At 73.1% G+C, this 111,939-nt stretch carries 106 protein-coding genes, 1 tRNA gene and 2 pseudogenes (2 of these 109 running past the window's edge); 37 read left to right on the top strand and 72 right to left on the bottom strand.

Features of this window, described 5'->3' with window-relative positions; translation table 11 throughout:
• From topA to ACIP5O_RS02925, 10 genes are all read right to left on the bottom strand, one after another.
• Positions 1–747 carry the 5' portion of a type I DNA topoisomerase gene (gene topA, locus ACIP5O_RS02970; RefSeq protein WP_401287799.1) on the bottom strand. 2,112 nt of this gene lie to the left of the window's left edge, so the window shows 747 of its 2,859 coding nt (coding positions 1–747); its start codon is at positions 745–747; the stop codon falls past the left edge of the window.
• 297 nt (positions 748–1,044) lie between these two features.
• On the bottom strand, positions 1,045–1,242 hold the full coding sequence (locus ACIP5O_RS02965) for a hypothetical protein (protein ID WP_401287797.1): 198 nt from the start codon (positions 1,240–1,242) through the stop codon (positions 1,045–1,047).
• Between the two features lie 270 nt (positions 1,243–1,512).
• On the bottom strand, positions 1,513–2,298 hold the full coding sequence (locus ACIP5O_RS02960) for an ABC transporter permease (protein ID WP_401287795.1): 786 nt from the start codon (positions 2,296–2,298) through the stop codon (positions 1,513–1,515).
• Between the two features lie 21 nt (positions 2,299–2,319).
• Positions 2,320–3,165: an ABC transporter permease gene (locus ACIP5O_RS02955; protein WP_401287793.1), complete on the bottom strand. Its 846-nt coding sequence runs from the start codon at positions 3,163–3,165 to the stop codon at positions 2,320–2,322.
• Positions 3,162–3,506 carry a hypothetical protein gene (locus ACIP5O_RS02950; RefSeq protein WP_401287790.1) on the bottom strand — a complete coding sequence of 115 codons (345 nt, stop codon included), beginning with the start codon at positions 3,504–3,506 and terminating at the stop codon, positions 3,162–3,164. The genes ACIP5O_RS02955 and ACIP5O_RS02950 overlap by 4 nt, the downstream gene beginning before the upstream one ends.
• A gap of 590 nt (positions 3,507–4,096) precedes the next feature.
• Positions 4,097–5,689 (bottom strand): methyltransferase, encoded by a 1,593-nt coding sequence (locus ACIP5O_RS02945; RefSeq protein ID WP_401287788.1) that lies wholly within the window; start codon positions 5,687–5,689, stop codon positions 4,097–4,099.
• 34 nt (positions 5,690–5,723) lie between these two features.
• Entirely contained in the window at positions 5,724–6,428 is a 705-nt protein-coding gene (locus ACIP5O_RS02940) for a small secreted protein (RefSeq protein WP_401287786.1), read from the bottom strand.
• A gap of 161 nt (positions 6,429–6,589) precedes the next feature.
• Positions 6,590–8,926, bottom strand: a complete 2,337-nt coding sequence (locus tag ACIP5O_RS02935; protein ID WP_401287783.1) for a sodium-translocating pyrophosphatase — start codon at positions 8,924–8,926, stop codon at positions 6,590–6,592.
• A gap of 193 nt (positions 8,927–9,119) precedes the next feature.
• Positions 9,120–9,578: an ATP-binding protein gene (locus ACIP5O_RS02930; RefSeq protein ID WP_356539189.1), complete on the bottom strand. Its 459-nt coding sequence runs from the start codon at positions 9,576–9,578 to the stop codon at positions 9,120–9,122.
• A 15-nt stretch (positions 9,579–9,593) separates the two neighbouring features.
• Positions 9,594–9,947: an STAS domain-containing protein gene (locus ACIP5O_RS02925; RefSeq protein WP_030205962.1), complete on the bottom strand. Its 354-nt coding sequence runs from the start codon at positions 9,945–9,947 to the stop codon at positions 9,594–9,596.
• Positions 9,948–10,027: 80 nt separating this feature from the next.
• Here ACIP5O_RS02925 and ACIP5O_RS02920 point away from each other — a divergent pair, with 80 nt between their 5' ends.
• Entirely contained in the window at positions 10,028–12,664 is a 2,637-nt protein-coding gene (locus tag ACIP5O_RS02920; protein WP_401287780.1) for a DEAD/DEAH box helicase, read from the top strand.
• A 40-nt stretch (positions 12,665–12,704) separates the two neighbouring features.
• Here the strand turns inward: ACIP5O_RS02920 and ACIP5O_RS02915 are convergent.
• The 7 genes and pseudogenes from ACIP5O_RS02915 to ssd form a co-directional block, all read right to left on the bottom strand.
• Positions 12,705–12,938: pseudogene (locus tag ACIP5O_RS02915) on the bottom strand (Rv3654c family TadE-like protein); the annotation flags it as partial.
• Between the two features lie 65 nt (positions 12,939–13,003).
• Positions 13,004–13,474, bottom strand: coding sequence for a TadE family type IV pilus minor pilin (locus tag ACIP5O_RS02910; RefSeq protein WP_401287777.1), 471 nt, complete (start codon positions 13,472–13,474; stop codon positions 13,004–13,006).
• Positions 13,461–13,697, bottom strand: coding sequence for a DUF4244 domain-containing protein (locus tag ACIP5O_RS02905; RefSeq protein ID WP_401288132.1), 237 nt, complete (start codon positions 13,695–13,697; stop codon positions 13,461–13,463). The genes ACIP5O_RS02910 and ACIP5O_RS02905 overlap by 14 nt, the downstream gene beginning before the upstream one ends.
• A 118-nt stretch (positions 13,698–13,815) precedes the next feature.
• Positions 13,816–14,571 (bottom strand): type II secretion system F family protein, encoded by a 756-nt coding sequence (locus ACIP5O_RS02900; RefSeq protein WP_401287775.1) that lies wholly within the window; start codon positions 14,569–14,571, stop codon positions 13,816–13,818.
• Between the two features lie 20 nt (positions 14,572–14,591).
• Entirely contained in the window at positions 14,592–15,470 is an 879-nt protein-coding gene (locus ACIP5O_RS02895; RefSeq protein WP_401287773.1) for a type II secretion system F family protein, read from the bottom strand.
• Complete coding sequence (locus ACIP5O_RS02890; protein ID WP_401287770.1) at positions 15,467–16,642, bottom strand: TadA family conjugal transfer-associated ATPase; 1,176 nt, start codon at positions 16,640–16,642, stop codon at positions 15,467–15,469. The genes ACIP5O_RS02895 and ACIP5O_RS02890 overlap by 4 nt, the downstream gene beginning before the upstream one ends.
• On the bottom strand, positions 16,639–17,709 hold the full coding sequence (ssd, locus tag ACIP5O_RS02885; protein WP_401287768.1) for a septum site-determining protein Ssd: 1,071 nt from the start codon (positions 17,707–17,709) through the stop codon (positions 16,639–16,641). The genes ACIP5O_RS02890 and ssd overlap by 4 nt, the downstream gene beginning before the upstream one ends.
• 549 nt (positions 17,710–18,258) lie before the next feature.
• On the opposite strand from ssd, the gene ACIP5O_RS02880 reads away from it, so the two are divergent.
• A complete protein-coding gene (locus tag ACIP5O_RS02880; RefSeq protein WP_401287765.1) occupies positions 18,259–19,128 on the top strand; it encodes an HAD family hydrolase in 870 nt (289 codons plus the stop codon).
• A gap of 373 nt (positions 19,129–19,501) precedes the next feature.
• On the opposite strand, the gene ACIP5O_RS02875 is transcribed toward ACIP5O_RS02880, so the two are convergent.
• Positions 19,502–20,320: an oxidoreductase gene (locus tag ACIP5O_RS02875; protein WP_401287763.1), complete on the bottom strand. Its 819-nt coding sequence runs from the start codon at positions 20,318–20,320 to the stop codon at positions 19,502–19,504.
• 102 nt (positions 20,321–20,422) lie between these two features.
• On the opposite strand from ACIP5O_RS02875, the gene ACIP5O_RS02870 reads away from it, so the two are divergent.
• Positions 20,423–21,397, top strand: coding sequence for an ATP-binding protein (locus tag ACIP5O_RS02870; RefSeq protein ID WP_401287761.1), 975 nt, complete (start codon positions 20,423–20,425; stop codon positions 21,395–21,397).
• A 22-nt stretch (positions 21,398–21,419) separates the two neighbouring features.
• Here the strand turns inward: ACIP5O_RS02870 and ACIP5O_RS02865 are convergent, their stop codons facing one another.
• Positions 21,420–22,739: a hypothetical protein gene (locus ACIP5O_RS02865; protein ID WP_401287758.1), complete on the bottom strand. Its 1,320-nt coding sequence runs from the start codon at positions 22,737–22,739 to the stop codon at positions 21,420–21,422.
• Positions 22,740–23,056: 317 nt separating this feature from the next.
• On the opposite strand from ACIP5O_RS02865, the gene ACIP5O_RS02860 reads away from it, so the two are divergent.
• The 6 genes from ACIP5O_RS02860 (at position 23,057) to ACIP5O_RS02835 (ending at position 31,357) form a co-directional block, all read left to right on the top strand.
• On the top strand, positions 23,057–25,528 hold the full coding sequence (locus ACIP5O_RS02860; protein WP_401287755.1) for a SulP family inorganic anion transporter: 2,472 nt from the start codon (positions 23,057–23,059) through the stop codon (positions 25,526–25,528).
• Positions 25,529–25,858: 330 nt separating this feature from the next.
• The gene (acs, locus tag ACIP5O_RS02855) at positions 25,859–27,814 is read left to right on the top strand and encodes an acetate--CoA ligase (protein ID WP_401287752.1); all 1,956 of its coding nucleotides are present in this window, start codon (positions 25,859–25,861) and stop codon (positions 27,812–27,814) included.
• 326 nt (positions 27,815–28,140) lie between these two features.
• Entirely contained in the window at positions 28,141–29,532 is a 1,392-nt protein-coding gene (gene nhaA / locus ACIP5O_RS02850) for a Na+/H+ antiporter NhaA (RefSeq protein ID WP_401287750.1), read from the top strand.
• 36 nt (positions 29,533–29,568) lie between these two features.
• Positions 29,569–30,075, top strand: a complete 507-nt coding sequence (locus ACIP5O_RS02845; RefSeq protein ID WP_401287748.1) for a phage holin family protein — start codon at positions 29,569–29,571, stop codon at positions 30,073–30,075.
• Positions 30,072–31,010, top strand: a complete 939-nt coding sequence (locus tag ACIP5O_RS02840) for an alpha/beta fold hydrolase (RefSeq protein WP_401287746.1) — start codon at positions 30,072–30,074, stop codon at positions 31,008–31,010. Before ACIP5O_RS02845 ends, ACIP5O_RS02840 begins: the two co-directional genes overlap by 4 nt.
• A gap of 155 nt (positions 31,011–31,165) precedes the next feature.
• Positions 31,166–31,357 carry a hypothetical protein gene (locus ACIP5O_RS02835; RefSeq protein WP_121830210.1) on the top strand — a complete coding sequence of 64 codons (192 nt, stop codon included), beginning with the start codon at positions 31,166–31,168 and terminating at the stop codon, positions 31,355–31,357.
• Positions 31,358–31,420: 63 nt separating this feature from the next.
• Here the strand turns inward: ACIP5O_RS02835 and ACIP5O_RS02830 are convergent, their stop codons facing one another.
• The 3 genes from ACIP5O_RS02830 to nth all read right to left on the bottom strand — a co-directional run bounded on the left by ACIP5O_RS02830 (position 31,421) and on the right by nth (position 34,520).
• Entirely contained in the window at positions 31,421–32,620 is a 1,200-nt protein-coding gene (locus tag ACIP5O_RS02830) for a MarP family serine protease (RefSeq protein WP_401287743.1), read from the bottom strand.
• Positions 32,621–32,668: 48 nt separating this feature from the next.
• Positions 32,669–33,403 carry a CoA pyrophosphatase gene (locus tag ACIP5O_RS02825; RefSeq protein ID WP_356539218.1) on the bottom strand — a complete coding sequence of 245 codons (735 nt, stop codon included), beginning with the start codon at positions 33,401–33,403 and terminating at the stop codon, positions 32,669–32,671.
• 157 nt (positions 33,404–33,560) lie between these two features.
• On the bottom strand, positions 33,561–34,520 hold the full coding sequence (gene nth, locus ACIP5O_RS02820) for an endonuclease III (RefSeq protein WP_401287740.1): 960 nt from the start codon (positions 34,518–34,520) through the stop codon (positions 33,561–33,563).
• A gap of 186 nt (positions 34,521–34,706) precedes the next feature.
• On the opposite strand from nth, the gene ACIP5O_RS02815 reads away from it, so the two are divergent.
• Positions 34,707–35,381 (top strand): Crp/Fnr family transcriptional regulator, encoded by a 675-nt coding sequence (locus ACIP5O_RS02815; RefSeq protein WP_015034542.1) that lies wholly within the window; start codon positions 34,707–34,709, stop codon positions 35,379–35,381.
• An 86-nt stretch (positions 35,382–35,467) separates the two neighbouring features.
• Here the strand turns inward: ACIP5O_RS02815 and ACIP5O_RS02810 are convergent, their stop codons facing one another.
• The 5 genes from ACIP5O_RS02810 to ACIP5O_RS02790 form a co-directional block, all read right to left on the bottom strand.
• Entirely contained in the window at positions 35,468–36,352 is an 885-nt protein-coding gene (locus ACIP5O_RS02810; protein ID WP_401287737.1) for an SPFH domain-containing protein, read from the bottom strand.
• Positions 36,353–36,594: 242 nt separating this feature from the next.
• Positions 36,595–37,425, bottom strand: a complete 831-nt coding sequence (locus ACIP5O_RS02805; protein ID WP_401287734.1) for an MBL fold metallo-hydrolase — start codon at positions 37,423–37,425, stop codon at positions 36,595–36,597.
• Positions 37,425–38,309: an NUDIX hydrolase gene (locus ACIP5O_RS02800; RefSeq protein ID WP_401287732.1), complete on the bottom strand. Its 885-nt coding sequence runs from the start codon at positions 38,307–38,309 to the stop codon at positions 37,425–37,427. Before ACIP5O_RS02800 ends, ACIP5O_RS02805 begins: the two co-directional genes overlap by 1 nt.
• Before the next feature lie 436 nt (positions 38,310–38,745).
• Positions 38,746–39,216 (bottom strand): RidA family protein, encoded by a 471-nt coding sequence (locus ACIP5O_RS02795; RefSeq protein WP_062754176.1) that lies wholly within the window; start codon positions 39,214–39,216, stop codon positions 38,746–38,748.
• Positions 39,213–39,371: a DUF4177 domain-containing protein gene (locus ACIP5O_RS02790; protein WP_106969341.1), complete on the bottom strand. Its 159-nt coding sequence runs from the start codon at positions 39,369–39,371 to the stop codon at positions 39,213–39,215. The genes ACIP5O_RS02795 and ACIP5O_RS02790 overlap by 4 nt, the downstream gene beginning before the upstream one ends.
• Positions 39,372–39,539: 168 nt before the next feature.
• On the opposite strand from ACIP5O_RS02790, the gene ACIP5O_RS02785 reads away from it, so the two are divergent.
• Complete coding sequence (locus ACIP5O_RS02785) at positions 39,540–40,502, top strand: ArsA family ATPase (protein ID WP_401287730.1); 963 nt, start codon at positions 39,540–39,542, stop codon at positions 40,500–40,502.
• Positions 40,499–41,965 (top strand): ArsA family ATPase, encoded by a 1,467-nt coding sequence (locus tag ACIP5O_RS02780; protein ID WP_401287727.1) that lies wholly within the window; start codon positions 40,499–40,501, stop codon positions 41,963–41,965. Before ACIP5O_RS02785 ends, ACIP5O_RS02780 begins: the two co-directional genes overlap by 4 nt.
• A 76-nt stretch (positions 41,966–42,041) precedes the next feature.
• Here ACIP5O_RS02780 and ACIP5O_RS02775 read toward each other — a convergent pair whose 3' ends face one another.
• Positions 42,042–42,386 carry a WhiB family transcriptional regulator gene (locus tag ACIP5O_RS02775; RefSeq protein WP_030206027.1) on the bottom strand — a complete coding sequence of 115 codons (345 nt, stop codon included), beginning with the start codon at positions 42,384–42,386 and terminating at the stop codon, positions 42,042–42,044.
• Positions 42,387–42,923: 537 nt separating this feature from the next.
• Between ACIP5O_RS02775 and ACIP5O_RS02770 the strand changes: the two genes are divergently transcribed.
• Complete coding sequence (locus ACIP5O_RS02770; protein ID WP_401287723.1) at positions 42,924–45,119, top strand: transglycosylase domain-containing protein; 2,196 nt, start codon at positions 42,924–42,926, stop codon at positions 45,117–45,119.
• Positions 45,120–45,262: 143 nt separating this feature from the next.
• Here ACIP5O_RS02770 and ACIP5O_RS02765 read toward each other — a convergent pair whose 3' ends face one another.
• On the bottom strand, positions 45,263–45,727 hold the full coding sequence (locus ACIP5O_RS02765) for a GatB/YqeY domain-containing protein (protein WP_356539234.1): 465 nt from the start codon (positions 45,725–45,727) through the stop codon (positions 45,263–45,265).
• A gap of 73 nt (positions 45,728–45,800) precedes the next feature.
• Here ACIP5O_RS02765 and ACIP5O_RS02760 point away from each other — a divergent pair, with 73 nt between their 5' ends.
• Together ACIP5O_RS02760 and ACIP5O_RS02755 are read left to right on the top strand one after the other, a co-directional pair.
• Positions 45,801–46,739, top strand: a complete 939-nt coding sequence (locus ACIP5O_RS02760) for a metallophosphoesterase (RefSeq protein ID WP_401287720.1) — start codon at positions 45,801–45,803, stop codon at positions 46,737–46,739.
• A 99-nt stretch (positions 46,740–46,838) separates the two neighbouring features.
• A tRNA-Pro gene (locus tag ACIP5O_RS02755) sits at positions 46,839–46,912 on the top strand.
• A 118-nt stretch (positions 46,913–47,030) separates the two neighbouring features.
• Here ACIP5O_RS02755 and ACIP5O_RS02750 read toward each other — a convergent pair.
• Positions 47,031–47,909, bottom strand: coding sequence for a glycosyltransferase family 2 protein (locus ACIP5O_RS02750; protein WP_401287717.1), 879 nt, complete (start codon positions 47,907–47,909; stop codon positions 47,031–47,033).
• Positions 47,910–48,160: 251 nt separating this feature from the next.
• On the opposite strand from ACIP5O_RS02750, the gene ACIP5O_RS02745 reads away from it, so the two are divergent.
• The gene (locus ACIP5O_RS02745) at positions 48,161–49,183 is read left to right on the top strand and encodes a serine/threonine-protein kinase (protein ID WP_401287714.1); all 1,023 of its coding nucleotides are present in this window, start codon (positions 48,161–48,163) and stop codon (positions 49,181–49,183) included.
• Positions 49,184–49,197: 14 nt separating this feature from the next.
• On the opposite strand, the gene ACIP5O_RS02740 is transcribed toward ACIP5O_RS02745, so the two are convergent.
• On the bottom strand, positions 49,198–49,479 hold the full coding sequence (locus ACIP5O_RS02740) for a hypothetical protein (RefSeq protein ID WP_401287712.1): 282 nt from the start codon (positions 49,477–49,479) through the stop codon (positions 49,198–49,200).
• A gap of 180 nt (positions 49,480–49,659) precedes the next feature.
• Here ACIP5O_RS02740 and ACIP5O_RS02735 point away from each other — a divergent pair, with 180 nt between their 5' ends.
• A complete protein-coding gene (locus ACIP5O_RS02735) occupies positions 49,660–51,531 on the top strand; it encodes an alkyl/aryl-sulfatase (RefSeq protein ID WP_401287710.1) in 1,872 nt (623 codons plus the stop codon).
• A 70-nt stretch (positions 51,532–51,601) separates the two neighbouring features.
• Here ACIP5O_RS02735 and ACIP5O_RS02730 read toward each other — a convergent pair whose 3' ends face one another.
• Positions 51,602–52,945 carry a tetratricopeptide repeat protein gene (locus tag ACIP5O_RS02730; protein WP_401287707.1) on the bottom strand — a complete coding sequence of 448 codons (1,344 nt, stop codon included), beginning with the start codon at positions 52,943–52,945 and terminating at the stop codon, positions 51,602–51,604.
• Positions 52,946–53,358: 413 nt separating this feature from the next.
• Here ACIP5O_RS02730 and ACIP5O_RS02725 point away from each other — a divergent pair, with 413 nt between their 5' ends.
• A complete protein-coding gene (locus tag ACIP5O_RS02725; RefSeq protein WP_401287704.1) occupies positions 53,359–54,393 on the top strand; it encodes an Lrp/AsnC family transcriptional regulator in 1,035 nt (344 codons plus the stop codon).
• Positions 54,394–54,498: 105 nt separating this feature from the next.
• On the opposite strand, the gene ACIP5O_RS02720 is transcribed toward ACIP5O_RS02725, so the two are convergent.
• Positions 54,499–55,329, bottom strand: a complete 831-nt coding sequence (locus tag ACIP5O_RS02720; protein ID WP_401287701.1) for a class I SAM-dependent methyltransferase — start codon at positions 55,327–55,329, stop codon at positions 54,499–54,501.
• A gap of 71 nt (positions 55,330–55,400) precedes the next feature.
• On the opposite strand from ACIP5O_RS02720, the gene ACIP5O_RS02715 reads away from it, so the two are divergent.
• Together ACIP5O_RS02715 and ACIP5O_RS02710 are read left to right on the top strand one after the other, a co-directional pair.
• Complete coding sequence (locus ACIP5O_RS02715; RefSeq protein ID WP_401287699.1) at positions 55,401–57,236, top strand: prolyl oligopeptidase family serine peptidase; 1,836 nt, start codon at positions 55,401–55,403, stop codon at positions 57,234–57,236.
• 113 nt (positions 57,237–57,349) lie between these two features.
• The gene (locus ACIP5O_RS02710; protein WP_401287697.1) at positions 57,350–58,090 is read left to right on the top strand and encodes an SURF1 family protein; all 741 of its coding nucleotides are present in this window, start codon (positions 57,350–57,352) and stop codon (positions 58,088–58,090) included.
• Between the two features lie 69 nt (positions 58,091–58,159).
• On the opposite strand, the gene ACIP5O_RS02705 is transcribed toward ACIP5O_RS02710, so the two are convergent.
• The 6 genes from ACIP5O_RS02705 to ACIP5O_RS02680 all read right to left on the bottom strand — a co-directional run bounded on the left by ACIP5O_RS02705 (position 58,160) and on the right by ACIP5O_RS02680 (position 64,133).
• On the bottom strand, positions 58,160–59,269 hold the full coding sequence (locus ACIP5O_RS02705) for a hypothetical protein (protein WP_401287695.1): 1,110 nt from the start codon (positions 59,267–59,269) through the stop codon (positions 58,160–58,162).
• 611 nt (positions 59,270–59,880) lie between these two features.
• Positions 59,881–60,609: a SigE family RNA polymerase sigma factor gene (locus tag ACIP5O_RS02700; protein ID WP_401287693.1), complete on the bottom strand. Its 729-nt coding sequence runs from the start codon at positions 60,607–60,609 to the stop codon at positions 59,881–59,883.
• 360 nt (positions 60,610–60,969) lie between these two features.
• Positions 60,970–62,241, bottom strand: coding sequence for an aspartate kinase (locus ACIP5O_RS02695; RefSeq protein ID WP_030206060.1), 1,272 nt, complete (start codon positions 62,239–62,241; stop codon positions 60,970–60,972).
• A gap of 146 nt (positions 62,242–62,387) precedes the next feature.
• Entirely contained in the window at positions 62,388–63,050 is a 663-nt protein-coding gene (locus ACIP5O_RS02690; RefSeq protein WP_401287689.1) for a DUF5063 domain-containing protein, read from the bottom strand.
• Positions 63,051–63,091: 41 nt separating this feature from the next.
• Positions 63,092–63,691: a recombination mediator RecR gene (gene recR / locus ACIP5O_RS02685; RefSeq protein WP_356539260.1), complete on the bottom strand. Its 600-nt coding sequence runs from the start codon at positions 63,689–63,691 to the stop codon at positions 63,092–63,094.
• A 106-nt stretch (positions 63,692–63,797) separates the two neighbouring features.
• Entirely contained in the window at positions 63,798–64,133 is a 336-nt protein-coding gene (locus ACIP5O_RS02680) for a YbaB/EbfC family nucleoid-associated protein (RefSeq protein WP_356539262.1), read from the bottom strand.
• Between the two features lie 309 nt (positions 64,134–64,442).
• Between ACIP5O_RS02680 and ACIP5O_RS02675 the strand changes: the two genes are divergently transcribed.
• Positions 64,443–65,219, top strand: coding sequence for an SLATT domain-containing protein (locus ACIP5O_RS02675; RefSeq protein ID WP_401287685.1), 777 nt, complete (start codon positions 64,443–64,445; stop codon positions 65,217–65,219).
• Between the two features lie 31 nt (positions 65,220–65,250).
• Here ACIP5O_RS02675 and ACIP5O_RS02670 read toward each other — a convergent pair whose 3' ends face one another.
• The 3 genes from ACIP5O_RS02670 to ACIP5O_RS02660 form a co-directional block, all read right to left on the bottom strand.
• Positions 65,251–65,904, bottom strand: a complete 654-nt coding sequence (locus ACIP5O_RS02670) for a hypothetical protein (protein WP_356539266.1) — start codon at positions 65,902–65,904, stop codon at positions 65,251–65,253.
• 140 nt (positions 65,905–66,044) lie between these two features.
• Entirely contained in the window at positions 66,045–66,758 is a 714-nt protein-coding gene (locus ACIP5O_RS02665; RefSeq protein ID WP_401287682.1) for a GntR family transcriptional regulator, read from the bottom strand.
• A gap of 81 nt (positions 66,759–66,839) precedes the next feature.
• Entirely contained in the window at positions 66,840–68,201 is a 1,362-nt protein-coding gene (locus ACIP5O_RS02660) for an aspartate aminotransferase family protein (protein WP_401287680.1), read from the bottom strand.
• Positions 68,202–68,334: 133 nt separating this feature from the next.
• Between ACIP5O_RS02660 and ACIP5O_RS02655 the strand changes: the two genes are divergently transcribed.
• Both ACIP5O_RS02655 and ACIP5O_RS02650 read left to right on the top strand, forming a co-directional pair.
• Positions 68,335–68,940 (top strand): DJ-1/PfpI family protein, encoded by a 606-nt coding sequence (locus ACIP5O_RS02655; protein ID WP_401287677.1) that lies wholly within the window; start codon positions 68,335–68,337, stop codon positions 68,938–68,940.
• A complete protein-coding gene (locus ACIP5O_RS02650; RefSeq protein WP_388663119.1) occupies positions 68,937–69,398 on the top strand; it encodes a MarR family winged helix-turn-helix transcriptional regulator in 462 nt (153 codons plus the stop codon). Before ACIP5O_RS02655 ends, ACIP5O_RS02650 begins: the two co-directional genes overlap by 4 nt.
• On the opposite strand, the gene ACIP5O_RS02645 is transcribed toward ACIP5O_RS02650, so the two are convergent.
• On the bottom strand, positions 69,395–69,778 hold the full coding sequence (locus ACIP5O_RS02645) for a VOC family protein (protein ID WP_401287674.1): 384 nt from the start codon (positions 69,776–69,778) through the stop codon (positions 69,395–69,397). The two genes, ACIP5O_RS02650 and ACIP5O_RS02645, sit on opposite strands and share 4 nt — an antisense overlap.
• Before the next feature lie 28 nt (positions 69,779–69,806).
• Positions 69,807–70,289: a hypothetical protein gene (locus ACIP5O_RS02640; RefSeq protein WP_401287672.1), complete on the bottom strand. Its 483-nt coding sequence runs from the start codon at positions 70,287–70,289 to the stop codon at positions 69,807–69,809.
• A gap of 96 nt (positions 70,290–70,385) precedes the next feature.
• Here ACIP5O_RS02640 and ACIP5O_RS02635 point away from each other — a divergent pair, with 96 nt between their 5' ends.
• From ACIP5O_RS02635 to ACIP5O_RS02625, 3 genes are read left to right on the top strand one after another with little or no spacing between them, the layout of a single operon-like run.
• Positions 70,386–71,222: a helix-turn-helix transcriptional regulator gene (locus ACIP5O_RS02635; RefSeq protein ID WP_401287670.1), complete on the top strand. Its 837-nt coding sequence runs from the start codon at positions 70,386–70,388 to the stop codon at positions 71,220–71,222.
• Positions 71,219–71,458: a DUF397 domain-containing protein gene (locus ACIP5O_RS02630; RefSeq protein ID WP_401287667.1), complete on the top strand. Its 240-nt coding sequence runs from the start codon at positions 71,219–71,221 to the stop codon at positions 71,456–71,458. Before ACIP5O_RS02635 ends, ACIP5O_RS02630 begins: the two co-directional genes overlap by 4 nt.
• A 4-nt stretch (positions 71,459–71,462) precedes the next feature.
• Positions 71,463–71,891, top strand: a complete 429-nt coding sequence (locus tag ACIP5O_RS02625; protein WP_401287665.1) for a hypothetical protein — start codon at positions 71,463–71,465, stop codon at positions 71,889–71,891.
• 64 nt (positions 71,892–71,955) lie between these two features.
• On the opposite strand, the gene ACIP5O_RS02620 is transcribed toward ACIP5O_RS02625, so the two are convergent.
• From ACIP5O_RS02620 to ACIP5O_RS02600, 5 genes are all read right to left on the bottom strand, one after another.
• On the bottom strand, positions 71,956–72,846 hold the full coding sequence (locus ACIP5O_RS02620) for a glycoside hydrolase family 19 protein (RefSeq protein ID WP_401287662.1): 891 nt from the start codon (positions 72,844–72,846) through the stop codon (positions 71,956–71,958).
• 174 nt (positions 72,847–73,020) lie between these two features.
• Positions 73,021–73,962, bottom strand: a complete 942-nt coding sequence (locus ACIP5O_RS02615; protein WP_401287660.1) for an FG-GAP repeat domain-containing protein — start codon at positions 73,960–73,962, stop codon at positions 73,021–73,023.
• Between the two features lie 342 nt (positions 73,963–74,304).
• Positions 74,305–75,234: an FG-GAP repeat domain-containing protein gene (locus tag ACIP5O_RS02610; protein ID WP_401287658.1), complete on the bottom strand. Its 930-nt coding sequence runs from the start codon at positions 75,232–75,234 to the stop codon at positions 74,305–74,307.
• Between the two features lie 555 nt (positions 75,235–75,789).
• Positions 75,790–76,422: an AAA family ATPase gene (locus ACIP5O_RS02605; RefSeq protein ID WP_401287655.1), complete on the bottom strand. Its 633-nt coding sequence runs from the start codon at positions 76,420–76,422 to the stop codon at positions 75,790–75,792.
• Between the two features lie 148 nt (positions 76,423–76,570).
• Positions 76,571–77,512: an NADP-dependent oxidoreductase gene (locus ACIP5O_RS02600; RefSeq protein WP_401287653.1), complete on the bottom strand. Its 942-nt coding sequence runs from the start codon at positions 77,510–77,512 to the stop codon at positions 76,571–76,573.
• Between the two features lie 232 nt (positions 77,513–77,744).
• Here ACIP5O_RS02600 and ACIP5O_RS02595 point away from each other — a divergent pair, with 232 nt between their 5' ends.
• The gene (locus ACIP5O_RS02595; protein ID WP_401287650.1) at positions 77,745–79,289 is read left to right on the top strand and encodes a substrate-binding domain-containing protein; all 1,545 of its coding nucleotides are present in this window, start codon (positions 77,745–77,747) and stop codon (positions 79,287–79,289) included.
• 96 nt (positions 79,290–79,385) lie between these two features.
• Here ACIP5O_RS02595 and ACIP5O_RS02590 read toward each other — a convergent pair whose 3' ends face one another.
• Entirely contained in the window at positions 79,386–80,669 is a 1,284-nt protein-coding gene (locus tag ACIP5O_RS02590) for an adenylosuccinate synthase (RefSeq protein ID WP_356539291.1), read from the bottom strand.
• Positions 80,670–80,812: 143 nt separating this feature from the next.
• Between ACIP5O_RS02590 and ACIP5O_RS02585 the strand changes: the two genes are divergently transcribed.
• A complete protein-coding gene (locus ACIP5O_RS02585; protein WP_401287647.1) occupies positions 80,813–81,595 on the top strand; it encodes a diacylglycerol kinase in 783 nt (260 codons plus the stop codon).
• Positions 81,596–81,671: 76 nt separating this feature from the next.
• The gene (locus ACIP5O_RS02580) at positions 81,672–82,691 is read left to right on the top strand and encodes a hypothetical protein (protein ID WP_401287645.1); all 1,020 of its coding nucleotides are present in this window, start codon (positions 81,672–81,674) and stop codon (positions 82,689–82,691) included.
• A 224-nt stretch (positions 82,692–82,915) separates the two neighbouring features.
• Here ACIP5O_RS02580 and ACIP5O_RS02575 read toward each other — a convergent pair whose 3' ends face one another.
• Positions 82,916–83,401 (bottom strand): hypothetical protein, encoded by a 486-nt coding sequence (locus ACIP5O_RS02575; protein WP_401287644.1) that lies wholly within the window; start codon positions 83,399–83,401, stop codon positions 82,916–82,918.
• Positions 83,398–83,976, bottom strand: a complete 579-nt coding sequence (locus tag ACIP5O_RS02570) for a hypothetical protein (RefSeq protein ID WP_401287641.1) — start codon at positions 83,974–83,976, stop codon at positions 83,398–83,400. Before ACIP5O_RS02570 ends, ACIP5O_RS02575 begins: the two co-directional genes overlap by 4 nt.
• Before the next feature lie 443 nt (positions 83,977–84,419).
• On the opposite strand from ACIP5O_RS02570, the pseudogene ACIP5O_RS02565 reads away from it, so the two are divergent.
• A pseudogene (locus ACIP5O_RS02565) lies at positions 84,420–84,619 on the top strand (IS5/IS1182 family transposase); the annotation flags it as partial.
• A 12-nt stretch (positions 84,620–84,631) separates the two neighbouring features.
• Here ACIP5O_RS02565 and ACIP5O_RS02560 read toward each other — a convergent pair.
• The 17 genes from ACIP5O_RS02560 to ACIP5O_RS02480 form a co-directional block, all read right to left on the bottom strand.
• Positions 84,632–85,822, bottom strand: a complete 1,191-nt coding sequence (locus tag ACIP5O_RS02560) for a cytochrome P450 (RefSeq protein WP_401287638.1) — start codon at positions 85,820–85,822, stop codon at positions 84,632–84,634.
• A gap of 9 nt (positions 85,823–85,831) precedes the next feature.
• Entirely contained in the window at positions 85,832–86,494 is a 663-nt protein-coding gene (locus ACIP5O_RS02555; protein WP_121829805.1) for a response regulator transcription factor, read from the bottom strand.
• Positions 86,491–87,804 carry a sensor histidine kinase gene (locus ACIP5O_RS02550; RefSeq protein ID WP_401287635.1) on the bottom strand — a complete coding sequence of 438 codons (1,314 nt, stop codon included), beginning with the start codon at positions 87,802–87,804 and terminating at the stop codon, positions 86,491–86,493. Before ACIP5O_RS02550 ends, ACIP5O_RS02555 begins: the two co-directional genes overlap by 4 nt.
• Positions 87,805–87,899: 95 nt before the next feature.
• Positions 87,900–88,748 carry an alpha/beta hydrolase family protein gene (locus tag ACIP5O_RS02545; RefSeq protein WP_401287633.1) on the bottom strand — a complete coding sequence of 283 codons (849 nt, stop codon included), beginning with the start codon at positions 88,746–88,748 and terminating at the stop codon, positions 87,900–87,902.
• A 135-nt stretch (positions 88,749–88,883) separates the two neighbouring features.
• Entirely contained in the window at positions 88,884–90,137 is a 1,254-nt protein-coding gene (kynU, locus tag ACIP5O_RS02540) for a kynureninase (RefSeq protein WP_401287630.1), read from the bottom strand.
• The gene (locus ACIP5O_RS02535) at positions 90,130–91,077 is read right to left on the bottom strand and encodes a tryptophan 2,3-dioxygenase (RefSeq protein WP_401287627.1); all 948 of its coding nucleotides are present in this window, start codon (positions 91,075–91,077) and stop codon (positions 90,130–90,132) included. Before ACIP5O_RS02535 ends, kynU begins: the two co-directional genes overlap by 8 nt.
• A gap of 121 nt (positions 91,078–91,198) precedes the next feature.
• On the bottom strand, positions 91,199–92,185 hold the full coding sequence (locus ACIP5O_RS02530) for a DUF3152 domain-containing protein (RefSeq protein WP_401287625.1): 987 nt from the start codon (positions 92,183–92,185) through the stop codon (positions 91,199–91,201).
• 212 nt (positions 92,186–92,397) lie between these two features.
• Entirely contained in the window at positions 92,398–92,811 is a 414-nt protein-coding gene (locus ACIP5O_RS02525; RefSeq protein WP_356539314.1) for a DUF3151 domain-containing protein, read from the bottom strand.
• 14 nt (positions 92,812–92,825) lie between these two features.
• Positions 92,826–94,484 (bottom strand): MFS transporter, encoded by a 1,659-nt coding sequence (locus ACIP5O_RS02520; protein WP_401287622.1) that lies wholly within the window; start codon positions 94,482–94,484, stop codon positions 92,826–92,828.
• A gap of 50 nt (positions 94,485–94,534) precedes the next feature.
• Positions 94,535–95,695: a MalY/PatB family protein gene (locus tag ACIP5O_RS02515; protein ID WP_401287619.1), complete on the bottom strand. Its 1,161-nt coding sequence runs from the start codon at positions 95,693–95,695 to the stop codon at positions 94,535–94,537.
• Between the two features lie 84 nt (positions 95,696–95,779).
• The gene (fbaA, locus tag ACIP5O_RS02510) at positions 95,780–96,802 is read right to left on the bottom strand and encodes a class II fructose-bisphosphate aldolase (protein WP_401287616.1); all 1,023 of its coding nucleotides are present in this window, start codon (positions 96,800–96,802) and stop codon (positions 95,780–95,782) included.
• 222 nt (positions 96,803–97,024) lie between these two features.
• Complete coding sequence (gene pyrE / locus ACIP5O_RS02505; RefSeq protein ID WP_356539322.1) at positions 97,025–97,564, bottom strand: orotate phosphoribosyltransferase; 540 nt, start codon at positions 97,562–97,564, stop codon at positions 97,025–97,027.
• Between the two features lie 26 nt (positions 97,565–97,590).
• Positions 97,591–98,376 carry an aldose 1-epimerase gene (locus ACIP5O_RS02500; RefSeq protein ID WP_401288129.1) on the bottom strand — a complete coding sequence of 262 codons (786 nt, stop codon included), beginning with the start codon at positions 98,374–98,376 and terminating at the stop codon, positions 97,591–97,593.
• A gap of 74 nt (positions 98,377–98,450) precedes the next feature.
• Positions 98,451–99,374 (bottom strand): SRPBCC family protein, encoded by a 924-nt coding sequence (locus tag ACIP5O_RS02495; RefSeq protein ID WP_401287614.1) that lies wholly within the window; start codon positions 99,372–99,374, stop codon positions 98,451–98,453.
• Positions 99,375–99,474: 100 nt separating this feature from the next.
• Entirely contained in the window at positions 99,475–101,136 is a 1,662-nt protein-coding gene (locus ACIP5O_RS02490; RefSeq protein ID WP_401287612.1) for a polyamine aminopropyltransferase, read from the bottom strand.
• A gap of 74 nt (positions 101,137–101,210) precedes the next feature.
• Positions 101,211–101,729: a DUF2617 family protein gene (locus tag ACIP5O_RS02485; RefSeq protein WP_401287610.1), complete on the bottom strand. Its 519-nt coding sequence runs from the start codon at positions 101,727–101,729 to the stop codon at positions 101,211–101,213.
• Between the two features lie 360 nt (positions 101,730–102,089).
• Positions 102,090–102,401, bottom strand: coding sequence for a hypothetical protein (locus ACIP5O_RS02480; protein WP_401287608.1), 312 nt, complete (start codon positions 102,399–102,401; stop codon positions 102,090–102,092).
• 91 nt (positions 102,402–102,492) lie between these two features.
• On the opposite strand from ACIP5O_RS02480, the gene ACIP5O_RS02475 reads away from it, so the two are divergent.
• From ACIP5O_RS02475 to ACIP5O_RS02460, 4 genes are all read left to right on the top strand, one after another.
• On the top strand, positions 102,493–103,674 hold the full coding sequence (locus tag ACIP5O_RS02475) for a pyridoxal phosphate-dependent aminotransferase (RefSeq protein ID WP_401287606.1): 1,182 nt from the start codon (positions 102,493–102,495) through the stop codon (positions 103,672–103,674).
• Positions 103,675–103,786: 112 nt separating this feature from the next.
• Positions 103,787–104,116, top strand: a complete 330-nt coding sequence (locus ACIP5O_RS02470; protein ID WP_401287604.1) for a hypothetical protein — start codon at positions 103,787–103,789, stop codon at positions 104,114–104,116.
• An 8-nt stretch (positions 104,117–104,124) separates the two neighbouring features.
• Complete coding sequence (locus ACIP5O_RS02465; protein WP_401287601.1) at positions 104,125–105,042, top strand: Gfo/Idh/MocA family protein; 918 nt, start codon at positions 104,125–104,127, stop codon at positions 105,040–105,042.
• A gap of 49 nt (positions 105,043–105,091) precedes the next feature.
• On the top strand, positions 105,092–105,718 hold the full coding sequence (locus ACIP5O_RS02460; protein ID WP_401287598.1) for a response regulator transcription factor: 627 nt from the start codon (positions 105,092–105,094) through the stop codon (positions 105,716–105,718).
• A 54-nt stretch (positions 105,719–105,772) separates the two neighbouring features.
• Here ACIP5O_RS02460 and metK read toward each other — a convergent pair whose 3' ends face one another.
• The 3 genes from metK to ACIP5O_RS02445 form a co-directional block, all read right to left on the bottom strand.
• Positions 105,773–106,996, bottom strand: coding sequence for a methionine adenosyltransferase (gene metK, locus ACIP5O_RS02455; protein ID WP_401287595.1), 1,224 nt, complete (start codon positions 106,994–106,996; stop codon positions 105,773–105,775).
• A 63-nt stretch (positions 106,997–107,059) separates the two neighbouring features.
• Entirely contained in the window at positions 107,060–107,452 is a 393-nt protein-coding gene (locus ACIP5O_RS02450; protein ID WP_401287593.1) for a hypothetical protein, read from the bottom strand.
• 74 nt (positions 107,453–107,526) lie between these two features.
• Positions 107,527–109,236, bottom strand: a complete 1,710-nt coding sequence (locus tag ACIP5O_RS02445; protein WP_401287590.1) for an amino acid adenylation domain-containing protein — start codon at positions 109,234–109,236, stop codon at positions 107,527–107,529.
• Positions 109,237–109,255: 19 nt separating this feature from the next.
• Between ACIP5O_RS02445 and ACIP5O_RS02440 the strand changes: the two genes are divergently transcribed.
• The 3 genes from ACIP5O_RS02440 to ACIP5O_RS02430 form a co-directional block, all read left to right on the top strand.
• Positions 109,256–110,005, top strand: a complete 750-nt coding sequence (locus ACIP5O_RS02440) for an alpha/beta fold hydrolase (RefSeq protein WP_401287587.1) — start codon at positions 109,256–109,258, stop codon at positions 110,003–110,005.
• The gene (locus tag ACIP5O_RS02435; protein ID WP_401287584.1) at positions 110,002–111,237 is read left to right on the top strand and encodes an MFS transporter; all 1,236 of its coding nucleotides are present in this window, start codon (positions 110,002–110,004) and stop codon (positions 111,235–111,237) included. The genes ACIP5O_RS02440 and ACIP5O_RS02435 overlap by 4 nt, the downstream gene beginning before the upstream one ends.
• A gap of 73 nt (positions 111,238–111,310) precedes the next feature.
• Positions 111,311–111,939, top strand: partial view of a thioesterase domain-containing protein gene (locus ACIP5O_RS02430; protein ID WP_401287581.1) — the 5' portion only. 502 nt of this gene lie beyond the right edge of the window; only the first 629 of its 1,131 coding nucleotides appear in the window; its start codon is at positions 111,311–111,313; its stop codon lies beyond the right edge, outside the window.

Genomic DNA, 111,939 nt, shown 5'->3' with positions numbered 1-111,939 from the left:
GTCGCGGCCCTGCGCGACGCGCCGGCCGTCGACCGAGGCGAGGCGCGCGACCAGCGAGGACGGGTCGGAGGCGTCACCGGTACGGCCGGTGCCGAAGGTGCCGGTGAGGTCCCAGTACTCGGCGGAGCGGAAGGCGATGCGCTCGCGCTCGCGCTCGACGACGAGCCGGGTGGCGACGGACTGCACGCGGCCCGCCGACAGCTTCGGCATGACCTTCTTCCACAGGACCGGCGAGACCTCGTAGCCGTAGAGGCGGTCGAGGATGCGGCGGGTCTCCTGGGCGTCGACCATGCGCTGGTTGAGCTCGCGCGGGTTGGCGACGGCGGCCCGGATCGCGTCCTTGGTGATCTCGTGGAAGACCATCCGGTGGACCGGGACCTTGGGCTTCAGGACCTCCTGGAGGTGCCACGCGATGGCCTCGCCCTCGCGGTCCTCATCGGTGGCGAGGTAGAGCTCGTCGGACTCGGCGAGCAGCTCCTTGAGCTTCCTGACCTGCGCCTTCTTGTCGGCGTTGACGACGTAGACGGGCTGGAAGTCGTGCTCGACGTCGACCCCGAGGCGGCGCACCTCGCCGGTGTACTTCTCGGGCACCTCGGCGGCGCCGCTGGGGAGGTCGCGGATGTGCCCGACGCTCGCCTCGACGACGTAGCCGGGGCCGAGGTAGCCCTTGATCGTCTTCGCCTTGGCAGGCGACTCGACGATGACGAGTCGGCGGCCGCCGTGTGCGGTCTCGCTGGTCGGGGACAACTTCGCTCTTCTCTCCGGTTCGGCACTCTCTGGACACGTACGGGGCGCACGTACGGGACGCGTACCGGGCCCGTACGGCACCGGCACGCACGGCAGCGGCACGGACGGTGACGCTCCCGTCGCTGCGGAGTGTGACGGTACAACCCGCCCCCGTGTCAAACGGCGAAAGCCCGCAACGGCCACTCGAACGGTAACCCGAGTCCTGGCATTCCTGCCGCCCGGACTCCCGGACCGGCGGGGCGAGGGGGCCGCGCCGGGAATCGGCGACGGTACCGGAGTGGGGTGCTCGGGGGGTGCTCAGAGGCGGCCGAAGCACCAGACGCCGAGGGCGAGGGAGGCGGCGCCGGAGAGGCTCGTCAGCGCGACCGCGGCACGCGGGGGGACGCCGAGCGCGACGGGCTCGCGGTGCAGCGCGCGTACGGCGGTCCACAGCAGCAGCGCGCCTCCGAACAGCGTGAACGCCGCTCCCGCGAAGATTGCCGGCCCGCTCTCCATGCCCGTACCCCACTCCGTTCACCTGCGGTGTTCGTCTCCCGGAGGGGAGGCTCGCACCCCCGGAAGACGTGGGCGCGAACTCCGGGTGAACGCCGTGGGCCACCCGGCCGGGTTTCACGAAGATGGCCGGTAGTGACCTGCCCCTCGTCCCTCCTTCGCCCTGCCGCTCCTCCGCCTGCCCCCTCTCCTGTCGCTCATGTCACTCCCCTTCTCCCTTCTCGCTTCTCGTCTCCTTCCTCACATCACGTTCTTCGCGCCACGTTCCTCACATCACGTCGAGCGTGGCCCGGCGCCGGCTGCCCCGCTCGAAGACGCCGAGGAGGGTGACGGCGAGCAGCGCCCAGCCCGCGCCCACCGCCGGCTCCGCACAAGCAGCCCGGTGTCGAGGCCAGCGCCGGCGGTCAGCCCGCGCGCCGCGTGCGCCGCGTGCGTGAGCGGAAGCAGCTCGCCGGCCGTCCGCATCCAGCCGGGCAGCGTCTCCCGGGGCACGGCGGCGCCGGTCAGGAGGAGCAGCCCGGAGGAGGCCACGTTCGACACCAGGAACACGTCGCGGAAGCGGAGCCCGAGCGCCCCGAGCGCGAGTCCGAAGGCCGAGCAGGCGCCGGCCGCGACGAGCAGCACGAGGGCGAGTCCGGGCAGCGCCCCCGCGGGCACGGCCGGGCCGAGGACGAGCGTGGCCGCGGTGAGCACGAAGGCGCTGACGAACAGCCCGTTGAGGACGTACGGGAGGGCTCGTCCGGCCCAGAGCGGGATCCTGTGCCGGGGCGAGAGCAGGACGGCGCCGAGGGTGCCGTACCGGCGCTCGTTGGCGACGGCCGTCGTGCCGCCGTACACGCAGGAGGCGGAAGCTGCGAGGACGGCGTTTCCGACGAGATGAAAGCGATCGTCGGCGACACCCGGTTCCCTGCCCAGGTAGACGAAGAAGAAAACCTGGAGGAGGGGCCCGACCAGCAGCGTTCCGACGAACATCGGCGGGGTGGCCCAGTTGAACAGCGCCCGGTAGGAGAGGGATCCGCCGACGACCACGAGCCGGGCGGCGGCGAGGAAACGGAACATGTCTGTCCGGCCTTTCGGGGCTCAGGCGAGGGCGAGGGTGGCGGCGGCGCGGGCCCGGCGCTCCACCCGGCCGAGGACGAGGACGGCGGCCAGGGCGTAACCGGCCCCGAGCGCGGCGGCGAGGAGCAGCGGCACGGCCACGTCCCCGCCGGAGGTCGCCGCGTGCACGGCCCGCGCGCCCCAGGTGGTGGGCAGCGCCCAGGAGACCGGGTGGGTCCAGGCGGGCAGCACGGTGACCGGCACGAGCAGTCCGGACAGCAGCCGGACGGGGGTGTCGAGCGGATTGGCCAGCGCGTTGGCGTTGCGCAGCAGGACGAAGGTGGAGGCGAGCAGCAGCCCCGTCATGCCGAGTGCGAGGACGCACACCGGGACCGCGACCAGGAAGAGCAGCGGGTGCGCGAAGTCCAGCGGGACGCCGAAGAGCAGGACGCCCCACAGGACGGTCGCGCCCATCGCGTACGTGCCGACGACGGCGGTCGCGAGGGTGATCGGGAGCAGGACGAGCGCGAGCGGCGCCGGCGCCACGACCAGGGTCTCCAGGGTGCCGAGCCGACGCTGGTTCTGCACCGCGCCGCCCGAACCGAACAGCACCGAGCCCCAGATGCCCATGAGCCCGGCCCCGACAGAGGCGGTGAGCAGCCGGTCCGGGTCCCCGGCGGCGCGGAACAGGTAGACGGCGAGGGTCGCGTAGAGCAGCGGGACGAGCACGGCGAACGTGATCTCGATCGGGGAGCGCGACATGCACGAGACGTGGGTGCGGACGCCGACGGCGATCAGCCGGGGGACGTCGAACGGACGCGGGGTGCGCGGTTCACGTGGGGCGCTCGGGTCACGCGGGTCACGCGGGTCACGCGGCGAGACGGTCACGCGGAGGCCTCCTGAGACACGGCGTCCTCACGGGTCACGGCGTCCTCGCGGGTCATGGCGTCCTCGCGGATCACGGCGCCCTCCCGCGCCCCGACCGCCTCCTCCACGATCGCGATGTACGCGTCCTCCAGGGACGGTTCGCGGCGCACGATTCGCCCGGTCCGGACGCCGTCGAGGGCCGCCAGGACGGCGCCGTCCCGGCCGGAGGTGCCCCGGTCGGTCTGCACGAGCACGGTCTGGCGCGCGTCCCGCTCCTCCACGGAGACGCCCCGCACTCCCGGGACCCGCCGCACCCGTTCGAGCCGCTCCTCGTCCACCCCGTACGCCTCGATCTCCAGCACGTCCCGTCCCGTCGGTCGCGAACGTCCTCGCCCGGACGAGCACTTCGTCCTCGACGAGTCGGCGCACGGTCGGCCAGTACGGCTCGATCGCGCCCTCCCAGTAGGCCGCGTAGGCGTCGGCGAGCGCCGCGCAGGCCGCCTCCGGGTCCTTCAGGTAGGGCCGCAGGAAGGGCGCGCGGCCATGCCGGGGTGGCAGACGGCCGCCTGCGCGCGGACGAACGCGGGGTCGGTGGCCCGCAGCGCGGCCAGCTCCTCGTGGACGTGGACCGTGCCGAACGGCCGGGGCAGCAGGAAGTCGGAGACGACGCGCCGCCCTTCGGCGAACAGCTCCCACAGCGGCCGGAGCCGGTCGTCCTCCCGCCATACCTGGCGCGCCCGTACGACCCACTCCTGGTACGGCTAGGAGGGGTGCCGTCCCGGCAGCGCCAGGTGCATCGCGCAGCGGGCTGAGCGCGATCCTGGTCGCCCCGAGCGAGGCCTCGTCCAGCTCGATCCGTATCACTCGTGCGCCTCGGCCCGTATCACTCGTGCGCCCCGGCCCGTATCACCCGTGCGCCCCGGCCCGTATCACCCGTGCGTCCCGGGCCGTATCAAACGCCCTCCTCCGACACCTCTCCGTCGACGGGCAGCAGGAAGCCCTCCTCGACGAGGAGGCGGATCGCCTGCGGGGTGCGGTCCCGCAGCAGGACCGGGTCCTCGCCCGTCAACTGGCCGATGGCGTCGAGGATGCGGCCCGCGCTGAGGGTGCCGTCGCAGACGCCGGCGAACCCGGCGCCGACGTGGTCCACCCGGGTCGCGCGGCGCATCCCCCGGTTCTGCCGGAGCACGACGTGCTCCGGGTCCTCGGCGCCGGGCAGGCCGACCTGCTCCTGGACCACCTCGGGCGCGAGCGTGAACCGGTCGGCGAGGAGGGCCGCGTCGTCGTGGGTCCGCAGGTAGTCCTGGCGCTCGAAGTGGGCGCGGACGGTGGGCCCGAGGGGCTGCTCGACCGGGTGCGGCCACTCCTCGATCACGATCGAGGGCTCGACCGCGCCGGACTCCACCGCTCCGTTCCGCCGGATCGTGATCCAGCCGAAGCCGATCGCGCGCGTCTTGCGGGCCTCGAACTCGTCGAGCCAGCGGGCGTACGCGGCCCGGTAGGCGGCCGGGTCGCCCCGGTGGTCGCCGCTGTCCCGCAGCCACAGCTCGGTGTACTGGGTGACGTCCTGGACCTCCCGCTGCACGATCCAGGCGTCGCAGCCGCGCGGCACCCAGGACCGCAGCCGCTCCTGCCACTCCTCGCCGTCCACGTGCTGCCAGTTGGCGAGGAACTGGGCGTACCCGCCGTCGTCGAGCCGCTCGCCCGCCTGCTGCACGAGCGTGCGGCACAGGTCGTCGCCGCCCATCCCGCCGTCCCGGTAGGTGAGTCCGGCGCCGGGGGAGATCACGAACGGCGGGTTGGAGACGATCAGGTCGTACGTGTCGTCCCCGACCGGCTCGAAGAGGGAGCCCGCGACCAGCTCGGCCTCCGCGGCTCCGGAGAGGGCGAGGGTGAGCCGGGTGAAGTCCAGGGCGCGCGGGTTGAGGTCGGTGGCGGTGACCCGGGTGGCGTGCTGGGCGGCGTGCAGCGCCTGGATGCCGGAGCCGGTGCCGAGGTCGAGCGCGGCGGAGACCGGCGTGCGGACGGTGATGCCGGCCAGGGTGGTGGAGGCGCCGCCGACGCCGAGGACGACGCCCTCGTCCTTCCTGCCGATGCCTCCGGCGCCGCCGACGGCGCAACCCAGGTCGGAGACGATGAACCAGTCCTCGCCGTCGGGCCCGCCGTAGGGCCGGACGTCGACGGTGGCGCGCACGGTGTCGTCCTCGCGGACCACCCAGCCGTCGGCGACGGCCTCGTCCAGCGGGAGCGCGGCGGCGGCCCGGGCGTGCTCGACGGGTTCCTGGAGCAGGAAGAGCCGGACGAGGGCCTCCAGCGGGCCGTCGCCGCCGGTGGCGCGCAGGGCGGGCACGGTCTCGCTGCGGGCGAGCGCCGCGTAGGCGGGGGCGCCGAGCAGGTCGAGCAGACCGTCGGCGGTGAAGTCGGCGGCGAGCAGCGCCTCGCGCAGACGGGCGGCGTGCGCGGGCACCGGGAGGCGGGAAGACAGGCTGGTCGTACTCACCCGCCCATTGTGACGGCCGCCACCGACAACGGCCGCCACCGACATCGGAACGGCCGCCTCGTCACGACGGCCGGGAGGCCTACTCCTCGCTCTCGGTGGCCGTGGCCTTCGCACCCGGCTTCGCGGACGCCTTGCCGCTCGGCTTCGCGGACGCCTTGTCGGTGGGTTCGGCGGCGCCGCCCGCGTCCGCGGTGGAGCCGGCGCCCGGGGAGGCGGAGCCCGAGGGCTTCGGCGGGGTCGAGGCGGTGGGCTTCTGGCAGCCGGGCTGCTTGGCCATCGCCTGTCCGATCTCGCCCCCCTCCAGCTTGGCCAGGGCGTTCTGGTCCATCTTCTCGATCCTGGTCAGCCCGTTGGCGACGTTCTGGAGGCCGTCCGCGAACTTCTGCTGGTTCGACGGGTCCAGCGCGTCGACCTGCTTCTTGAGGCCCTCGTAGGCCACCGCGGTCTCGTTGAGCTCCTTGACCGCGTCCTGCTTGACCTTCTCGCCGTTCTCCACGGGCGGGGCGCCGGCGCTCTCGACGGCCTTCGCGAGGGCGCGGTCGGCGTCGGCGATGTCCTGGAACGCCTTCGAGTCCGCGGCCTGGATCTCGGCGGGCTTGCTGTCGGCCGCCGTCGAGATGATGATCTGGTGGGCGTCGGCCCGCTTCTGGATCTGGGGCTTGGCCTGGTCGCAGAACGTCTTCGCCCAGTCCTCCACCTTGTTGCCCTCGTCGTCGCTGCAACCCGACAGCGCGAGCACCAGTACCGCGCCGCCGGACAGTGCGGCCGCAAGCTTCTTGTTCACCGGATCGGTCCCTTCCAAGGCTCTCGGCCCCGGAACATACACGCCGAACGGGCTACTTCCACCTTTCGTACGACTGATTCATCCCGTATTGAAGCCTTTTGAACCAAGGGAGAGACCGCTCACGTACCCCCGCCGTCTCCGTGAATGAGACGGATGCCACGTCAGTCGGCTTCCACGGAGCGCCTCTTGGAGAGGAGCACGGCGACGACGACCACGAGCAGCGCGACCGCGGCGACGGCCGCCCGCACCCAGGCGTTCGCGTCGTCCCCGTGCCCGAACCGCACGACCGCCGGGGCGATGAGGAGCGCGACCAGGTTCATCACCTTCAGGAGGGGGTTGATCGCCGGTCCCGCCGTGTCCTTGAACGGATCGCCGACGGTGTCCCCGATGACGGTCGCCGCGTGCGCGTCGCTGCCCTTGCCGCCGTGGTTCCCGTCCTCGACCAGCTTCTTCGCGTTGTCCCAGGCGCCGCCGGAGTTGGCGAGGAAGACCGCCATCAGCGCCCCCGTGCCGATCGCCCCGGCGAGGTACGCGCCGAGCGGGCCGACGCCGAGCGCGAAGCCCACCGCGATCGGGGCCGTCACGGCGAGCAGCCCGGGCGTGGCGAGTTCGCGCAGCGCGTCCTTGGTGCAGATGTCGACGACCCGCCCGTACTCGGGCTTCTCGGTGTGGTCCATGATCCCGGGGTGGTCGCGGAACTGCCGCCGCACCTCGTACACCACCGATCCCGCCGACCGGGACACGGCGTTGATCGCGAGCCCCGAGAAGAGGAAGACGACCGAGGAGCCGAGGATCAGGCCGAAGAGGTTGTTGGGCTGCGAGATGTCCATGGAGAGGGTGAGTTCGCCCGCCCGCGCGCCCACCTCCGCGACCGAGGTGGCGATGGCGTCCCGGTACGAGCCGAAGAGCGCCGAGGCGGCCAGGACGGCGGTGGCGATGGCGATGCCCTTGGTGATGGCCTTGGTCGTGTTGCCGACCGCGTCCAGGTCGGTCAGGACCCGCGCGCCCGCGCCCCGGACGTCCCCGGACATCTCCGCGATGCCCTGGGCGTTGTCCGCGACCGGTCCGAAGGTGTCCATGGCGACGATCACGCCGACGGTGGTGAGCAGGCCCGTCCCGGCCAGCGCGACCGCGAAGAGCGCCAGCACGACCGAGGTCCCGCCGAGCAGGAACGCCCCGTAGACGGTGAGCCCGATCAGGAGCGCCGTGTAGACGGCGGACTCCATGCCGAGGGCCACGCCCGCGAGGACGACGGTCGCGGGGCCGGTGAGCGAGGACCTGCCGACGTCCCGCACGGGCCGGCGGCTCGTCTCGGTGAAGTAGCCGGTGAGCTGCTGGATGAGCGCGGCCAGGACGATGCCGAGGGCCACGGCGACCAGGGCGAGGACGCGCGGATCGCCCCCGTGCTCGCGCAGGCCGGGCTCGGTGACGCCCTCCAGTTCCGCGTAGGAGGACGGCAGGTAGGTGAAGGCGGCGACGGCGACGAGCGCGAGGGAGACCACCGCCGAGACGAGGAAGCCGCGGTTGATCGCGCTCATCCCGCCGCGGTCGGTCCGCCGGGGCGAGACGGCGAGGATGCCGATCACGGCGGTGACCACGCCGATCGCGGGCACGATCAGGGGGAAGGCGAGGCCGTGGTCGCCGAAGGCGGCCTTGCCGAGGATGAGCGCGGCGACCAGGGTCACGGCGTACGACTCGAAGAGGTCGGCCGCCATGCCGGCGCAGTCGCCGACGTTGTCCCCCACGTTGTCGGCGATGGTGGCGGCGTTGCGCGGGTCGTCCTCGGGGATGCCCTGCTCGACCTTGCCGACCAGGTCGGCGCCGACGTCGGCGGCCTTGGTGAAGATGCCGCCGCCCACGCGCATGAACATGGCGATGAGGGCCGCGCCGAGTCCGAACCCCTCCAGGACCTTGGGTGCGTCGGCGGCGTAGACGAGGACGACGCAGGCGACGCCGAGCAGCCCGAGGCCGACGGTGCACATGCCGACGGCCCCGCCCGTGCGGAAGGCGATCCGCATGGCCCGGTGCGCGACCCCGTCCGGGTCCCGCTCCGGTCCGCCCGGTGCCGGAGCGGCGTCCCGGGCCGCCGCGGCGACCCGGACGTTCGCCCGTACGGCGAGCCGCATGCCGAGGTACCCGGTAATAGCCGAGAACAGCGCCCCGACCAGGAAGAACAGGGAGCGCCCGACGCGCTGCGACCAGGTGTCGGCGGGCAGCGCGAAGAGCAGCAGGAACACGACGGCGGCGAAGACGGCGAGGGTCCGGAGCTGCCGCGCGAGGTAGGCGTTGGCCCCTTCCTGCACGGCGGCGGCGATCTCCCGCATCCTCTCGGTGCCCTCGCCGGCCGCGAGCACCCGGCGGGCGAAGAGCCAGGCGACGACCAGCGCGGCGAGCGCGACGGCCGCGACGACGACCACGATCGTCCGGTTCCCGCTCGTGAGCACCGCCGCGGCGAGGGAGACGAGGGGAGGGGGGTCCATGGGGACGGATCGGTCCATGGGGACGGATCATAGGGAGACGAACCGGCACATACGGGGACCCGGAAGTCCCCCGCGCGGATGCACCAACCGCGAACGCCCCGGGCCGGGGCGCGCCCGTCGTACGAGAAGAGGCCCTGCGGGGCAGGGCCTCTTCTCGTACTGCTGCTCTTGCTACTGCTACCGCTTCCGCGTCCCGCAGGACCGGGGCGTCTCAGGACAGGACGTCCGCCGGGCTCACCGGCCAGGTCATACGGAGGGTGCCGCCGTCCGCGCCGGCGCTCACCTCGACGTCGTCGACGAGCCCGCGGATCACCGCGAGGCCCATCTCGTCCTCGCCGTCGGCGTCGTCGAAGTCCTCGACCGGGGCCGCGGCCCGCGCGCCGGGCACCCCGACCGCATCGGCCGCCGCCACCCCCGCACCCGGCACCTCGTCACCGACCTCGATGGAGAACGACTTCTCCTCCTCGGTCAGGACGACCCGGATGGGGGTCGTGACGTCGTTGCTGCGGTGCAGCCCGACGGCACGGGAACACGCCTCGCCGACGGCGAGACGCACCTCGTCGAGGACCGCCTCGTCCACCCCCGCCCGGCGCGCCACCGCGGCCGCCACCAGGCGGGCCGTCCGGACGTGCTCGGGCTGGGCGCTGAAGCGGAGTTCAACGGTGGCCATGCGAACCCCCCGGGCTCAGTCGACGGCGTTGACGGCCTCGTCGACCGAGGTGTGGATCGGGAACACCTTGGTGAGGCCCGTGATCCGGAAAATCTTGAGAATGCGCTCCTGGTTGCAGACGAGGCGCAGCGAGCCCTCGTGGGCACGGACGCGCTTCAGGCCGCCGACGAGCACACCGAGGCCGGTGGAGTCGAGGAAGTCCACGCTCTCCATATCGACGACCAGGTGGTAACTGCCGTCGTTCACCAACTCGACCAACTGCTCGCGCAGCTTGGGCGCGGTATACACATCAATCTCGCCACCGACCTCGACGACCGTACGGTCACCACCAGCGCCGGTCACATTGCGAGTCGACAGGGACAGGTCCACGGATCCTCCAGCACCTTGCTATCGGGCGATCGTTCTCTCGGGGCTCCCGGACGGGGCCGAGGAACGGATCGCCAGCCGCGATGGCATTCAATCACTTACGCACAGCCATGCACGACGCCTTGGAAGCATTGTCCGTCATGGCAGTGACACACTCGATGCCGATGGCCAAGAATCACCGCCCCAGTCGTCCCGCCGGGGACAGGGGCAGCCGCCCCTCTCCCGGCATGGTCCTGGACCGGCTCTCCTCGGGCGAGAGCCGGGCCGCGCGCATCACTCATACGGAGCACATGCCCGCCCGGGCGGGTCGTCATGCGGTCTGGCCGCACCGCATCCGTCCGGAGGTGATCGCGGCGATCCAGGAGGCCGGGATCGAGCACCCGTGGGCCCACCAGGCGGAGGCCGCCGAGCACGCCCTCGACGGCGAGTCCGTGGTGATCGCCACCGGCACCGCCTCGGGCAAGTCGCTCGCCTACCTCGCCCCGGTCCTCACCACCCTCCTGGACGGCTCCGAGGCCCCCAACGGGCGCGGGGCGACCGCCCTCTACCTCGCGCCCACCAAGGCCCTCGCCGCCGACCAGCGGCGCGCCGTGCGGGAACTGGCCGCCCCGCTCGGCAACCGGATCCGCCCCGCCCTCTACGACGGCGACACGCCGGTCGAGGAGCGCGAGTGGGTCCGCCAGTACGCGAACCTCGTCCTGACCAACCCCGACATGCTGCACCGGGGCGTCCTCCCCTCCCACCCCAGGTGGGCCTCCTTCCTGCGCGCCCTGCGCTACGTCGTGATCGACGAGTGCCACACCTACCGGGGCGTCTTCGGCTCCCACGTCGCCCAGGTGCTGCGGCGCCTGCGCCGGATCTGCGCCCGGTACGGCTCCGAGCCGGTCTTCCTCCTCGCCTCGGCCACCTCCGCCGACCCCGCCCGGACCGCCGGCCGCCTCACCGGCCTGCCGGTCACCGAGGTCTCCGACGACGCCTCCCCGCGCGGCGAGCTGGTCTTCGCCCTCTGGGAGCCGCCGCTGACCGAGCTGCAGGGGGAGCGCGGCGCGCCGGTGCGCCGCACGGCCACCGCCGAGACCGCGGACCTGCTGACCGACCTGACCCGGCAGGGCGTCCGCTCGGTCGCCTTCGTACGGTCCCGGCGCGGCGCCGAGCTGATCTCGGTGATCGCCCAGGAGCGGCTCGCCGAGACCGACCGCGCCCTGGCCCGCCGCGTCGCCGCCTACCGGGGCGGCTACCTGCCCGAGGAGCGCCGCGCCTTGGAACGGTCCCTGCACTCCGGGGAGCTCCTGGGCCTGGCCGCCACGACCGCCCTGGAACTGGGCGTGGACGTCTCGGGCCTGGACGCCGTCCTGATCGCCGGATACCCCGGCACCCGGGCCTCCCTCTGGCAGCAGGCGGGCCGCGCCGGCCGTTCGGGCGAAGGGGCCCTCGCGATCATGGTCGCCCGGGACGACCCGCTGGACACCTTCCTGGTCCACCACCCCGAGGCGATCTTCGAACAACCGGTCGAGTCGACCGTCCTGGACCCCGACAACCCCTACGTCCTCGCCCCCCATCTGTGCGCCGCGGCGGCGGAGCTGCCGCTGACCGAACCCGATCTGGCCCTCTTCGGCCCGGCCGTCCCCGACCTCCTCCCCCAGCTGGAGACCGCCGGCCTGCTGCGCCGCCGCTCCACCGGCTGGTACTGGACCCGCCGCGAGCGGGCCGCCGACCTCACCGACATCCGGGGCGGCGGCGGCAGCCCCGTGCGGATCGTGGAGGCCGGCACCGGCCGCCTCCTCGGCACGGTCGACGAGGCGGCCTCCCACACCTCCGTCCACGAGGGCGCCGTCCACCTCCACCAGGGCCGCACCTACCTCGTGCGGGAGTTCGACCTCGAGGACTCCGTGGCCCTCGTGGAAGAGGCCGCCCCGCCGTACTCCACCACCGCCCGCGACACCACCTCCCTCTCCGTCCTCGACACCGACACCGAGATCCCCTGGGGAGCCGGCCGCCTCTGCTACGGCTCCGTCGAGGTCACCAACCAGGTCGTCTCCTTCCTCCGCCGCCGCCTCATCACCGGCGAGGTGCTCGGCGAGACCAAGCTCGACCTGCCGCCCCGCACCCTGCGCACCCGTGCCGTGTGGTGGACGGTCACCGAGGACCAGCTCGACGCCGCCCGGATCAACCCGGAGATCCTCGGCGGCGCCCTGCACGCCGCCGAGCACGCCTCCATCGGCATGCTGCCGCTCTTCGCCACCTGCGACCGCTGGGACATCGGCGGCGTCTCCGTGCCGCTCCACCCCGACACCCTGCTGCCCACCGTCTTCGTGTACGACGGGCATCCGGGCGGCGCGGGCTTTGCCGAACGGGCCTTCCACACGGCCCGTGCCTGGCTGGCCGCCACCCGGGAGGCCATCGCCTCCTGCGAGTGCGAGGCGGGCTGCCCCTCCTGCATCCAGTCCCCGAAGTGCGGCAACGGCAACGACCCCCTCCACAAACGCGGCGCGGTCCGCCTCCTCACGGAACTCCTCCGCGAGGCCCCGGGGGACCGGGAGCCGGTTCCGGAGGACCGGGAGGTGGCTCCGGGGCGCCGGGGAGGGGCCAGGGAGGCGGAGGGGGGCCGGCAGGCGCCTGAGGCCCGGGAGGCGGCTCCGCAGGGCCCTCGGGTGCCGGAAGGCCGGGAGGCGGCTCCGGAGGACCCGGCAGGGGCTCCTGAGGCCCCGCCCGCGACCTGACCTCCGGCCGGTACGGACCGCGCACCACCCGTGCGGTCACCTCGGCGAGCTCGCCCCGCACCGCACACCGCACCAGCTCGGCACCCTGCGCACCGGCCACCCGGGAAGCGGCGGCGCACGCCTCGGCCTCGCCCCACAGGGCCCGGTCGGCGGCGGCGAGGACGGCCAGGTCGGCAGCCCCGCCGGCCCGGTGCCGGGCCACCACCGCCTGACCCAGCGCGAGCAACGCCCCGAACACCACGCACAGCACGCACGCCGCGAACGCCGTCCACACGGTCGCCGCGCCCCGGTCCCCCCGCCGACCGGACCGACGACGGCCGGGCGAGCGACAACCGCCCCTCACGGCGGACCCCCGGGCCCCGAGACCCCGGCCGCCGCTCCGCCCTCCGCGAGGAGGCCGGTGTCCTCCGCGAGGGCCGCCGCGGCCGCCCGCAGGGTGAGGCCCAGCCCCCGGGGGCCGGGGGCCGCCGCCTCCACCGTCACCCGCCACAGCTCCCCCGAGCGCGTCACCGACACCCGGGCGCCCTCGGGCGCCGCGGACCGCGCCGCCGTCTCCGCGGCGGCCACCGGTTCCGAACGGGCCGCCGCCCGCGCCCCCGCCCGCGCCGCGTCCACGCACTTGATCTGCGCGGCGGCCGCGGCAAGCGCCCAGAGCAGGGTCACCGTGAACAACGCCAGGACGGGCAGGACCATCGCCGCCTCCACGGTCGCGAAGCCCCGGTCGGAACGACACGCTTCGGAACGACCCGTCTCAGAACGACGCGCCTCGAAACGACGCGTCTCGAAACGATCCGTCTCAGAACGACGCATCGAGCGCCTTCCCGATCATCGATTCCAGCGCCCCCGAGACCGTTCCGCTGGTCACGACCTTGTAGAGCACTGCGGCGAACGCCGCCGCCGCGATCGTCCCCACCGCGTACTCGGCCGTGCTCATCCCCGCGTCGCGACGCGCGGCCTCCCGTCGCGCCCGCCACCATCCGCCGACCCGTCCCCGGACCGCCGTCACCGCCGTCACCGCCGTCACCACAGTCATCACCGCTGCCGCCTTCGTCGTCACTGCCCCTGTCCCTGCCATGTCGTCCTCCTCGTTCCGTTCCGCTCGTGGTGTCTCGTCGTGTGTCGTCGTGTGTCGTCGTGTCTCGTCGTCGTTCTCATCCGTGCAGCAGGCCCGACGCGAGGCCGATCACCACCGGGGCCACCCCCACCGCCAGGAAGGCAGGCAGGAAGCAGAGCCCCACGGGCGCGCTGATCAGGACCTGGGCCCGGCGCGCGCCGGCCGCCGCCGTACGGGCGCGGGCGGCTCGCAGGGCCGTCGCGTACCGGGCCACGGCCTCCGCCGAGGGCGCCCCCGAGGAACCGGCCCGCTCCAGGCAACGGGCGAGCCCCGCGGCACCCGGTATCGCGCCGAACCTCCCCCACACCTCGGCCGGTTCGCCCCCGAGACGCAGCTCGGCCGCCGTACGGGCCAGGCGCTCCCCGAGCGGGCCGCCCAGCGACCGGCCCACCGCCTCCGCCGCCTCTCCGGGCCCGGCCCCCGAGGCGGCGCAGGCCGCCAACAGGTCGGCCGCCAACGGCAGATCCCGTACCGCCTCCTCCTCGCCGCCGTCCGGATCGGCCGACGCCCGGCGTCCGAGGAGCCGCCTCCGTACCCCGCAGGCCACCAGGGCTCCGACGCCCAGGCCGGTGATCCCACCGAAGAGCGCCCAGCCGAGCCCGACCGCCACGACCGGCACCGCCCAGAACCCCACCCACGGCGGCAGCCCCGCCCGGGCCTTCCGGGGCGGCGGGATCGGCGCCCCGAGGAGGTTCCGCGTCCGCCTCCGCGTCCGGCGCGCCCCCAGTTCGCGCAGCACCTCCCGAACGCCCTGCGCGCACAGGCACACCGCCGCCGTCAGAAGCGCCCCCATCTGAAGAACGTCCAGCGGCATCACGCCCGCTCCCCTCCTCGTACGATCCGCGCGGCCCACCACAGACCGGCCGCCTCCAGGGCCCCGCCGACGGCCAGGCAGCCCAGGCCGGCCGGGGTGTGGAGCAGTACCCGCAGCGGGTCGGCCCCGAGCGCCGTGCCGAGGGCGAGACCGGCCGCCGGGAGCAGCGCGAGGACGGTCACCGTGGCCCAGGCTCCGGCCAGTTCGGCCCGCAGCCGTTCCCGCTGCTCGTGCCGGTCCCGCAGGGAGGCCTCCAGCCGGTCGAGCCCGGCGGCCAGGCCCGCGCCCCCGTCTACGGCCACCTGCCAGCAGGCCGCCATGCCCGCGAGGCCGTCGGCGCCGTCCTGCCGGGAGGCCCTCCGCAGGGCCCCCGGCACGTCCCCGCCGAACCGGGCCGCCGCGAGCACCCGCGCCTCCTCGTCGCCCAGGGCGCCGGTCTCCCGGGCCGCGAAGGACAACGCCTGCGCGGGCTGCCAGCCGGCCCGCAGCTCCCCGACGACCGCCCCGCACAGGGCCACGACCCGTTCGGCCCGCGTCTCACGTTCCCTCCGCCGTCCGGCGGCCCGCAGCCGCCGCCCGACCAGGGGCACCGCGAGCGCCCCCGCCACCAGCGGCAGCGGCGACTCCCCGAGCAGCGCGAGGACCCCCGCCACCGGCAGGCACAGCCACGCACGCCTGCCCCGCAGCGGGGCCCACCAGCGCGCGATCAGCACCGGCCAGGTCCCCGCGCCGGCCTCCTCGGGCACATCGCCCGCGAGCACCGCCCGCGCCCGGCCGGTCCCGCGCCGCCGCTCGACCGCCCACCACAGGGCGAGCCCCGCGCAGAGCACCGCCGCACCCTGCGCCGCGCCCCGTACCGCTTCCGGCCCCGCCGTCACCACGCTCCCCCTCCGATCAGCGTCCCCAGCCGCTCCCAGCCCCGCTCCCGCACGAACCCGGACGCGCCCCACCGCAGGGCGGGAACCGTCCGGACCAGCCCCTCCCGGTCACGCTCCAGGACGTGGAGCTCGGCGATCCGGCGCCGTCCGTCCCGGTCCCGCACGAGGTGGAGTACGACCGAGAGCCCGGCGCCCAACTGGCTGTGCAGGGCGGCCCGGTCGAGCCCGGCGGCCGTCCCCAGGGCTTCGAGCCGCGCCGGTACGTCCGCCGCCGTGTTGGCGTGCACCGTTCCGCAACCTCCTTCATGACCCGTATTGAGGGCCGCCAGGAGATCCACGGCCTCCCCGCCGCGCACTTCGCCGACCACCAGCCGGTCGGGCCGCATTCGCAGCGCCTGCCGGACCAGGTCCCGCAGGGTGACGAGCCCGGCGCCCTCCTGGTTGGCGGGCCGCGCCTCCAGGCGCACCACGTGCGGGTGGTCGGGCCGCAGCTCCGCCGAGTCCTCGGCGAGCACGATCCGCTCCCGCTCCCCCACCAGGCCGAGCAGGGAGGCGAGGAGCGTGGTCTTCCCCGTGCCCGTACCGCCGCTGACGAGGTAGGAGACGCGGGCGTCGATCAGGGCCCGCAGGACCGTGGCGCCGCCGGGCGGCACCGTGCCCGCCGCGGCCAGCTCCTCCAGGGAGAAGGCCCGCGGGCGCACCACCCGCAGCGAGAGACAGGTCGAGCCGACCGCCACCGGCGGCAGCACCGCGTGCATGCGGGTGCCGTCGGGGAGCCGGGCGTCCACCCACGGACGGGCGTCGTCGAGCCTGCGCCCGGCGACGGCCGCGAGCCGCTGCGCGAGCCTGCGGACGGCCGCCGCGTCGGGGAAGGACACCGGGACCCGTTCGAGTCCGGCGCCCCGGTCCACCCACACCCGGTCGGGGGCGGAGACCAGGACGTCGGTGACGGCCGGGTCGGCGAGCAGCGGTTCGAGCGGCCCGGTGCCGATCAGTTCGCACCGCAACTCCTCTGCCGCTCCCAGCACTTCCGCGTCGCCGAGCAGCCGTCCCTGGGCCCGCAGCGCCGCCGCGACCCGGGCCGGGGTGGGTTCGGCCCCGCTCGCCGCGAGCCGCTGCCGCACGGCGTCCAGCAGCCCCGTGCCACCGGCTTCGTCCCAGTTCCCGGTCATGCCGCACCGCCGGGCGTGAGCGCGCGCTCCCAGAAGGCGGCGCAGAAGCGGCCGAGCGGCCCCCGGGGCTCGGCACCCGGCGGAAGGCCCGCGTCCTGGTCGGCCACGATCCCCGGGTCGTAGGGAAGTTCACCGACGAGCGGCAGTCGCAGCGCGTCGGCGACCCACCGCTCGTCGAGCCCCGTCGCGTACGGCCCGCGCACCACGGCCCGCAGGTCGCGCACGGCCGTCCCGAGGGTCGCGGCCACCCGGTGGGCCGCCGCGACGGCCCTCAACTCCCCGGGCACGACGAGCAGGACGAGGTCGAGTTGGGCCAGGGCCTCGGCGGTCGGCAGGTCGCTCCCGCGCGGCAGGTCGACCACGACGACCCCGCCCCGGCGGCGCGCGGCGGCGAGCACGGACCGCACGGCCTCGGGCGGCACCGGCAGCGCGGGCTCCCTGCCCCAGCTGAGCACCCGGACGCCCCGCACCGACGGCAGGGACTCCTCCAGGGCCCCGCCCGCGAGCCGGCCCTTCGAGGCGGCGAAGTCGGGCCACCGCCTGCCCTCCTCGCGCTCGCCGCCGAGCAGCACGTCGAGGCCGCCGCCCAGCGGGTCGCCGTCGACGAGGAGGGTGCGCCGCCCGGTCCTGGCGGCGGCGAGGGCGAGGCCGCAGGCCAGGGTGGAGGCGCCCGCGCCCCCGCGGCCGCCGACGACGCCGACGGTCAGCGCCTGTCGGCCCACTCCTTCGGCCGCGTCGGCGATGCGGTCCACGAGGAGGCCCTCGGCGTCCGGGAGCCGCAGCACGCACTCCGCGCCGATCTCCACGGCGAGGCGCCACACCCCCGGGTCGTCCCGGTCGCGTCCGACGAGGACGGTCCCCGGCCGGCGCACCGCTCCCCGGCAGCGGGCGGCGGCGTCGTCACCGACCAGGACGAGCGGCGGGTCCGTCCAGCTCGCCCGCCGCTCCGGCATCCGGTGGTGCACCTCGGGCTCGACCCCGGCCGCAGCGCACAGCCGGAGGAGGTCGTCGAGCAGCCCGAGGTCCTCGGTGACGATCAGCGGCCCGGCCCGACGCACCTCGTCCACGCCCCGCGCCTGGGCCCCCTGCACCGACGGATCCCGCCCCGCGCCCCCGGCTCCCGCCCCTGTCCCGGTCCCGACCTCTGAAGTCCTGGATGTCTCCACGGCACACGCCCCTCTCGTGATTCTCTCCGGCCGCGAACTCCGCGACAGGAATCACCGTGGGGCCGTCCAGGAAATCGTGGGGATCTCACCGAAAAACTGTGGATAAGTGAGGGCCTGTGAATAACCGCGCCACCCCTCCGGGCACTGCCCAGAACGCATCCCGCCGGTTACTCTGAGTGAGGAATCAGGAGTACGACAACCCGGTGGCCGACTCGCGGCCGAGGGGCGAAGAGAAGGGGGCGGGCGATGTTCCACAGGCCCGAAACGGCTCCGGACATGCGACGACCCCCGCCGGGGGGGAGAGCGGGGGTCGTCTCTCCGGCCGACTCGGGGGGGGAGGAGCCGGACCGGGGTAGCACGGTCGCGAACGATCCGTGACTTCCATGGTGTACCCGAGAGGCTTCTCAGGCAAACCCACGCGCCCCAGCGTACGCCGAATGGCGGGCACCTATGCTCGGGCTCGTGGAAAACCACTCCTTGCCGCGCACAGCCGCCTTCTTCGACCTGGACAAGACGGTCATTGCGAAGTCCTCGACGCTGACCTTCAGCAAGTCCTTCTACCGGGGCGGGCTGATCAGCCGCCGTGCCGCCCTGCGGACGGCCTACATCCAGTTCGTCTTCCTGGCGGGCGGGGCCGATCACGACCAGATGGAGCGGATGCGCGAATATCTTTCCGCGCTCTGCAAAGGCTGGAACGTCGCCCAGGTGAAGGAGCTCGTCGCCGAGACCCTTCACGATCTGATCGACCCGATCATCTATGACGAGGCGGCCTCCCTCATCGAGGCCCACCACGCCGCCGGCCGGGACGTCGTCATCGTCTCGACCTCCGGCGCCGAGGTGGTCGAGCCGATCGGCGAGATGCTCGGGGCCGACCGGGTCGTCGCCACCCGGATGGTGGTCGGCGAGGACGGCTGCTTCACCGGGGAGGTGGAGTACTACGCCTACGGGCCGACGAAGGCCGAGGCCGTCCGGGAGCTCGCGGAGTCGGAGGGGTACGACCTCTCGCGCTGCTACGCGTACAGCGACTCGGCGACCGACATCCCCATGCTGGAGGCCGTCGGCCATCCGCACGCGGTCAACCCCGACCGGACGCTGCGCCGCGAGGCCGTCGCCCGGGAGTGGCCGGTGCTCTCCTTCGAGAAGCCGGTCCGCCTCAAGCAGCGGCTGCCCGAGTTCCGAATGCCGCCCCGGCCCGCGCTCGTCGCCGCGGCGGCCGTGGGGGCGGCAGCCGTCGGAGCCGGGCTCGTCTGGTACGCCGCCAGGCGCCGCCAGGCAGCCCTCGCCGGCTCTCGGCCCACCGGCGGCTTTGCCCGAATTTGAGCAAAAACCAGAGAAGTGGAACCAGCACTTTCGCTTCCACCCCAAGAGGAGTAAAAAGGAATCAGGCCCGCGAGACCTGGGACATCCGAGAGGATCACCTGTTGAGCATGAAGGCCCCACGGACCTAGCACGAAAACCAGGTACCCACGCGACGTCGACCCGTCGATTACGGGCCAGCCGCACCAGGCCACGGGCGAAGTTCCCGGCCTGATGGGCACATATCGAGGACGCTTGGTAACTGGGTGGACGTGCCAGCGGCGGTACCTGAAGAGGTACCGCCGCAACCCTTTTCAACCCCGGAAGCGGGCTCGACCCCGGACCTGGGCCCGAGCCCCTGCCCCTCCCCCCGGCCTGCCCCTGCCCCCGGCGATCCTCAGGCCGCGCCGCGCTGGAGCGCCTCGCAGACGGCCGTCGACTCCCGGACCCCCAGCTCCACCGAGCGCCCGCAGTGCGCGATCCAGGCACCCACGCCCTCCGGCGTCCCCGACAGGTAGCCCTCGAACGCGGCGAGGTACGCGGCCCGGCCCTGCTCCGCGTGGCCGACCTCGGCCGGGCAGACCGCCTTGGGGTCGAGACCGCTGCCGACGAGGGCGATCCGCTCGGCCGCCCGCGCGACCAGGCCGTTGTACGAGGTGAAGGGGCGCAGCGCGAGCAGTTCGCCGTGCACCACGGAGGCCGTCACGAGCGCCGGGGCCCCGCTGCCCGCGACGATCAGCTCCGCGAGGCCGTCGAGCCGTCCGGCCACCTCGGCGGGCGTCGGCACCGGACCCTCGATCAGCGGCTCGTCGACCTTCTCGCCGTCCAGCCGGGGCCGCCCCACCGAGTCGTCCGGTTCGCCTGCGGCGACCAGATGGAGGCGGGCGAGCACGCGCAGCGGCGACTGGCGCCAGATGGAGAGCAGCTGCCCGGCCTCGGCGCCCAGGCGCAGGGCGGCACCGACCGTGCGAGCCTCGGGGTCGGCGCTGAAGTCGGTGCGCCGGCGGACCTCCTCCAAGGCCCAGTCGGCGCCGGACAGGGCGGCCGAGCCGCGCGCTCCGCGCAGCGCCGCTTCGGAGGAGATCTCGTTGCTGCGGCGGCGCATCACACGGTGGCCGTAGACCCGGTCGACGGCCTTGCGTACGGAGTCCACCGCGTCGGCGACGCCCGGCAGGGAGGCGAGCGCGGCCAGGGGGTCAGAGGCGTGCGTACTCATAGGTAGGGAGGCTACGCGCCCGGCGGCCCCGCCCCACGATGGAGTGGTCTTCTTCACGCAACCCGACCACGGGTGGCGATCGTGCGGCTACCCTAGGTGAACATGAAGATCGCTTTCGTCGGGAAGGGCGGCAGCGGCAAGACCACGCTGTCCTCGCTCTTCATCCGCCACCTCGCCGCCAACGAAGCTCCGGTCGTCGCCGTCGACGCGGACATCAACCAGCACCTGGGCGCCGCGCTCGGCCTGTCCGAGGCGGAGGCCGCCGCGCTGCCCGCGATGGGCGCGCACCTGCCGCTCATCAAGGAGTACCTGCGGGGCACCAACCCGCGGATCGTCTCCGCCGAGACGATGATCAAGACGACGCCGCCCGGGGAGGGCTCCCGGCTGCTGCGGGTCCGCGAGGACAATCCGGTGTACGAGGCGTGCGCGCGTCCGGTCCGGCTCGACGACGGCGAGGTCCGGCTGATGGCGACCGGCCCCTTCACGGAGTCGGACCTCGGGGTCGCCTGCTACCACTCGAAGGTCGGCGCGGTGGAGCTCTGCCTCAACCACCTGGTCGACGGCCCCGACGAGTACGTGGTCGTCGACATGACAGCGGGCTCGGACTCCTTCGCCTCCGGCCTCTTCACCCGTTTCGACATGACCTTCCTGGTGGCGGAGCCGACCCGCAAGGGGGTCTCGGTCTACCGCCAGTACAAGGAGTACGCGCGGAACTTCGGCGTCGCGCTCAAGGTCGTCGGCAACAAGGTGCAGGGCCCGGACGACCTCGACTTCCTGCGCGAGGAGGTCGGGGAGGACCTGCTCGTGGCGGTGGGCCACTCGGACTGGGTCCGCGCGATGGAGAAGGGCCGCCCGTCCCGCTTCGAGCTCCTGGAGGCGGAGAACCGCATGGCGCTCCAGGCCCTCCAGGACGCGGTGGACGACTCGTACGCCCACCGCGACCGGGAGCGGTACACGCGACAGATGGTCCACTTCCACCTGCGGAACGCGGAGAGCTGGGGCAACGCCAAGACCGGGGCCGACCTGGCGGCGCAAGTCGACCCCGGTTTCGTCCTCGGCGAGCCGCTGGCGGTGTAGCGGCGGTTCCCGCCGGGCCGGGTCAGCCCGCCGCGGGAGCGGCGGCGCCCACCGGCTCCGCCGGCCGGGAGGCCGGAGAAGCGGGGGCGGCCGGTGCGGAGAGGAACTGCTTCCAGCCGGCCGCCGGGGCCTCGCCGACCTTCAGGGTGCGCATCCTGGCGATGACGTCGGGGTCCTGGGCGTCGAGCCAGTCGGCGAGCTGGCGGAAGGAGACGCACTTGACGTCCTTCTGCACGCAGACGGTGGCGATGGTCTCCTCGACGGCCTTCATGTACGTGCCGCCGTTCCAGGACTCGAAGTGGTTGCCGATGATCAGCGGCGCGCGGTTGCCCCGGTAGGAGCGCTCGAAGGCCTGCACCAGACCGTCGCGCATCTGGTTGCCCCAGTACCGGTGCTGGGCGGGGTCGCCCTGGGTGGTGCCGGGGGACTGGTTGACCAGGAAGTTGTAGTCCATGGACAGCGTCTGGAAGGCACGGCCGGGGACGGGCACGAGCTGCATCGACAGGTCCCAGAGGCCCAGGTCCTTCTTGGGCCAGATCTGGTCGTTGACGCCGCTGGTGTCGTAACGGAAGCCCATCTGCGCCGCCGCCTGGACGAAGTTCTTCCGGCCCTCCAGGCAGGGGGTGCGGGCGCCGACGAGCTCCTTGTCGTAGTCGAAGGGCAGCGGCTGCTCGGCGCGCAGACCGGCGTTCGTCTTCCAGGTCTTGACGAAGGACTTGGCCTGGTTGATCTCGCTCTTCCACTCCTCGACGGTCCAGGTGCCGACACCGCCGTCGGGGCCGCAGAAGTGCCCGTTGAAGTGGGTGCCGATCTCGTTGCCGTCCTGCCAGGCGCCGCGGAGTTCACGGACGGTGGCGCGGATGCCCTCGGTGTCGTTGAAGCCGATGTCGGAGCGGCCGGCGCCGTGCTGCGGCGGGTCGTAGAGGTTCCGCTTCTCCTCGGGCAGCAGGTACACGCCGCTGAGGAAGTACGTCATGGTGGCGTTGTACTTCTTGCCCACCTGGCGGAAGTGGGAGAACAGCTTCTGGCTGTCCTCGCCCGCGCCGTCCCACGAGAAGACCACGAACTGCGGCGGGGTCTCCCCCGGCTTGAGGCGCTGCCAGGCCCGCTGCTTCGGCTGGGCGCCGGTGAAGGCGGTCGAGCCGTCGCCGATCAGCCGGGGCACCGTCTGCGGGGCCGCGGCCGGTCCCTTCTTGGCGCCCGGGCCGCCGCCCTGCGTGCCCTTCGTGGCGTCCCCGTCGGAGCCCGAGCAGCCGGCGACGCCGGTGATCAGGGCGACGGCGAGGGCGCCGGCGGCGAGCACCCTCTTCTGGGCAGTGGTCCTTCTCCCGGCGGCAGTCATCCGCCCACCTCTCCTCGGTTCCGTGCGAGCGGCGTCAACGTCGCACCGCGACGGCCGGGCAGATGAAACGACAAGCGGAGTAATACGCACTAATCACCAGAACAGGTGAACCACTGCACCATTTGCCCGGAAAGTACTGCCAGACTCTTTACTCTCCATTACGATCCATTTACCGAGCGTTGATGATTTCTTCGAAGGGCCTCGCGTCGAGAGGCCCCTGGCGCACATCCCGCCGCTGTACGCCGTGACCCACGGCCGCGAGCCCCACGTTCGTCCCGCGCGAGCCGCGACCGCGCCGCCCCGGAGGAGACGGGAACATGACCCTCTGCACCCCCGACCGCACGACCACCCGACCCCGCGTCCAGCGGCCGCACAGCCCCCCGGAGGGGCCGCGCCGCTTCCGCGTCGCCGCCGTCGACGTGTCCGCGTCGATCGCCGTCTTCCTGATCGCGCTGCCGCTCTCGCTCGGCATCGCGCTCGCCACCGGAGCCCCGCTCCAAGCAGGCCTGGTGGCCGCCGCCGTCGGCGGCCTCGTCGCCGGCCGCTTCGGCGGCTCCCCGCTCCAGGTGAGCGGCCCCGCCGCAGGGCTCACCGTCGTGACCGCCGAGCTCATCCGGCTCTACGGCTGGCGCACCACCTGCGCCATCACCGTCCTCGCCGGACTCGCCCAACTCGGCCTGTCCGCCCTGCGCGTGGCCCGCTCCGCGCTCGCCGTCTCGCCCGCGATCGTGCACGGCATGCTGGGCGGCATCGGCGTCACCATCGCCCTCGCGCAACTGCACATCGTGCTCGGCGGCACCCCCCAGAGCTCCGCCGTGGACAACGCCCTGGGCCTGCCAGCCCAGTTGGCGCACGTCCAGCCGGCCTCGTTCGCCATCAGCGCGCTCACCGTGGCCGCGCTGCTCTGCTGGCCGCGCCTGCCGGGCCGCGCCGGAAGACTCCTGCGCAAGGCCCCGGCCGCGCTCGTCGCGGTGGCGGGCGCGACGGCGGTGGCCGTGGTCGCCGGTCTCGCCGTGCCCCGCGTCGACCTGCCGTCCTGGAGCAGCCACGCCCTGCCGGGGATGCCCGAGGGGCCGGTCCTCGGCATCGCCGCCGGCGTCCTCACGATCACCCTCGTCACCAGCGTGCAGTCGCTGCTCTCCGCCGTCGCGGTCGACAAGCTCGTCGCCGCCCGCCCGGACCACGGCCTGGGCATCCCGCGCACCGCCCTCGACCGCGAACTCGCCGGCCAGGGCATGGCGAACGTGGTCTCCGGCGCACTCGGCGGCCTGCCGGTCGCCGGGGTCGCGGTCCGCAGCGTCGCCAACGTCTCGGCGGGCGCGGTGAGCCGCGCCTCCACCATGCTGCACGGCCTGTGGATCGTGCTCGCGGCCCTGCTGCTCGTGCCCGTGCTCGACCTGATCCCGCTGCCCGCCCTCGCCGCCCTCGTGATGGTCGTCGGCATCCAGATGGTCAGCATCACCCACATCCGCACCGTCACCCGTCACCGTGAAGTCGTCGTCTACGTGGTGACGCTGACCGGGGTCGTCCTCATCGGCATCCTGGAGGGCGTGGCCCTCGGCATCGGCGTGGCCGTCGCGGTCGCCCTGCACCGGCTCACCCGCACCCGGATCACCCGTGAGGAGCGCGACGGGCGCCAACTGCTGCGCGTAAGAGGCCAGCTGACCTTCCTCGCCGTGCCCCGCCTGAGCCGGGCCCTGCACCAACTGCCGCCCGGTTCCGACGTGGTGGTCGAGCTGGACGGGTCCTTCATGGACCACGCGGCGTACGAGACGCTGAGCGACTGGACGACCGGGCACCTCGCCCACGGCGGCAAGGTCGAGACGACCGGACCCTCCGGGAACCGGATCGCCGAGCCCGCCCCCGGCGCGGCCCCGCACTCCTGCTGCCGCCCCTGGACCCCCTGGCACAACCACCAGTGCGGGGAGCCGTCGGCCGAGCGGGAGGAGTCCGGCGAGACGACCGCGGACCGGCCCGCGCCGGGGCTGAAGCTGGCGAGCGGCATCGGCAAGTTCCAGCGGAACACCGCCCCGCTCGTACGGGACGAGCTGGCCCGGCTCGCCCGGGAGGGCCAGCGCCCCTCGCAGCTCTTCCTGACCTGCGCCGACTCCCGGCTGGTCACCAGCATGATCACGGCGAGCGGTCCCGGCGACCTCTTCACCGTGCGCAACGTCGGCAACCTCGTCCCGCTCCCCGGCGAGGAGAGCGGGGACGACTCGGTGGCGGCGGCGATCGAGTACGCGGTGGAGGTGCTGCGGGTCGAGTCGATCACCGTCTGCGGCCACTCCGGCTGCGGCGCGATGCAGGCCCTCATGAACGCCGGTCCGGACGATCCGCCGTCCCCGCTGCGCCGCTGGCTCCGGCACGGCCGGCCCAGTCTGGAGCGGATGGCGAGCAGACGCCACGCCTGGGCCCGGATCGCGGGACGCCTGCCGGCCGACGCGGTCGAGCAGCTCTGTCTGACCAACGTCGTCCAGCAGTTGGAGCACCTGCGGGCGTACGAGCCGGTGGCCCGCCGGCTCGCCGACGGCAGCCTCACGCTGCACGGGATGTACTTCCACGTGGGCGAGGCACAGGCGTACCTGCTCAGCGGCACGGACGAGCCGCACGGCCACGACGCCTACGACGACGTCTTCACCCGCGTCATGCCGACCGCTCTGCCGACGCCCCTGCAGACAGCCCTGCAGACAGCCCTGCCGGCCGGACCGGAGAACGGGCCGGGGGCCGATGCGGAGACCGGGGCGGCAGCCGACCCGAGGAGCCGCCTGGAAACAGCGCGCGCCTCCTGAGCGGGGGACCGCTCCCGGGAGGGCGCTCCCGAGCAGGCACCCGCTCCCGGGAAGGCCCCCCGAACGGGCGCTCTCCCGAGCCCCCGCCGCCGGGGCGCACGCCCCCCGGCGTACGACCCCGGGCCGCACACGCCCTGAACCATCGGCACCGTCCGTCCGTGAGACTGTGTGGCCCCTTCTCCCACCGCTCGGGAAGAAGGGGCCACCCACGTCGAGCCGCTCACAGGTCTAAACCAATTCCCTGGAGACTCTTGTCACCCGGGCATCTGACTGGTGAGCTATGACGCGGGACACATACGCACAGAGGACGCCCTGGGAAAGGGAGATGTCGTGAGCAACGAAAGCCTGGCCAATCTGCTCCGCGAGGAGCGCCGCTTCGCGCCGCCCGCCGAGCTGGCGGCGGACGCCAATGTGACGGCGGAGGCGTACGAGCAGGCCAAGGCGGACCGGCTGGGTTTCTGGGCCGAGCAGGCCAAGCGGCTGACCTGGGCCACCGAACCGACCGAGACCCTGGACTGGTCGAACCCGCCGTTCGCCAAGTGGTTCGCGGACGGCGAGCTGAACGTGGCGTACAACTGCGTCGACCGGCACGTCGAGGCCGGGCACGGCGACCGGGTCGCCATCCACTTCGAGGGCGAGCCGGGCGACAGCCGCGCGATCACCTACGCCGAGCTCAAGGACGAGGTCTCCCGGGCCGCCAACGCCCTGACCGAGCTGGGCGTCCGCAAGGGCGACCGGGTCGCCGTCTACCTGCCGATGATCCCCGAGGCGGCCGTCACGATGCTGGCCTGCGCCCGCGTCGGCGCCGCCCACTCGGTGGTCTTCGGCGGCTTCTCGGCCGACGCCGTGGCCTCCCGCATCCAGGACGCCGACGCCAAGCTGGTCGTGACCGCCGACGGCGGCTACCGCCGCGGCAAGCCGAGCGCCCTCAAGCCGGCCATCGACGAGGCCGTCGCCAAGTGTCCGCAGGTCGAGCACGTCCTCGTGGTCCGCCGCACGGGCCAGGACACCGCCTTCACCGAGGGCCGCGACGTGTGGTGGGACGACATCGTCGCCCGCCAGTCCGCCGAGCACACCCCGGAGGCCTTCGAGGCGGAGCACCCGCTCTTCATCCTCTACACCTCGGGCACCACGGGGAAGCCGAAGGGCATCCTGCACACCTCCGGCGGCTACCTCACCCAGGCCGCCTACACCCACCACGCCGTCTTCGACCTCAAGCCGGAGAGCGACGTCTACTGGTGCACCGCCGACATCGGCTGGGTCACCGGGCACTCGTACATCGTCTACGGCCCGCTGGCCAACGGCGCGACGCAGGTCATGTACGAGGGCACCCCGGACACCCCGCACCAGGGCCGGTTCTGGGAGATCGTGCAGAAGTACGGCGTCACCATCCTCTACACGGCGCCGACCGCGATCCGCACGTTCATGAAGTGGGGCGACGACATCCCCGCGAAGTTCGACCTGTCGAGCCTGCGCGTCCTCGGCTCGGTCGGCGAGCCGATCAACCCCGAGGCCTGGGTCTGGTACCGCGAGCACATCGGCGCCGGCAAGACCCCGATCGTGGACACCTGGTGGCAGACCGAGACCGGCGCGATGATGATCTCGCCGCTGCCGGGCGTCACCGAGACCAAGCCGGGCTCCGCCCAGCGCCCGCTGCCGGGCATCTCCGCCACCGTCGTGGACGACGAGGCGAACGAGGTGCCGAACGGCGGGGGCGGCTACCTGGTCCTCACCGAGCCGTGGCCGTCGATGCTCCGCACCATCTGGGGCGACGACCAGCGCTACATCGACACGTACTGGTCCCGTTTCGAGGGCAAGTACTTCGCGGGCGACGGCGCCAAGAAGGACGAGGACGGCGACATCTGGCTGCTCGGCCGGGTCGACGACGTCATGCTCGTCTCGGGCCACAACATCTCGACGACCGAGGTCGAGTCGGCCCTCGTCTCCCACCCGGCCGTCGCCGAGGCGGCCGTCGTCGGCGCCGCCGACGAGACGACCGGCCAGGCGATCGTCGCCTTCGTGATCCTGCGCGGCACCGCCACCCAGGACGACGACCTCGTCGCCGAGCTGCGCAACCACGTCGGCGCGACCCTCGGCCCGATCGCCAAGCCGAAGCGGATCCTGCCGGTGGCGGAGCTGCCGAAGACCCGCTCGGGCAAGATCATGCGCCGTCTGCTGCGCGACGTGGCGGAGAACCGGGAGCTGGGCGACGTCACCACGCTGACCGACTCCTCGGTCATGTCGCTCATCCAGACCCAGCTCCCGGCCACCTCCAGCGAGGACTGAGCCGCAGCCGGTACGCACGAGCGGTACGTACGAGCGGTACGTACGAGCGGTACGTACGAGCGGTACGTACGGATCGGTACGTACGGATCGGTACGCACCGAAGGGAAGGCCCGCCCCGGTCTCGGGGCGGGCCTTCCCCCGTGCCCCCACGCGCCTCCCGAGGGGACGAACCGGGAGAAACTCCCTAAGCTGCTTCTCGCCGGATGCCCCACCGCCTCCTTGGGTAGGGTGAGGGTCGCGTCAGAAACGCGACAGAAAGACCCAGGTGCGCCGGGAAGTCTGGTCGGCATGTGCTTCGCCCTGCCCGCCCGACGGAGGTCCCCCGCATGTCCGCGCCCACCGACCGCAAGTTCCTCGGTCTGCTCCCCCTGCCCGAGCGCCGCTACCTCGCCGACGCCCTGCGCACCGAGACCGTCGGCGGCGTGCTGCTCCTCCTCGCCGCCGTCGCCGCCCTGATCTGGGCGAACACCCCGCTGAGCGACAGCTACGAGTCCCTGCGCGACCTCCACTTCGGCCCTGCCGCCCTCGGCCTGGACCTCTCCGTCGAGCACTGGGCGGCCGACGGCCTCCTCGCGGTCTTCTTCTTCGTCGCCGGCGTCGAGCTCAAGCGCGAACTCGTCGCGGGCGAGCTGCGCGACCCCCGGGCCGCCGCGCTCCCCGTCGTCGCCGCGCTCTGCGGCATGGCCGCGCCCGCCCTCGTCTACACCCTGGTCAACGTCCTCGGCGACGGTTCGCTCGACGGCTGGGCCGTCCCCACCGCGACCGACATCGCCTTCGCGCTCGCCGTCCTCGCCGTGATCGGCACCTCGCTGCCGTCCGCGCTGCGCGCCTTCCTGCTCACCCTCGCCGTCGTCGACGACCTCTTCGCCATCCTGATCATCGCGGTCTTCTTCACCACGGACCTGAACTTCGCCGCGCTCGGCGGCGCCCTCGCCGGCCTCGCCGTCTTCTGGCTGCTGCTCCGCAAGGGGGTCCGCGGCTGGTACGTGTACGCGCCGCTCGCCCTGGTGATCTGGGGCCTGATGTACAACAGCGGCGTCCACGCCACCATCGCCGGCGTCGCCATGGGCCTGATGCTGCGCTGCACCACCCGGGAAGGCGAGGAGCACTCCCCCGGCGAGCACATAGAGCACCTGGTCCGCCCGTTCTCGGCCGGTGTCGCGGTGCCGCTGTTCGCCCTCTTCTCCGCCGGTGTCAGCGTCTCCGGCAAGTCGCTCGGGGACGTCTTCACCCAGCCGGTCACCCTCGGCGTCGTCCTCGGCCTCGTCGTCGGCAAGGCCGTCGGCATCTTCGGCGGCACCTGGCTCACCGCCCGCTTCACCCGGGCCGAGCTCAACCCCGAACTGAACTGGCCGGACGTCTTCGCCCTCGCCACCCTCGCCGGGATCGGCTTCACCGTCTCGCTCCTCATCGGCGAACTCGCCTTCGCCGGGGACCCCGCGCTCACCAGCCAGGTGAAGGCCGCCGTCCTGGCGGGCTCGCTCGTCGCGGCCGTCCTCGCCACGGTCCTGCTGAAGCTGCGGGTGCGGAAGTACGACGCGCTCTACGCCGACGAGGAGCGTGACGAGGACGAGGACGGCATCCCGGACATCTACGAGGAGAACAGCCCGGAGTACCACCTCCGGATGGCCGCGATCCACGAGAGGAAGGCCGCCGAACACAGACAGCGCGCCCAACTGGCGGGGGCATCGAGCGAGGAGGCCGACCGTCCGGCATGATCTGAGTCGGACCGTAGACGAGGAGAGGGAGCAGCGATGAGCGACCTGTACGACAAGGGCGAGCCGAGCCTCGGCCAACTGGTCGCCTCGGCGACCGCCGAGATGTCGGCACTGGTGCACGACGAGATCGCCTTGGCGAAGGCTGAACTCCGGCAGGACGTCAAGCGCGGCGGAATCGGCAGCATCCTGGGCATCCTCGCCGGGGTGACGTTGCTGTTCTCGCTGCCGATGCTGAGCTTCGCCCTCGCGTACGCCATCAACACCTGGACCGGCGGGCACAACGGCAACGGGGGCTGGAACCTCGTCTGGTGCTTCCTGCTCTCCTTCACGGCGAACGTGCTGCTCGCGGGGCTCCTCGGCTTCCTCGCGTACTCCAAGTTCAAGAAGGTCAAGCCGCCGGAGAAGTCCATCGCGTCCGCCAAGCGGACGGCCGCGATCGTGCAGAACGTCAAGCCGCACCCGCGCCCCGAGGCGCCCAAGGCTCTGGTCAAGGGCTCCGTCGACCTGGACAAGGGCACCGTTGTGGCACGCTCGTCCGTATGACCCTTCCCGAGAGCAGCACCGCCGGCGGCGGACCCGTACGGCTCGACGGGCCGTGGACCCACCGGGACGTGGCCGCCAACGGCGCCCGCTTCCACATCGCCGAGATGGGCGACGGGCCGCTGGTGCTGCTCCTGCACGGCTTCCCGCAGTTCTGGTGGACCTGGCGCCACCAGCTGCCCGCCCTCGCCGAGGCCGGGTTCCGGGCCGTCGCGATGGACCTGCGCGGGGTCGGCGGCAGCGACCGCACCCCCCGGGGTTACGACCCCGCCAACCTGGCCCTCGACATCACCGGCGTCGTCCGCTCGCTCGGCGAGCCGGACGCGGCGCTCGTCGGGCACGACCTGGGCGGCTACCTCGCCTGGACGGCGGCCGTGATGCGGCCCAAGCTGGTGCGCCGGCTCGTGGTCTCCTCCATGCCGCACCCGCGCCGCTGGCGTTCGGCGATGCTCTCCGACTTCGCCCAGTCGCGGGCCGGCTCGCACGTCTGGGGCTTCCAGCGGCCGTGGCTGCCGGAGCGCCGGCTCGTCGCGGACGACGCCGCGCTCGTGGGGGAGTTGATCCGGGACTGGTCGGGTCCGCAGCCGATCGCCGACGAGGAGGCGATCGGGACGTACCGGCGGGCGATGCTCGTCCCGTCGACGGCGCACTGCTCGATCGAGCCGTACCGCTGGATGGTGCGCTCGCTCGCCCGCCCGGACGGCGTCCAGTTCAACCGGCGCATGAAGCGGCCGGTGCGGGTGCCGACGCTCCATCTGCACGGCTCCCTGGACCCGGTGATGCGGACCCGCAGCGCGGCCGGTTCGGGCGAGTACGTGGAGGCGCCCTACCGCTGGCGGCTCTTCGACGGCCTCGGGCACTTCCCCCACGAGGAGGACCCGGTGGCCTTCACCACCGAGCTCGTCAACTGGCTGAAGGACCCCGAGCCGGACCGCTGACGGCCCGTCGCCCCCGCCCCGCCGGGTCACTGACGCGCCGTCGGACTCCTGTCCGACGAACGGAGTTGCCTCGAACGGCCATGTGCCTCGCGCATACTCCAATTGGCGGGGTCCGGGGAGGTTACCGACCTTGGGCCCCGGGCACACGTCCGGGTATGGGCTGGACGCACGACTACGGTGACACGACAGCACGCGACCGCGGCTCGGCCGCCGGACCGGGACCCCTCGAAAGGGGCGGACCTCCGGAGCCGGGCCGCACGCACGCCGTGCAAGGGGTGGGGATCTCGCGCATCCTGCGCCGCCGGGCCCGCTGGGTCTCGGCCCGGCTCAGGCACCCCCGCGACTGACCTCCGAGGCCCCCCGGGGCCTCCGGGGGGCACAGCACGAGGAGTATGGGGAATACGCGGGGATCAGAGGGCGCAGGCCTGGGTGTCGACCTGCTGGGCGGCGGTCCGGCCGCGCTCGATGTCCCCGCGGATCTCGTCGGCCGTCAGGGCGTAGCCCGTGTTCGCGTCGTCGCGGGAGCGGGCGAAGATCACGCCGTACACCTCGCCGTCCTCGGTGAGGAGCGGGCCGCCGGAGTTGCCCTGGCGGACCGTCGCGTACAGCGAGTACACGTCCCTGTTCACCTGACCCCGGCTGTAGATGTCGGGTCCGTCGGCGCTGATGCGGCCCCGGACGCGCGCCGAGCGCACGTCGTACGCGCCGTTCTCGGGGAAACCGGCGACGATCGCGCCGTCCCCGCTGCGGGCGTCCTCGTCGGTGAAGACGAGCGGCGGGGCCTTCAGGTCCGGCACGTCCAGGACGGCGATGTCGCGCTGCCAGTCGTAGAGGACGACCTTGGCGTCGTAGAGCTTGCCCTCGCCGCCTATCTGGACGGTCGGCTCGTCGACGCCGCCGACGACGTGGGCGTTGGTCATGATGCGGCGCTCGGCGAAGACGAAGCCGGTGCCTTCGAGGACCTTGCCGCAACTCTGCGCGGTGCCGACGACCTTCACGATGGAGCGCCGGGCGCGGTCGGCGACCGGGCTGTTCGCGAGCGCCGGGTCGGGGGGCGTGACCGGAGTGATCGGCTCGTTGACGAAGGGGCTGAAGACCGGCGGGAAGCCGCTGCGGGCCAGGGTGGAGCGGAAGTCGGCGAACCAGCCGGACGCCTGTTCCGGCATCACCCGCTCCAGGCCGAGCAGGACCTTGGAGCTCCGCACCTCCTTGCCCAGGGTGGGCATCGTGGTGTTGGCGATGAGCGAGCCGATCAGCCAGGCCACGAGCAGCATCGCGACGACGTTGACCAGGGCGCCGCCCGTGGCGTCGAGGGCGCGCGCGGGCGACCAGGTGATGTGCCGGCGGAGCTTGTTGCCGAGGTGGGTGGTGAAGGCCTGGCCGACGGAGGCGGAGACGATGACGATCATCACGAAGACGACCGTCGCCGTGGTGGAGACCTCGCTGTTGTCGGTCAGCTCGTTCCAGAGGACCGGGAGCAGCAGGACGGCGACGAGGCCGCCGCCGAGGAATCCGATCACGGAGAGGATGCCGACGACGAATCCCTGGCGGTACCCGATGATCGCGAACCACACGGCGGCGAGCAGCAACAAGATGTCCAGCACGTTCACCGTCAATAGCCTCGCAGATTCGTTTCCGGTCGCCCCGGGGTCAGCCTGTCATGAGCGCCAGTCGAGCGGGACCTGCCTGGACCTGTCCCAGGGCAGCTCCCAGCCGGCGAAGTGGAGGATCCGGTCGATCACTCCGGCGGTGAAACCCCAGACCAGGGCGGATTCGACCAGGAACGCCGGGCCTTTGTGGCCGCTGGGGTGGACGGTGGTCGCGCGGTTGGCGGGGTCCGTGAGATCCGCCACGGGCACGGTGAAGACGCGGGCGGTCTCCCCGGGGTCGACGGCGTCGACCGGGCTCGGGGCGCGCCACCAGCCGAGGACCGGGGTGACGACGAAGCGGCTGACCGGGATGTAGAGCCGGGGCAGCACGCCGAAGAGCTGGACGCCGGCGGGGTCGAGCCCGGTCTCCTCCCGGGCCTCGCGCAGGGCGGCGCGCAGCAGCCCGCCGTCCTCGGGGGCGCCGTCCTCGGGGTCGAGGGCGCCGCCGGGGAAGGAGGGCTGCCCGGCGTGCGAGCGGAGGGTGCCGGCGCGCTCCATGAGGAGCAGTTCGGGGCCCCGCGCGCCCTCGCCGAAGAGGACGAGGACGGCGGACTGGCGGCCGTCCCCGCTCGCGGGCGGCAGGAAGCGGCTCAGCTGCTCGGGCCGGACGGTGCGGGCGGCCCGGTCGACGGGGGCGAGCCAGGCGGGCAGGCCGTCGCGGCTGACGAGGCCGCCGGTGCCGAGCCCGTGGGCCTCGTACCCGTGGGGCTCGTGTCCCTGGGTCTCTTCTTCAGTGCGCGTCATAGGCACCCCCGTTGGTTCACAACGCGATGGACGGACGGGATCGTTCCCGGGGCGGGGCCTCCCCCCGGCCCGGAGGCGGGCGGTGGCCCGCCGGGACGTGCGGTGGCTCGCCGGGGGCGGGCGGTGGCTTCCCGGGACGGGCGGGTGGCTCGCGGGCTCAGCCGCTCGCGCCCAGGGGCGGCGCCGGGCGGCCCGGGTAGTCGGGCGGCGGGTTGAGCCGCTGGCCGGGGAAGCCGCCCTTCTCGTACTTGAGCAGCTTCGCCGCCTTCTCGGGGTCGGTCTCGCCCTCCCCGTACGACGGGCAGAGGTGGGTGATCGGGCAGGCGCCGCACGCGGGCTTGCGGGCGTGGCAGATGCGGCGGCCGTGGAAGATCACCCGGTGCGAGAGCATGGTCCACTCGCTCTTCGGGAAGATCGTGGCGACCTCGGCCTCGATCTTCACCGGGTCGTCGGACTCGGTCCACTTCCAGCGCCGGGCGAGGCGCAGGAAGTGGGTGTCGACGGTGATGCCGGGGACCCCGAAGGCGTTCCCGAGGACGACGAAGGCGGTCTTGCGACCGACGCCGGGGAGTGCGACGAGGTCCTCCAGGCGGCCGGGCACCTCGCCGCCGAAGTCGTCCCTGAGGACGGCGGAGAGACCCATGATCGACTTCGTCTTGGCGCGGAAGAACCCGATCGGCCGGATCAGCTCCTCGACCTCCTCGGGCACGGCGGCGGCGAGGTCCTCGGGCGTGGGGTACTTCGCGAAGAGGGCGGGGGTGGTCTGGTTGACCCTCAGGTCGGTGGTCTGGGCCGAGAGGACCGTGGCGACGAGCAGCTCGAAGGGGTTGCGGAAGTCGAGTTCCGGGTGGGCGTACGGATAGACCTCGGCCAGCTCGCGGTTGATCCGGCGCGCCCGGCGGACCATCGCGAGCCGCGACTCGGGCTCGGCGCGGCTCGTCCCGGTCCGGGCCGTTCGGGTCGCCCGGGGTTCGGTCGCGCGTCCCGGCTCGCGCGCAGACTTCCGATTTGTCGCTTTCACCCGTTTCGACGCACCCTGTTCGCCCACGGCGGAATTACTTTCGGCCGACACTCTTCCAGCCCCCTTGGCCTGCGCTCTCACCGGCGAGTTGGACACGCGGCCAGCCTAGGGGCCGCCACCGACATCTGCCCCGGGCACGGCCGATCAGCCCCCGATCGGGCCCCTGACGTACGGAAGTGCGGCGCGGTGCGTCAAACTTGTTGTGATTGATCGCACTGTTTTGTACGTCCGGCATCATGGGATCCGGATCCCATGAGCAGGTCGACAGTATGGAGAGAACTCGTGGACGACGTTCTGCGGCGCGCCCCGCTCTTCGCGGCGCTCGATGACGAGCAGGCTGCCGAGCTGCGCGCCTCGATGAGTGAGGCGACGCTCGCCCGTGGCGACGCGCTCTTCCACGAGGGCGACCCCGGCGACCGCCTGTACGTGGTCACCGAGGGCAAGGTGAAGCTGCACCGCACCTCCCCCGACGGCCGCGAGAACATGCTGGCCGTCCTCGGCCCCGGTGAACTCATCGGCGAGCTGTCCCTCTTCGACCCGGGCCCGCGCACCGCCACCGCGACCGCGCTGACCGAGGTCAAGCTGCTCGGCCTGGGCCACGGGGACCTCCAGCCCTGGCTGAACGCGCGCCCCGAGGTGGCCACCGCGCTGCTGCGCGCGGTCGCCCGCCGGCTGCGCAAGACCAACGACCAGATGTCCGACCTGGTCTTCTCCGACGTGCCGGGCCGTGTCGCCCGCGCGCTCCTCGACCTGTCGCGCCGCTTCGGCGTGCAGTCGGAGGAGGGCATCCACGTGGTCCACGACCTCACCCAGGAGGAGCTGGCCCAGCTCGTCGGCGCCTCCCGCGAGACGGTCAACAAGGCGCTCGCGGACTTCGCCCAGCGCGGCTGGCTGCGCCTGGAGGCCCGCGCCGTGATCCTCCTCGACGTGGAGCGCCTCGCGAAGCGCTCGCGGTAGACACCCGAGCACGCGCGCGTACGCACGGAAAAGGCCGCCCCCGGTCCACGGGGGCGGCCTTCCGCATACTGCCGGTCAGTGCGGGATCAGCGCTTCGAACCGTCCACGATCACCGGGGCCGAGGCGCCGTTCGCGCAGGGCACGGTGTAGACCGGGTTCTTCGCCGCCGCCTCCTTGAAGGCGTCGATGCACTGGTTCATCAGGACCTTGTCCGTCAGCGAGTCGTTGAGGATCCTGTTGGCGCGGGCGATGCCCTCCGCCTCGATCCGGCGCCGGTCGGCCTCGGCCTTGGCGGTGCGGGCGGCCTCGGTGGCCCGCTCGGTGGCCTGCTGCTGCTGGATCTTGCGGTCGATCTGGCCCTGGAGGGCCTCCGAGGGCTTCACGTTGCGCAGGTTGACCGTGGTCACGTCGATGCCGCGCGGGGCCAGGCGCTCCTTGACCAGGGCGCCGATCTCCGCGTTGATCTTCTCGCGGTCGGAGGCGTAGCCCTGCTCGCTCGTGTAGCGGGCGAAGACGTTGCGGACGATCTCACGGCTGTCCGGGAAGACGAGCCGCTGCTGGATGGCGTCCTCGCTGCCCGCGAGCCGGTAGAGCTCGACGGACTTGCCCGGGACGACCGCCCACTTCACCGTCAGCTCGGCGTACATGACGCCGCCCTGCGAGGAGCGGACCTCGACCACGTCCTTGTCGGAGAGGTTGAGGTCGACGGGGCGGGTGGAGAAGGTGGTGACGCTGGTGAACGGCGACTTCAGGTGCAGGCCCGAGGTCATGGGCGAGCCGACCTTGCCGAAGGCGACCGGCACACCGACCTCGTACGCGCTGATCACGTACGTCATGCTCGTGATCAGCGAGAAGAGACCGGCGATCACGGCGCCGAGGGCACCGAGCCTGAGTCCCTTCGAGTCCTGCGCACGGGCGACGAAGTAGAGCACCACTGCGGCTATGAACAACAGGATGGCGACGACGAACACGGGCGTTCCCCCCGAAAGCTATGGCCGGAGCCACGACCAGATGTAAAGGGAGCGTAAAACACCGGTCGCCGGGGGCCGAGACCCGGGGCACGTCCTGGTTCAGGATCGTGACATGAGGGCCCCGCCGCCCGATACGCCTCCACGCGCGGGCGTGCCCCTCCCCCGGCCCCTCAGTCCCCCAGCCCCTCAGTCTCCCGGCCCTTCAGTCCCCCGGACCTTCAGCGCCTCGGTCCCCCAGCGCCTCAGATCAGCCCGCGCTCCCGCAGGTACTCCAGCTGCGCCCGCACCGACAGCTCGGCCGCCGGCCACAGCGAGCGGTCCACGTCCGCGTACACGTGGGCGACGACCTCCGGCGCCGTACGGAGGCCGTTCTCGGCCGCCGTCTCGACCTGGGCGAGCCGGCTCGCCCGGTGCGCGAGGTAGAACTCCACGGCCCCCTGCGCGTCCTCCAGGACCGGCCCGTGGCCCGGCAGGACTATGCGCACCCCGTCGTCGACGGTCAGCGAGCGCAGCCGCCGCAGCGAGTCCAGGTAGTCACCGAGCCGCCCGTCCGGGTGCGCGACCATCGTCGTCCCGCGCCCCAGGATCGTGTCGCCGGTGAGGACCGCCCGGTCGGCGGGGAGGTGGAAGGAGAGCGAGTCCGAGGTGTGCCCGGGCGTCGGGACGACCCGCAGCTCCAGGCCGCCGACCGCCACCACGTCCCCCTCGCCGAGCCCCTCGTCGCCGAGCCGGAGCGCCGGGTCGAGGGCGCGCACGGGCGTCCGGGTCAGCTCGGCGAAGCGCCCGGCGCCCTCCGCGTGGTCCGGGTGGCCGTGGGTGAGGAGGGTGAGCGCGACCCGCTTGCCGAGCTTCCCGGCGGTCTCGATCACGTTCCGCAGGTGGCCCTCGTCGAGCGGGCCGGGGTCGACGACGACGGCCAGGTCCGAGCCGGGCTCGGAGAGCAGCCAGGTGTTGGTGCCGTCGAGGGTCATGGCGGACGGGTTGGGCGCCAGGACGTTCACGGCGCGGTCGGTCGCGGGCCCGGTGGCCACGAGCCCGCGCGGCTGCCCGGGCAGGGCGGCGGCGTCGCTCATCACGCACCTCCGGCCGGGACGATCTTGGTGAACTCCTCGTGGCCCGGCCAGCTCAGGACCAGCTCCTCGCCCTCCAGGCGCGCCTGGGCGAGCACCGGGGCCAGATCCCGCGCCTCCGCCGCCGCGAGGGCCTCGGAGGCCGTCCCGTACGGCTCCAGGGTGCGCAGGGTCGAGATCGTCGGCGGCATCATGAGCAGCTCGCCCCGGTCGTAGCCGGCGGCGGCCTCCGCCGGGCGGATCCACACCGTACGGTCGGCCTCGGTGGAGGCGTTCCGGGTCCGCTGCCCGGCCGGGAGCGCGGCCACGAAGAACCAGGTGTCGTACCGGCGCTGCTCGAACTCGGGCGTGATCCAGCGGGCCCAGGCGCCGAGCAGGTCGGAGCGCAGGACGAGCCCGCGCCGGTCGAGGAAGTCGGCGAAGGACAGCTCGCGGGCGACGAGCGCCTCGCGGTCCCGCTCCCAGTCCTCGCCCGTCGTGTCCCCGACGACCCCCTCCTCGGTCTCCCCGGCGAGCAGCACGCCCGCCTCCTCGTACGTCTCGCGCACGGCGGCGCAGACCACGGCCTGGGCCTGCGCGGGGTCGTCGAGGCCGAGCCGGGCCGCCCAGGTCTCCCGGGACGGGCCCGCCCAGCGCACCGGCTGCTCGTCGCGCGGGTCGACGCCGCCGCCGGGATAGGCGTACGCGCCGCCCGCGAAGGCCATCGAGGTGCGGCGGCGCAGCATGTGGACGTCGGGCCCGGCTCCCCCGTCCCGCAGGAGCAGGACGGTGGCGGCGCGCCGGGGCACCACCGGGGTCAGCTCACCGGCGGCGAGGGCGCGGATGCGGTCGGGCCACTCCGGCGGATACCACTGTCCGTTCGACTGCTTCGACTGACCATTCGACATGGCCGGATGCTATGCGCAAGGACGGGAATGCACGAGGGCGAGCCGCCGCGGGGCCGAAAGGCACGGGTCCGGAAGGCGGGAAGACGCGCCACGCGCGCGGGGGCGCCAGGACCCGGCAAGACGCGGAGGCACCACGCGCGGGGGGCGGACGGGACGGGGAACTCCACGCACGCGGGGCCGGAAAGTACAGGGGCGCCACGCGCGCGGGGCCGGAAGGCACGAGGGCGCCACACACGCGAGGGCGCGCAAGGCACCGGGGCGGCCACACACGCGGGACCGGAAGGCACGAGGGCGCCACACACGCGAGGGCGCGCAAGGCACCGGGGCGGCCACGCGCAGGGGCGCGCAAGCTACGGGAAGGGGCGCCACGCGCGCGAACGGCCGGTCGCCCCGGTGGGGGCCGGCCGGCCGTTCGCTCACACTGCCCGCGGGGCGGTCAGGCCTCGGTCAGCTCGACCTGGACCTCGACCTCGACGGGGGCGTCGAGCGGCAGCACGGCCACGCCGACGGCGCTGCGCGCGTGCACGCCCTTCTCGCCGAGGACGGCGCCGAGCAGCTCGCTGGCGCCGTTGATCACGCCCGGCTGCCCGGTGAAGTCGGCGGCGGAGGCGACGAAGCCGACGACCTTCACGACGCGCTTGACGCGGTCGAGGTCACCGGCGACCGACTTCACGGCCGCGAGGGCGTTGAGCGCGCACGTGGCGGCGAGCTGCTTGGCCTCCTCGGCGGTGACCTCGGCGCCGACCTTGCCGGTCACCGGAAGCTTGCCGGCCACCATCGGGAGCTGGCCCGAGGTGTAGACGTACACGCCCGACTGCACGGCCGGCTGGTACGCGGCCAGCGGCGGCACGACCTCCGGCAGGGTCAGGCCCAGCTCGGCGAGCTTCGCCTCGACGGTCCCGCTCACGACTTGGGCCGCTTCAGGTAGGCCACGAGCTGCTCGGGGTTGTTCGGCCCGGGCACGACCTGGACGAGCTCCCAGCCGTCCTCGCCCCAGGTGTCCAGAATCTGCTTGGTCGCGTGCACCAGAAGCGGCACCGTGACGTACTCCCACTTGGTCATGGGCCCGACTGTATCCGCTGCCGGGGGGCGGCTTCCCGAGGCGGCTCCCCGAGGGGCCCCGGAGGGGACTCCGAGGGCTCTCCCGCGCGACCCCGAGGCGGCCCCCAGGGAGCTTCTCGGGGGCGGCCTCCTGATTGGGCGCGGCCGCCAGTGGTTAGGCTCGACAGCGTGAGCAGGCTCCAGGTCGTCAGCGGCAAGGGCGGTACCGGTAAGACGACGGTCGCCGCCGCCCTCGCCCTCGCCCTCGCGACGGAGGGGAAGCGGACCCTCCTCGTCGAGGTCGAAGGCAGGCAGGGCATCGCACAGCTCTTCGAGACGGAGGCCCTTCCGTACGAGGAGCGCAAGATCGCCGTCGCCCCGGGCGGCGGGGAGGTGTACGCGCTGGCGATCGACGCCGAGCGCGCGCTCCTCGACTACCTCCAGATGTTCTACAAGCTGGGCAGTGCGGGGCGGGCCCTGAAGAAGCTCGGCGCGATCGACTTCGCGACGACGATCGCGCCGGGCGTACGGGACGTCCTGCTGACCGGCAAGGCGTGCGAGGCGGTCCGGCGACGCGAGAAGGACGGCCGCCCGACCTATGACCACGTGGTCATGGACGCGCCGCCCACCGGCCGCATCACCCGCTTCCTGAACGTCAACGACGAGGTGGCGGGCCTGGCCAGGATCGGCCCGATACACAACCAGGCGCAGGCCGTCATGCGGGTCCTCAAGTCCCCCGAGACGGCGGTCCACCTGGTGACCCTCCTGGAGGAGATGCCGGTCCAGGAGACGGCGGACGGCATCGCGGAGCTGCGCGCGGCCGAACTGCCGGTGGGGCGGGTCGTGGTGAACATGGTCCGGCCCCACGTCCTGGACACCGCGGCGGTACGGGCCGCCTCCGGCGACCACCGGGAGGCGATCGCGAAGACCCTGGCCTCCGTCGGCGTCACGGGCTCCACGCGGCTGGTCGAGCCGCTCCTCGACGAGGCGGCCGAGCACGCCCGGCGGGTGGAGCTGGAGCGGGCGCAGCGCGCCGTCCTGGACGGCGTCGGCGTCCCGACGTACGAGCTTCCGTACCTGGGCGACGGGGGAGACGTCGCGGGGCTCTACCGACTGGCGAAGGAACTGCGGAGGCAAGGGGTGGGCGCGTGACGGAGAAGACGGCGACCGCCGGGATCGACACCGCTCCCGTCCTGGAGCTGGACCCGCTGCTCGACGACCGGGGCACCCGCATCATCGTCTGCTGCGGCGCGGGCGGGGTCGGCAAGACGACCACGGCGGCGGCCCTCGGCGTGCGGGCGGCGGAGCGCGGGCGGCGCGTCGTCGTCCTCACCATCGACCCGGCCCGCCGCCTCGCCCAGTCGATGGGGATCGACTCCCTCGACAACACCCCGCGCAAGGTGGAGGGGATCAAGGGCTCCGACGGCGGCGAGCTGCACGCGATGATGCTCGACATGAAGCGGACCTTCGACGAGATCGTCGAGGCGCACGCGGACGCCGGGCGGGCCCGGGCGATCCTGGAGAACCCCTTCTACCAGTCCCTGTCGGCCGGGTTCGCCGGTACGCAGGAGTACATGGCGATGGAGAAGCTGGGCCAGCTCCGGGCGCGGGACGAGTGGGACCTGATCGTCGTCGACACCCCGCCGTCCCGGTCGGCCCTGGACTTCCTGGACGCGCCGAAGCGGCTCGGGTCCTTCCTGGACGGGAAGTTCATCAAGCTGCTGATGGCCCCGGCGAAGGTGGGCGGCCGGGCCGGGATGAAGTTCCTCAACGTCGGCATGTCGATGATGACGGGGACGCTCGGAAAGCTGCTGGGGGGTCAGTTCCTCAAGGACGTACAGACGTTCGTGGCGGCGATGGACACGATGTTCGGCGGTTTCCGGACCCGCGCCGACGCCACGTACAAGCTGCTCCAGGCCCCGGGCACGGCCTTCCTCGTGGTGGCCACGCCGGAGCGGGACGCGCTGCGCGAGGCCGCGTACTTCGTGGAGCGGCTGGCCGCGGAGCGGATGCCGCTGGCCGGTCTCGTCCTCAACCGCGTGCACGGCAGCGGGGCCGCCGGCCTCTCGGCGGAGCGGGCGCGGGCCGCCGCGGAAAATCTTGACGAGGGTCGCATTGTGGATCAGGGGGACGGGAAGACTGGTCAGCGTGGCTCCCCGGCCACCGACCCCGAGCCGTCCGAACTCGCCACCGCCGCCGCACCTTCCGCACCCGTCACACCTGCCGTACCCGCCGGATCCGAGGCTGCCCCCACAGCCGCGGCCGATCCGGCCGCACAGCACGCCGACGCATCCGAAGCACGCGACACGCACGACGAGCACGACGCACACCCCACAGACGCACATCACACAGCCGCGCACCTCACACGCGACCCGCACGACGACACCGCGGGCGACGCCGTGGACGTACGGCAGCTCACCGCAGGGCTCCTGCACCTGCATGCCGAGCGCATGCGGGTGCTCGCGCGCGAGCAGCACACGCGCGACCGCTTCACCGCGCGCCACCCCGAGGTGGCGGTGGCGGAAGTGGCCGCCCTGCCCGGCGATGTGCACGACCTCGCCGGGCTGCGGGCCATCGGTGACCGGCTCACCGGCGGGCGAACGCCCCCGGCCTGAGCCGTCTCCGCCCTCTCCGGATCGTCTGAGATCGCCCGGAGGGTTTCCGCGCGTCGGGGCGTGCGCCCCGGCGCGTTCAGCCGACCGCCGCGTACGCCTCGTACGTCGCGTCGTCGTCCATCGCCACGGGCAGCAGGCCCGCTCCCCGCTCGTACTCCGTGCGCGCGGTCTCCAGGAGCCGGCGCCACGAGGTGACGGTCGGTCTCCGGCGCAGCAGGGCGCGGCGCTCGCGCTCCGTCATGCCGCCCCACACGCCGAACTCCACGCGGTTGTCGAGGGCGTCGGCGAGGCACTCGGTCCGCACCGGGCATCCGGTGCACACCGCCTTCGCCCTGTTCTGCGCCGCTCCCTGCACGAAAAGTTCATCCGGATCGGTAGTGCGGCAGGCCGCCTGCGCACTCCAGTCAGCTACCCAGCCCATACCGGCGCCGTCCTCTCCCGAATCGAGGCTCCCCCACGGCGGCAGCGGCATATTCACCGCTGCCAGTTGGGACGTTACGGAAGGTGGGCACAGCGCAACACCCCCTTCGGGCCCAATCTTGAATGGCCCGAACGGACTATGCGTGCGCGTCAGATCACCCAGGGGAGTGATCGATGGACATGCGTGGGATAACGGACATACCTCGTGGATATGCCCTTCCTCGGCGGTGTCACTTGGGACGCCGCGTGACGCATGTGCCGGAATCGGACACGAGCTTCCCGCGTTTCGGGGTCACGGGAATTCATGCCGCCGTCACAACCGGGCCTTGTTGTCGGACCGCACTGCTGTGACAGTTGTGAGCAGCTTAGGCCAAGGCCTGGGCGCGTGTCCGGCGAATGGAAACCTGGGCACGCGCGTGTCCGGTCCGGCCCTCGGGAAGTCCACGTGCCGCCCCCGGATGTCACGGTCCGGTACCCGAACGCTCCGAGGGGCCCCGCTCCCGCTGTTCGCTCATGTCTACGGATTAGGCTGCCCCCCATGGCAAAGAAGCGCTCGGGCGGTGGTCTGACCGGGACCCAGCAGGCCGCCAAGTTCCTCGGTGTCAGTGTGCTCGCGGGAGCCGTGCTGGCAGGCATCGCCCTGCCCGCGGCCGGGGCACTCGGGCTGGCCGCGAAGGGCACGGTCGAGGGGTTCGACGAGATCCCCTCGAACCTGAAGACCCCGCCGCTGAGTCAGCGCACCAAGATCCTCGACTCCGAGGGCGGCCTGATCGCCACGGTGTACTCGCGGGACCGGACGGTCGTCCCGATCGAGAAGATCTCCCCGTACATGCAGAAGGCGATCGTCGCGATCGAGGACGGGCGCTTCTACGAGCACGGGGCGATCGACCTCAAGGGCGTGCTGCGCGCGATCAACCGCAACGCGCAGTCCGGCGGGGTCTCCGAGGGCGCGTCGACCCTCACCCAGCAGTACGTGAAGAACGTCTTCGTCGAGGAGGCCGGCGACGACCCCGAGAAGGTCGCGCAGGCCACCCAGCAGACCATCGGCCGCAAGGTCCGCGAGCTGAAGTTCGCGATCCAGGTCGAGGAGGAGCTGGGCAAGAAGAAGATCCTGGAGAACTACCTCAACATCACGTTCTTCGGGCAGCAGGCGTACGGCATCGAGGCCGCCTCCCAGCGGTACTTCTCCAAGCACGCCGCCGACCTGACCCTCGGCGAGGCGGCGATGATGGCCGGTCTCGTGCAGTCGCCCAGCCGCTACGACCCGATCAACGACGTCGAGGAAGCGACCAAGCGCCGCAACGTGGTCCTCCAGCGGATGGCCGACGTGAAGGACATCAGCCAGGCCGAGGCGGACGAGGCGAAGGCAGCCCCGCTGAAGCTGAAGGTCAAGACCCCGAAGAACGGCTGCATCACCGCCGTCGACGGCGCGGGCTTCTTCTGCGACTACGTCCGCAAGACGATCCTCAGCGACCCGGTCTTCGGCAAGACGGCCGAGGAGCGCCAGAAGCTGTGGAACCTGGGCGGCCTCACCGTCAAGACCACGCTCAGCCCGCGCGCCCAGGCCGCCGCCAACGAGGCCGCCATCGCGAAGGTCAACAAGGACGACCCGGTCGCCACCTCGGTGGTGCAGGTCCAGCCCGGCACCGGCAAGATCCTCTCGATGGGCCAGTCCCGCCCGTACGGCCTGGACCCGAAGAAGAACGAGACGACGCTCAACCTCGCCGTCAGCAACCGGATGGGCGGCAGCACGTACGGCTTCCAGGTCGGCTCGACCTTCAAGCCGTTCACCGCGGCCGCGGCCCTGGAGAAGGGCATCAGCCCGGCGCAGTCCTACACCACGCCGTGGAAGATCAAGGTGAACGAGAGCACCTTCCGCGACTGCAAGGGCGCCCCCGCCGGCGGCAGCGACTGGGAGCCGGAGAACGAGCTGGAGTCCGAGGCCGGCTCCTGGGACATGACGGGTGCGCTCAGCAAGTCCATCAACACCTACTTCGTGCTCCTGGAGCAGCAGGCCGGTCTGTGCGAGACGGCCCAGATGGCGCAGAAGCTGGGGTACGCGCGCGGTGACGGCAAGCCGCTCGACGTGACGCCGGCGCTCACCCTCGGCAGCCAGGTCAGCACCCCGCTGGCGATGGCGTCCGCCTACGCGGCCTTCGCCAACCGCGGTCTGTACTGCACCCCGGTCGCCATCGAGTCGATCAAGGCCGCCAACGGCGACAAGCTCAACGTGCCGCAGACGAAGTGCACGCGGGCGATGAGCGACCGGACCGCCGACACGGTCAACCAGATGCTGAAGGGCGTCGTCGAGGACGGCACCGGTCAGAAGGCCGGTCTCAGCGACCGCGACAACGCGGGCAAGACCGGTACGACCAACGACCGCAAGGACGCCTGGTTCGTCGGCTACACCCCGAACCTCTCCACCGCGGTCTGGGTCGGCGACGACGTCGGCGAGCAGAAGCCGATGCACGACATCACCATCGGCGGCCAGTACTACGACAAGGTCTGCGGTGGCTGCCTCCCCGGACCGATCTGGCGGATCGCGATGACCGGTGCGCTGGACGCCGGCGAGACCCCGTCCTTCACCCCCGTCTCCGTGCCGCGGGCCGAGAACCCCAAGGACAAGGAGAAGGAGGGGGACGAGGGCCCGAACAAGCCGGGGAAGCCGAACAAGCCCCGTGACGGCAAGCCCGGCGACCGCAGGCCGCACATTCCCGGGATCACGTTCCCGTAGTTCCCGTAGTTCCCGTAGTTCCCGTAGTTCCCGTAGTTCCCGTAGTTCCCGTAGGGGACGTTCGACCGAGACCGGCCCCATCGCGTACGAAGAGAGGGCGCCCCCGCGACGGGGGCGCCCTCTCTTCGTACGTTCTGCGCGGATCAGCCCGCGAGCAGCTTCTTCACGGCGGCGGCGACCCGGCCGCCCTCGGCCCGGCCGGCCACCTTCGGGTTCACGATCTTCATGACGGCGCCCATGGCGCGCGGCCCCTCGGCGCCCGCGGCCTTCGCCTCCTCGACGGCCGCCGCGACGATCCCGTCGAGCTCCTCGTCGCCGAGCTGCTTCGGCAGGTACGCGTCGAGGAGGAGGCCCTCGGCCCGCTCCCGCTCGGCGGACTCGGGGCGACCGCCCTGGGCGAAGGCGTCCGCGGCCTCGCGGCGCTTCTTCGCCTCCTTGGCGATCACCTTCTGCACCTCGTCGTCGGAGAGCTCGCGCTTGGTCTTGCCCGCGACCTCCTCCTTGGTGATCGCGGTGATGGTCAGCCGCAGGGTCGAGGAGCGCAGTTCGTCGCGCTCCCTGATCGCGGCGTTGAGGTCGTCCTGGAGCTTCGCCTTGAGCGTGGTCATGACCCAAGTGTGGCAGGTGCCGCACCCCCACCGCCCGCGCATTTCCCTCGCACGGGTCTGCGACGATGGGGGGATGCGCGCACGGTACGGGATCCCCCTGAAGATCACGGCAGGTCTCACGGCGACGGCCGCGGCCGGACTCGTCTACGCGGCGGGCTTCGAAGCCCGCTCCTTCCGGCTCCGCCGGGTGACGGTCCCGGTCCTCCCCCGGGGCATGGGCGACCTGCGGGTCCTCCAGGTCTCCGACATCCACATGGTGAGCGGACAGGGCAAGAAGCGGGCCTGGCTCCAGTCGCTCGCCGGGCTCCGCCCGGACTTCGTCGTCAACACCGGCGACAACCTCTCCGACCCCGAGGCGGTGCCGGAGGTCCTGGACGCGCTCGGGCCGCTGATGGAGTTCCCGGGCGTGTACGTCTTCGGCTCGAACGACTACTACGGCCCGAAGCTGCGCAACCCCGCCCGCTACCTCCTGGAGAAGGCGCAGGGCCGCCACGGGCTCAACGGCAACAAGCCGGCCGTCGGGGCCGTCCACAATCCCTGGGAGGGGATGCGGGACGCCTTCGACGCGGCGGGCTGGGTGGACCTCACCAACACGCGGGGCCGGCTGAAGCTGTCGGGGGCCGAGCTGGCGTTCACCGGCCTGGACGACCCGCACATCAAGCGCGACCGGTACGAGCGGGTGGCGGGCGGCCCGGACCCGGACGCCGACTTCACGGTGGGCGTGGTCCACGCCCCGTACCTGCGCTCCCTGGACGCCTTCACGGCGGACGGCTACGAGCTGGTCCTGGCCGGGCACACCCACGGCGGCCAGCTCCGCGTCCCCCTCTACGGGGCGCTCGTCACCAACTGCGACCTGGACACGGACCGGGCGCAGGGCCTCTCCACCCACACGGCCGGGGGCCACACGTCCTACCTGCACGTCTCGGCGGGCTGCGGCACCAACCGCTACACCCCGGTCCGCTTCGCCTGCCCCCCGGAGGCCACCCTCCTCACCCTGACGGCCCGCCCCTGACCCCGGGGCGGCGCCCCCGAATACCGGATTTCGCCTCAGCGCGCGCGTGGGCTAAAGTAATCGATGTCGCCGCGACGTGAACACACAGAGCAGCGACATCGGGGTGTAGCGCAGCTTGGCAGCGCGCTTCGTTCGGGACGAAGAGGTCGTGGGTTCAAATCCCGCCACCCCGACAGCCGAAATAGCAGGTCAGGCAGTTACTGAATTCAGTAGCTGCCTGACCTGTTTCTGTTTCCGGACGGTCCGGGCGGGTGGCCGTGGGGGCGGGCCACGGCCCGCCCCCGGGTTCCGTCAGATCACCGGCGGGCGGCCCAGCCGTGTCATGCGCAGGACCGTGGACCAGCGGATCGGGGTGCGGGGGCCCGCCGGGCGGCGGATGCCCTCGGCGAAGCCGGCGAGCCAGGCTCCGAGGCCCGGGAGGGAGCGGGTGCGGGCCAGGGTGAGGAGGGTCCAGACGCCGAGGTAGACGGGGACGAGGAGGGCCGGGAGGTTGCGCTTGGCCAGCCAGACGCGGTTGCGGGCGGTCATGCGGTGGTAGACGGCGTGCCGGGCCGGGCTGGTCTTCGGGTGCTGGAGGAGGAGCTTCGGCTCGTAGACGACCTTCCAGCCCGCGTCGAGGGCCCGCCAGGCGAGGTCCGTCTCCTCGTGGGTGAAGAAGAACTCCTCCGGCCAGCCGCCGATCTCGTCGAGCATCCGCATCGACAGGCCGTGGCCGCCGCCGAGGAAGGTCGTCACCTCGCCGCCGCGCAGGGGGTCCTTCGCCCCGAGGCGGGGCACGTGGCGGCGCTGGGTCTCGCCGTTCTCGTCCGCGATCCGGAACGAGACGACGCCGAGCGCCGGGTCCCCGTCGTACAGGTCCGCGAGGCGGCGGAAGACGTCCCGGTCGACGAGGAGGCCGTCGTCGTCGAGGTCCACCACCACGTCCACGTCGCCGAAGGCACGGAGCGTGTCGAGCGCGACGTTCCGGCCGCCCGTCACCCCCCGGTTCTCCGGGAGTTCGACCCCGGTCACGCCCTCGGGCAGCTCCGGGAGCGAGCCCGTGCCGTTGCCGACGACCACGATCCGGGCGGCCTTCTCGTCCTGGTCCGCCACCGCGTCGAGCAGCGCCCGCAGTTCGGTCGGGCGCGTGCCCATCGTCAGTACCGCCACACCCACGCGCGGTCGCGCCACGGTCCGCTCCGTTCCCTGTTCACCGAAGGCCCTCGAAGAGTCCCGAAGGCCTTTTCGGGCGCGATGCTAGCCGCACACCGACACCTTCCGTTCATCCGCACCACAGGTGTCGTGCACCGCGGGGGCGTTCGGAGGGGGAGCGCGGCGAGGAGCGCGAGCGCGCGGCTCTACGCTGGTTCCCTTCCGTCAGGTTGATCGATCTTCGAAAGGGTGGTCTCCAGGTGCTGGTCGCGGACCGATATCGGCTTCACGTGTGTATCGGCCGGGGCGGCATGGGCGAGGTGTGGCAGGCCACCGACGAGGTCCTCGGCCGGGCCGTGGCCGTGAAGCTGATGCTGGCGAACGCGGCCGACCCCTCCGCGGGCGACCGGTTCCGCCTGGAGGCGCAGACCGCCGCCCGGCTGAGCCACCCGCACGTGGTGGGCGTCTTCGACTTCGGCACGTGGGACGGGAAGCTGTTCCTCGTCATGGAGCTGGTCGAGGGCGACAGCCTCGCCGGAAGCCCCTCCGACCCCCTGGTCCTGCCGCCCGAGCGGGTCGCCGTGGTCGCCGCGCACGCCGCCGCCGGGCTCGCGGCCGCGCACCGGCAGGGCGTGGTGCACCGGGACATCAAGCCGGGAAACCTGCTCATCGACGCCGAAGGGACGGTGAAGCTCGCCGACTTCGGCATCGCCCGCTTCGTCGACGATCCCTCCGCCGCACTCACGACGACCGGTCAGATCGTGGGCACCGGGCTCTACCTGGCGCCCGAGCGGGCCCTCGGGCAGCCCGCCTCGTCCGCCTCCGACGTGTACTCCCTGGGCTGCGTGCTCTACCAACTGCTGACCGGGAGACCCCCGTTCCGCGCGGACACCGCGACCGCCCTGCTGTACCAGCACATCGACACCCCGCCGACGCCGCCCGCGCACCTCGGGGTCGCGCTGCCGCCCGAGTTCGAGTCGTACCTGCTGAGCCTGCTCGCGAAGCAGCCGGAGCAGCGACCCTCCGCCCAGGCCATCGCCGACTGGTTCTCCTCCGGCGCCTGGCGCTCCTACCGGCAGGCCCCGCCCGCTCCCGCGCCGCACCGCCCCGCGCCGCTGCCCCGGCACGTGCCCGCCCCCACCCCGCCGCCGATGACCAGACCCGCCGCGCCCGTCTCCCGGCGCCGCGAGCGCCCGGCCGCCACCGGGGGGCTCGCGGAGCTCTCCCGGCGCCGCCCGCGCAAGACGGCCGCCGTGGCCGGCGGCATCGCCTTCGTGGTCTTCCTGATCATCGGCATGGTCTGGCTCTCCTGAGCCCCCGGAGCACGTCAGTACGCCCTCGGCGCCATCACCAGCGGGTCCCCCTCGTCCCCCGGGATCAGCAGACAGCGCGGTACTCCGGGGCCCGCGGCCACCCGTACGGTCACCGTCGTCGGCGGCTCGGTCGGCAGTCCGACCGGGAGGGCGACCTGCCGCTCGTGGCCGATCTCGACCCGGGCGGTCTCCTTGCCGTCGACGAGGACGTCGACGACCGCCGAGTGCCCCGTCTCCACGGTCACGGAGACCGAGTGCCCGAGGTGGTCGATGTGGAAGTGGTGCCGTCGTCCCATGGGTCACCTCCGTACCCACCAGAGTAGGTACGCCGCGGGCCTTCCGCCCCTCCCCGGCCCGGCGTGCGGGTCCCGGGGTCCGGTGGTCAGATGGATCCGGTACGCGTCCGAGCACACGTACACGTACACGCCCGCGCACACGTCCACCCACACGTCCGCGCCGAACGGAGCACCCCGCCCATGAGCGACACCCTCCCCCCGTTCGAGGACACCACCGACTTCGAGAACGCCGACCGGGGCTTCCTCGCCGCCCTCGTCCCCGGTACGGTCACGGACGCCGCCGGGCGGACCGTCTGGGACGGCGACGCCTACCGCTTCCTGGAGGCGGACCGCCCCGACACCGCGCACCCCGGCCTCTGGCGCCAGTCGCGGCTCTGCGCCCGGCAGGGGCTCTACGAGGTCACCGAGGGCATCTACCAGGTGCGGGGCCTCGACCTGTCGAACATGACGCTCGTCGAGGGCGAGCGCGGGGTCGTCGTCATCGACCCGCTGATCTCCACGGAGACCGCCGCAGCGGCGCTCGCGCTCTACCGGGAGCACCGCGGCGACCGCCCCGTCACCGGCCTGGTCCACACCCACTCGCACGGCGACCACTTCGGCGGCGCCCGGGGCGTCCTGCCCCACGGCACCGAGGAGGGCGTGCCGGTCCTCGCCCCGGCCGGCTTCCTGGAGCACGCCGTCAGCGAGAACGTGTACGCGGGCAACGCCATGACCCGCCGGGCGGCCTACATGTACGGGGCGAACCTGCCGAAGGCGCCGGACGCCCAGATCGGCGCCGGGCTCGGGCAGACGACGTCCACCGGCACCATCAGCCTGATCCCGCCGACCGTGGACGTCACGGAGACCGGCCAGGAGGAGACGGTCGACGGCGTGCGGATGGTCTTCCAGCTCACGCCGGGCACCGAGGCCCCGGCCGAGATGAACTTCCTCTTCCCCGATCGCCGCGCCCTGTGCCTGGCCGAGAACGCCACCCACACCCTGCACAACGTCCTGACCCTGCGCGGGGCGGTCGTCCGGGACGCCCGGATCTGGGCCGCGTACCTCGACGAGGCGATCGAGTACTTCCACGGGCGGTACGACGTCGCCTTCGCCTCCCACCACTGGCCGACCTGGGGCCACGACGAGGTGGTGCGGTTCCTGACCGAGCAGCGCGACCTCTACGCGTACCTGCACGACCAGACGCTGCGGCTGCTCAACGAGGGCCTCACCGGGCCGGAGATCGCCGAGACGATCGAACTGCCGCCGGCGCTCGCCCGCGCCTGGCACGCGCGCGGGTACTACGGCTCCCTGAGCCACAACGCGAAGGCGGTCTACCAGCGCTACCTGGGCTGGTTCGACGGCAACGCGGCCCACCTGTGGGAGCACCCGCCGGTCGAGCTCGCCAAGCGGTACGTGGCGGTGGCGGGCGGGCCCGCCGAGACCCTCGCCAAGGCACGCGCGTACGTGGAGGAGGGCGACCTGCGGTTCGCCGCGACCCTCCTGAACCACCTGGTCTTCGCCACCGCGCCGGAGGTTCCCGTCGGCGAGGAGCGGCCGGCGAGCGCGGTGCACGAGGAGGCCAAGGAGGTCCTCGCCGGGGTCTACGAGCGGCTGGGGCACGGCTCCGAGAACGGCCCCTGGCGGAACTTCTACCTCACTTCGGCGCAGGAGCTCCGGGAAGGGGCGGGGGGCGAGGTGATCGACACGACCAACCCGGAGATGGCGGCGGCCCTCACCGTCCCCATGCTGATCGACTCGATCGCCGTCGCGATCGACGGGCCGCGCGCCTGGGACGACGACCTGACCGTCGACCTGGTCCTGACGGACGACCCCGTGGGCGAGCGGCGGCGGCTCACCCTGCACAACGGCGCCCTCACCCACCGGGCGGTCGCCGAACCCCGGACGCCCGCCGGACTCACCATGACCCTGTCCAAGCAGCAGCTCCTCGGCCTGCTCGCCGGGCAGGGGCCCGGGGAGCTCGGGGTCGGGGTGAAGGGCGACCCCGCCCTGTTCGCCCGCCTCCTCTCGTACGTGACGAAGCCGGACCCGCTGTTCCCGATCGTCACCCCGTAACTACCCGACGGGGCCCCGGGAAGACGCCGGAGGTCCCTGAGAGGACCCTGAAAAGCTCCCGGGGAGGCCCTTAGGGCTCCTCCGAGAGGGCGAACAGGCCCAGGCGGGCGCCCTCTTCGCACGCCCGGCGCAGCTCCTCCGCGCCGAGCGCCTCCCGCAGGGCCCGCTCGCTGCGCCGTCGCGCCGTCGCGCTGGAGGCCGCCGGACGGTACGCCTCGCCGAAGACGGAGGACCGCAGCACGTCCACGGCGCCCAGGAGGTGGGCGGCGGAGACGGGCCTGCCGGTCGTGGTCCGCAACTCCGCGAGGAGCTCGGCCGCGCAGGACGCGCCCGCCGCCGAGCCGAGCGCCAGATGGCCGCGGAGCGCCCGCCGGGCGTGGTCGACGGCCCTCCCCCGCTCCCCGTCCCAGGCGAGGAGCTCGGCACGCGCGTGGTGCGCCCAGGCGTCGGCCCACAGGTCCCGACCCGCCCAGGCCCACCGCCCCGTCCGTTCGAGCGGCAGCCGGTCCAGGGCCTCCTGCGCTGCCTCCGGGTCGGTGCGGGCGAGGGCGAGCGCGAGCCCGGCCCAGCCCATCTCGCGGCCGGGGCCGAAGTCCGGGGGCTCCTCCGTCAGGGCCAGCGCCTCCCGGAACTCGGCCGCCGCCGCGCGCGTGCGCCCCTGGTGCAGGGCGGTGGAGCCGCGCAACTGGGCGAGCAGGCCCAGACACCGGTCGTCGCCGTCCCGTACGGCCGCCGCCCAGGCCTGGACGAGGAGCGGGTCGGCGTCCTCGGGGCGGCCCGACTCCAGCTCCAGGTGGGCGGCGAGCCACAGGGCGCGGGCCGGCGGCGGGCCCGGGTGCAGGGCGAGGGCGTGCCGCAGCCGGGTCCGGCCCTCGGCGACCCGACCGCAGGCCACCCACAGGAACCACAGGGAGACCGCGATCTCGACGGACGTGCCGGCCTCGGCGCTCGGGGACAGCGGCGCGTTCGTGGGGTCCATGGCGGCGGCCAGGTCGGGGAGTTCCCGCAGGGCGAGGTCGCGGGCGTCGAGCTGCCGGCCGCTCTGCCACCGGTCGGCGGCCCGCCGGGCGAGCCGGGCGCACCACCTGCGGTGGCGCAGGACGACGGACCGGCGGTCGCCGCGTTCGGTGAGCCTGCGGGCGCCCACCGCGCGCATGGGGTGCGGCATCCAGTAGCGGGGCGCGTCCTCCTCGCCGTCGAAGAGGTCGTCGACGGGCAGGAGCGCGAGGGGGGCGAGCCGGTCGAGGACCGCCGTGACCCGGGCCGGGGGGAGCGTGCCGGAGGCGCACACCTCGCGGACGGCGTCCCGGCCGAAGGTGCCCTCGAAGACGGAGAGCCGCTCCCACAGGAGCCGTTCCTCCGGGTCGCAGCGGTCGTATCCGCTCTCGGCGGCGGCGAGTTGGCCTGCGGTCACCGGTTCGCCCCACAGCAGCTCGGTCTCCGGGGGAGCCCCGGACCCGACGCCTCCGGCGCCCTCGGCGCCCCCGAGGCGCCCCGCGCCCCCGGTGTCCCCGATCCCCCCGGCGTTCCCCCTGTTCCCTCTGTTCCCGATGCTCCGGACGTGTCCGGTCGTGCCGACGGCCGGTGTTCCGGCCGGGCGACCGGACGGACGTCCGTTCCCCCGCAGGTGCCTCGTCATCCCCGCCCTTCCCTGCTCGTCCTGCTTACGCGCGCGTGGGGACGTCACGGTCGGCCGTGTCCGTGCGTTGTGCCCGACGTCATGGCGGAGGCCACCGTCAGGGGATTGAATGCACGTGCCCCGGTGCACATCCTGGGGCGCCCCGGAACCCATGGGAGGGGTTTTCCGGGGATCGGCCAAGGAGGCACATGGATACCGGGGAATCCGTCCTGGGAGAGGCGGATCTGGCGCTGATCCACGCACTGCAGATGGCTCCGCGCGCCAGTTGGACCCAGCTCTCGGCCGTCCTGGAGGCGAGCCCCGACACCCTCGCCCGGCGCTGGGAACACCTCAGCGGCAAGGGCTACGCCTGGAGTTCCCTGCTCGCCGCCCGGCGCGGCAAGGACGCCACCCTGTACGCGTGGGTGGAGCTGGAGTGCGTCGCCGGGGACATCGAGGCGACCGCGGGCGAGCTCTCGGAGGACCCCTGCACCCTCGGCGTCCACCAGGTGACCGGCGACGCCGACCTGGTGCTGCTCGTCGCCTCCCCCGACCTCTACGCCCTCGACGGCTACCTCGCCGGGCGGGTGCGGCGCCTGCCCGGGGTGGTCCGGTGCCGCGCGCAGGTCGTCACGCGGCTGCACAACCGCCCGTACCGGTCGCGGATCGACCAGCTCACCCCCGGGCAGGTCCAGCACCTCACGGAGCTGACGGGCGGGAAGCAACAGGGCAGGTCCCCCGCGCGCGCGTACCCGTACGTCACCGACCTGGACCGGCGGATCGTCGCGGAGCTGGCGGGGGACGCCCGCCGCAGCGCCGCCGAGCTCGCCCGGCAGTGCGGTACGAGCGAGTCGACGGTACGGCGCAGGCTGGACGTCCTGACGGCGGCCGGCGCGTTCCACCACCACTGCCTGCCCGCGCCGCGCTTCTCCGGGCGCCCGGTGTGGGCGCTGGTGACGGCGGACATCCCGCCCGTCGAGGTGCCGGAGGCGGTCGCCGCGCTCGGCCGGCTGCGCCAGACCCGGCTCGTCACCTCGGTCACCGGACCGCACAACCTGGCGCTCGCGATGTGGCTCCGTACCGTCGACGAGCTGCACGAGGTGACGGCGGCGCTCGTCCGGGCCGCGCCGGCGCTGCGGATCACGGGCACCTCGCTGTCGCTGCGCACGCACAAGATCGGGGCGCAGGTCCTCGGCCCGGACGGCCGCCGGACGCACCACGTGCGCCCGAGGGACACGGCCTGAGGCCGGGGAGCGGCCCGCCGGATCAGGCCGGGCGGCTCAGACCGGTCGCTCGGGTCGGCCGGCTCAGGCCGGGCGGGTCAGGCCGGGCAGGTCAGGCCGGGCAGGTCAGGCCGGGCGGGTCGCCTTGAGCGAGTACATCAGGGGGACGCGGGGGCGGTCCGCCGGGAAGCGGTAGTAGCCGTCCTCGTGCCGCTGGAGGGTGCCGTAGCGGGGGAAGAGCGAGACGTCGTGCTCGTGCAGGAAGTCGATCCGCAGGCCCGCCCGCGCGAGCGCCGTGACGACCTCGCCGACCGGGTGGACCCACTCCACGCTGCGGTTGTGGACGGTGGTGGCGTCGAGGTCGGCGTACGTGCCCGGGGTGGTGTCCACCCACGGGTCGCGGACGAAGTAGTCGTGCACGATCCGGCTGCCGGTCTCGTCGTCGAGCGAGTCGGTCAGCGGGTGGAACTCGGCCAGGTAGAGGAAGCCGCCGGGGGCGACGAGCGAGGCGGCGGTCTCCGCCCAGCGCTCGACGTCGGGCAGCCAGCACAGCGCCCCGCCGCCGGTGTAGACGACGTCGTACGAGCTGTCGGGGACGGCCTCGGCCGCGTCGTACACGTCGGCGGCGACGAAGGCGGCCCGGTCCTGCGTGAGGCCCAGGTCGGCGGCGAGCGCGCGGGCGGTCTCGACGGCCGGCTCGGAGAAGTCCAGGCCGACGACGTGGGCGGCGCCCCGCCGGGCCCAGGAGAGGGTGTCCAGGCCGATGTGGCATTGGAGGTGGAGCAGGGTCCGCCCGGTGACGTCCCCGACCTCCGCGAGCTCGAAGTCCCGCAGGGCGTCCTTGCCCGCGCGGAAGGCGTCGAGGTCGTAGAAGGAGCCGGCCGCGTGGATCGGGACGCGCTCGTCCCAGCGCGCCCGGTTGGCCTCGCGCCAGTCCTCGGGGGTCGGAGAGTACATGTCGGCGAGGTTATCCACAGGCTGCGGAGGACGCGACCCGGTTGTCCGCCGCCCGGAGCATGATGGGTGCCATGACTGAGAGCAAGAACGCCGAGAGTCCCGAGAACGCCGAGAGCCCCGACGTGCCCGTCTGGGAGCAGCGCTTCCGCGCGCCCCGCGTCTCCCTGCCCGAGTGGGCCGAGGAGGCGCCGGACCGCTCGCTGTTCGTGTCCAACGCGACGGGGACGTACGAGCTGTACGCGTGGGACCGGGCGACCGGGGAGCAGCGGCAGGTCACGGACCGGCCGAACGGCACGACGGACGGGACGCTGTCCCCGGACGGCGAGTGGGTCTGGTGGTTCGCGGACACCGACGGGGACGAGTTCGGGGTGTGGATGCGGCAGCCGTTCGCGGGCGGCGCGGACGAGCCGGCCGTGCCGGGCCTGGCCCCCTCCTACCCGGCGGGGCTCGCCATCGGCCGGGAGGGCACGGTCGTGGTGGGCCGCTCCACGGACGAGGAGGGCTCGACGGTCCACCTCGTACGGCCCGGGGCCGGCGCCCCGGTCGAGATCTACCGCCACCGGGAGTCGGCCGGGGTCGGCGACCTGTCGTACGACGGCTCGCTGGTCGCGGTCGAGCACACCGAGCACGGGGACGCGATGCACTCGGCGCTCCGGGTCCTGCGCGCCTCGGACGGGAGCGCGGTCGCGGAGCTCGACGACACCAAGGGCGGTACGGAGGAGCTGGGCCTCGCGGTCCTGGGCTTCGCCCCGGCCGCCGGGGACACCCGGCTGCTCGTCGGCCACCAGCGGCGCGGGCGCTGGGAGCCGATGCTCTGGGACGTGGCGACGGGCGCCGAGACCGATCTGCGGCTCGACCTGCCGGGCGACGTGTCGGCGGAGTGGTACCCGGACGGCTCGGGCCTGCTGATCGTGCACGGCTTCGAGGCCCGCAGCGAGCTGTGGCGGTACGAGATCGCCACCGGCGCCCTGGTGCGGGTGGAGACCCCGGCCGGTTCGGTGTCGAGCGCGACGGCCCGGCCGGACGGCAGCGTGGAGTACCTGTGGTCCTCGGCCGCCGAGCCGCCGGTGGTGCGCTCCACGGACGGCGGGATCGTCCTGGACCCGCCCGGCCCGAAGGCGCCGCCGTCGCTGCCGGTGGAGGACGTGTGGGTGGAGGGCCCCGGCGGCAGGGTCCACGCGCTCGTGCAGCGCCCGGCGGAGGGCGAGGGCCCGTTCCCGACGGTCTTCGAGGTGCACGGCGGCCCGGCCTGGCACGACAGCGACGCCTTCGCGTCGGGCCCGGCGGCCTGGCTGGACCACGGGTACGCGGTGGTGCGGGTCAACTACCGGGGCTCGACGGGGTACGGCCGGGAGTGGACGGACGCGCTGAAGCACCGGGTCGGTCTGATCGAGCTGGAGGACGTCGAGGCGGTCCGGGAGTGGGCGGTGACGAGCGGGCTCGCGGACCCGGAGCGGCTCGTCCTCTCCGGCGGCTCGTGGGGCGGCTACCTGACCCTCCTCGGGCTCGGCACCCGGCCGGACGCCTGGGCGGTCGGCCTCGCGGCGGTGCCGGTCGCGGACTACGTGACGGCGTACGAGGACGAGATGGAGGCCCTGAAGGCACTGGACCGCACCCTCCTGGGCGGCTCCCCGGAGGAGGTGCCCGAGCGGTACGCGGCCTCGTCGCCGCTGACGTACGTGGACGAGGTGAAGGCCCCGGTGCACATCTCGGCCGGCGTCAACGACCCGCGCTGCCCGATCCGCCAGATCGACAACTACGTCGACCGGCTGGCGGCCCGGGGCGCGGTCCACGAGGTGTACCGGTACGACGCGGGGCACGGCTCCCTGGTGGTGGAGGAGCGGATCAAGCAGGTCGCCCTGGACCTGGCGTTCGCCGCGAAGCACCTGGGGACCCGGCCGGTCTAGGGGGTGTCCGGCCTTGATCCGCCGGACGGGCCCCGGGCCCCGATCCGCCGGACAGGTCCTGGTCGGGCACCCGGGCGACGGGGGGTCGAGCGGACTTGCGTACCGTGGGGGGCGTGTACCGGTTCCTGAACACTCCCCGCTGGTGGGGGATCAACCTCTTCGTCCTCCTCGCGATCCCGTTCTGCGTCTTCATGGGGACCTGGCAGCTGGGCAAGTTCGAGGACCGCGTCGACTCCCACCAGGAGGCGGAGGAGCGGCCCGCCCCGAGCGCGGCGAAGGCCGAGCCGCTGGACGTGCTGCTCCCGGTGGACCAGGAGACCTCGGGCCGCACGGCCGAGGCGCGCGGCCGGTTCGGGGAGCAGTTCCTCGTGCCGGGCCGCGAGCTGGACGGCCGGACCGGCTCGTACGTCCTGACGATGCTGCGGACGGACGGCGGCCGGTCCCTGCCGGTGGTCCGGGGCTGGCTCCCCGAGGGCGGGCGGGCGCCCGCCCCGCCGTCCGGCGAGGTCACGGTGGTGGGCGCGCTCCAGGCCTCGGAGAACCAGGGGTCGAAGGGCGTGAACGCGGCGGGCGGGCTGCCCGAGGGGCAGCTCGGCATGATCAGCGCGGCGTCCCTGGTCAACGTGGTGACGGACGACGTCTACGACGCCTGGATCACCCTCGTGGACTCCCCCGCCGGGCTCACGCCGGTCCCGGCGGCGGCCGCCGCGGGCACGGGCCTGGACGCGAAGGCGTTCCAGAACCTCGGCTACACGGCGGAGTGGTTCGTCTTCGCCGGCTTCGTGCTCTTCATGTGGTTCCGGCTGGTGCGCCGCGAGGCGGAGGCCTCCCGGGACGCGGCGCTGGGCCTGTAGGGGCCGACGCCCGGACCGGGGCCGGTTCGGGGCCCGGGACCCGGCCGGGGCCGACCCCCGGAAAGGCCCTCAGGAGGCGCCGAGGAGGCCGGTGCGGTAGACCGTGCCGGAGCAGGCGTCGGGGACGACGGTCGACAGCGAGGGGCCGCCGCCCTCCGCGGTGTGGCTGACCACGACGCTGCCGTCCGCCGGTCCGCCGTCCTCCAGGAGAAGCTGGGCCGCCGGTCCGCCGTCGGCCGCCGGGCCCGGCTCCGGGCTGCCGCCGGTGCCGCCGGAGTCCGGGACCGTGCTGGGGTCGGGGGCGTCCGTCGGCTCGGTCGGGGCGGGCGTCGGGGGCGGTGTGGTCGGCGGTTCGACGGGGGTGGTCGGCGTCGGGGTGGGCGTGCCGCCGGTCGTCGGACAGGTCTCGCTCGGCACCCAGACGAACTTCACCTCGTAGGAGCCGTTCGGCTTCAGGAGGAGCCGGGAGGACTCCTGCGAGGGGTCGGGCAGTCCGCCGCCCGCGTCGCCGGAAGTGTGCCGGACCACCGAGACGCGTCCGGGGTCGGTCGCTCCCCGGGCCGCGAGGCCGACGGTGCCGGCGCCCTCCACGACACAGGGGGTGCCGGAGACGTTGACGACGCGGAAGCTGCCGTACACCTTGCCCTCGGCGTCGGGTCCGCCGGCCTGCGCGCCGCCGGAGCCGAGCCGGCCGGACGTGCAGCGGGCGATGCCGACGGCGTCCAGTGCGCCCTCCGGGACCGCGCCGGAGGCGTCTGCGTCGGGCCGCTCCGGCTTGCCGGAGGGGCCGTCGGCCGCGCCCTGCCCGCCGTCCCCGCTCGGGGAGACGCTGCTCGCGGGGGGCGTGGCACTCCGGCCGCCCTCGACGCCGGTCTCGGTGCCGGTGCCGCCCTGGGACTCCTCGCCGTGGCCGACGTTGACGGGGCTGGCGGTGGTGGTGCCCTCCGAGGAGGCGACGTGCACGAAGGCCGGGACGGCCGTTCCGATGAGGACCGCGGCGGCCGCGGCGCCCACGACGGCCTGCCGCTTGCGGGCGCGGCGGGCGGGCACGGCGCGGCGCAGGTGCTCCAGCGAACCGAGGGAGGGTTCCAGTCCTCCCACGGCGCCGTGGAGCATCCGCCGCAGCGCCAGCTCCTCGTCCCCGTCGCCCTCGCCGGGCCCGGGCTCGGTGTTCACCATGCGCTGTCCACTCAGATCGTCACGTTCGTCTCGGGCACGGGCTCCGGGGCCCCCGGCGACCTTACGGCCTCCGGCGCCCCCGTCGCCCCCGGTCTCCCCGTCACTCCGGGGCTCCGCCCCGCGTTCCCCGTGTCCCCCGCGTCCCTCGGGCTCCCCGGTCTCCTCGTGGTCATCGGCGTCCACCCCATGCCCCTCGGGCTCTCCGGCGTCCGCCCCGCGTCCCCCGGGCTCCCCGGGCTCCCCGGGCTCTCCGGCGTCCGCCCCGCGTCCCCCGGACTCTCCGGGCTCCCCGGGCTCTCCGGCGTCCGCCCCGCGTCCCCCGGACTCTCCGGACTCCCCGGGCTCCCCGGGCTCTCCGGAGGCCCCGGACGCGCGGCGTCCCCCGGGCTCCCCGGATCCGCCGTGCTCCTCGGCCTCCCCGCCGCCCCCGGCGCCCGCCCCGCGTTCCTCCGGCTCTCCGGAGTCCCCGGAGTCCCCGGACTCCCCGTGGTCCTCGGCGCGGTCGCCGGCCGGTGTGCCGGCCTCGGTGGTCTCGTGGCCCCCGGGGGCCACCGCGTCCTCGGCGGAGGCCCGCTCCTCGGGGGTCCTGCCCTTCTCTCCGCGCGCCCCGCTCACGACGTCGCTCCCATCGCGACGCGCAGGGCCGCCATGCCCCGCGAGCCGTACGCCTTCACCGAGCCCAGGGATATCCCCAGCGTCTCGGCGACCTGGACCTCGGTCATGTCCGCGAAGTACCGCAGGACGAGGACCTCGCGCTGGCGCCGCTGGAGCCCGCGCATCGCCTTGATCAGGTCCTCGCGCTCCAGCTGGTCGTACGCCCCCTCCTCCGCGCTCGCCATGTCCGGCATCGGCTTCGAGAGCAGCTTGAGGCCGAGGATGCGGCGGCGCAGCGCGGACCGGGAGAGGTTCACGACGGTCTGGCGCAGGTAGGCGAGCGTCTTCTCCGGCTCACGGACCCGCTTGCGGGCCGAGTGGACGCGGATGAACGCCTCCTGGACCACGTCCTCGCAGGAGGCCGTGTCGTCGAGGAGCAGCGCGGCGAGGCCGAGGAGCGACCGGTAGTGGGCGCGGTAGGTCTCGGTCAGGTGGTCGACGGTGGTGCCGACGGCCGGGGCGCCCTCGTCGCTCGTGCGGGGCGACGGAATGCCTGTCACCCGGGGAGGCCGGGAGTCGGTGGGCACGGGGGCGATCACCGGCATTCCGCCGAGGGCCCGCGGTCGCCGGAAGGGGGCGACGACGGGGCCGCGCGCGGGAACGGCGACGCCGCTCCGTGCGGGGAGCAACGCCGTGCCCCCGCGGCGCAGCGGGGCGATGGTCGCGATGTCGAGTACCTCTGCCACGCCTGTTGGACACGCCTACCCCCGGCAGGGTTGTACGCGCTCGCCGTCGTTTTCGACGGCGGGTTGTTCGTCCTCATGCGTAACCGTTCTCCCCCGATGCCCCGCTTTCACAGCGCGCCCGACGCCACACGCCCATGGGTGTCCACGGAGACGCGCCCCGCCCAACTACTGGTTGCAGCAAGGGGGAAGTGCATCGTCGTCCAGGACATCGTCGCAGTTCAAGGGATATCTGACGCCTTTTTGCTCACAGGTCGTTCACAGATCACACAAATCCATGACACGCGACTCCCCCCGGGCGGACGGCCGGAGCCGCCGCACGGGGGGAGTCGCGGAAGAACCGGGGCCGGAGCCCGGGCGGGGTCAGCGCCCGGTGCCCCCGTAGACCACGGCCTCGTCCGAGTCGCTGTCCAGGCCGAAGGCGGTGTGGACGGCGCGCACGGCCTCGTTGACGTCGTCGGCGCGGGTGACGACCGAGATGCGGATCTCGGAGGTCGAGATCAGCTCGATGTTCACGCCCGCGTCGGAGAGCGCCCGGAAGAAGTCCGCGGTGACGCCCGGGTTGGTCTTCATGCCGGCGCCGACCAGCGAGATCTTGCCGATCTGGTCGTCGTAGCGCAGCGAGTCGAAGCCGATCGCGCCCTTCGCCTTCTCCAGGGCGTCGATGGCCTTGCGGCCCTCGGCCTTGGGGAGGGTGAAGGAGATGTCCGTGAGGCCGGTGGAGGCGGCGGACACGTTCTGGACGATCATGTCGATGTTGATCTCGGCGTCCGCGACGGCGCGGAAGATGGCCGCGGCCTCGCCCGGCTTGTCCGGCACGCCGACGACGGTGATCTTCGCCTCGGAGGTGTCGTGGGCGACACCCGAGATGATGGCCTGCTCCACCTTGGAGTCCCCTGTCGGTTCGTTGCTGACCCACGTGCCCTGGAGTCCGGAGAAGGACGACCGGACGTGGATCGGGATGTTGTAACGGCGCGCGTACTCGACGCAGCGGTGCAGCAGCACCTTGGAGCCGGAGGCGGCGAGCTCCAGCATGTCCTCGAAGGAGATCCACTCGATCTTCTTCGCCTTCTTCACCACGCGCGGGTCGGCGGTGAACACGCCGTCGACGTCGGTGTAGATCTCGCAGACCTCGGCGTCGAGCGCGGCGGCCAGCGCGACGGCGGTCGTGTCCGAGCCGCCGCGGCCGAGCGTGGTGATGTCCTTCTTGTCCTGGGACACGCCCTGGAAGCCGGCGACGATGGCGATGTTGCCCTCGTCGAGGGCGGTGCGGATCCGGCCCGGCGTGACATCGATGATGCGCGCCTTGTTGTGGACCGAGTCGGTGATGACACCGGCCTGGCTGCCCGTGAACGACTGGGCCTCGTGGCCCAGGTTTTTGATCGCCATGGCCAGCAGGGCCATGGAGATCCGCTCCCCGGCGGTCAGCAGCATGTCGAATTCGCGGCCGGAAGGAATCGGGGATACCTGTCCGGCGAGATCGATCAGCTCGTCCGTCGTGTCGCCCATCGCGGAAACCACGACGACCACCTGGTGGCCGTTCTTCTTGGCGTCCACGATCCGCTTGGCGACGCGCTTGATGCCTTCGGCATCGGCAACGGAGGAGCCTCCGTACTTCTGCACGACAAGGCCCACGTGCGCTCCTCGCTCAGTCTGTGCCGCAGCCCGCGCTGCGATCGGCTCAGTCTAACGAGGGACTCGAAAACGCCTACGAGGTATCGCATGGTGAGACGAGTCGCTCAACAGGTGATCACCCGGCCGGAACGGACCGGAAAGCCGGGTCAGCTCTTCAGCGACCGCAGCCCCAGCGGCCCCGCGATCTCCTGGAGCATCACCCGGCCCGCCTCCTCCGCGAGGTCGTCCTCGCCCAGGTCCTCGTCGGTGTCGAGGCCGTCCAGGGCCGCGAGCGGCTGGTCGAGGCGGACGTGGGCGACGAGGGACTGGAGGGCGCGGAGGGTGGCCGAGGCGGTCGGGCCCCAGTTGGAGAAGTACGAGAACTGCCACCACCACAGGGCCTCGCTGGTCCGGCCCGCCCGGTAGTGGGCCAGGCCGTGGCTCAGGTCGGCGACGATGTCGGCCAGGTTGTCGGAGATCCGGGCCGGGACCGGGGCCTTGCGGGGCTCGTACGGGTCGAAGACCTCCGAGAAGACGTCGACCGGGTCCAGGAGGGCGGCGAACCGCTCGCGCAGGTCGTCCGCGTCCGGCTCCGGACCGGTGTCCGTCTCGTACCGCTCGTCCGGGAGGATGTCCTCGTGGGCGCCGAGCCGCCCGCCCGCCAGGAGGAGCTGGGAGACCTCCAGGAGCAGGAAGGGGACCGTGCTGCCCGGCTCGTCGCCCTTGGCCACCTCGGTGGTCGCGACGATGAAGCTCTCGATGGAGTCGGCGATCTGGACCGCGAAGTCGTCGGGGTCCTGCGTGACGGAGTGCAGTGTGGGGTCAGACATCGAGCTGCCTTCCTCGGAGCACCCACGCGTGGGCTAGGTCGTCATACATCCAGCAGCCTCCGGCCCTCGAAGGCGCGGCCCAGGGTCACCTCGTCGGCGTACTCCAGGTCGCCGCCGACCGGGAGGCCGCTCGCGAGCCGGGTGACCCGCAGGCCCATGGGCTTGATCATCCGCGCCAGGTACGTCGCGGTGGCCTCGCCCTCCAGGTTCGGATCGGTCGCGAGGATCAGCTCGGTGACCGCGCCGTCCGCGAGCCGCGCGAGCAGCTCGCGGATGCGCAGGTCGTCCGGGCCGACGCCCTCGATGGGGCTGATCGCGCCGCCGAGGACGTGGTAGCGGCCGCGGAACTCCCGCGTCCGCTCGATCGCCACGACGTCCTTGGGCTCCTCGACCACGCAGATGACGGACAGGTCCCGGCGCGGGTCCCGGCAGATGTTGCACTGCTCCTGCTGTGCCACGTTGCCGCAGACCGCGCAGAACCTGACCTTCTCCTTGACCTCCAGGAGCGCGTGCGCGAGCCGACGGACGTCCGTCGGCTCCGCCTGGAGGACGTGGAAGGCGATCCGCTGCGCGCTCTTGGGACCGACGCCGGGCAGCCTGCCCAGTTCGTCGATGAGGTCCTGAACCACGCCTTCGTACAACGGAACGCCCTTCTCGGGGTGCTTGATTCTTACGGTAGTGGCTGGGGCCGGGCCTTAGAAGCCCCGGGGGAACGGCGCCGCGGCCGAGGTCCCGAAAGCCGGGGCCTCAGAAGCCGAGGCCCGGCATGCCGCCCATGCCCTGGGCCAGCGGGCCCAGCTTGGCCTGCTGGAGCTGCTGCGCGTTGTCGTTGGCGGCCTGCACGGCGGCGACGATCAGGTCGGCCAGCGTCTCGGTGTCCTCCGGGTCGACCGCCTTGGGGTCGATCACCAGGCCGCGCAGCTCGCCGGAGCCGGTCACGGTCGCCCTGACCAGGCCGCCGCCCGCCTGTCCGTCGACCTCGGTCGCCGCGAGCTCCTCCTGGGCGCGGGCGAGGTCCTGCTGCATCTTCTGGGCCTGCTGGAGAAGCTGCTGCATGTTGGGCTGGCCACCACCGGGAATCACGGTCACTCCTGAGGGTCGGTGCGTCTGGTCGGTCCGTCCGGTCCATATGTCCGGTCGGTACGCCGAGCCTACGTGGTCCCCGCCCGCCCTGCCTCCATCACTCTTTCGAGTGAGAAACTGCGGGCTCCCCTACCTGATCAACACCCACTTGTGGGCGGAAATCCCGGGATTCCGGGCCCGTCGCCCTCCATTCGGCGGTAGGAAGGGCAGGCACCACGTGCACCGCACGTCACAGAAGGACACGAGCGACACGAGCAAGACGAGCGCCGAGCGGAACAGAGGCGCTGGGCCGAACAGAGGAGTCCCCCGGTGAGCCAGCAGCCGGAGATGCAGCCGCCGGGGCACCCCGGGGGAGACGTCCACCCCGAACCGACCGGTCGTCCCGGTCCGGCCGGCCGTGCCCCGTCCGGCCGCGACCTGACCGGCAGGGCCTTCCCCCTGGGGGACTGGGGCGAGCCCGCCGAGCGGCTCGACGAGCTGTACCGCTGGGTGGAGGCGAACGCGCTGCGCACCGCCGAGTGGTACCTGTCCGACCGGGTCTGGAAGCGCCGCGCCGCCCGCCTCCTGCGGATCGGCACCGCCGTCGGGGTGATCGCGGGCGCCGCGCTGCCGCTGCTCGACCTGACCGGGGTCGCGGCGGGCACGGCCGGCTGGGGCTACCTGTCGCTGCTGCTCGGCGCCGCCTGCCTGGCCTGCGACCGGTACTTCGGGGTGACGTCGGGCTGGATAAGGGACGTGGCGACGGCCCAGGCGGTGCAGCGGCGCCTCCAGGCGCTCCAGTTCGACTGGGCCTCGGAGAGCGTCCGGGAGGTCCTGGGGCCCACGGAGGGCACCGCCAGCGAGGCGGCCGAGCGCTGTCTCGGCGTGCTGCGCCGCTTCTCGGAGGACGTGACGGAGCTGGTACGGGCGGAGACCGCCGACTGGATGGTCGAGTTCCGCTCGGGCCCCGCGCCGCTCGCGCTCCAGTCGGTCGGCGTGGTGCCGTCCCGGCCGGAGAGCGTCCAGCCGCCCGGGGGCGGCCGCTTCCCGCTGCCGCCGGGCACCCGGCCGAACATGCCGCGCCAGCGGCCCCCGGAGGCCCGCTGAGGCCCCTCCGGGGGCGCCGGGCCCGAAGGGGTCAGCTCAGGATGATCATCGAGCCCTGGGCCAGGCTCCGGGTCGCCGCCGCGTGCAGCCCCAGCCACACGTGGCGCTCCCGGGCGAAGGGCCCCTGGTCGTACGGGCCGGGGCCGACGGCCGGCTCCTCCAGGGCGGTCGGCCGCTCCGGCGGCAGCGGGGCGGCCGGCGGGTTCGCCGGGTCGATGCCGATCGAGGGCGCCACGAACTGGAGCTCCCGCAGCAGCCCGTGCGAGGAGCCGAGCGGCCCGCCGCCCTCCAGGAGCTCGTCGCTGGCGAGCGGCACCGGGAAGTCGACCGGGACGTACGCGCCCGCGTGGTCGTAGTGCCAGACCAGGTGCGACTGCTGGGCGGTCGTCTCGAACATCTCCAGGAGCTGTTCGTAGTCCCCGCCGAGCTCGCCGACCGGCTCGACCGGCAGCCCGTGCACCTGGAGCAGGTAGGCGCGGCGCAGGAAGTGCAGGGCCTCGTAGTCGAAGCCGGCGACCGGGGCGACGTCGCCGGAGAGCCCCGGCATGTACGCGTAGACGGGCACGGTCGGCAGGCCCGAGGCGGTGAGGACGGCGTCGTAGGCGGCGATCTCTTCGGCGAAGGGGTTGTCGGGGCTGTGGCACAGCACGTCGACGAGGGGGACCAGCCACAGGTCACAGGCCAAGGGAGGCTCGCTCTCCGTCAGTTGCAGGGACGGCCAGGGTAGTCGGATCGTCCGACGACGCCCACCCGCTGAGGACCTGCCCCCGGAGCCGCCCCCTCAACCCGCCGGACCCGCCCGGGACGACAGCCGGGTCCCGCCGCTCAGGCCCCTCCCCGGCGCTCCGGGCGCTCAAGGCGGTCCGCCCACTCCAGCGCGTGCGCGTTGTACTCCCGTACGACCGTCACGGCCGCCTCCGCGTCGCCGCGGGTGATCGCGTCGACGAGGTCCACGTGCCCGCCCCACAGCCAGCCCGTCAGGTCCCGCTCGGAGCGCAGGTGGGGGACGGAGAAGGCCCAGGCCTGGACGCGGAGGCGGTGTAGGAAGTCCGCGAGGTGGTCGTTGGCGGCGATCAGGCGCCCCAGCTCGCGCCAGTAGCGGATGTCGTAGCCGACGAGGACGTCCAGGTCCCCGGCGCGGGCCGCGCGCGCGGCGGCCTCGCCCCGGCGGCGCACGGAGACGAGCGCGACCCCGATGCCGGGCTCGGGGGCCGGGGGCCGGGGCGGGAGGGCGGTGGCGCGGCGGCGGAAGACGCCCTCGACGACGAGCATCCGGGCCTCGACCATCCGCCGGTAGTCGTCCACGGAGTACTGGTGGACGCGGAAGCCGCGGTGCTGGTCGGAGTCGAGGAGCCCCTGCGCGCAGAGGTCCACGAGGGCCTCGCGGACGGGCGTGGCCGAGACGCCGTACTGCTCGGCGATCTGCTTGACGGTGAACTCCCGTCCGGCCTTGAGGCGTCCCGCGAGCACCTCGTCACGCAGCGCGTCCGCGATCTGCTGTCGCAGGGTGCTGCGGGTGACGCCTCCGCTCGCGGGCATGGTGGTGGGTCCCCTCCGTCCGGCTCCGGACACCCTAGTCCAGACGGAGGGAACCTCTCCGGTACGCGTTCGGGCGGTGGTCTAGACCGTGTGCTCGTCGGCCACCGAGAGGGCCGCGTCCAGGGCCGCGAGGCCCTCCTTGGCCTCCGCCTCGGAGACGTTGCAGGCGGGCACGGCGTGGGTGCGGTTCATGTTCACGAAGGGCCACAGGCCGTTCTTCTTCGCGGCGGCGGCGAAGGCGGCCATGGGCGCGTTGGCCTCGCCGGCCGCGTTGTACGGGACGAGCGGCTCGCGCGTCTCCTTGTTCCTGACCAGGTCGAGCGCCCAGAAGACGCCGAGGCCGCGGACCTCGCCGACCGACGGGTGGCGCTCGGCCAGCTCGCGCAGGCCGGGGCCGAGGACGGTCTCGCCGATGTGCGCGGCGTGCTCGACGACCTTCTCGTCCTCCATCACCCGGATGGTGGCGACGGCGGCGGCACAGGCCAGCGGGTGACCGGAGTAGGTCAGGCCGCCGGGGTACGGGCGCTTGTCGAAGGTGGCGGCGATCTCGGCGCTGATGGCGACGCCGCCGAGCGGCACGTAGCCGGAGTTCACGCCCTTGGCGAAGGTCATCAGGTCGGGCACGACGTCGTAGTGCTCGGCGGCGAACCACTTGCCGGTGCGGCCGAAGCCGGCCATGACCTCGTCGAGGACGAAGACGATGCCGTACCTGTCGCAGATCTCGCGCACACCGGCGAGGTAGCCGGGCGGCGGGGTCATGATGCCGGCGGTGCCGGGGACGGTCTCCAGGATGATCGCGGCGACGGTCGCCGGACCCTCGAAGGCGATCGTGTCCTCCAGGTGCTGGAGGGCCCGCGCGCACTCCTCCGCCTCGGTGGTGGCGTAGAAGGGCGAGCGGTAGAGGAACGGCGCCCAGAAGCGCACGACGCCCGCGGTGCCGTTGTCGGAGGCCCAGCGGCGCGGGTCGCCGGTCAGGTTGATCGCGGTGGAGGTGGCGCCGTGGTACGAGCGGTAGGCGGAGAGCACCTTCGTGCGGCCCGTGTGCAGACGGGCCATGCGGACGGCGTTCTCGACGGCCTCGGCGCCGCCGTTGGTGAAGAAGATCTTGTCCAGGTCGCCCGGGGTGCGCTCGGCGATGAGGCGTGCGGCCTCGGAGCGGACGTCCACGGCGAAGGCGGGCGCGAAGGTGGCGAGCTTCCCGGCCTGCTCCTGGATCGCGGCGACGACCCGGGGGTGCTGGTAGCCGATGTTGGTGTAGACGAGGCCGCTGGTGAAGTCGAGGTAGCGGTTCCCGTCGTAGTCCCAGAAGTACGAACCCTCGGCGCCGGCGACGGCGAGCGGGTCGATCAGGCCCTGGGCGGACCAGGAGTGGAACACGTGGGCGCGGTCGGCGGCCTTGACGGCGGCGCCGGCCTGCGGATCGGGTGCGGCATGAGGGGTCATGCGCCCGAGGGTAAGGAACCGCAGGTGGGAAGGGCCATGGCCATCTTGTCCACCGAGACCGGGAGGGACGCGACACGTTGTTCTCCCGACCTTCACTCTTGACAGTATCCTGTCGAAATGACAGTCTGCTGTCATGGCACACGAGAGCGGCACCCGCATCGTCCACCTCGCCGTCTACGACACCCTCGCGGACTGGGAGACCGGCCACGCCACGGCCTGGCTCGCCCGCGCGGGCCACACGATCAGGACCGTCGGCCCGGTCGCCGGCGAGCCCGTCACCACGATCGCCGGGATCCGGATCGTCCCCGACCTCGCGCTCGACGACCTGCGCCCCGAGGACAGCGCGCTGCTGATCCTGCCGGGGGCCGAGAAGTACGACGAGGGCGACGAGCTGGCCCCGTTCGCCGCGAAGGCCCGCGCCTTCCTCGACGCCGGGGTCCCGGTCGCCGCGATCTGCGGCGCGACGGCGGGCCTGGCCCGCGAGGGCCTGCTCGACGACCGCCGCCACACCAGCGCGGTCTCCTTCTACCTGGCCGCCACCGGCTACAAGGGCGCCGAGCACTACGTCGACGCGGACGCGGTGCGGGACGGCGACCTCATCACGGCGGGCCCGACCGAGCCCGTCGCCTTCGCACGCGAGGTCTTCGCCCGCCTCGGGGCGTACGAGGGGAAGCGGGACGCCTGGTTCCGCCTCTTCCACGACTCGGACCCGGCGGCCTTCGCCGAACTGAACGGATGAGCCGCGCGCAGCAGGACGCCCTGTCCCGCACCGCCCTGGGCGTCTTCCGGCTGAACGGCCAGTTCCTCGCCGTCTCGGAGAAGCTGGCCGAACCGGCGGGCCTCACCGCCGCCTGGTGGCAGGTCCTCGGGGCCGTCCTGCCCGAACCCCTGCCGGTCGCCGGGATCGCCCGCGTCATGGGCATCACCCGGCAGAGCGTCCAGCGGGTGGCCGACCTCCTCGTACGGGAGGGCCTGGCGTCCTACGAGCCGAACCCGGCCCACCGCCGCGCCAAGCTCCTCGCCCCCACCGACGCGGGCCGGGCGGCCGTCCGCCGCATCGACCCGGGCCACGCGGAACTCGCCGCGCTGCTCCTGCGGGAGCTGGGCGGGCAGGAGGCGTTCGACGAGACCGTACGGGTCCTGGAGCGGCTGTCGGCGGCGCTCGACGCGGTGGAGAGGGCGGGGCGCGACTCCTAGGCGGTCGCGTCCGGTTCGGGGAAGACGCAGAACTCGTTCCCCTCCGGATCGGCCATCACCCACCAGTCGATCTCGTGGTCGCGCGCCCGGAGCACGGTCGCGCCCATGGCCACGAGCCGGTCGGGATCTCCCCACACGTCGAGGTGCACGCGGTTCTTGACCGTCTTCCCCTCCGCCACCGGGTTGACCCAGATGAGCGGCCCGGCCCCCGCCCCGTCCACGAGGGGGACCGGCCACTCCCGCGGGCGCGTGCTCCCGTCGGCCATGGGACTGCGCGCGTAACCGATCGCCCGGCACCACCAGTCGGCCAGCGCCTGGTGGTCGACCGCGTCGATCGCGAGGTCCTTGAAGCGGGCCGGGGCGTCGTCTCCGTTTCTCATGCGTGCCATACAAGCACCGGCGGCCGGTTCACCAGTCGTTCCGGCAGGCGAGCAGCTCCGCGACGGCGCTCCGCAGGAGCAGCGGGTGCACGAACCGGCCGGGCCCCGTCGGCGGACACCGCCACGCGAGCGGCCAGGTCCGGCCGGTCAGCGCGGGCACCGGCACGTAGCTCACGTGCGCGGGCCCGGCACCGAACCGGGTCACCCCGCGCGGCCACGACTTGTGGGACGTCGTCCCCGGCGGCACCAGGAAGTAGACCCCGCGCCGCCCGTTCGCCTCGATGACGACCGGCCCCGGATCACCGCCGGTGAGCGTCTCCATCCAGTCGGCCAGCCGACGCCCGTCCTCGCCGTCCACTCGAACGGCGTCGAATTGTACGCCTGCCTTACGGAGTTGGAATCCGGAAACTGGAATCCAGTCGACGTTTACTTCCCGATTCTCTTCAATCACGGAGACATGCTCCCGCGCCGACGCTAGCGTTTTCCACGACTGCTGACGGTACGTCGGCATTCTGTCGACCTGCGTCAACGCAGCTCGAATGCAGTCGAATTGGGCGGGGAGCAATTGAGACCGGTTGAGACCGGTTGAGTTCGAATGGGGAGCACGATGGCCCGAGTGGAGAACAGGGAACCGGTGGGTCCGGCGGCGCGGATGGCGGCGTCGCTGGCCAAGAGAATGCGCGTGAAGAAAGGAATGACGCAGGAACAGCTCGGTACGGAGACGGGTTATACCGGCGCGGCGATCAGCGCGATGGAGCGGATGATCCAGCCGGTGAGCGACGAAATGCTGGCGCAGCTCGAACAGGCGCTGAGCAACGGGACGGGCATCTTCGAGGAGCTGCGGGAGCTCGTACGTCTGGAGAAACTGCCGGAGCAGTTCCGTGGGTACGCGCCGATCGAGCAGAAGGCGGTTTCTCTCTGGCTGTATGCCGACCATGTCGTTCACGGCCTCTTCCAGACGGAGGCGTACGCGCGGGCGCTGATCGCGGGCGGGTACCCGGAGCCGACGCCGGAACGGACCGAGGAACTGGTGGTCGGCCGGATGGCGCGGAAGGTGCTGTTCGACCGGAAGCCGGTGTGCGAGATCGAGCTGATCCTCGACGAGTCGGTACTGAAGCGCCCGATCGGGGACACAGAGGTCATGCGGGAGCAGCTGGAGTACTTGGCGGAGTGCGCGCGCAGGAGGAACGTGAACCTTCAGGTACTACCGCTGGACGCGGGTCTGAGCGGAGAGTACGCAGGTGACCGAGGAGAGCTGAACATCGTGGAGAGCTCGGCTCACGACCACGTGACCTTCCTGGAGATCCAGGGGGAGAGCCTGCTGATCACCGACCGGGCGAAGGTGAGTACGCACCGGCACCGGTATGCGAAGATCCGGGCACAAGCCCTGGATCCGCGCCGGTCGCTGGGCGTCATCGAGGAGTTGGCGGGAGTACGGAGATGAACGACACCCTGCAGTGGTTCAAGTCCAGCTACAGCGACAGCGGTGGCGGCAACTGCGTCGAGGTGGCCTTCACGTGGCGCAAGTCCTCGTACAGCGACGGTGGCGGCGGCAACTGCGTCGAGGTCGCCACCTGCACGCACGCCGTGCACCTGCGGGACTCCAAGCAGCACGACGACGGCCCCACGTTCGCCGTGGAGCCCGCCGCGTGGAGCGAGTTCGTCGCCTGGCAGAGCTGACGGCGTGGGTGGCTTCCTGTACGTGCTCGGCGCGGTGCTCATCGTCGTCGGCTGCCTCGCCCCGGTCCTGACGACCGGCAACTTCCTCGCCTGGTCCAAGGCCGGGAAGCTGCGTCGGCACGGCATAGAGGGCGAGGCGGTCTCCGTCCTCAACGACTGGATGGAGGGGAAGCCCCGGGTGCACTACCGGGTGTGCCTGCCCGACCCGGACGAGGACCGGCGTTTCTACGCGACCCAGTTGACGGAGCCGGACCCGGTCGGGACGACCTCCACGGTGGTCTACGACCGGCGCAGGCCCACCCGGGCGATGGTCGGGGCGATGGAGAAGGTCGACGCGACGCACCGCTCCGAGGGCGGGGTCGTCAAGTTCGTCACGGTCTTCGCGCTCTGCACGCTCCTGCCGGGATGCGCCCTCGTCGCCCTCTTCCCGTGACGCCGAGAGGGGCCGGTCCCGCTGTCGCCCGGACCGGCCCCTCCCCGACGTACCCGTGCGGACGTCAGCAGGACAGGTTCGCCCCGGTCGGGACGCCCAGGATCTGGGTGAACTGCTGGTACTTGGAGACCCGGCTCTGCACCTGGGCCGGGTTCTTCCCGTCGCACTCCAGCGAGCCGTTGATGGAGCGGATGGTCTGGCCGAAGCCCGCGCCGTTGACCATGGCGTTGTGGCCGGTCATCGTGCCGGGGCCGTTCTGGGTGTTCCAGTACCAGAGGCCGGTGGACATGGCGACGGCCGGGTCCTGCTCGACGCGCCAGGGGTTGTTCAGGAGGTCGATGCCGAGGGCGTCGCCGGCGGCCTTGTAGTTGAAGTTCCAGGAGAGCTGGATGGGCCCGCGGCCGTAGTACGCGGCCTGGCCGGCGGGGCAGCCGTAGGGCTGGCCGGAGTCGCAGTAGTGCGGGTAGTTGGCCGTGTTCTGCTCGACGATGTAGTAGAGCCCGGCGGTCTCGTGGGAGACGTTGGCGAGGAAGGCCGCGGCCTCCTGCTTCTTCACCGTGTCGCTGCCGGTGGTGGCGAAGGCCGGGTACGACTTGAGGGCGTTGACCAGGCCCGCGTACGTGTAGAACGGGTTCCGGTTCGGGAACATCTGGTTGAACTGGGCCTCGGAGACGACGAAGCCGTTGTTCTGGCCGCCGTCACCGCCGCCGCCGGTGCCGCAGGCGCCCTCGTCGCGCCAGACGTCCGAGGAGCCGGGACGCTCGTTCTGCGTCCACCACTTCGCGTACCAGTTGTGGCCGTTGTACGAGGCGGTCTTGCCGCCGGTGTAGACCGTGGAGGAGTTCCACGCCGCCACGCAGGCGGGGGCCGCCCCTGCCGAGGCCGCGGGGAGCAGTACGGCCAGGCCTACGGCCGTACAGAGCGCGACGAACAGGGTGAGCAGCTTACGGAGCATCGCTCGTCCTTCCGGGTGGGGGGATCCGGGATCGGGAAGGGCCAGCGAAGCGTGATTGGTCTGGACCTGTCAAGGTCTAGACCAGAAATCGTGACAGTGCCCGGCAAGCGGAAGGCCCGGGGCGGACGGAAGCCGTCCACCCCGGGCCCGTTGCTCAGGGCAACGCCCGGCTCTTTAGAACAGGTTGAAGTTCTGGAAGCCGGTGCCGATCTTGACGGCCTTCTTGAACGGGGCCGCCGCCGAGCCCGTGCCCGAGTAGCGGTACAGCTCGCCGTTCGGCTTGCGGGCGATCAGGTCCGTCGTGCCGTCGAGGTCGAGGTCGCCCACGGACAGGATGCGGTCGTACGCGCCCCAGCCGCCGCCGATCTTGGTGCGACCGGCGAAGGGGGCCTTGTAGTTGCCCGTGCCCTTGTACAGCCACAGGTAGCCGGACTTGTCCTTGGCGACGATGTCGGCCTTGCCGTCACCCGTCAGGTCGCCCTGGCCCGCGATCTGGTTGTAGGTGTTCCAGCCGCCGCCGACCTTGGTGCGGGCGGTCAGGCGGCCGTCCGGGTAGGAGAGGTAGCTCCACAGCACGCCGGCCTTGTCGACGCCGATGAGGTCGTACTCCTTGGCGCCGCCGATGCTGCCCGGCGAGAGGACCGTGGTGTAGGTGCCCCAGCCCGTGCCGACCTGCTTCTCGACGTAGTCCTCGCCGACGGCCGCGCTGAATTCCAGAACGCCGTTCTTGGAGAGGACCCAGCCGCCCTCGCTGATCCCGTCGTCGTCGTTGTCGACGTCGATCAGGTCGGCGATGCCGGTGGCGGGGATCTCGGTGTTCTCGGCGGGGTCGAAGCCGCCCCTGCCGTTGGGGAAGAAGAAGTGCAGCTCGCCGGTGCTCTTGCGGGTGCCGGTCATGATGAAGAGGGGCGCCGTGGGCGCGTCCTCGGCGCCGAACGCGCTCGCCTGCGGGGCGTGCTCGGCGTGGAACCGCTGGTTGGCCTCGGCGCGCGCCTGGCCGGCCCCGACGGGAGCGCCGGTGGCGAAGGCGGTGCCGGCGGCGGTCGCCGCGGCGACGGCGACGGCGGTGGCGACGAAGGCGCCCTTGAGCGCGCGACGGCCTCGGTTGATCTGCATGGAGATCCCCCCTGGGATGCTCATCGGATGGTGCTCGGACGCTCCGGGCGGTGTGTCGCCCGGAACGGTGTGGCGTGCGGTGCGTTCGGCGGTCCGGCACGCCCGGCGGGGCGGGGCATGCGATGCCCCGGGTGCTCGCCGGGCCGGATCCGCCGGGATGTGGATGTCGGAGGAGGGTGAAGTCCTGGGAGCCGGTGCCGGTCCCGACGGGCGTCGTGAGCGGGACCGTGGCGGCGGCTCACCGGCGTGCCGCGCGGGCCGCCGGGGTGGGGTCCCGGAGGAGGGGCGGAGATCCGGCCCTCCCCCGGGCGTGCCGCTCGCGTGCCCGGAGCGGCGGGTGGCTCAGAGCAGGTTGTAGTTCTGGAAGCCGGTGCCGATCTTGACGGCCTTCTTGAACGGGGCCGCGGCGTTGCCGGTGCCCGAGTAGCGGTACAGCTCGCCGTTCGGCTTGCGGGCGATCAGGTCCGTCGTGCCGTCGAGCTCCAGGTCACCGGCGGACAGGATGCGGTCGTACGCGCCCCAGCCGCCACCGATCTTGGTGCGACCGGCGAAGGGGGCCTTGTAGTTGCCCGTGCCCTTGTACAGCCACAGGTAGCCGGACTTGTCCTTGGCGACGATGTCGGCCTTGCCGTCACCGGTCAGGTCGCCGTAGCCGGCGATCTGGTTGTAGGCGTTCCAGCCGCCGCCGACCTTGGTGCGGGCGGTGACGCGGCCGTCGGAGTAGCCGAGGTAGCTCCACAGGACGCCGGACTTGTCGACCCCGAGGAGGTCGGCGTCCTTGGCGCCGCCGATGCTGCCCGGCGAGAGGACCGTGGTGTAGGTGCCCCAGCCCGTGCCGACCTGCTTCTCGTGGATGTCGAAGTCGTCGTCCCAGTTGTAGGTCAGCCGGCCGTCCTTGTAGAGGGCCCAGCTGCCGTGGTTGTCGTTGGCGGTGAAGATCCAGTCGGAGAACGCGGAGAAGCTGACGCCCGCGTCCTCGGCGCGGGCGAAGCCGCCCTTGAAGGTCGGGTCGAAGACCGTCAGGTTGGTGGTCTTCTTGTGGGTGCCGAACATCGGGAAGACGACCATGTCCTCCGGGCCGTCCTGCGCGTCGAACGCGCCGGCCCGCGGGGCCTCGGCGGCCTTGTGCTCGGCCGATGCCCTGGTGGCGGCCTCGGCTCCGGACGGAGCGCCGGAGGCGAAGGCCGTGCCGGCGGCGGTGGCCGCGGCGACGGTGACGGCGGTGGCTACGAGCGCTCCCCTGAGCGCGTGCCGACGTCGGTTGATGATCACGGGATGTCCCCCTGCGATGGTTCTCGTCGGCGGCGCGTGACGCGGGCCGCCGGTCGTGCGAAAGATTCTCATACGAGCAACACGGGACATACGGGAGATCCCCCGTCCCGGTGGTCACCCGCGTCACTCCGGTCGCCCGAGCCGCCGTCGTCACTCCGGCCTCTCGGGCACCGCTCACCACAGATCACGCTTCCGGGGGCGATCAGGCCCGTCCGGCCGCCGGACGTGAGGTGTCCGACGGACAGCGGTCGGCCGTCCACGTCCGAGCCGCCGGCCTTCGCGCGGCCCGCGAAGAGGGGCCCGCGGCGACGGCGGTCATGGGCGTCCCCTTGAGGGCACGCGGGTTTCGCTCGGTTCTCATGGATATCCCCCCCGGGATGTTCCCGATCGGCGGTGCGCGTGGCGACCGCCGTCACCTGAGACTCTCTCACAAAATCTTCGAAAAGGCGTTCCCGATTTCCTCTTCGACCCCGGGAGCCCCGGAGGCCTCCGGAGTCCCGGGGCGGTGGGGGCGCCGGGGGCAGGGGGGCGTCGGGACGCGCCGGGGCGCGCCGCTCAGTCGAACCGGATGTGCCGGAGCCCGGTCGCCGTCCGCCGCAGCCGCGCCCGCAGCGCGCCGCCGGTGTCGGGGGCGAGGGTCAGCCCGGCCGAGGCGGCGATGCGGTCCGCGACCCGCGGGACCGTGAGGCGGTCGGTGCGGACGTGCTCGGCGAACTCCTCGCCCCGCAGGCGGTCCAGGCACAGGTCGAGCTTCGAGACGGCGAAGCTCTCCCGCCGGAGCGGGGCGTCCTTCCCGCCGAGGACCCGCACCGCGTGCCCGAAGCCGCGCTCGCGCAGGCGGCGCAGGACCGTCGCGCGCTCGGCGAGGAGCGCGAAGTGCCGTACGTCGTGACCGGCCGCGCGCAGGCGTCCGACCGTCTCGTCGAAGGACCGGGGCTCCACGACCGTCATCGGCGCGATCACCACGCCCGGGTGCTTGCGGAGGGCCAGGTCCAGGACCTCGTACACCCCCTGCCGCCAGGCCGGGAGGTCCTGGAAGTCGCCCCGGAGCCCCGGGGGCGTCATGCGGTGCAGGCCGAAGCCGACGTGCTCGGGGTCGCAGACGACGCTTCCCGGCAGCCGCCTGCGCAGCTCGTACGCGGTCTGCGTCTTGCCCCCGCCGAAGGGTCCGTTGATCCAGATCAGCATTCCCGGAGCCTAGGACCCGTCCGGCGGCTCAGATCCGCATTCCCGGAGCCTAGGACCCGTCCGGCGGCTCAGATCCGCATTCCCGGAGCCCAGGACCCGTCCGGCCGCTCAGAACCGCATTCCCGGAACCCAGGACCCGTCCGGCGGCTCAGATCAGCAGCACGATCCGGCCCGGCCGGTGGCCCGCCTCCGCGCGGCGGTGGGCCTCGGCGGCGGAGGCCAGGGGGACGATGTCCGCCGTCCGGGTGGTCAGCTCGCGGGCGGCGACGCCGTCCAGGATCGCCTTCAGGCGGGCGGCGTCCGGGCGGGGACGGATCGCGGTGACGTCGATGTCCCGGACCCGGTCCGGCAGTTGCTCCCCGGAGGCCGAGACGAACGTCCCGCCGTCCCTGAGGGCGGGCAGCAGCGGGGCGCCGATGAGCGCCGCGTCCAGGACGGCCGCGACCCCCTCGGGGACGTGGGCGCGGACCTTGGCGACGACGTCCGCCGGGTCGCCGCGCGGGACCAGCTCCTCGGCCCCGAGCCGGAGCAGCTCGTGCCGGTCGTCCTCCTCGGCGAGGACGATCACCCGGTACCCCGCGGCCGCCGCGTGCTGGACGGCGAAGCGGCCCACCACCCCGCCGGCCCCGCTGACCAGGACCGGGGAGCCCCCGGGGAGGTCCAGGAGGTCGACGGCCTGGTAGGCCGCGAGGGCGGAGAGCGGCACCGAGGCGGCCGTGGTGAACTCCATGTCCTCGGGGATCGGCGCCAGCCACTCGGGGTCGGCCCGGATCACCTCCGCGTACGAGCCCTCGCCCGTCCCCTCCGTCACCCAGGGGATGAAGCCGGCCACCCGGGTGCCCTCGGGGAGGCCGGGGGCGGCGTCCAGGAGCACGCCCGCGAAGTCGAAGCCGAGGACGAAGGGCGGGGCCAGCTCGCCCAGGAAGGCGGCCCACCGCCCGGAGCGGATCCTCAGGTCCGCCTGGTGCACGGCGGCGGCCTTGAGCCGTACGCGCACCCGGCCCGGGACGTCACCGGCCTCCGGGTCGGGGCGGTTGGCGATCCTGAGGACCTCGGGTCCGCCGTAGGAGATCACTTCGACGACGCGCATGGGGTACTCCTGCACTGCTCGGTACTGCTCGTGTACTCCTCGTACGGAAGCCCCCTCGTGGCCATTACACAGAGGCTCCCCACCCCCGGCAACCGCTGATGACCCGCCCGGGGCCCGGCTCGCGGCCCGGCTCGCGGCGCGGCTCGCCGTCCGGCTTGCGGAAGGGAGAACTCCTGGTGACGGGCGGCGACGCCCCCCACGGAACCGCACACGCGTGCGTACCGTCGCGCGCATGGACTGGCTCACCTCCGAGAACCTCGTCGCCGTGGTCACCGCGCTCGTCGGCGTCCTCGTCTCGGTCGGCGTCGCCTGGTACCAGTGGTGGGTGCCGCGCCAGCGGCGGATCGGCTACCGCGTCCAGCTCGACACGGCCATCGGCGGCGCGGCGAGCGGCGCCGCCGCCAGCACCGGCACGGCCGTGCGGCGCGGCTACTTCGACGCCAGCCCCGGCCTGGAGGACGCCACCCTCGTCCTGCTCCGGATCGAGAACGACGGGGCCCTGGCCGTCACCACCGACCACTACACGGACGGGGACGACCAGGGGCTCACGGTGGAGTTCGAGGGGCGGCACGTGAAGGCGGTCGTCGTCACCGCCCCCGACCACCCCCGCCTCCTCAGCCACTTCCCCGACACCTGGACGGGCCCCGCCGAGGGCGCCACCAGCATCGCGCTGCCGAAGGTCCCCCTCAACCGGGGCTCCTCCTACAAGCTTCTCGTCCTGCTCGGCGGCGGCCCGATCGGCGGCGCGGTCAGGGTCGACGGCAGCCTCGCCGAGGGCCGCGTCCACCCCACCCGCAGCATCACCCCCGACGACAAGCCGCCCGTCTTCAGCCGGGCCGCGCTCTCCGTCACGGTCCTCCTCACCGCGTGCGTCGTCGCCCTCGCCGCGATCATCGTCCGCGAAGAGCCCCCGCCGCCGATCGGCTGTGCCCGGGGCACCCTCACGGTCACCGGCTCGACGGCCTTCGCCCCCGTCGCGGAGGAGCTCGCGAAGGAGTACGAGGAGGACTGCGCGGGCGCGACGGTGATCGTGGACACGCACGGCTCGACCACCGGCGTCCGGGCCCTGGACGCCGCCGGGAGGAAGGCGGCCGCGGCGAAGGAGGGCCCGCCCGCCGTCGTCGCGCTCTCCGACGGACACAAGCCGAACGGCCACCCGGAGCTGCGGGAGACCATGGTCGCCGTCTCCCTCTTCACCCTCGTCGTCCACGACGGGATACCCGTCGCCGACCTCGACCGGGAGCGGATCCAGGGCATCTACCGGGGCGACATCACCAACTGGAGCGCGCTCGGCGGCCCGAACCTGCCGATCCGGCTGGTGAGCCGGAACGCCGGCTCCGGCACCAGGGAGGTCTTCCAGCGCCGGGTCCTCGGCGAGAACGAACCGGGCAACTCCTCCCTCGACTGCGAGCACCGCGACGGCCCCCGGGCGAGGGTCACCCGCTGCGAACTCGACTCCACCGAACAGGTCCTGGACACCGTCGCCCGCCTCCCGGGAGCCATCGGCTACGGCGAACTGCGCGCGAGCGGCGCCGTGAAGGGCCTGCACCGGGTGGCGATCGACGGCCGCGACGCCGACGTCGACGCCCTGGGCACGTCCGGCTACCCGTACCGGGAGATCGAGTACGCCTACACCTGGGGCGAGCCGCCGGCCGACTCCCTGACGGCCAGTTTCCTCACCTACCTCACCCGGGGCGGCGGCCAGGACGTCGTCCGCGTCCACGGCCACCTGCCCTGCGCCACCCCGAAGGGGCTGCGGATCTGCGGGGAGGAGTGAGGCCCCCGGGGACGGGCGGGGCGGGCGGGGGCGCCGACGGAAAGGGCCCGCCGCCCCGGCGAACCGGGGGGCGGGCCCTCTCACGTACCCCTGTGGTTACAGGAACGAGTTGATCTCGATCGTCTCGGTGCGGCCGGGGCCGACGCCGATCGCGGAGATCGGGGCGCCCGACATCTCCTCCAGGGCCTTCACGTACGCCTGCGCGTTCTTCGGCAGGTCGGCGAAGGTCTTGGCCTTGGTAATGTCCTCGGACCAGCCCGGCAGCATCTCGTAGACCGGCTTCGCGTGGTGGAAGTCGGTCTGCGAGTAGGGCAGCTCCTCGACGCGCTTGCCGTCGATCTCGTACGCGACGCAGACCGGGATCTGCTCCCAGCCGGTGAGCACGTCGAGCTTGGTGAGGAAGAAGTCGGTCAGGCCGTTGACGCGGGTGGCGTAGCGGGCGATGACCGCGTCGAACCAGCCGCAGCGACGGTCGCGGCCGGTGGTGACGCCGCGCTCGCCGCCGATGCGGCGCAGGTCCTCGCCGTCCTGGTCGAACAGCTCGGTCGGGAACGGGCCGGCGCCGACGCGGGTCGTGTACGCCTTGAGGATGCCGATGACCCGGGAGATCTTCGTCGGGCCCACGCCGGTGCCGGTGCAGGCGCCGCCGGCGGTCGGGTTCGAGGAGGTGACGAAGGGGTACGTGCCGTGGTCGACGTCGAGCAGGGTGCCCTGGCCGCCCTCGAAGAGCACGACCTTGTCCTCGTCCAGCGCGTTGTTGAGGATCAGGGTGGTGTCGGCGACGAACGGCTTGATCTGCTCCGCGTACTGGAGCATCTCCTCGACGATCTGCTCGGCCTCGATGGCCCGCCGGTTGTACAGCTTGGCGAGGAGCTGGTTCTTCCCCTCCAGGGCCGCTTCGACCTTCTGGGTGAGGATCGACTCGTCGTACAGGTCCTGGACCCGGATGCCGACGCGGTTGATCTTGTCGGCGTAGGTCGGGCCGATGCCCCGGCCCGTGGTGCCGATCTTGCGCTTGCCGAGGAACCGTTCCGTCACCTTGTCGAGGGTGACGTTGTACGGGGTGATCAGGTGGGCGTTGCCGCTGATCAGGAGCTTCGACGTGTCGACGCCGCGCTCGTTCAGTCCGCTCAGCTCGGAGAGCAGGACCGCCGGGTCGACGACGACACCGTTTCCGATCACCGGGGTACACCCCGGCGAGAGGATTCCGGAAGGGAGAAGATGCAGCGCGTACTTTTGGTCGCCGACGACGACCGTGTGGCCGGCGTTGTTGCCGCCCTGGTAGCGCACCACATAGTCAACGGATCCACCGAGCAGGTCGGTGGCCTTTCCCTTGCCCTCGTCACCCCACTGAGCACCGAGCAGCACAAGTGCGGGCACAGGCGTACACCCCTTCCGGGTGGGGCATGTCCAAGGTCAGGGGGCGTACGCCGCCTCACCGGTGTGCCCCGGAATAGACGAAGCCCCTGGCGCAATAGCGCAAGGGGCTCTTGCACAAAGATGCTACCCGAGGAAGGACCGAGGTGTCGGATCACGACCAGCTGCTGGTCATCGTCGACCCGGTCGCCCGCCGAAGCGACGGCGAGTCCGTGCGGATCGCGAAGGATGTCCTGTCCGCCGGCGCGGAGGCGAAGATCTGCCTGCCGGACGGGCCGGAGGAATTCTCCCGGGCCCTGGCCCGGCGCGGCTCCCGGCGCCCCGTGCTGCTCGGGGACGACCACGCCCTGCTGCGCGCGGTGACCCTGCTGCACCGCGAGCGGGAGCTGGCCGAGGGGGCCCTCTCCCTGGTGCCGATCGGGGCCCCGGAGGCGGTGGAGGTGGCCCACGCGCTCGGCGTGCCGCGCTCCACGCCGGCGGCGGCGCGGGCGGCCCTGGACGGGGCGGTGCGCCGTCTGGACCTCCTGGTGGACGACAGCGACGGCGTCGTCCTCGGGGACCTCCTGGTCCCGGCCGTCCCAGCCCCGGCGCCGGCGGCCCCGTCGGTCTGGGGCACCTGCCGCTCCCTGGTCCGGACCCTGGTGCCCCCGGCGGTCCGTCTCCATCCCCTGCGGGTGGAGGCGGACGGCGTCCTGCTCGCGGACGTGGACGCCCCTCTGGAGGCCCTGACGGCCCGCTCGGTCGCCGGCGCGGCCGAGGTGACCGTCCACCCCCCGTCGTCCCCGCCGCGCCGCGCGACCGCCCACACCCTCACCGTCTCGGGCCCGGACTTCCGCTACCGCGCGGACGGCCGGCTGACGGGGCCGGTGCGGCGGCGGACGTGGACGGTGCGGGAGGGGGCGTGGGGGCTGAGGCTGCCGAGGGCGTGAGGTTTCCGGGGGCGGGCGGGGAGTCCCGTACGGGAGGCGGACAGCGTCACGGGCGGGGACACCGAGGGGGGTCGTGATGACGCGCGCGCTGGACACGGCGGGGACCGCCGAGGCGCTGGACCGGTACCGGGAGCGGGCCGGGCAGACACTGGCCGGGGGCGTCGTCGCGCTCGTCGGGGGCGTGGTCGTCGGGTTCCTGCCGGGGCCCGCGTGGACCGGTGACGTGGTCGCCTGGGCCGTCTGCCTCGGCGTCGTGTTCGCCTGCGTCGGCGCCGGGGCCCTGGTGACCGCCCGCAGGATGCGGGCCGTCCTGACCGCCGGGGAGTGGTCGGCGCACGCCGCCGTGCCGGTCGCGATCCCGATCCCTGTCCCGGTCCCGGTCCCGGCCGCCGTGACGCCCGTCGGGACCGCGTCCTCCCCGGCGTACGAACGGCTGGCCGCCCTGGCCGGGCGGCAGTCCGCGCCGGGGTCCCGCCGCCCCGAGGCGGACGTGCGGTCGGCGCCGTGGTGGCGGGTGCGGGGCCTGCGCCGGATCTCCGGCCTGAGCGAGGTGCTGGTCACGGCCGGTTCCTGCGCGTGCGCGGGCGGCCTCCTGCTGCTGCCCCTGGAAGGGTTCGAGCGCGCCTACCTCTTCGGACTGGGCGCCGTCTCCCTGCTCCTCCTGGTCTTCCGGACCTTCCGGTTCCTGACGGGCGGGGCCGGGGCCGCCCGGCTCCTGGTCAGGGCGGCGACCGCCCCCGTACCCGTCGTCCGCCGGTACGCGCTGCTGCACGACCCGCGCGACGACGTCCCCGTGCTCGTGCTCTTCCCTGCCCACGGCGGCCCGGACGACCTGCCGGAAGCGGTCCTGCCCCTCGTACCGCCCGGCCCGCAGAAGAAGCCCCGCCTCGGCCTGCCGCCGTCCTCCACCGGAACGGTCGACCTGCGCGGCTGGCTGGACCGCACGGACGACGGACAGCCGGTCGTCGTGCCGTGGATCGACGACCGCCCCCTGTGGCCGGCGGGCCCGTACCGGGAGACGGGCGCGGCGGAGGTCACGTCCCTCCTGGACCGGCTCGCGCCGCCACCGGCCCCCGCCCCGCGGACGCTCCCGTAACGGCCACCGGCCCCCTACCCGACGGCCGGGCTGCGGCGTTCGAGCAGGACGACGTCGCGCCAGGTCCCGTGGTGGCTCAGCACTGAGGACGGCCCCGTTCATAACTGCGTCCCGCCACCGGAGACAGGAGCCTCGCCACGCACTCCATACCGGCACCGGCCGGTACAGAGCCCGAGAAACGGTTCCTGCCCACCACTTCTCGCGGTGGGCAGGAACCGTTTCCGTCAAGCGGCAGTGATCTGCCAGGCGACCATACCTGTCGCTCCGGGAGTCGCGGTGATATCGATCGGCAATTCCGCCGGTGAATTCTGCACGCGCCGGCTCGCCGACGTTCCGTCACAGGAAATGGACTGTGCGGGATTTCCGCCGATTACCAGGTTCACGGTTCCCGTGCCGACACAGGCTACGGAGACTTCGTACGCCTTGCCCTTCTTGAGCGAGGAGCGGGTGTGCACGCCATCCCGCACCCGCTCCAGCCCGGATTCCACGAACTTCGGGTCGTCGGGCGAGATCGTCTCCAGTACGGCCTTGGCCCGGCTGCCCTGGGCTTCCTCCTCCCCCGGGGGAGAGGGCGTCGCCGTCGGCCTGCCCGTCGCCGACGGCGACGGAGTGCTCGGTGGTGCCGTGCCCTCACCGCTGCAGCCGGTCGCAAGGAAGGGCGCGAGGGCGAGGGCCGCTGCCACGGCCATCAACTTGCGCGGTGGCGTCATGAGCTCGTCTCCCAGTAGTTCCAGCCGACCTCCGAGGTGGGCAGCTTCGCGGTGCCGCTCTTGACGAGCTTCTTGCCGCACCGGTCGGCGCTGGTCTCGTACTTGGCCCACTTCACGGAGTACCCCCAGGAACCGTACTGGAGGTGGCCGTACTTGCCGCTGGTCACGTTCCTGCGGTACTCGTGCCCGACGCTGATGCCGACCTCGGTGCCGATCTTGGCCGAGATCGAGACCTTGGCCTTGGCGACGATGCCGCTGACCTCCACCTCACCGCCCACGCTGACTTCCCGCTGGACCTTCCCCGACTTCTCCACCTTGACCACCATGGTGCCCCCGGGCCCGTCCTTGAAGGACGTCCCCCCGAACTTGGCCGGCATGTGGACGGCGGTCTTCGAGGGGATCTCGATCCATGTGCGGCGCGGATTGTCGCACGCCTGCGTGCCGCTCTCGGAGTTGACCGGCACCTCCGGCAACTGCTCCAGCGAAGCGTCCTCCGCGGCGGCCTCCTGCACCGCCTCGGCCGACGTGTTCACGGACTCCGGCCCGCCGTCCTCCGCGTGCGCCGGGACCGCCACGCCACCCAGCAGAGCCAGAGCGAAAACCGGGACGACAGTCCCGCCCATCGTCAAACGCATGATTCCCCCATATGGAAACTTCTCCGGTCGCCGTTAGGTCAGTGAGGCGACCGCGTGCGACGAACATAGCCGTGTTCACGGAGGAGCAGGGGAACATGATCATTCTTCTGAGGAAGAATTGAGGTAGGCCGGTTTCGGCCACCGCCAACCCGTCCCGGCATACCGTAGCGTTCACCGCCATTGCGCCGATCTCGCTTCGTGAAGAAGGTTCATTTCCGGGCTTTTTGTCTGCATGGGCGGAGTGTGGGAGCGAGGAGACGGCGGGCCGGGGGCCCGACCGGGCGCTGCTGGTGGCCGTGTACTACGGGCGGCCTTACGACGCGGCAGCTCGCGCCGGCTCCGCGACCGGTGGCGGACGTCGACCGGTTGCGAATCCGGGAAGGACCGCGATCGCCGACGGCGCTCAGCTCGGCACCGGCCCGATCGTTCCGCACCGAAAGAGGAGCGGCCGCCCCTCCCGCGCGGCCAGGAGAAGGACAACGCCGAGCACCGAAGGGTGCGAGCCCGTGTCGAGCACACGTTTGCCCGGATAAATAACCGGAAGATCCTGCGCGACCGCCGTCGAAGAGGCGACGGCCTCCACCTCAAGCGGTCCTCACACCTCCACCACCAACTCCTCGAACCCCCTGATCACGTACCCCGCCTTCCGCACCGGCTCCGACACCAGCCGCATTCCCGGTGCCCGGCGCAGGAGTTCGTCGAAGAGGGTCGTCAGTTCCAGGCGGGCCAGGGGGGCGCCCAGGCAGTAGTGGATGCCCGCGCCGAAGGTGAGGTGGGGGTTGTCGGGGCGGGTGAGGTCGAGGGTGGCGGCCGTGGGACCGAAGCGGGAGGGGTCGCGGTTGGCCGAGCCGAGGAGGAGGGCCACCTCCGCGCCCCGGGGGATCAGCAGGCCGTCGAGTTCCATGTCGTCGAGGACCCAGCGCTCGAACATCTGGAGCGGGGTGTCGTAGCGCAGGAGTTCTTCCACAGCTGTGGACAAGTTTTCGAGGCGCGGGCGGACGCCCTCCTGGAGGAGGATCCGCCAGCCGTTGACCGTGGTGTTCACCGTCGCCTCGTGGCCCGCGTTCAGGAGCAGGACGCAGGTCGAGATCATCTCCTGTTCCGTCAGCTCCGGGACGGCGAGGAGGGCCGTGATCAGGTCCTCCCCCGGAGCCCTGCGGCGTCTTCCGATCAGTTCGCGCAGGTAGTCCGAGAACTCGATCGACGCCTCCACCGCCCGCCCCGCCACCTCCTCCGACGGGTTCAGCTCGAACATCCCGCAGATCGCCGCCGACCAGGACCGCAGCCGGTGCCGCTCCTCGTCCTCCTCCGGGATCCCCAGCATCTCCGCGATCACCGCGACCGGCAGCGGTTCCGCCACCAGCGCCTGGAGGTCGCCGCCGCCCGCCGCCACCAGGTCACCGACCAGGCCGGCGGCCAGGCGCCGTACCGTCGGGGCCAGGTTCTCCACCGTCCTCGGCGTGAACGCCTTCGACACCAGGCGCCGGATGCGGGCGTGGTCCGCGCCCTCCAGGTCCAGGAGCCCGTGGTCGTTCAGGGTGTGGAAGGGCTCGTGCGCCGGGTCCGGCGCCTCCCGGCCGAACTCCTCGTGCGTGAAGCGGTGCGTGTACGTACGCCCCAGGCGCCGGTCCCGGAGCAGCGCCGAGACGTCCTCGTGGCGCGGGATCAGCCACTGGCGGGTCGGCTCGTGCCAGTGGGCGCGGCCCGCCGCCCGCAGCTCGGCGTAGACGGGGTAGGGGTCGGCGACGAACTCCGGGGACCAGGGGGCGTACGCGGTGGTGTCCATGGGCGGACGCTACCCACCGACCCGTACCAGCCCCGCCTCGTACGCGAACACCGCCGCCTGCGTCCGGTCCCGCAGCCCCAGCTTCACCAGGATCCGGCTCACGTGCGTCTTGATCGTGGACTCCGCGACGACCAGGTGGTCCGCGATCTCCGCGTTCGACAGGCCCTGCGCGATCAACACCAGGACCTCCGTCTCGCGCTCGGTCAGCTCCCCGATCTGCGCCATCGCCGGCGGGCGCGGCGACGCCCCCGGCGCCTTCGCGAACTCGGTGATCAGCCGCTTGGTGACCGTCGGCGCGAGCAGCGCCTCGCCCGCCGCGACGACCCGGACCCCGTCCGCGAGCTGCCGGGCCGAGGCGTCCTTGAGCAGGAAGCCGGAGGCCCCGGCCCGCAGCGCCTGGTACACGTACTCGTCCAGGTCGAACGTGGTCAGGACCAGCACCTTCGCGTCCGCGTCGGCCGCCACGATCTCCCGCGTGGCCTCGATGCCGTTCAGCTCCGGCATCCGGATGTCCATCAGGACCACGTCCGGGCGTAGGGCCGCGACCTGCGCGATCGCCTCCCGGCCGTTGACCGCCTCCCCGACGACCTCGATGTCCGGCATCGCGCCGAGCAGCACCGAGAAGCCCTCCCGGACCATCATCTGGTCGTCGACGATCAGCACCCGGATCACGACACGGCCTCCTCACGGCTCACGGGGACGAAGGCCGCCACCTCGTAGCCACCGTCCTCGGTCGCCCCGGCCGTCATCTCGCCCCCCAGCATCGTCACACGCTCCCGCATGCCCGTGATGCCGTGGCCCGCCCCCGGCGACGGCTTCACCAGGCCGCGCGCCGGGCCGTTGGCGATGCGCAGGCCCAGGCCGCCGAGCACGTACGACACCTCGACCTTCGCCGCCGCGCCCGGCGCGTGCCGCAGCACGTTCGACAGGGCCTCCTGGACGATCCGGTACGCGGACAGCTCCACGCCCTGCGGCAGCTCGCGCACCGCGCCGGTCACCGTCTTCTCCACGTCGAGACCGGCCTCCCGCACGTTGGCGACCAGCGCGTCCAGGTCGGCCAGGGTCGGCTGCGGGGCGTCGGGCGCCTCGTAGTCCTCGGCCCGGACGACCCCGAGGATCCGGCGCAGCTCGGTCAGGGCCGCCACCGCGTTCTCCCGGATCGTGAGGAAGGCCTGCTCCAGCTCCGGCGGCGGGTTCTCGACCCGGTACGGCGCGGCCTCCGCCTGGATGGCGACCACCGACATGTGGTGGGCGACGACGTCGTGCAGCTCGCGGGCGATGGTCGTGCGCTCTTCGAGGAGCGTCCGCTTCGAACGCTCCCGCGCGGTGACCGTCTGCTCGGCCGTGACCGCGCGATGGGCTTGGCGGCGGACCTGGAAGACGGTGACGGTGAGCAGGACGAGCGCCGAGACGAAGAGCATCGGGAAGGAGTTGGAGCCGCGTCCGATGCCGAGGAACACCTCGGTGAAGATGCAGAAGCCCGCCGTCACCACCCACATCCACGCCGCCGCGCGGGGCCGGGTGCGGGCGGCGACCACGGCGAGGACCACCAGGTGGGTGAAGAACGTCATCACCGACCAGGGCCAGCCGCCGTCGTAGTCGGTGGCGGCGCCGAGGAAGGGCGCGGAGCCGAGCGAGACCCAGAAGGCGAGGACCGGCCGGACCAGGGTGAGCAGGACGATCGCGGCCGGGGCGAAGGTGACCGCGAGTTGCAGCGGTATGAAGGAGGTCTCGGCCCGGTCGACCCCGCCGGTGAAGGCGATCAGGGCGCAGAGCGCGACGACCGCGTGCGGGAAGTATCCCGCACGCGCCCTTATCCGCTTCGGCAGGAAGCGGGCGATCTTGGCGTTCACCTGTACAGGTGACAGCGGGCGGTAGGCGAAGGCGTCGTCGAGGAGTTCCTGCCGCAGCCCGCCGAGAGCCTCCTGGGCGAAGCGGAACTCGGGGGCCCGGCTCGTCCCGGGGGTCTGTGTCTCAGTCACGCCGTTCACGGTACGGGGGCCGCCGGGGCGGGTCGTCCCGCTCCGTACGGATCCTTCCCCGTCCGTCCTGAGTACTACGGGGGCCCCGGGCTCCGTCACCAGGCCAGCTGGGCGATCTCCTCCGCCACCACCGCGCACGCGTCCGTCGCCGGGTCGATCGGCGGGAAGTGGCCGGTCTCCTCCAGGAGCGTCAGGCCGACCGACTCGCCCGCCCGCGCCGCCGCCTCCGCGTACGCGTCGGCCACGGCGTACGGCACGACCACGTCCTCGCGGCCCTGCACGACGGTGGTCGCGATCCCGGTCGGGAGGAGGACGGCCGGGTCGGCGGAGGCCGCGCGCTCCCCGTACGCCTCCGGCCCGCCGAGGAGCTCGGTGACCGCGCCGCCGCACACCCCCAGCTCGACCGCCCGCGCGAAGTGGGCGATCGGGGCGAGGGCGACGACCCCGCGCAGCGGCGGCGGCTCGGACAGCCGCCAGGGGGAACCGGCCGGCAGGACGTGCCGGGCGGCGGCCCACAGGGCCAGGTGCCCGCCGGCCGAGTGCCCGGTGAGCACGGTCCGGCCCGGGTCGGCCTGCGGCAGGTGCGCGGCGGCCAGCTCCGGTACGGCGTCCAGGGCGGCGGCCACGTCGTCGAAGGTCTCGGGCCAGCGCCCGGCGACCGGGGCCGTGCCGCCGCCGCGCCGGTACTCGACGCTGGCGACGGCGAAGCCGCGCCGGGCCAGGAAGTCCGCGAACGGCGACAGGTGCGCCCGGTCGTACGGCGCCCGCCAGGCGCCGCCGTGCAGGGCGACGACCAGCGGGGCCCGGACGCGCCCGTCGCGCGGGGCGTAGAAGTCGACCACCTGATCGGGGTGGTCGCCGTACGCCGCGGTGGCGTCCGGGGCGACGGCCGGGTGCGAGAAGGCCGACGCCTCTTCGGCGGCGTCGCGCGCGGCGGGATCCATGGCTGTTCCAACCTCTCGGGTACGGGGCCGAATTGGCCTGACCTGCGGGGACGGTACCAGGACCGGAGCCCCGCGGATCAGGTGATCATCGGACCGTGCGACCGGCCCCGGAACCACACCGGGGCCCCGCACCCGTCATGCGCCCAGCACCTCCGCCAGGACCCGCGCCGCGCGCTCCGCGTCCGCGAACCCGACGTACAGCGGCGTGAAGCCGAACCGCAGCACGTCCGGGCGGCGCAGGTCGCCCACGACCCCGCGGCGGATCAGCTCGGCCATCACCGCCGGGGCCCCGTCGCAGCGCAGCGCGACCTGGCTGCCGCGCTCGCCGTGCGCCTCCGGCGTGACCGACTCGACCCGGCCCCCGGGGACGTACGCCGCCACGCACTCCAGGAAGAAGTCCGTCAGGGCGAGGGACTTGGCCCGCACGTCATCGATCGCGACCCCGTCCCACACGTCGAGCGCCGCTTCGAGCGCGAGGAGGGAGAGGATGTCGGGGGTGCCGACCCGGCCCCGCACGGCGCCCGCCGCCGCCTCGTACCCGGGGGTCATGGCGAACGGGTCGGCGTGCGAGTTCCAGCCGGGCAGCGGCGAGTCGAAGGCGGCCTGGTGGCGCTCGGCGACGTACAGGTAGGCGGGCGAACCGGGGCCGCCGTTCAGGTACTTGTACGTGCAGCCGACGGCCAGGTCGACCCCGTGCGCGTCCAGGCCGACGGGCAGGGCGCCCGCGCTGTGGCACAGGTCCCAGACGGCGAGCGCGCCCGCCGCGTGCAGGGCGGCCGTGAGGCCGGGCAGGTCGTGGAGCCGGCCGCTGCGGTAGTCCACGTGGTTGACGAGGGCGGCGGCCGTGCGCGGGCCCGCCGCCTCCGCCATCGCGGCCGGTTCGAGGGGCACGATCCGGTGACCCGTCATCCGTGCGGCCGACCGCGCGATGTACCCGTCCGTGGGAAAGGTCGTGGCGTCCACCAGGATCTCGTCGCGTCCGTCGCCCGCCAGACGGGCGGCGGCGACGACCGCCTTGAAGACGTTCACGCTGGTCGAGTCGCCGACCACGACCTGCCCGGGGCCGGCGCCGACGATCGGCGCGATCCGCTCGCCGATCCGCTCGGGCGCGGTCCACCAGCCGGACTCGTCCCAGGAGCGGATGCGCAGCTCGCCCCACTCGCGGGTGATGACGTCGGCCATGCGGGCGGGGACGTGGGCGGGCAGCGCGCCGAGCGAGTTGCCGTCGAGGTAGACGGTGTCCGCGTCGAGGGCGAACTTCTCGCGGTGCCCGGCGAGGCCGTCGGCCGCGTCGAGGTCCCGGGCCCGGGTTTCGAGGTGGTCCTCGCGACGGCTCTTGAGGCGGTCCTTGAGCTGGTCCTTGAGGCGGCCCTTGAGGAGATCAGACATGGCTGCGGGCCGTCCAGAGCTCGGGGAACACGTTCTTCCGGGCCCGCTTCTCCAGCCAGGCCACGCCGGCCGAACCGCCGGTGCCGGTCTTGGCGCCCATCGCGCGCCGGGTCGCCACCAGGTGGTCGTTGCGCCAGCGCCAGACCAGCTCGGCCACGTCGCTCAGGGCCTCGCCGAGCCGGACCAGCTCGCCGTTCTGGTCGGGGTCCGCGTAGATCCCGGCCCAGACCGCCTCGACCTCGGGCGAGGGCTCGTACCGCTTCGCGAGGTCGCGGTTCAGGACGGCGGCCGGGACGGGCAGGCCGCGCCGGGCGAGCAGGCCGAGGACCTCGTCGTACAGGCTCGGCTCGTGGAGCGCCTTCTCCAGCTCGGCGTGGACGCGGGGCGCGCCCCGGTGCGGGACGAGCATGGACGCGGACTTGTCGCCGAGCAGGAACTCCATCCGCCGGTACATCGCGGACTGGAAGCCGGAGCCCTCGCCCAGCGAGCCCCGGTAGGAGTTGAACTGGGCGGGGGTGAGCTGGGCGAGCGGGTGCCAGGAGTGGTTGAGGGCCTCCAGCTCGCGCACGGAGCGCTTGAGGGCGTCCATCGCGACGGGGATCCGGTCCTCGCGCAGGGCGCGGCTCGCGGTCTCCCACTCGTGGACGATCACCGTGAACCACAGCTCCATGACCTGGGTGGTGACCAGGAAGACCATCTCGCCGGGGTCGTCCGAGCGGAGGTGCTGGAGGTGGGTGAGGACGTCCGCCTGGACGTAGTCCTCGTACGGCGTCGTGCCCGCGAAGTCGAGGTGCGGGGCGTCGGCGGCCGCGTCGGACCCGGAGGCACCGGAAGCCCCGGAAGCCCCGGAAGAGGCTTCGGAGGCACCGGAAGCGGGTCCGGAGGTGTCGGGGTCGGGAGAGACCCCGGAGGCATCGGGAGAACCCGGGAAGGTGGACATCTCTGTCTCCTCGGTACGTTCTACCGGGTAGCGGTCCGCTCGCACCGTGCGGCACCTCGTGCGGCACGGGAGCTCCGGTCCCCTCGGGAGGCGCGCTCCGTCGCACGCCGTCCCAACGGCATCATGGCACGATCGGCCCCGTGATGTAGCTCCCGTCTTCGTCATACGGATAAGCGTTCGAAACGCAGCCGTCCAGGCCCTTGATCTGCTGCATCATCGCGGGCGCGGGCTTTCCGGGCCCCGGGCAGGCCATGTGCTCCCGGATGCCGATCTCGTGGCCGACCTCGTGGTTGATGATCAGGTGCCGGTACTCGGCGGGCTCCCCCGTGAAGGTCGGCGAGCCGAGCATCCACCGCCGGAGGTTCACGACGACGCCCTCGGTGGTCTCGCAGTTCAGCTCGCCGCCGGTGTCCAGGCCCTCGCGCAGGCAGAGCGCGTCCGCCGTGTCGGGGGTGGCGATCCGGATGACGAAGTCGGCGGCCTCGCCCTCGGAGACGAGCTGGAAGCGGCCCCGGCCGTGGGCGGCCCAGCCGCGCGGATGGGCCAGGATCCGCTGGATCTCGGCGGCCGCCCCGTCCGCCCGGAGGTCGATGCCGTCCTCGACCTGGACCCGGTAGCGGCGCAGGACGCCGCTCTCGCCGGTGGGGGCGCCGGAGGCCCCCGCGGTGGTGAAGGTCCCGGGGCCGGACTTCGGCACGGCGGACCTGTCCGGGCCGGTCCCGGGCTCCGGAGCCGGCTTCGACGCCGATTTCGGCTTCGTCGTGGGCGTCGGCGTCGGCGTCGGTGCCGGCGCGGACGTGGGCGCCCGTTCCGGTCGTGACGCCCGTGTCGGCGGCGCGGCCGGTTCCGCCGTGGCGGGCCGGGTGGCGGGCGGGGCGGTCGCCGGTTCCGTACCGACGGCCTCGGGGCCGGGCGCGGGCAGGGCGGGGGCGGCCCGGCCGTCGGTCGCCCCGCCGTTGAAGTGGGCGAGGGCCGCGCCGCCGCCGAGGGCGAGGGACGCCAGGAGCAGGGCGGGGAGGACGAGCCGGCGTACGGGACCGCGTCCGCCCCCGCCCCGTCGGCGGCTCTGCGCCCGTCGCCGTCCTGCGGGTGCGGCACGTTTGCCCACGACAGACTTCTCCCCTGCTTCGGCCGGTGTGGGGGAAGAGGAAGTGGGGCCTCGGTACCGGCGTTCGTCGGTGCTGTGGTCCCGGGATCGTAACCGGGCTCGTTCGAACAGACCCGAAAAACACGGGGTCGGTTCCGAAAAGGCGTGCGGCTTCGGAGAAACGGCGGGGCGGCGGCCGTTCGACGGCCGCCGCCCCGGGGGATCCGCCGGTGTCAGCCGAGCGTCTCCGCCGCCGTCTCCGAGGAGTCGCGCAGGAAGGTCGTGCAGCGCTCGTACTCCTCCTTCTCGCCGATCTCGCCGGCCGCCCGGGCCAGGGCGTGCAGCGCGCGCAGGAAGCCGCGGTTCGGCTCGTGCTCCCACGGGACCGGGCCGTGGCCCTTCCAGCCGCTGCGGCGCAGGGCGTCCAGGCCCCGGTGGTAGCCGGTGCGGGCGTAGGCGTACGACTCGACGACCCGGCCGCCCTCGAAGGCGTCGTCGGCGAGGCGCGCCCAGGCGAGCGAGGAGGTCGGGTACTTCGCGGCGACCTCCGCCGGGGCCGTGCCGCTCGCGAGCAGCTCGCGCGGACCCGGTTCGTCGGGCAGGTGGGTGGGGGCGGGTCCCCCAAGGAGGTTCTCGTGGATGGCCATGGGCCCAGTCTGCCTCAGTGCGGGGACCCCGGACCGCCCCCGGGTCGGTGCCGGGTGGCGCCCCGGCCGCCCGGGTCGAGGGGCGGGGCCTGCACCCCGCAGTGCACCCGGCACTCGGGATGGCAACGGGCCTCCGCACCGGCGCCCGCACCGGCCCCGGAACCGGCCTCCGCACCGGCCTCGGCGCCGGCCTCGGCGCCGGCCTCCGCTCCGGTCCCGGAACCCGCGCCCGCACCCTCACCGGCCCCGGCAACCGCCGCCGCCCCCACCCCCGCCCCCCGCATCGTCGTCCAGGCCAGGACCGCGCCCGCCACCAGGATCCCCGCGCACATCGGCATCGCGCGCCGGAAGGTCTCCCCGAACTCGGCCGCCGAGCGGTACGCCTCCGGGCCCATCCCGGCCAGCATCGGCAGCGCGGCCACCGCGAGCAGTCCGGCCGCCCGGGCCGCCGCGTTGTTGATCCCGCTCGCCAGGCCCGCCCGGGCCACGTCCACCGAGGCGAGGACGGTCGCGGTCAGCGGGGCGACCAGGGCCGTCATGCCGAGCCCGAGCACGAGCAGGGCGGGCAGCACGTCCCGTACGTACGAGGCGTCCTCCCCCACCCGCAGCATCAGCAGCATCCCGGCGGCGCACAGCAGCGGCCCGACCGTGAGCGGGATCCGGGGGCCGATCCGCTCTCCAAGCTCCCCGGACTTCGCCGAGAGGAGCAGCATGAGCACGGTCGTCGGCAGCAGGGCCGTACCGGCGGCGAGCGCCGAGTAGCCGGAGACCACCTGGAGCTGGAGGGCCGCCAGGAAGAAGAAACCGCCGAAAGCGGCGTACACGCAGAGGGTGACCAGGTTGACGGCCGTGAAGGTCTTCGAGCGGAAGACCGACGGCGGCGCCATCGCCGCCTCTCCCCGGCGCCGCTCCACCCCCACGAAGCAGGCCCCGACCACGATCCCGGCCGCCCCCGCCCACCAGGCCGAGCCGATCAGCGCGTACGTCACGAGCGCGAGCGCCGCCGCGCCCAGGACCGCGCCGAGCACGTCGAAGCGGCCGTGCGCGGCCTCGTCCCGCGACTCCGGCACGTGCCGGAGGGCGACCGGCACGCAGACGAGGGCCAGTGGCACATTGAGCAGGAACACCCACCGCCAGCCCGGTCCGTCCACCAGCCAGCCGCCGACGAACGGTCCGATCGCCGCGCCCACCCCGCCGAAGCCCGACCAGAGCCCGACGGCCCTGGCCCGGTCGTCCTCGTGGAAGCTCGCCTGGATCAGCGCGAGCGAGCCGGGCGTGAGCAGCGCCCCGCCCACGCCCTGGAGGGCGCGGGCCGCGATCAGGACCCCAGCGTTCGGGGCGAGGCCGCAGAGCAGCGAGGCGGCGGCGAACCACACCACCCCGGTCACGAAGACCCGGCGCCGCCCGAACCGGTCGCCGAGCGATCCGCCGAGCAGGATGAGTCCGGCCAGGGTCAGCATGTAGGCGTTGACGGTCCACTGGAGGACGGCCAGGTCGGCGCCGAGGTCCTCGCCGATGTGCGGCAGGGCGACGTTGACGACGGTGGAGTCGAGCAGCGCCATCCCGGAGCCCAGGACGGTGGTGAAGACGATCCACCGCCCGGTCCCGGAGGCCATCCGCACGTCCCGCTCGCCCCGCCCGCCCCCGCCTGCCGTACCCGCCGTACCCGCCATATCCGCATGGTCCCGCGAAACGCGCCGTCGCGCGCCCGCGCGGAGCGGTCTCAGGCGGTCCGCAGCCGGCTCGCCGTCCTGACCAGGGCCTCCACGCCCCGCTCCGCCTTCTTCCGGGGGCAGCCCACGTTCAGCCGGACGAAGCCCGGCGTGCCGTACGTCCCGCCCGGCATGATCGCGACCTTCTCCGCCGTCACCAGCTCCTCCTGGAGCCGGGTCTCCTCGATCCCGAGGGGCCGCAGGTCGATCCAGGCCAGGTAACCGGCCTGCGGGGGCTCCCAGACCACCCCGGGGAGGCCCTCGGCCAGCCGCTCCCGGACCAGCTCCATCGTGCCCGCGACGTAGCCGCGCAGCTCGTCCAGCCAGGCCGCGCCGTGCCGGTACGCGGCGATGTGGGCGGTCAGCGAGAGCACGGCGGGCGAGGCGAGCCCCTCGCCGGTCTCCATGCGCCGCACGAACGCCTCCCGCTCGTCGGGGTCGCCCACGATCCCGTACGAGCCGGAGAGCGCGGGGAAGTTGAAGGCCTTGGTGCCCGAGGTGACCAGCGCCCAGCGGCGCCCCCGGCCGCGCTCGGCGATCCGGGTCCACGGCACGTGCCGGTGGCCCTCGCCGGTCAGGTCCGCGTGGATCTCGTCGCTGACGACGCTCACGCCGTGCCGCTCGGCCAGCTCCGCGAAGGCGGTCAGCTCCCCCTCCGTCCACACCCGGCCGGTCGGGTTGTGCGGGGAGCAGAGCAGCAGCATCCGGCTGTCCGGCCGGGCCAGCTCGCGCTCCAGGGCCTCCGCGTCCCCGACCGGGACCCCGCGCAGCTCGCGCCCGAGCCCGGTCACGGCCTTGCGGAAGCCGTCGTACGTGGGGGTGTGGACGACCACGCCGTCACCGGGCGCGGTCCACATCCGCAGGAGCTGCGAGAGCTGGTTGAGCACGGAGGGCGCGTACACCAGGGAGTCCGGGTCGATCGCGGTGTCGTACCGGCTCGCGTACCAGTGGCGTATCGCCTCGCGGAAGTCGCCGAGCCGCCAGTCCGTGTAGCCGAAGACCCCGTGGTCGACGCGCTCGCGGAGGGCGGCGAGGACCTCCGGCGGGGAGGCGAAGTCCATGTCGGAGATGGTGAAGGGCAGCAGGTCGGACACGCCGAAGCGGTCCGCGATCCCGTCCCACTGGACGGACCAGGTCCCGCGCCGGTCGATCTCCCGGTCGAAGTCGTACATCAGGCCCTCTCACCCCTCTCGTCGGCACGCGAAGGGCCCGCCACCCCGGGAAGCGGGGTGCCGGGCCCTTCGCCCTTCACACGCTTACTTCAGCTTGGTGCCGGTCGAGCGCAGCGCGGCGCACGCCTCGGTCACGCGGGCGGCCATGCCCGCCTCGGCCAGCTTGCCCCAGGTGCGCGGGTCGTAGGTGGACTTCTTGCCGACCTCGCCGTCGACCTTCAGGACGCCGTCGTAGTTGCGGAACATGTGGTCCACGACCGGACGGGTGAAGGCGTACTGGGTGTCGGTGTCGAGGTTCATCTTCACGACGCCGTTCTCCAGGGCGGTGGCGATCTCCTCGGCCGTGGAGCCCGAGCCGCCGTGGAAGACGAAGTCGAACGGGTCGGCCTTGCCGAACTTCGCGGCGACGCCGGCCTGGAGGTCCTTGAGCAGCTCGGGGCGGAGCACGACGTTGCCCGGCTTGTAGACGCCGTGCACGTTGCCGAAGGACGCGGCGAGCAGGTAGCGGCCCTTCTCGCCCAGGCCCAGGGCCTCGGCCGTACGGATGGCGTCGTCGACGGTGGTGTACAGCTCGTCGTTGATCTCGTGGGTGACGCCGTCCTCCTCGCCGCCGGTCGGGGTGATCTCGACCTCAAGGATGATCTTGGCGGCGGCGGCCTTCGCGAGCAGCTCCTGGCCGATGGCCAGGTTGTCCGCGAGGGTCTCGGCGGAGCCGTCCCACATGTGCGACTGGAACAGCGGGTTGTCGCCCCGGGCGACGCGCTCGGCGGAGACGTCGAGCAGCGGACGGACGTAGCCGTCCAGCTTGTCCTTCGGGCAGTGGTCGGTGTGCAGGGCGACCGTGATGTCGTACTTCGCGGCGACGATGTGCGCGAACTCGGCCAGGGCGACGGCGCCCGTGACCATGTCCTTGCTGTACTGACCGCCCAGGAACTCGGCACCGCCGGTCGAGATCTGGATGATGCCGTCGCTCTCGGCCTCCGCGAAGCCGCGCAGGGCAGCGTGCAGGGTCTGGGACGAGGTCACGTTGATGGCCGGGTAGGCGAACTTGCCTGCCTTCGCCCGGTCGAGCATCTCGTTGTAGACCTCGGGGGTTGCGATGGGCATTCGTCCGCTCCTTGTGATGTGCGGGGTGTGTGCTGTTGCTGTCCCTGACCTGGGGGCGACGTCATCGTCGCCCCCATCCTTCCAGACTCTCGTGCGGGCTCCCATGGGCCCGGCACGCCGAGGGGCGGGGTGTTTCACGTGAAACACCCCGCCCCTGACAGAAAGTGCAGGTCAGAGCCGTTCTACCCCCGACCCGGGACCTACGTCACGACTTCGCGGCAGTTACGCCAGGCCGAGGTCGCCCAGCTGGTAGCCGGTGAGGTACGGCAGCCCCGCCCCGGCGATGGCACCGGAGGCGCCCCGGTCCACGATCGTCGCCACGGCGACGACCTCGCCGCCCGCCTCGCGGACGGCCTCGACGGCGGTCAGCGGCGAGCCGCCGGTGGTCGAGGTGTCCTCGACGACGAGGCAGCGGCGGCCCTTGACGTCCGTGCCCTCGATGCGGCGCTGCATGCCGTGCGCCTTCTGCGCCTTCCGCACGACGAAGGCGTCCAGGCGCTGCCCGCGCGCGGCGGAGGCGTGCAGCATCGAGGTGGCGACCGGGTCGGCGCCCAGGGTCAGACCGCCGACGCAGTCGAAGTCCAGGTCGGCCGTGAGGTCGAGCATGACCTGCCCCACCAGCGGGGCGGCCTCGCCGTCCAGCGTGATCCGGCGCAGGTCGATGTAGTAGTCGGCTTCCAGACCCGAGGAGAGGGTCACCTTGCCGTGCACCACGGCCTTGTCCTTGATCTGCTGGAGCAGCTCAGCGCGTACGTCAGTCATGGCCACGAGCTTAAGGGGCCCGCTGGTCAGAGGCGGCGCCAGCTCCAGGTGCTCTCGACCTCCAGGGGGTCGATCGGGGTGACCAGGCGCGGGTGGGTGTTGAGGCCGTTCGGGGGACCCGACTGCGGCTCGACGCAGACCGCCTCCGCCTGCTCGTCGTAGAGCACGACCCACTCGGCGCGGCTGGTGACCTTCAGCTCCAGCTCCTCCGGCCAGGTGAGGGTCACGTCGACGCCGTCGGGCATGCCGAAGCAGTCGTCCCAGGGGCCGGGGAGGGGGTCGATGCGGCGGCCGGTGGGGAGGTGGTCCGCGCCGCGCTCCTCCTGCCAGGCGGGCGCGAAGTCGACCCGTACGTCCTGACCGCCCCGCCCGAGGTTGCGCAGGAACCAGGGGTGCCAGCCGGCCTGGGCCGGGAACGAGTCGTCATAGGCCTCGACGCCGAAGCGGAGCGTGAGGGAGTCCTCGGCCAGCTCGAAGACCTGGGTGACCCGGCCGCCGTACGGCCAGGGGTCGCCGAGCTCGCAGACGAACACGGCCTCGGTCGCGGAGGTGCGGGCGGTCTTCCAGGCGAGGTCACGGACGGTGCCGTGGATGGCGTGCGGGGGCGCGTTGACCGGGAGCTGATGGGTGGTGGCGCCGTTGCGGAAACGGCCGTTCTCGGTCCGCCCGCACCAGGGCACCATCGGGAAGCTTCCGTACCGCTCGCCCTGGCGCAGCACCTCGGTGCCGCCGATGCGCAGGCCCTCGATCCGGCAGCCGTTGTCGGGGTTGATGGTCAACTCGGCGTCGCCCGCCGTCAGTCGCGTCTGCATGCTCACGCTTCGACCCTAAGCCCGTGGAGCACGGAACGCGGCCGACCGTTTCGGCGGCGCCGCTGAGCGGGTTCTCAGCGGCGGCGCCGCAGGGCCCGGCCCACGACGACGGCGGAGGCGAGCGCGAGGGCCGCGGCCGGGGCGATCCAGCGCAGGGTGGCCCCGGCGCTGATCGTCTCCGGGGCGGGGACGGGGGCGTACCGGCCGCGCGGCGGGGCGTGGTCGACCTCCTCGGCGCTCCGGCCGATCATGGTCCGGCGCGCGTGGGCGGCCTCGGCGGCGGGCTGCGGGGCGGGGAACTCGACCGGCACGTCCCCGAAGCCCTCGTCGGCGAGGGGGTCGAGGGCGGGGGGCGGCACCGGCGCGTCGAAGACGGAGTCGCGGTCGCCGGGCTCCTCCACGCCGTCGTCGACCCCGTCGTTGTCGTCGAGACGGTCGCCGTCGAGGCCTTCGCCGTCGAGTACGCCGGGTGTGTCGAGTACGCCGGGTGTGTCGGGCACGTCGGGCACGTCAGGTGCGCCGAGTACGGGATCGGTACCGGCGACGGGGGCCGCACCGGCACCCGCGCCCTCCCCCGCCTCCCCCACCAGCGCCTCCACGAACCGGTCGAGCAGGCGGGCGCCCGTCGCGGCCCGGGTCCCGTCCGTCTCGTCGGCCAGCCGGCCGGTCGCCGACAGGGCGCCCGTGAAGCTCAGGTTCGTGCCCTCGGCCACCGGGGTGAGGACCACGGTGAGCGACAGCTCCGCCCCGCCCTTGCCCCGGGCCTCGACGCCCTCGCCCTCGTAGGTGATGGCGCCGTCCCGCTCGACGATCCGCAGCGCGCCCCGGTAGGTGATGGTGTGGCCGCCGATCCGGACCTTGAGCCGGCCTCCGAGGGGGTCCCCCTCCGCGTCGGCGTCGCGCTGGAGACCGGGCACGCAGCGCACCACGCGGGCCGGGTCCGTGAGCGTCGCGCGCAGGGCCTCGGCCGGTACCGGGACGAACACCTCATGCTCCATGGGAGCCGAGCCTACTCAGACCGGGGCCCCGCGTCGCCTGTTCGCCCCGCACCGGAGGCCCCTCGCCCCTCGGTCGCCGTACCGCGGGCGCTCCCGCCCCTCAGTCGCCGTACCGCGGGTGCACCAGCGTCGAGGAGGGCGGCGCCTGGGCGCCCCGGGACCGTTCGGCGCGGCGGGCGTCGGCCGCCAGGGCGTCCGCGTCGAGCGAGCGCGGCCGGGGCCCGTCGGGGGCGAGGCCGAGGACGGGCGGCCGGTCGCCCGGGACGGCCAGGAGGAAGCCCCAGTCGCAGGGCCCCGGCCCCGTACCGGCGGCGCGGTCGGCGCGGTCGGGGCCCGCGGCGAAACCGGGGGCGCGGCCGCCCGCGCTGTAGGGCCGGGTCGCGAAGCCGGCGGCGCGCAGGGTGGAGTCGACCGTCCAGTAGGTGTGGGGCCGGTCGGTGACCGAGCCGGCGTGGACGGCGAACCGCCCGGACCGGTCGAGGACCCGGGCCACGAGCCCGTAGAACTCCTCCGAGTACAGCTTGGTGCTGGGGGTGATCCCGGGGTCGGGCAGGTCGGAGATGACCACGTCGTAACGTTCCCGCACCCGGTCGGCGGCGCCCCGCAGCCAGTGGAAGGCGTCCTCGTGGACCACCCGGACGCGCGGGTCGCGGAACGCCCGCCCGTTGAGCCGGGCGAGTGCCGGATCGGTGCGGGCGAGGCGGACGACCCCGGGGTCGAGCTCCACGACGGTCACGGACCGGACGCCGGGGTGGTGCAGCACCTCGCGGACGGCCATCCCGTCCCCGCCGCCGACGACGAGGACGCGCGCGTGCGGGCCGTTCATCGCGGGGTGGACGAGCGCTTCGTGGTAGCGGTACTCGTCCTCGCCGGAGACCCGGAGCCGGCCGTCGAGGAAGAGGTCGGGCGGCCCCTCCGGGCCCCCGGTGACCACGACCTCCTGGAGGTCGGTGTGGACGGCGACCCGCACGTGCTCCCCGTACACGGCCCGGCGCGCGGCCTGTTCGAAGTCGTCGACGAGGACGGTCGCGGTGGCGAGGACGGCCAGGACGCCCAGGTTCACGGCGAGGAGCAGGGCCCGGGAGCGGGCGGTCAGGTCGCGGCGGAACACCCACAGGACGAGCCCGCCGCCCGCGACGGCGTTCACCGCGCCGGTGACGAGCGCGCCGGTGAGCTGGCCGAGCCAGGGGAGCAGAAGGAACGGGAAGGCGAGGCCGCCGACCAGCGCGCCGACGTAGTCGGCGGCGAAGAGGTCGGCGACCGTCCCGGCCGCGTCGTCCTGCTCCCCGGGCGCCCCCTTCCGTCCGGTCCGCTGTATCAGCGACATCAGGAGGGGGATCTCCGCGCCGATGAGGACCCCGATCGCGAGCGAGAACGCCACGACCACGTACCGCGACTCGCCGAACCAGGCGAAGGCCGCGTACAGCACCATCGCCGAGCAGCCGCCGACCAGCGCGAGCGCGGCCTCGACCAGGCCGAAGCCGACGGCGGCGCGACAGCGCAGCCGCTTGGCGAGGAGCGAGCCGAGACCCATCGCGAACACCATCACGGAGAGCACGACGGAGGCCTGGGTGACCGAGTCCCCGATCAGGTACGAGGAGAGCGCCACCAGTTCGAGCTCGTAGACCAGGCCGCAGGCGGCGCAGACGAAGACCACCGCGAGGACCGGGAACCGCACCGCCTCGCGCGGCCGGGCGGGCCGCCGCGCGGGCGCCCGCCGCACCCGCTCCTGGGGTCGCATGGTCACGGTCGGCTCGATCATGCAGTAACGCTACGTCACGGCCCGAGCGCCCCTCGTCACCCGCACGGGTGCACACGGGGCTTTCGGGGGGCGCATCAGAGTGCGGCGGGCATACGCGCGCCGACCCTGGTCCTGGTCGCCACCAACTGCCCCTCCTGCGGGTAGGCGTGCCAGGTGCGCCACCGCACCTGTCCCTCGTGGCGCTGGGCCAGGAGGGCGGTGAAGGCGTGCGGGGAGCCGGGGAAGGTGCCGGCGAGTCCGTGGGGATGGTCGGCGACGAGCGCGAGCAACTCCTGGGCGCGGCCCGCGAAGGAGCCGTCCGAGAGCGTCTCGACGCGCGCGGCGAATTCGTACTCCCAGCCGCCGACGCGCTTGGAGACGCCGAGCGGGAGGGGGGTGCTGCTGCCGGGCATGCACGCCACGGTCTCCGAGCAGGTGCGTCCCTCCTCCTCCAGGAGGACCTGGTGGGAGGCGCCGAGCAGCCTCAACTGGATTTTGGCGCCGGAGAGTTCGAGGTCGAGGACGGCGAGGGCGGGCAGCGGCTCGCGCCCGAGCGCCCAGGCCAGGTCGGCCGCGCGCGTGTCGGTGTAGGAGGTCTTCAGGGTGGTGAGCATGGGTCGGCTCCGCAAACACGGTTTGACGGGTGGGCCGGGGGCGCCCCGGTGAAGGATTTCAACGGGAGTGGGGAATCGCCGGCTCGGGTCCACACACGGTCCGAGGGCTGTCTCTGTCAGGAGCGAGAGAACCACGGACGCCGGACGACTCGCAGCGTTTTTACCCAACTTGCCGTGGTTTCCAACCCCTTCGGGGACCCCACAGTTCACTTGTTCAACCGGAATCGGCCGCCGGGGCGCACGCCGGCGGACGGCCCCGTGTGCTCGCGACGGCCGCCGGCCGAAAACCGGCGGCCTCCGTCCGCCCGCGTGCTCGTACCGGCGGGCCGCCGACACCCCCGTGGCCGGCGGCCCGCCCGCTCAACTGCCGCCGCAGCCGCCACCCCCGCAGCTCGATCCGCCGCCCCCGCAGGAGCTGCCGGAACCGCAGGAGCTGCTCGATCCGCAGGAGCTGCCGATCCAGCTGCCGCCGCTGTCACTGCCGCTGCCGCCGCTCTTCCGCCGGCCGCTCCGCTTCCCGCTCCCGGAGCGGGCGGCCGCGACGCGGTACGCGGTGAGGGCCTTGCGGATGGCCGCGCGCCGGGCGGCGGCCGCGCGCCGCTTCTCGGCGGTGGTGACGAGGCCGATGACGACGACGGCCGCCACCACGAGGAAGGTGCCGATGAGTGCCATGAGTACTGCCCCCGTTCTTCTGTGCGAGGGGGATTCCCAGGCCGTTCCCGGCCCAAAGCACACTTGAGCAAGTCCAGAGGTTGGGCCCAGGATGGCGGGCATGACACGACCGCCGCTCAACCGCCGCCTCGCCGAGTTCGGTACGACGATCTTCGCCGAGATGTCCGCACTCGCCGCCAGGACCGGGGCGATCAACCTCGGCCAGGGCTTCCCCGACACCGACGGCCCGGAGGAGGTCCGGGAGGCGGCGGTGCGCGCCCTGCGGGAGGGCCGGGGCAACCAGTACCCGCCGGGCCCGGGCGTCCCCGAGCTGCGGACGGCGATCGCGGACCACCAGCGCCGCTTCTACGACCTGACCTTCGACCCGGACACGGACGTCCTGGTCACCGCGGGCGCGACGGAGGCGATCGCGGCGGCCATGCTCGCTTTGCTGGAGCCCGGTGACGAGGTGATCGCCTTCGAGCCCTTCTACGACTCCTACGCGGCCTGCATCGCCATGGCCGGCGCGAAGCGCGTCCCCCTCACCCTGCGGGCCCCGTCCTTCCGCCCGGACCTGGACGAGCTGCGGTCCAAGATCACCCCGCGCACCCGCCTGCTGCTCCTCAACACCCCGCACAACCCGACCGGAACGGTCCTCACCACCGAGGAGCAGAGCGCCATCGCCGCGCTCGCCGTCGAACACGACCTGCTCGTCGTCACCGACGAGGTGTACGAGCACCTGACCTTCGACGGCGCCGCCCACGTCCCGATCGCGACGTTCCCCGGGATGCGCGAGCGCACCGTCTCCATCTCCTCCGCCGGCAAGACCTTCTCCTTCACCGGATGGAAGGTCGGCTGGGTCACGGCGGACGGCCCGCTCCTCTCCGCGGTCCGGACCGCCAAGCAGTACCTGACGTACGTCAGCGCGGGCCCCTTCCAGTACGCGATCGCCGAGGCGCTCCGCCTGCCGGACGCGTACTTCGACGGCTTCCGCGCCGACCTGCGACGCAAGCGCGACCTGCTCGGCGACGGCCTGCGTGCGGCCGGCTTCGAGGTCCACCAGCCGGAGGGCACGTACTTCGTCACCGCCGACGTCACCCCCTTCGGCGAGAAGGACGCCTACGCCTTCTGCCGCGCCCTCCCCGAACGCTGCGGCGTCGTCGCCATCCCCAACTCCGTCTTCTACGACGACCCCGACGCCGGCCGTACCCAGGTCCGCTTCACCTTTTGCAAACGGGACGACGTCCTCACCGAGGCCGTCGGCCGCCTGCAGCGCCTGGCGTCCTCGACCTGACTCTTCGTCCCGAGCAGAGGTCCGGCAGGGCCCGCGACATATCGGCACAGCGCCCAGCACCGCAAGTTCGTCTCATCATATGAGACGCGGCAGGGTGTGGCAACGAGGCGTCATGGCCACTGACCGCCACCCCGAGGCATTGATCACCGCCCGCCAGGCGCACACCATGAACCCCACAGGCACCACGGCGGGGTGCGCAGAAGCCTGCCGCGCCTCGCCGCTCCACACGTCTCGGGGGGACACCACCATGAGCAAGACCCTGCGCACACGCGTACTCGTCGTCACCACCGGCCTGCTGCTGGCCGCACAGGCCACCGTCGCCGGCCACGCCCTCGCGGCGCCGACGGTGGCCCCGGCCATCACGGCTGTCGCGGCCGCCGCGCCGGCCACCACCGCTCCCTCGGTGGTGAACGCGCCGGGCGACGACAACGGCTGGTGGTAGCCGCGGCCGTGGGCGTGAACGTCGCGATCGTCGGCTTCGGCGTGGCGGGACGCCAGCATGCCGAGGCCCTGGCCGGGACCACCGAGTTCCGGGTCACCGCCGTGGTCGAGGCCGACGACGCCCTGGCCACCGGCTCGCTGCGGCGCGTGCCCTCCTGGGGCGCGGTGCTCGCCGACCCCGAGGTCGACCTGGTGGGCCTCTGCCTCCCGCCCGGCGGACGGGCCGACCTGGCCCTCGAAGCCCTGCGGGCGGGCAAGGCCGTCCTCCTCGAAGCACCTCCCGCGCTCTCCGAGCACGAGGTCGACCGGATGGTCTCGGTCGCGGAGCAGGCGGGCCGGCCCATCGGCGTCATGCTCCAGCACCGCCTCCGGCTGCCGGAGACGGTGTGCGCGGCCGACTGGTCCGATCCCTCGCTGACCGGGACGCTGGAGGTGTCCCGGTTCCGGTCCCCGGCCCACTTCGGCCGGACGGCGTGGCGGTCGGACCCCGCCGCCGCCCTGGGCGGCGCCGTCGCGCACCTCGCGGTCCACTACCTCGACCTGGCCTGCCAGTTGCTCGGCGATCCCGCCGGGCTCTGGCTCGCCCCCGGCCGGGAGATGTGCCGGGGCATCGACACCCGGGCCACCGGCGTCATCGAGTTCGGCAGCGGGGCCACGCTCTCCTTCACCGCGACCTCGGAGGCGGCCGCCTCGTCCGAGCGGCTGCGGGTGCTCGGCCCCGCCAACTGCCTGTCCGTCGACGACGGCACGGTCAGCGCGCGGATCGGTGACGTCGACGACGTCTGGCCCGTCCTGCCGCTCCCGATGCTGCGGCGGCTCGTCTACCAGGACATGGCCGAGGCGATGAGGACGGGGCACCGGCCCCGGCACAGCCATCTGGACGGCGCGCGTCCCGTGACCCGGATACTGCAGGCGCTGCGCGCGTGAACGCGCCCCGCCCGAGCCTTCCCGACCGTACGACACTGCGAGGGTTCCGTTGTTCGAGATCGGACTGATCCACGACCATCCGCTGATCGAGTGGGCCGTGAGCCAAGCCCTCTCGGAGGCGCCGGACATGCGGGTCCACGTCCTGAGCACGGGGTACGACGTCGCCGCCGGCGGTTCTCGCGGTTCCGGCGGCCCGGACGACCCCGGCGGCTCCCGGGACTCCGTCCGCGAGCTGCCGGAGCGTCTGGACGTCCTCGTGCTGGACCGGCCGCCCGAACGGGCGACGCCCGCCGAGGCGGCCGTGACCCGGGCGTCCTGCGTCCTGCTCATGCCCTCGACCGGTCACCTGGAGAGCGTTTGCCCGGGCGTCAACGGTTATCTCTCCGAGCGGTCCGATCCGGTGGCCCTGGCCGCCGCCGTGCGCGAGGCGGCCGTGCGGTCGCGCGGGACGGAGCGGGAGGGGGAGACCGCGGAGGAGGAAGCCGCGCTGCTGTCCGTACGCGAACGGCAGGTGATCCGCATGCTCGCCCGTGGACTGACGCACCATCAGATTGCGCGTCGGCTCGGCATCAGCCACCACACCGTGGACACGTACGTCAAGCGGATGCGGAGCAAGCTCGGCCTCGGCAACAAAGCCGAGCTGGTCCGGGCCGCGATGGCGTACGGCTGGGACTGACGGAGCCCGGCCACAGCCGAGCCCCTGCCTCCCGTCCGGTTGCCCACCTCCGGCTCAGGCTCCCGCCGCGAGCCGGAGGCGCTCGGCGCGGTCCGTGCGCTCCCAGGTGAAGTCGGGCAGTTCGCGCCCGAAGTGGCCGTACGCCGCCGTCTGGGCGTAGATCGGGCGGAGCAGGTCCAGGTCCCTGACGATCGCGGCCGGCCGGAGGTCGAAGACCTCGCCGACGGCCTCCTGGATCCGCGACACGGGCACGGTCTCGGTGCCGAAGGTCTCGACGAAGAGGCCGACGGGTTCGGCCTTGCCGATGGCGTACGCGACCTGGACCTCGCAGCGGCGGGCGAGACCGGCCGCGACGACGTTCTTCGCGACCCAGCGCATCGCGTAGGCCGCCGAACGGTCCACCTTCGACGGGTCCTTGCCGGAGAACGCGCCGCCGCCGTGCCGGGCCATCCCGCCGTACGTGTCGATGATGATCTTCCGACCGGTGAGGCCCGCGTCGCCCATCGGACCGCCGATCTCGAAGCGCCCGGTCGGGTTGACGAGCAGCCGGTAGCCGCGGGTGTCGATGTCGAGCGAGGCCAGCTCGGGCTCCACCACGCACTCGTGGATGTCCGGGACCAGCACCGAGTCGAGGTCGAGGTCGTCGGAGTGCTGCGCGGAGACCACGACGGTGTCGAGCCGGACCGGCCGGTCACCGTCGTACTCGATGGTGACCTGCGTCTTCCCGTCGGGCCGCAGGTAGGGGAGCGTGCCGTCCTTGCGTACGGCGGCCAGGCGCCGGGCCATCCGGTGCGCCAGCATGACCGGCAGCGGCATCAGTTCGGGGGTCTCGTCGCAGGCGAAGCCGAACATGATCCCCTGGTCGCCGGCGCCCTGCCGGCCGATCGCGTCCGCGTCGCCCCCGGTGTCGGCGTCGGCGGACGCCCCCTCCGCCGTCCGCACCTCGTAGGCGTGGTCGACGCCCTGGGCGATGTCCGGAGACTGCGATCCGATGGACACGGACACCCCGCAGGAGGCGCCGTCGAAGCCCTGCGCGGAGCTGTCGTAGCCGATGTCGAGGATCCGGTCCCGCACCAGGGAGGCGATCGGGACGAACGCGGAGGTGGTCACCTCGCCCGCGACGTGGACCAGGCCCGTGGTGATCAGGGCCTCCACGGCGACCCGCGACGAGGGGTCCTCCTTGAGCAGGGCGTCGAGAATGGTGTCGCTGATCTGGTCGGCGATCTTGTCGGGGTGTCCTTCGGTGACGGATTCCGAAGTGAACAGACGTCGGGACACGGAGCTCCTCCGAGGGGGCGGTGTACGGGGCGGACGGGGGTGGCCGGAAGCCGGCCGGGGCGGTCAGGAACCGGTGGGAGCGGGGACCTCGGCGTCTCCCCGCCACACGTTTCCCCGGACGAGCAGTTCGTCCGGCACGGCCCGTCGGACGACGAGGTAGACCTCGTCGGCAGGGACGGCGAGCAACGTGCTCAGCTCGTCGCGCAGCAACAGCAGCAGCTCCGAAACGAGTTCCCTCGGGTACGTCTCCTTGCAGGTGACGAAGCCGACGGGAGCGCACGGGGAGCCGTCGTCCCGCCAGTCGGGCCGGTGCGCCGCGTCGGCGTCGAGCCGCTGCCAGAACACCCAGCAGTGCTCCGCCGGTATGCCCAGGAGCCCGGTGACCGCCTTGGCCAGCCGCGCGAGGGCCGGGCGGCCCGGGCCGGGATCGGGTGACATGAGGGTGATGACGGGCATCGGAAGGGGCCTTTCGTGGAGGGGTGCGACGGGGGCCGGTGCGGTCGGCCGCCGGGATCAGCCGTCGTCCGGGGTCAGGTGCCCAGGCCGGCGAGCAGCCGCGGGCGGTCGATCTTGCCGTTGGCGGTGACGGGGAGCCGGTCCACCCGCTGGACGACGTCGGGGACGGCGTACGGGGGGAGTTCGAGGCCGAGCGTCCGCCGCAGCGCCTCGGGCGTTCCGGCTTCCTCCCCGGCTGCCGTGTAGAAGAGCGCGAGCCGGTCGTAGTTCCCCAGCACGCCGGGGACGGGGACGGCCGCGCAGCGGGCGATGCCGGGCAGCCGGGCCGCGTGGGCCTCGATCTCCTCGGGCTCGACGCGGTTGCCGCGGATCTTGACCTGGCGGTCGGTGCGCCCGGTGAAGTGGAGGACGCCGTCCGCGTCGCGGAAGCCCCGGTCGCCGGTCCGGTAGGTGCGCGGGCGGGTCCCGTCGGCGGCGGGGGCGAGGAAGCGGCGGGCCGTGAGCGCGGGGTCGCCGAGATACTCGCAGGCCAATCCGGCCCCGCTGACGCACAGTTCGCCGACCGTGCCGGGGTCGCACGGGCGTCCTGCGTCGTCGAGGACGTGCATCCGGGTGCCGGGGACCTCACGCCCGATGGGGACGCCGTGCTCCCGGTCGCAGTCCTCCGGGCCGATCGGATGGACGGTGGCGAAGACACAACTCTCCACCGGTCCGTACCCGTTGAGCAGTCGAATGCCCGGGTGCCGGGCCAGGAAGCGGCCGACGTGCGGGGCGGACAGCCGCTCGCCGCCGATGTAGAGCCGGCGCAGCCCGCCGAAGCAGTCCACGTCGATCTCGGTGAGCAGGTTGAAGAGGGAGGCGGTCAGCCAGACGGTGTCGACGCCGTGGGCGGTGACGAGCCGGCTCACGGTGTCCGGGAGCAGGTAGTCCTCGGCCGCGGTGACACAGGTGCCGCCGGTGGTGAGCATCCCCCACAGCTCCAGGGAGAAGGCGTCCCAGGGCGAGGGTGAGGCCTGCATCATGACGGTGCCCGGGCCGAAGGCGAGCGGACCGTCCGGTGCGAAGAGCCGCGTGGTGGCCGCGTGCGGGGACACCACGCCCTTGGGGGTGCCGCTGGTTCCGGAGGTGAAGAAGACGGCGGCGGGCGCGTCGGCCGTCCCGTCGTACGCGACGAACCCGTTCTCGGCACCTTCCTCGTCCCCGAGGGCCGGCGGCCGCCACGACGGGGTATCGCCGTACGGTTCCTCCGCGTCCGACACGAGCACCGGAGCGTCCAGCTGCCGGAGCACCTCCTCAACCCGCTCGCGCGGCCACCGCGGGTCCAACGCGGCATATGCGGCACCGCACTTGAGCACCGCGAGCAGCGCCGTGTACAGCCGGGCCGAGCGCGGCAGGAGTACGGGGACGAGGGTGTCCGGCCCCACCCCGGCCCGGGCGAGGAGCCCGGCCCAGTGGCCGGCCGCCGCGTCCAGGGACGCGTACCCGAGACGGGTGTCTCCGTCCACCACCGCGACCGCGTCCGGCGTCAGGCGTGCCTGACGGGTGACAGCCTGATGAATGAGCGCAATTCCCACGGATATCCCTCCGACTGTGGCGGACGATAAACCGTAGGCAAGGGGAAGGGGCTCCCGCACCTGCCGTCGTGTCCCCGGTTCTGGGGACACCGGGGAACGTTGACACCCCTGCGCCGACCGGGAAATCTGATCGAGGTCCGGCGAGCAGCATCCGCCCCGATCCCTCCGGCGGTCCGCCGGTTCCCTGCCGCCGTCGCTGCATTCGGTCATTTCCCAAGGGGGTTTATCGATGAGCGCGCTCGATCCTGAAGGGCACGTCCTTCCCGGACCGGCCCTGGCCGGTCACTCCAGTGGCATCGAGCTGCTGGACTACGACACCGTGCCCGGTGCGACACGGGCCGGCGGGGCCCCGGGAAGCATGCTGCTGCTGCACGGATTCGGCGGCGACAAGCGGCAGTTGCGGCCGATCGGGGACGCACTGTGCCCGGCGGGCGCGGTGGCCGTCCACCCCTCCCTGCGCGGCCACGGCGACAGCCCGTGCCCCGACTGGGGCTTCTCCGTGATGGACTTCTCCGCCGACCTGCACCGCTTCGCCGATGTGCTCCCGGACGAACTGCACCTGGTCGGCTACTCGTACGGCGGCCTCGTCGCGGCGGTCTCCGCCGTCACCTGGGGTGCCCCCCGGGTCCGCAGCGTGGTCGTCGTCGACCAGTCCTTCGACGCCCATCCGCACCTGCACGTGGCGGACGAGTGGGCCGAGGGGAGCCTGCTGCGCTGGACGTACGACTTCGGTCACCTCCCGGACCTGCTGGAGCGGCTCGGCATCCCGCTGCTGGTCCTGGCCGCCGACGACAGCGCCAAGATCCCGGCGGACGAGCGCGAGCGCCTGTCCCGCCGTGACGGCGCGAGCTTCTCCCTTGAATTCGTCAAGGGCACGCACGCCGACTGTCTCCGTCACACCGGTGACATCACCTCCGCCATGCGCGCGTTCTATCGGAACCATTTCGGCGGGACGGACGAGAGGGAATGCGCCGCATGAAGTTCGGTTTCATCGAGCGGGGTCCGGGGCGCATGCTGCTCCTGGGAACGCTCGCCAATTCCTTCGGAAACGGTGTCTTCCTGACGGTTTCCGTGCTCTATTTCACCCGGATCGCGGGATTCTCGCCGACCCAGCTGGGCCTCGGCCTCAGCATCGCGGGAATCGCCGGCCTGTTCGCGGGCGTTCCGTTCGGGCACCTCGCCGACCGCAAGGGCGCAAGGGGCACCGCGGTCGTCCTGCTGATGCTGGCCGGCCTCGCCACCACCGCGTACCTGGCGACGGAGTCCTTCCCGCTGTTCGTCGTCATCGCGACCTTCTACGCGACGTTCGACCGAGGTGCGCACGCCGCCCGGCAGGCGCTGATCCCGGCGGTACTCAGCGGCGAGAAACTGGTGCTCGTCCGCGCCAGGATCCGGGTCTTCACCAACCTCGGCATATCCGCCGGTGCCGGTCTCGGCGGTCTCGCCCTGTTGTGGGACACCCGGACCTCGTACCTCCTCATGTTCGCGATCAACGCGCTCAGCTTCGTGGTGTGCGGGCTGCTGTTCCTGCGGCTGCCCGCCGCGCCCGTCGCCGCGGACCGCGCGCCCGGCGAGCCGCGGCTCGCGGTGCTCCGCGACCGCCCGTACGCGCTGCTCGCCCTGATCAACATGGTGATGCTGCTGTACATCCCGATTCTGGGCGTGATCATGCCGCTCTGGATCTCCCTGCACACCGACGCGCCCCGCTCGCTGACTGCCGTCCTGCTCCTCCTCAACACCCTCTCCGTCGTCGCGCTCCAGGTCAGGGTGACCAGGAAGATCGACTCCCTGGAACCTGCGATCCGCTCCTTCCGCACGGCCGGCCTGGTGCTGCTCGCCTCCTGCCTCGCCTTCGCCCTCTCGGCGGGCCGCGGCGGGGCAGCCGCCACGGCGGCCCTCGTGGTCGCCGCCGCCCTGCACGTGTACGGCGAGATGGTGCAGTCGGCCGGCTCCTGGGTGATCGGCTACGAACTCGCCCCGGCGGACAAGCAGGGCCAGTACCAGGGGCTGTTCAACACCGGGATCGCAGCGGTCCAGATGTTCGGCCCGGTCTCGCTGACGCTGCTCCTCGTCGACTGGGGCACGCCCGGCTGGCTGGTGCTCGGCGGGGTGTTCCTCGCGGGCGGCCTGCTCATGGCCCCGGCCGTCCGGTGGGCGCAGAGCCGCCGTGCGACGGCGGGAGAGGCCGACCCGGCTCCGCTCGCCGTCTGAACGGTCCGAGCACCACCGATCGACCACAGCCGCGTCGGCGCGTCCGCGCGCCGGCGTGAGGATGGGGGAACTCATGCTCCACCAGGAAGCCACCACCGCGACACCCACCACCACTGCGACCTCCACCGACCCGACCACCGCGCCCCCGGGCGCCGGGCGCGACGGCGTGGAGCTCCAACTGTGCGACGTATGGCGAAAGTTGCTCGGGAGGACGGACGTCGGCATCCACGACGACTTCTTCTCCCTCGGCGGCCACTCGCTGCTCGCCATCCGGCTCACCGTGGAAGTGCGCCGACTCTTCCAGGTCGACCTCTCCGCCGCCGACCTGCTCGCCGCGGCCACCGTCGCGGAGCTCGCCGAGATCATCCGCCGGGGATCCACGGAGTCCCGGTGCCGGCCGGTCCGCATCCAGGCCGGCACCGGCGACAGCCCCGTCTACGCCCTCCCGCCCGTCTCCGGCACGGTCCTGCTCTATCCGCCCGTGGCCCGGGCCATGGGCACCGACCAGCCGTTCTGGGCCGTGCAGTCGGTCGGATTGCAGCCCGGCGAGACCCCGCTCGGCTCGATCGAGGAGATCTCCGAAGCCTTCATCGAACAGCTCGGGACCGTCCACCCCGAGGGCGCCGAGTGGAACCTGATCGGCTACTCCATGGGCGGTCTGCTCGCCTACGAGACCGCCCGTCGGCTCACGGCGCGCGGCGA

The organism is Streptomyces sp. NPDC088915 (assembly GCF_044749825.1).
In the GTDB taxonomy this organism is placed as follows: Bacteria; Actinomycetota; Actinomycetes; order Streptomycetales; family Streptomycetaceae; genus Streptomyces.
This window is presented reverse-complemented; position numbering and strand designations above follow the sequence as displayed.

What these genes read in the sequence shown, in the direction of transcription:
- ACIP5O_RS02965 (WP_401287797.1), bottom strand. Translation starts at nt 1,242, where the DNA reads ATGGAGAGCGGGCCGGCAATCTTCGCGGGAGCGGCGTTCACGCTGTTC.
- ACIP5O_RS02960 (WP_401287795.1), bottom strand. Translation starts at nt 2,298, where the DNA reads ATGTTCCGTTTCCTCGCCGCCGCCCGGCTCGTGGTCGTCGGCGGATCC.
- ACIP5O_RS02945 (WP_401287788.1), bottom strand. Translation starts at nt 5,689, where the DNA reads ATGTCGGTGGCGGCCGTTGTCGGTGGCGGCCGTCACAATGGGCGGGTG.
- ACIP5O_RS02935 (WP_401287783.1), bottom strand. Translation starts at nt 8,926, where the DNA reads ATGGACCGATCCGTCCCCATGGACCCCCCTCCCCTCGTCTCCCTCGCC.
- ACIP5O_RS02930 (WP_356539189.1), bottom strand. Translation starts at nt 9,578, where the DNA reads ATGGCCACCGTTGAACTCCGCTTCAGCGCCCAGCCCGAGCACGTCCGG.
- ACIP5O_RS02920 (WP_401287780.1), top strand. Translation starts at nt 10,028, where the DNA reads ATGGCATTCAATCACTTACGCACAGCCATGCACGACGCCTTGGAAGCA.
- ACIP5O_RS02910 (WP_401287777.1), bottom strand. Translation starts at nt 13,474, where the DNA reads ATGCGTCGTTCTGAGACGGATCGTTTCGAGACGCGTCGTTTCGAGGCG.
- ACIP5O_RS02905 (WP_401288132.1), bottom strand. Translation starts at nt 13,697, where the DNA reads ATGACTGTGGTGACGGCGGTGACGGCGGTGACGGCGGTCCGGGGACGG.
- ACIP5O_RS02900 (WP_401287775.1), bottom strand. Translation starts at nt 14,571, where the DNA reads ATGGGGGCGCTTCTGACGGCGGCGGTGTGCCTGTGCGCGCAGGGCGTT.
- ACIP5O_RS02890 (WP_401287770.1), bottom strand. Translation starts at nt 16,642, where the DNA reads ATGACCGGGAACTGGGACGAAGCCGGTGGCACGGGGCTGCTGGACGCC.
- ACIP5O_RS02880 (WP_401287765.1), top strand. Translation starts at nt 18,259, where the DNA reads ATGCTCGGGCTCGTGGAAAACCACTCCTTGCCGCGCACAGCCGCCTTC.
- ACIP5O_RS02875 (WP_401287763.1), bottom strand. Translation starts at nt 20,320, where the DNA reads ATGAGTACGCACGCCTCTGACCCCCTGGCCGCGCTCGCCTCCCTGCCG.
- ACIP5O_RS02870 (WP_401287761.1), top strand. Translation starts at nt 20,423, where the DNA reads ATGAAGATCGCTTTCGTCGGGAAGGGCGGCAGCGGCAAGACCACGCTG.
- ACIP5O_RS02865 (WP_401287758.1), bottom strand. Translation starts at nt 22,739, where the DNA reads ATGACTGCCGCCGGGAGAAGGACCACTGCCCAGAAGAGGGTGCTCGCC.
- ACIP5O_RS02860 (WP_401287755.1), top strand. Translation starts at nt 23,057, where the DNA reads ATGACCCTCTGCACCCCCGACCGCACGACCACCCGACCCCGCGTCCAG.
- nhaA (WP_401287750.1), top strand. Translation starts at nt 28,141, where the DNA reads ATGTCCGCGCCCACCGACCGCAAGTTCCTCGGTCTGCTCCCCCTGCCC.
- ACIP5O_RS02845 (WP_401287748.1), top strand. Translation starts at nt 29,569, where the DNA reads ATGAGCGACCTGTACGACAAGGGCGAGCCGAGCCTCGGCCAACTGGTC.
- ACIP5O_RS02840 (WP_401287746.1), top strand. Translation starts at nt 30,072, where the DNA reads ATGACCCTTCCCGAGAGCAGCACCGCCGGCGGCGGACCCGTACGGCTC.
- ACIP5O_RS02835 (WP_121830210.1), top strand. Translation starts at nt 31,166, where the DNA reads ATGGGCTGGACGCACGACTACGGTGACACGACAGCACGCGACCGCGGC.
- ACIP5O_RS02825 (WP_356539218.1), bottom strand. Translation starts at nt 33,403, where the DNA reads ATGACGCGCACTGAAGAAGAGACCCAGGGACACGAGCCCCACGGGTAC.
- ACIP5O_RS02805 (WP_401287734.1), bottom strand. Translation starts at nt 37,425, where the DNA reads ATGAGCGACGCCGCCGCCCTGCCCGGGCAGCCGCGCGGGCTCGTGGCC.
- ACIP5O_RS02800 (WP_401287732.1), bottom strand. Translation starts at nt 38,309, where the DNA reads ATGTCGAATGGTCAGTCGAAGCAGTCGAACGGACAGTGGTATCCGCCG.
- ACIP5O_RS02790 (WP_106969341.1), bottom strand. Translation starts at nt 39,371, where the DNA reads ATGACCAAGTGGGAGTACGTCACGGTGCCGCTTCTGGTGCACGCGACC.
- ACIP5O_RS02775 (WP_030206027.1), bottom strand. Translation starts at nt 42,386, where the DNA reads ATGGGCTGGGTAGCTGACTGGAGTGCGCAGGCGGCCTGCCGCACTACC.
- ACIP5O_RS02770 (WP_401287723.1), top strand. Translation starts at nt 42,924, where the DNA reads ATGGCAAAGAAGCGCTCGGGCGGTGGTCTGACCGGGACCCAGCAGGCC.
- ACIP5O_RS02765 (WP_356539234.1), bottom strand. Translation starts at nt 45,727, where the DNA reads ATGACCACGCTCAAGGCGAAGCTCCAGGACGACCTCAACGCCGCGATC.
- ACIP5O_RS02760 (WP_401287720.1), top strand. Translation starts at nt 45,801, where the DNA reads ATGCGCGCACGGTACGGGATCCCCCTGAAGATCACGGCAGGTCTCACG.
- ACIP5O_RS02740 (WP_401287712.1), bottom strand. Translation starts at nt 49,479, where the DNA reads ATGGGACGACGGCACCACTTCCACATCGACCACCTCGGGCACTCGGTC.
- ACIP5O_RS02735 (WP_401287710.1), top strand. Translation starts at nt 49,660, where the DNA reads ATGAGCGACACCCTCCCCCCGTTCGAGGACACCACCGACTTCGAGAAC.
- ACIP5O_RS02725 (WP_401287704.1), top strand. Translation starts at nt 53,359, where the DNA reads ATGGATACCGGGGAATCCGTCCTGGGAGAGGCGGATCTGGCGCTGATC.
- ACIP5O_RS02720 (WP_401287701.1), bottom strand. Translation starts at nt 55,329, where the DNA reads ATGTACTCTCCGACCCCCGAGGACTGGCGCGAGGCCAACCGGGCGCGC.
- ACIP5O_RS02715 (WP_401287699.1), top strand. Translation starts at nt 55,401, where the DNA reads ATGACTGAGAGCAAGAACGCCGAGAGTCCCGAGAACGCCGAGAGCCCC.
- ACIP5O_RS02705 (WP_401287695.1), bottom strand. Translation starts at nt 59,269, where the DNA reads ATGGTGAACACCGAGCCCGGGCCCGGCGAGGGCGACGGGGACGAGGAG.
- ACIP5O_RS02690 (WP_401287689.1), bottom strand. Translation starts at nt 63,050, where the DNA reads ATGTCTGACCCCACACTGCACTCCGTCACGCAGGACCCCGACGACTTC.
- ACIP5O_RS02665 (WP_401287682.1), bottom strand. Translation starts at nt 66,758, where the DNA reads ATGCCCGCGAGCGGAGGCGTCACCCGCAGCACCCTGCGACAGCAGATC.
- ACIP5O_RS02660 (WP_401287680.1), bottom strand. Translation starts at nt 68,201, where the DNA reads ATGACCCCTCATGCCGCACCCGATCCGCAGGCCGGCGCCGCCGTCAAG.
- ACIP5O_RS02655 (WP_401287677.1), top strand. Translation starts at nt 68,335, where the DNA reads ATGGCACACGAGAGCGGCACCCGCATCGTCCACCTCGCCGTCTACGAC.
- ACIP5O_RS02650 (WP_388663119.1), top strand. Translation starts at nt 68,937, where the DNA reads ATGAGCCGCGCGCAGCAGGACGCCCTGTCCCGCACCGCCCTGGGCGTC.
- ACIP5O_RS02645 (WP_401287674.1), bottom strand. Translation starts at nt 69,778, where the DNA reads ATGAGAAACGGAGACGACGCCCCGGCCCGCTTCAAGGACCTCGCGATC.
- ACIP5O_RS02640 (WP_401287672.1), bottom strand. Translation starts at nt 70,289, where the DNA reads ATGCCGACGTACCGTCAGCAGTCGTGGAAAACGCTAGCGTCGGCGCGG.
- ACIP5O_RS02635 (WP_401287670.1), top strand. Translation starts at nt 70,386, where the DNA reads ATGGCCCGAGTGGAGAACAGGGAACCGGTGGGTCCGGCGGCGCGGATG.
- ACIP5O_RS02630 (WP_401287667.1), top strand. Translation starts at nt 71,219, where the DNA reads ATGAACGACACCCTGCAGTGGTTCAAGTCCAGCTACAGCGACAGCGGT.
- ACIP5O_RS02620 (WP_401287662.1), bottom strand. Translation starts at nt 72,846, where the DNA reads ATGCTCCGTAAGCTGCTCACCCTGTTCGTCGCGCTCTGTACGGCCGTA.
- ACIP5O_RS02615 (WP_401287660.1), bottom strand. Translation starts at nt 73,962, where the DNA reads ATGCAGATCAACCGAGGCCGTCGCGCGCTCAAGGGCGCCTTCGTCGCC.
- ACIP5O_RS02605 (WP_401287655.1), bottom strand. Translation starts at nt 76,422, where the DNA reads ATGCTGATCTGGATCAACGGACCCTTCGGCGGGGGCAAGACGCAGACC.
- ACIP5O_RS02600 (WP_401287653.1), bottom strand. Translation starts at nt 77,512, where the DNA reads ATGCGCGTCGTCGAAGTGATCTCCTACGGCGGACCCGAGGTCCTCAGG.
- ACIP5O_RS02595 (WP_401287650.1), top strand. Translation starts at nt 77,745, where the DNA reads ATGGACTGGCTCACCTCCGAGAACCTCGTCGCCGTGGTCACCGCGCTC.
- ACIP5O_RS02580 (WP_401287645.1), top strand. Translation starts at nt 81,672, where the DNA reads ATGACGCGCGCGCTGGACACGGCGGGGACCGCCGAGGCGCTGGACCGG.
- ACIP5O_RS02575 (WP_401287644.1), bottom strand. Translation starts at nt 83,401, where the DNA reads ATGACGCCACCGCGCAAGTTGATGGCCGTGGCAGCGGCCCTCGCCCTC.
- ACIP5O_RS02560 (WP_401287638.1), bottom strand. Translation starts at nt 85,822, where the DNA reads ATGGACACCACCGCGTACGCCCCCTGGTCCCCGGAGTTCGTCGCCGAC.
- ACIP5O_RS02545 (WP_401287633.1), bottom strand. Translation starts at nt 88,748, where the DNA reads ATGGATCCCGCCGCGCGCGACGCCGCCGAAGAGGCGTCGGCCTTCTCG.
- kynU (WP_401287630.1), bottom strand. Translation starts at nt 90,137, where the DNA reads ATGTCTGATCTCCTCAAGGGCCGCCTCAAGGACCAGCTCAAGGACCGC.
- ACIP5O_RS02535 (WP_401287627.1), bottom strand. Translation starts at nt 91,077, where the DNA reads ATGTCCACCTTCCCGGGTTCTCCCGATGCCTCCGGGGTCTCTCCCGAC.
- ACIP5O_RS02525 (WP_356539314.1), bottom strand. Translation starts at nt 92,811, where the DNA reads ATGGCCATCCACGAGAACCTCCTTGGGGGACCCGCCCCCACCCACCTG.
- ACIP5O_RS02520 (WP_401287622.1), bottom strand. Translation starts at nt 94,484, where the DNA reads ATGGCGGGTACGGCGGGTACGGCAGGCGGGGGCGGGCGGGGCGAGCGG.
- ACIP5O_RS02515 (WP_401287619.1), bottom strand. Translation starts at nt 95,695, where the DNA reads ATGTACGACTTCGACCGGGAGATCGACCGGCGCGGGACCTGGTCCGTC.
- fbaA (WP_401287616.1), bottom strand. Translation starts at nt 96,802, where the DNA reads ATGCCCATCGCAACCCCCGAGGTCTACAACGAGATGCTCGACCGGGCG.
- pyrE (WP_356539322.1), bottom strand. Translation starts at nt 97,564, where the DNA reads ATGACTGACGTACGCGCTGAGCTGCTCCAGCAGATCAAGGACAAGGCC.
- ACIP5O_RS02500 (WP_401288129.1), bottom strand. Translation starts at nt 98,376, where the DNA reads ATGCAGACGCGACTGACGGCGGGCGACGCCGAGTTGACCATCAACCCC.
- ACIP5O_RS02495 (WP_401287614.1), bottom strand. Translation starts at nt 99,374, where the DNA reads ATGGAGCATGAGGTGTTCGTCCCGGTACCGGCCGAGGCCCTGCGCGCG.
- ACIP5O_RS02490 (WP_401287612.1), bottom strand. Translation starts at nt 101,136, where the DNA reads ATGATCGAGCCGACCGTGACCATGCGACCCCAGGAGCGGGTGCGGCGG.
- ACIP5O_RS02485 (WP_401287610.1), bottom strand. Translation starts at nt 101,729, where the DNA reads ATGCTCACCACCCTGAAGACCTCCTACACCGACACGCGCGCGGCCGAC.
- ACIP5O_RS02480 (WP_401287608.1), bottom strand. Translation starts at nt 102,401, where the DNA reads ATGGCACTCATCGGCACCTTCCTCGTGGTGGCGGCCGTCGTCGTCATC.
- ACIP5O_RS02475 (WP_401287606.1), top strand. Translation starts at nt 102,493, where the DNA reads ATGGCGGGCATGACACGACCGCCGCTCAACCGCCGCCTCGCCGAGTTC.
- ACIP5O_RS02470 (WP_401287604.1), top strand. Translation starts at nt 103,787, where the DNA reads ATGGCCACTGACCGCCACCCCGAGGCATTGATCACCGCCCGCCAGGCG.
- ACIP5O_RS02450 (WP_401287593.1), bottom strand. Translation starts at nt 107,452, where the DNA reads ATGCCCGTCATCACCCTCATGTCACCCGATCCCGGCCCGGGCCGCCCG.
- ACIP5O_RS02445 (WP_401287590.1), bottom strand. Translation starts at nt 109,236, where the DNA reads ATGACCGAATGCAGCGACGGCGGCAGGGAACCGGCGGACCGCCGGAGG.
- ACIP5O_RS02440 (WP_401287587.1), top strand. Translation starts at nt 109,256, where the DNA reads ATGAGCGCGCTCGATCCTGAAGGGCACGTCCTTCCCGGACCGGCCCTG.
- ACIP5O_RS02435 (WP_401287584.1), top strand. Translation starts at nt 110,002, where the DNA reads ATGAAGTTCGGTTTCATCGAGCGGGGTCCGGGGCGCATGCTGCTCCTG.